The organism is Ruegeria sp. CDSC068, from assembly GCF_059610545.1.
Genome location: NZ_JBXWNV010000010.1, coordinates 1 through 111,379, shown reverse-complemented (window position 1 = coordinate 111,379; position 111,379 = coordinate 1). Strand labels below are relative to the sequence as shown.

At 55.0% G+C, this 111,379-nt stretch carries 118 protein-coding genes and 1 tRNA gene (1 of these 119 cut by a window edge); 57 read left to right on the top strand and 62 right to left on the bottom strand.

Annotation, left to right across the window (positions count from 1 at the left end):
* The 4 genes from flgK to AC2FID_RS18740 form a co-directional block, all read right to left on the bottom strand.
* On the bottom strand, positions 1-332 hold the beginning of the coding sequence (gene flgK, locus AC2FID_RS18755; RefSeq protein ID WP_496838145.1) for a flagellar hook-associated protein FlgK. Its footprint begins 1,120 nt before the window's first position; only the first 332 of its 1,452 coding nucleotides appear in the window; its start codon is at positions 330-332; the stop codon falls past the left edge of the window.
* Between the two features lie 34 nt (positions 333-366).
* Positions 367-1,662 (bottom strand): flagellar hook protein FlgE, encoded by a 1,296-nt coding sequence (locus AC2FID_RS18750; RefSeq protein WP_496838143.1) that lies wholly within the window; start codon positions 1,660-1,662, stop codon positions 367-369.
* Between the two features lie 99 nt (positions 1,663-1,761).
* Complete coding sequence (locus AC2FID_RS18745; RefSeq protein ID WP_496699637.1) at positions 1,762-2,598, bottom strand: flagellar motor protein MotB; 837 nt, start codon at positions 2,596-2,598, stop codon at positions 1,762-1,764.
* An 87-nt stretch (positions 2,599-2,685) separates the two neighbouring features.
* Complete coding sequence (locus AC2FID_RS18740; RefSeq protein ID WP_496838141.1) at positions 2,686-4,020, bottom strand: FliI/YscN family ATPase; 1,335 nt, start codon at positions 4,018-4,020, stop codon at positions 2,686-2,688.
* Positions 4,021-4,106: 86 nt separating this feature from the next.
* On the opposite strand from AC2FID_RS18740, the gene AC2FID_RS18735 reads away from it, so the two are divergent.
* Genes AC2FID_RS18735 through AC2FID_RS18695 form a run of 9 tightly spaced genes read left to right on the top strand, consistent with a single transcriptional unit; the run spans position 4,107 to position 8,673 of the window.
* Positions 4,107-4,493: a FlgB family protein gene (locus AC2FID_RS18735; protein WP_282120922.1), complete on the top strand. Its 387-nt coding sequence runs from the start codon at positions 4,107-4,109 to the stop codon at positions 4,491-4,493.
* Between the two features lie 12 nt (positions 4,494-4,505).
* The gene (flgC, locus tag AC2FID_RS18730; RefSeq protein WP_496838138.1) at positions 4,506-4,892 is read left to right on the top strand and encodes a flagellar basal body rod protein FlgC; all 387 of its coding nucleotides are present in this window, start codon (positions 4,506-4,508) and stop codon (positions 4,890-4,892) included.
* Between the two features lie 11 nt (positions 4,893-4,903).
* Positions 4,904-5,194 (top strand): flagellar hook-basal body complex protein FliE, encoded by a 291-nt coding sequence (fliE, locus tag AC2FID_RS18725; protein ID WP_282120920.1) that lies wholly within the window; start codon positions 4,904-4,906, stop codon positions 5,192-5,194.
* 4 nt (positions 5,195-5,198) lie between these two features.
* A complete protein-coding gene (locus tag AC2FID_RS18720) occupies positions 5,199-5,471 on the top strand; it encodes a flagellar biosynthetic protein FliQ (protein WP_282170851.1) in 273 nt (90 codons plus the stop codon).
* Positions 5,471-6,181: a flagellar hook-basal body complex protein gene (locus AC2FID_RS18715; RefSeq protein ID WP_282170850.1), complete on the top strand. Its 711-nt coding sequence runs from the start codon at positions 5,471-5,473 to the stop codon at positions 6,179-6,181. Before AC2FID_RS18720 ends, AC2FID_RS18715 begins: the two co-directional genes overlap by 1 nt.
* A 21-nt stretch (positions 6,182-6,202) precedes the next feature.
* Complete coding sequence (gene flgG, locus AC2FID_RS18710; RefSeq protein ID WP_496838136.1) at positions 6,203-6,988, top strand: flagellar basal-body rod protein FlgG; 786 nt, start codon at positions 6,203-6,205, stop codon at positions 6,986-6,988.
* Positions 6,988-7,404 (top strand): flagellar basal body P-ring formation chaperone FlgA, encoded by a 417-nt coding sequence (flgA, locus tag AC2FID_RS18705; RefSeq protein ID WP_496838135.1) that lies wholly within the window; start codon positions 6,988-6,990, stop codon positions 7,402-7,404. Before flgG ends, flgA begins: the two co-directional genes overlap by 1 nt.
* Positions 7,404-8,135, top strand: coding sequence for a flagellar basal body L-ring protein FlgH (flgH, locus tag AC2FID_RS18700; protein WP_496838133.1), 732 nt, complete (start codon positions 7,404-7,406; stop codon positions 8,133-8,135). Before flgA ends, flgH begins: the two co-directional genes overlap by 1 nt.
* Positions 8,136-8,145: 10 nt before the next feature.
* Positions 8,146-8,673 carry a flagellar basal body-associated protein FliL gene (locus AC2FID_RS18695; RefSeq protein ID WP_496838132.1) on the top strand — a complete coding sequence of 176 codons (528 nt, stop codon included), beginning with the start codon at positions 8,146-8,148 and terminating at the stop codon, positions 8,671-8,673.
* 37 nt (positions 8,674-8,710) lie between these two features.
* Here the strand turns inward: AC2FID_RS18695 and AC2FID_RS18690 are convergent, their stop codons facing one another.
* The 8 genes from AC2FID_RS18690 to AC2FID_RS18655 form a co-directional block, all read right to left on the bottom strand.
* A complete protein-coding gene (locus tag AC2FID_RS18690) occupies positions 8,711-9,055 on the bottom strand; it encodes a hypothetical protein (protein ID WP_496838130.1) in 345 nt (114 codons plus the stop codon).
* The gene (gene flhB, locus AC2FID_RS18685; protein ID WP_496838128.1) at positions 9,055-10,140 is read right to left on the bottom strand and encodes a flagellar type III secretion system protein FlhB; all 1,086 of its coding nucleotides are present in this window, start codon (positions 10,138-10,140) and stop codon (positions 9,055-9,057) included. Before flhB ends, AC2FID_RS18690 begins: the two co-directional genes overlap by 1 nt.
* A complete protein-coding gene (locus AC2FID_RS18680) occupies positions 10,137-10,910 on the bottom strand; it encodes a flagellar biosynthetic protein FliR (protein ID WP_496758006.1) in 774 nt (257 codons plus the stop codon). The genes flhB and AC2FID_RS18680 overlap by 4 nt, the downstream gene beginning before the upstream one ends.
* Complete coding sequence (gene flhA, locus AC2FID_RS18675; protein WP_496838126.1) at positions 10,907-12,994, bottom strand: flagellar biosynthesis protein FlhA; 2,088 nt, start codon at positions 12,992-12,994, stop codon at positions 10,907-10,909. Before flhA ends, AC2FID_RS18680 begins: the two co-directional genes overlap by 4 nt.
* 9 nt (positions 12,995-13,003) lie before the next feature.
* The gene (locus AC2FID_RS18670; RefSeq protein ID WP_496838124.1) at positions 13,004-13,693 is read right to left on the bottom strand and encodes a lytic transglycosylase domain-containing protein; all 690 of its coding nucleotides are present in this window, start codon (positions 13,691-13,693) and stop codon (positions 13,004-13,006) included.
* A 73-nt stretch (positions 13,694-13,766) separates the two neighbouring features.
* Complete coding sequence (locus AC2FID_RS18665) at positions 13,767-14,195, bottom strand: Lrp/AsnC family transcriptional regulator (RefSeq protein ID WP_496837977.1); 429 nt, start codon at positions 14,193-14,195, stop codon at positions 13,767-13,769.
* Positions 14,196-14,229: 34 nt separating this feature from the next.
* Entirely contained in the window at positions 14,230-15,462 is a 1,233-nt protein-coding gene (locus AC2FID_RS18660) for an MFS transporter (protein ID WP_496838122.1), read from the bottom strand.
* Positions 15,463-15,465: 3 nt separating this feature from the next.
* The gene (locus AC2FID_RS18655) at positions 15,466-15,729 is read right to left on the bottom strand and encodes a metal-sensing transcriptional repressor (protein ID WP_496736890.1); all 264 of its coding nucleotides are present in this window, start codon (positions 15,727-15,729) and stop codon (positions 15,466-15,468) included.
* 134 nt (positions 15,730-15,863) lie between these two features.
* Between AC2FID_RS18655 and AC2FID_RS18650 the strand changes: the two genes are divergently transcribed.
* The 7 genes from AC2FID_RS18650 to AC2FID_RS18620 all read left to right on the top strand — a co-directional run bounded on the left by AC2FID_RS18650 (position 15,864) and on the right by AC2FID_RS18620 (position 20,647).
* On the top strand, positions 15,864-16,478 hold the full coding sequence (locus AC2FID_RS18650; protein WP_472722378.1) for a ribonuclease D: 615 nt from the start codon (positions 15,864-15,866) through the stop codon (positions 16,476-16,478).
* Positions 16,475-17,437: a KpsF/GutQ family sugar-phosphate isomerase gene (locus tag AC2FID_RS18645; protein ID WP_109311279.1), complete on the top strand. Its 963-nt coding sequence runs from the start codon at positions 16,475-16,477 to the stop codon at positions 17,435-17,437. The genes AC2FID_RS18650 and AC2FID_RS18645 overlap by 4 nt, the downstream gene beginning before the upstream one ends.
* A gap of 15 nt (positions 17,438-17,452) precedes the next feature.
* On the top strand, positions 17,453-18,052 hold the full coding sequence (gene lptC / locus AC2FID_RS18640; RefSeq protein WP_058272998.1) for an LPS export ABC transporter periplasmic protein LptC: 600 nt from the start codon (positions 17,453-17,455) through the stop codon (positions 18,050-18,052).
* Positions 18,053-18,055: 3 nt separating this feature from the next.
* Positions 18,056-18,547 carry an LptA/OstA family protein gene (locus AC2FID_RS18635; RefSeq protein WP_058272997.1) on the top strand — a complete coding sequence of 164 codons (492 nt, stop codon included), beginning with the start codon at positions 18,056-18,058 and terminating at the stop codon, positions 18,545-18,547.
* Positions 18,547-19,305 carry an LPS export ABC transporter ATP-binding protein gene (gene lptB, locus AC2FID_RS18630; RefSeq protein WP_058276524.1) on the top strand — a complete coding sequence of 253 codons (759 nt, stop codon included), beginning with the start codon at positions 18,547-18,549 and terminating at the stop codon, positions 19,303-19,305. The genes AC2FID_RS18635 and lptB overlap by 1 nt, the downstream gene beginning before the upstream one ends.
* A gap of 253 nt (positions 19,306-19,558) precedes the next feature.
* On the top strand, positions 19,559-20,122 hold the full coding sequence (gene hpf, locus AC2FID_RS18625) for a ribosome hibernation-promoting factor, HPF/YfiA family (protein ID WP_058273067.1): 564 nt from the start codon (positions 19,559-19,561) through the stop codon (positions 20,120-20,122).
* A gap of 60 nt (positions 20,123-20,182) precedes the next feature.
* Entirely contained in the window at positions 20,183-20,647 is a 465-nt protein-coding gene (locus tag AC2FID_RS18620; RefSeq protein ID WP_058273066.1) for a PTS sugar transporter subunit IIA, read from the top strand.
* 62 nt (positions 20,648-20,709) lie between these two features.
* Here AC2FID_RS18620 and dalA read toward each other — a convergent pair whose 3' ends face one another.
* The gene (gene dalA, locus AC2FID_RS18615; RefSeq protein ID WP_282120905.1) at positions 20,710-21,225 is read right to left on the bottom strand and encodes a divisome-associated lipoprotein DalA; all 516 of its coding nucleotides are present in this window, start codon (positions 21,223-21,225) and stop codon (positions 20,710-20,712) included.
* 169 nt (positions 21,226-21,394) lie between these two features.
* Between dalA and AC2FID_RS18610 the strand changes: the two genes are divergently transcribed.
* Positions 21,395-21,994, top strand: coding sequence for a L,D-transpeptidase (locus tag AC2FID_RS18610; protein WP_109311276.1), 600 nt, complete (start codon positions 21,395-21,397; stop codon positions 21,992-21,994).
* Positions 21,995-22,134: 140 nt separating this feature from the next.
* A complete protein-coding gene (locus AC2FID_RS18605; RefSeq protein ID WP_010442520.1) occupies positions 22,135-22,317 on the top strand; it encodes a hypothetical protein in 183 nt (60 codons plus the stop codon).
* Between the two features lie 76 nt (positions 22,318-22,393).
* Here AC2FID_RS18605 and hemH read toward each other — a convergent pair whose 3' ends face one another.
* Complete coding sequence (gene hemH, locus AC2FID_RS18600; protein ID WP_496705865.1) at positions 22,394-23,443, bottom strand: ferrochelatase; 1,050 nt, start codon at positions 23,441-23,443, stop codon at positions 22,394-22,396.
* Positions 23,444-23,500: 57 nt separating this feature from the next.
* Positions 23,501-24,331: a methyltransferase domain-containing protein gene (locus AC2FID_RS18595; protein ID WP_496758018.1), complete on the bottom strand. Its 831-nt coding sequence runs from the start codon at positions 24,329-24,331 to the stop codon at positions 23,501-23,503.
* Positions 24,332-24,347: 16 nt separating this feature from the next.
* Here AC2FID_RS18595 and AC2FID_RS18590 point away from each other — a divergent pair, with 16 nt between their 5' ends.
* Genes AC2FID_RS18590 through AC2FID_RS18575 form a run of 4 tightly spaced genes read left to right on the top strand, consistent with a single transcriptional unit; the run spans position 24,348 to position 26,656 of the window.
* A complete protein-coding gene (locus AC2FID_RS18590) occupies positions 24,348-25,076 on the top strand; it encodes a double zinc ribbon domain-containing protein (protein ID WP_496758019.1) in 729 nt (242 codons plus the stop codon).
* Positions 25,077-25,113: 37 nt separating this feature from the next.
* Positions 25,114-25,371: a glutaredoxin 3 gene (grxC, locus tag AC2FID_RS18585; RefSeq protein WP_082636999.1), complete on the top strand. Its 258-nt coding sequence runs from the start codon at positions 25,114-25,116 to the stop codon at positions 25,369-25,371.
* On the top strand, positions 25,371-26,201 hold the full coding sequence (locus AC2FID_RS18580; RefSeq protein WP_496838117.1) for a carbon-nitrogen hydrolase family protein: 831 nt from the start codon (positions 25,371-25,373) through the stop codon (positions 26,199-26,201). Before grxC ends, AC2FID_RS18580 begins: the two co-directional genes overlap by 1 nt.
* Before the next feature lie 14 nt (positions 26,202-26,215).
* Entirely contained in the window at positions 26,216-26,656 is a 441-nt protein-coding gene (locus tag AC2FID_RS18575) for a MarR family winged helix-turn-helix transcriptional regulator (protein ID WP_472722373.1), read from the top strand.
* 100 nt (positions 26,657-26,756) lie between these two features.
* On the opposite strand, the gene AC2FID_RS18570 is transcribed toward AC2FID_RS18575, so the two are convergent.
* Positions 26,757-27,338 carry a hypothetical protein gene (locus AC2FID_RS18570; protein WP_496838116.1) on the bottom strand — a complete coding sequence of 194 codons (582 nt, stop codon included), beginning with the start codon at positions 27,336-27,338 and terminating at the stop codon, positions 26,757-26,759.
* 10 nt (positions 27,339-27,348) lie between these two features.
* The gene (gene ubiG, locus AC2FID_RS18565) at positions 27,349-28,095 is read right to left on the bottom strand and encodes a bifunctional 2-polyprenyl-6-hydroxyphenol methylase/3-demethylubiquinol 3-O-methyltransferase UbiG (protein ID WP_496838114.1); all 747 of its coding nucleotides are present in this window, start codon (positions 28,093-28,095) and stop codon (positions 27,349-27,351) included.
* Between the two features lie 48 nt (positions 28,096-28,143).
* On the opposite strand from ubiG, the gene pip reads away from it, so the two are divergent.
* The 8 genes from pip to infB all read left to right on the top strand — a co-directional run bounded on the left by pip (position 28,144) and on the right by infB (position 36,630).
* Positions 28,144-29,121, top strand: coding sequence for a prolyl aminopeptidase (gene pip / locus AC2FID_RS18560; protein WP_282120898.1), 978 nt, complete (start codon positions 28,144-28,146; stop codon positions 29,119-29,121).
* The gene (locus AC2FID_RS18555) at positions 29,118-29,939 is read left to right on the top strand and encodes an ABC transporter substrate-binding protein (protein ID WP_472722370.1); all 822 of its coding nucleotides are present in this window, start codon (positions 29,118-29,120) and stop codon (positions 29,937-29,939) included. The genes pip and AC2FID_RS18555 overlap by 4 nt, the downstream gene beginning before the upstream one ends.
* 93 nt (positions 29,940-30,032) lie before the next feature.
* A complete protein-coding gene (locus tag AC2FID_RS18550; protein WP_472722369.1) occupies positions 30,033-30,950 on the top strand; it encodes a hypothetical protein in 918 nt (305 codons plus the stop codon).
* Between the two features lie 9 nt (positions 30,951-30,959).
* On the top strand, positions 30,960-31,130 hold the full coding sequence (locus tag AC2FID_RS18545; RefSeq protein ID WP_496723471.1) for a hypothetical protein: 171 nt from the start codon (positions 30,960-30,962) through the stop codon (positions 31,128-31,130).
* 164 nt (positions 31,131-31,294) lie between these two features.
* Positions 31,295-31,885, top strand: coding sequence for a ribosome maturation factor RimP (gene rimP, locus AC2FID_RS18540; protein WP_058272983.1), 591 nt, complete (start codon positions 31,295-31,297; stop codon positions 31,883-31,885).
* On the top strand, positions 31,885-33,492 hold the full coding sequence (nusA, locus tag AC2FID_RS18535) for a transcription termination factor NusA (RefSeq protein ID WP_282152819.1): 1,608 nt from the start codon (positions 31,885-31,887) through the stop codon (positions 33,490-33,492). The genes rimP and nusA overlap by 1 nt, the downstream gene beginning before the upstream one ends.
* Before the next feature lie 22 nt (positions 33,493-33,514).
* Complete coding sequence (locus AC2FID_RS18530) at positions 33,515-34,138, top strand: RNA-binding protein (protein ID WP_496838110.1); 624 nt, start codon at positions 33,515-33,517, stop codon at positions 34,136-34,138.
* A gap of 8 nt (positions 34,139-34,146) precedes the next feature.
* A complete protein-coding gene (infB, locus tag AC2FID_RS18525; RefSeq protein WP_058272980.1) occupies positions 34,147-36,630 on the top strand; it encodes a translation initiation factor IF-2 in 2,484 nt (827 codons plus the stop codon).
* Positions 36,631-36,839: 209 nt separating this feature from the next.
* On the opposite strand, the gene AC2FID_RS18520 is transcribed toward infB, so the two are convergent.
* The 6 genes from AC2FID_RS18520 to AC2FID_RS18495 form a co-directional block, all read right to left on the bottom strand.
* Complete coding sequence (locus AC2FID_RS18520; RefSeq protein ID WP_496838108.1) at positions 36,840-37,586, bottom strand: hypothetical protein; 747 nt, start codon at positions 37,584-37,586, stop codon at positions 36,840-36,842.
* 160 nt (positions 37,587-37,746) lie between these two features.
* Entirely contained in the window at positions 37,747-38,574 is an 828-nt protein-coding gene (locus AC2FID_RS18515; protein WP_282170828.1) for an alpha/beta hydrolase, read from the bottom strand.
* Between the two features lie 3 nt (positions 38,575-38,577).
* On the bottom strand, positions 38,578-39,459 hold the full coding sequence (locus AC2FID_RS18510; RefSeq protein ID WP_282120891.1) for a tryptophan 2,3-dioxygenase: 882 nt from the start codon (positions 39,457-39,459) through the stop codon (positions 38,578-38,580).
* A gap of 63 nt (positions 39,460-39,522) precedes the next feature.
* On the bottom strand, positions 39,523-40,551 hold the full coding sequence (tdh, locus tag AC2FID_RS18505; RefSeq protein WP_496758057.1) for an L-threonine 3-dehydrogenase: 1,029 nt from the start codon (positions 40,549-40,551) through the stop codon (positions 39,523-39,525).
* Between the two features lie 14 nt (positions 40,552-40,565).
* On the bottom strand, positions 40,566-41,750 hold the full coding sequence (locus AC2FID_RS18500) for a glycine C-acetyltransferase (protein WP_496758034.1): 1,185 nt from the start codon (positions 41,748-41,750) through the stop codon (positions 40,566-40,568).
* A 109-nt stretch (positions 41,751-41,859) separates the two neighbouring features.
* A complete protein-coding gene (locus AC2FID_RS18495; protein WP_496758036.1) occupies positions 41,860-42,423 on the bottom strand; it encodes a helix-turn-helix domain-containing protein in 564 nt (187 codons plus the stop codon).
* Between the two features lie 118 nt (positions 42,424-42,541).
* On the opposite strand from AC2FID_RS18495, the gene AC2FID_RS18490 reads away from it, so the two are divergent.
* Complete coding sequence (locus tag AC2FID_RS18490; protein WP_496838106.1) at positions 42,542-43,717, top strand: acetyl-CoA C-acyltransferase family protein; 1,176 nt, start codon at positions 42,542-42,544, stop codon at positions 43,715-43,717.
* Between the two features lie 95 nt (positions 43,718-43,812).
* Here the strand turns inward: AC2FID_RS18490 and ubiB are convergent, their stop codons facing one another.
* The gene (gene ubiB, locus AC2FID_RS18485; RefSeq protein ID WP_496838105.1) at positions 43,813-45,342 is read right to left on the bottom strand and encodes a 2-polyprenylphenol 6-hydroxylase; all 1,530 of its coding nucleotides are present in this window, start codon (positions 45,340-45,342) and stop codon (positions 43,813-43,815) included.
* Positions 45,342-46,094 carry a bifunctional demethylmenaquinone methyltransferase/2-methoxy-6-polyprenyl-1,4-benzoquinol methylase UbiE gene (ubiE, locus tag AC2FID_RS18480; RefSeq protein WP_282120888.1) on the bottom strand — a complete coding sequence of 251 codons (753 nt, stop codon included), beginning with the start codon at positions 46,092-46,094 and terminating at the stop codon, positions 45,342-45,344. Before ubiE ends, ubiB begins: the two co-directional genes overlap by 1 nt.
* Before the next feature lie 86 nt (positions 46,095-46,180).
* On the opposite strand from ubiE, the gene mutM reads away from it, so the two are divergent.
* The 6 genes from mutM (at position 46,181) to recF (ending at position 52,804) form a co-directional block, all read left to right on the top strand.
* On the top strand, positions 46,181-47,032 hold the full coding sequence (gene mutM / locus AC2FID_RS18475; RefSeq protein ID WP_282170824.1) for a bifunctional DNA-formamidopyrimidine glycosylase/DNA-(apurinic or apyrimidinic site) lyase: 852 nt from the start codon (positions 46,181-46,183) through the stop codon (positions 47,030-47,032).
* Positions 47,033-47,098: 66 nt separating this feature from the next.
* A complete protein-coding gene (acuK, locus tag AC2FID_RS18470) occupies positions 47,099-47,875 on the top strand; it encodes an acryloyl-CoA hydratase (protein ID WP_058276503.1) in 777 nt (258 codons plus the stop codon).
* Between the two features lie 232 nt (positions 47,876-48,107).
* The gene (gene rpsT, locus AC2FID_RS18465; RefSeq protein WP_058272970.1) at positions 48,108-48,371 is read left to right on the top strand and encodes a 30S ribosomal protein S20; all 264 of its coding nucleotides are present in this window, start codon (positions 48,108-48,110) and stop codon (positions 48,369-48,371) included.
* Between the two features lie 540 nt (positions 48,372-48,911).
* The gene (gene dnaA / locus AC2FID_RS18460; RefSeq protein ID WP_058276502.1) at positions 48,912-50,297 is read left to right on the top strand and encodes a chromosomal replication initiator protein DnaA; all 1,386 of its coding nucleotides are present in this window, start codon (positions 48,912-48,914) and stop codon (positions 50,295-50,297) included.
* Positions 50,298-50,525: 228 nt separating this feature from the next.
* Positions 50,526-51,647, top strand: a complete 1,122-nt coding sequence (dnaN, locus tag AC2FID_RS18455; protein ID WP_058272968.1) for a DNA polymerase III subunit beta — start codon at positions 50,526-50,528, stop codon at positions 51,645-51,647.
* A 59-nt stretch (positions 51,648-51,706) separates the two neighbouring features.
* The gene (recF, locus tag AC2FID_RS18450) at positions 51,707-52,804 is read left to right on the top strand and encodes a DNA replication/repair protein RecF (protein WP_496838101.1); all 1,098 of its coding nucleotides are present in this window, start codon (positions 51,707-51,709) and stop codon (positions 52,802-52,804) included.
* Here recF and AC2FID_RS18445 read toward each other — a convergent pair.
* Positions 52,801-53,367, bottom strand: a complete 567-nt coding sequence (locus AC2FID_RS18445; RefSeq protein ID WP_108861618.1) for a carboxymuconolactone decarboxylase family protein — start codon at positions 53,365-53,367, stop codon at positions 52,801-52,803. The two genes, recF and AC2FID_RS18445, sit on opposite strands and share 4 nt — an antisense overlap.
* Positions 53,368-53,465: 98 nt before the next feature.
* Between AC2FID_RS18445 and AC2FID_RS18440 the strand changes: the two genes are divergently transcribed.
* Positions 53,466-54,038 carry a TetR/AcrR family transcriptional regulator gene (locus AC2FID_RS18440; RefSeq protein ID WP_496737784.1) on the top strand — a complete coding sequence of 191 codons (573 nt, stop codon included), beginning with the start codon at positions 53,466-53,468 and terminating at the stop codon, positions 54,036-54,038.
* 125 nt (positions 54,039-54,163) lie between these two features.
* Complete coding sequence (gyrB, locus tag AC2FID_RS18435) at positions 54,164-56,581, top strand: DNA topoisomerase (ATP-hydrolyzing) subunit B (protein ID WP_058272964.1); 2,418 nt, start codon at positions 54,164-54,166, stop codon at positions 56,579-56,581.
* Positions 56,582-57,088: 507 nt separating this feature from the next.
* On the opposite strand, the gene AC2FID_RS18430 is transcribed toward gyrB, so the two are convergent.
* Positions 57,089-58,771, bottom strand: coding sequence for a sulfatase-like hydrolase/transferase (locus tag AC2FID_RS18430; RefSeq protein ID WP_496705840.1), 1,683 nt, complete (start codon positions 58,769-58,771; stop codon positions 57,089-57,091).
* Positions 58,772-58,974: 203 nt separating this feature from the next.
* Positions 58,975-59,799: a hypothetical protein gene (locus AC2FID_RS18425; RefSeq protein ID WP_170408651.1), complete on the bottom strand. Its 825-nt coding sequence runs from the start codon at positions 59,797-59,799 to the stop codon at positions 58,975-58,977.
* A gap of 121 nt (positions 59,800-59,920) precedes the next feature.
* Between AC2FID_RS18425 and AC2FID_RS18420 the strand changes: the two genes are divergently transcribed.
* Genes AC2FID_RS18420 through AC2FID_RS18405 form a run of 4 tightly spaced genes read left to right on the top strand, consistent with a single transcriptional unit; the run spans position 59,921 to position 65,285 of the window.
* Entirely contained in the window at positions 59,921-60,574 is a 654-nt protein-coding gene (locus AC2FID_RS18420; RefSeq protein WP_496838097.1) for a hypothetical protein, read from the top strand.
* Entirely contained in the window at positions 60,571-62,523 is a 1,953-nt protein-coding gene (locus AC2FID_RS18415) for a transposase family protein (protein ID WP_496705836.1), read from the top strand. Before AC2FID_RS18420 ends, AC2FID_RS18415 begins: the two co-directional genes overlap by 4 nt.
* A complete protein-coding gene (locus AC2FID_RS18410; protein ID WP_496838095.1) occupies positions 62,504-63,484 on the top strand; it encodes a TniB family NTP-binding protein in 981 nt (326 codons plus the stop codon). The genes AC2FID_RS18415 and AC2FID_RS18410 overlap by 20 nt, the downstream gene beginning before the upstream one ends.
* 10 nt (positions 63,485-63,494) lie before the next feature.
* Positions 63,495-65,285 (top strand): TniQ family protein, encoded by a 1,791-nt coding sequence (locus AC2FID_RS18405; protein WP_496838093.1) that lies wholly within the window; start codon positions 63,495-63,497, stop codon positions 65,283-65,285.
* On the opposite strand, the gene AC2FID_RS18400 is transcribed toward AC2FID_RS18405, so the two are convergent.
* The 4 genes from AC2FID_RS18400 to AC2FID_RS18385 form a co-directional block, all read right to left on the bottom strand.
* Complete coding sequence (locus AC2FID_RS18400) at positions 65,282-68,650, bottom strand: DEAD/DEAH box helicase family protein (protein ID WP_496838091.1); 3,369 nt, start codon at positions 68,648-68,650, stop codon at positions 65,282-65,284. The two genes, AC2FID_RS18405 and AC2FID_RS18400, sit on opposite strands and share 4 nt — an antisense overlap.
* Before the next feature lie 408 nt (positions 68,651-69,058).
* Positions 69,059-70,006, bottom strand: a complete 948-nt coding sequence (locus tag AC2FID_RS18395; RefSeq protein ID WP_496714148.1) for a PhzF family phenazine biosynthesis protein — start codon at positions 70,004-70,006, stop codon at positions 69,059-69,061.
* A gap of 18 nt (positions 70,007-70,024) precedes the next feature.
* Positions 70,025-71,005 (bottom strand): alpha/beta fold hydrolase, encoded by a 981-nt coding sequence (locus AC2FID_RS18390; RefSeq protein WP_281995597.1) that lies wholly within the window; start codon positions 71,003-71,005, stop codon positions 70,025-70,027.
* A 60-nt stretch (positions 71,006-71,065) separates the two neighbouring features.
* On the bottom strand, positions 71,066-71,692 hold the full coding sequence (locus tag AC2FID_RS18385; protein ID WP_281995598.1) for a pyridoxamine 5'-phosphate oxidase family protein: 627 nt from the start codon (positions 71,690-71,692) through the stop codon (positions 71,066-71,068).
* Positions 71,693-71,810: 118 nt separating this feature from the next.
* Between AC2FID_RS18385 and AC2FID_RS18380 the strand changes: the two genes are divergently transcribed.
* Positions 71,811-72,740, top strand: a complete 930-nt coding sequence (locus AC2FID_RS18380) for a LysR family transcriptional regulator (protein WP_496838088.1) — start codon at positions 71,811-71,813, stop codon at positions 72,738-72,740.
* Between the two features lie 19 nt (positions 72,741-72,759).
* Here AC2FID_RS18380 and AC2FID_RS18375 read toward each other — a convergent pair whose 3' ends face one another.
* The 4 genes from AC2FID_RS18375 to AC2FID_RS18360 all read right to left on the bottom strand — a co-directional run bounded on the left by AC2FID_RS18375 (position 72,760) and on the right by AC2FID_RS18360 (position 76,039).
* Positions 72,760-73,329, bottom strand: a complete 570-nt coding sequence (locus tag AC2FID_RS18375) for a carboxymuconolactone decarboxylase family protein (RefSeq protein ID WP_142639617.1) — start codon at positions 73,327-73,329, stop codon at positions 72,760-72,762.
* Positions 73,330-73,466: 137 nt separating this feature from the next.
* A complete protein-coding gene (locus AC2FID_RS18370) occupies positions 73,467-73,952 on the bottom strand; it encodes a YHS domain-containing (seleno)protein (protein ID WP_142639615.1) in 486 nt (161 codons plus the stop codon).
* A 48-nt stretch (positions 73,953-74,000) separates the two neighbouring features.
* On the bottom strand, positions 74,001-74,867 hold the full coding sequence (locus AC2FID_RS18365) for a cysteine hydrolase family protein (protein ID WP_058282012.1): 867 nt from the start codon (positions 74,865-74,867) through the stop codon (positions 74,001-74,003).
* A 161-nt stretch (positions 74,868-75,028) separates the two neighbouring features.
* Entirely contained in the window at positions 75,029-76,039 is a 1,011-nt protein-coding gene (locus tag AC2FID_RS18360; RefSeq protein ID WP_142639613.1) for an AraC family transcriptional regulator, read from the bottom strand.
* Positions 76,040-76,233: 194 nt separating this feature from the next.
* On the opposite strand from AC2FID_RS18360, the gene AC2FID_RS18355 reads away from it, so the two are divergent.
* A complete protein-coding gene (locus AC2FID_RS18355; protein WP_142639611.1) occupies positions 76,234-77,106 on the top strand; it encodes a bile acid:sodium symporter family protein in 873 nt (290 codons plus the stop codon).
* Positions 77,107-77,649: 543 nt separating this feature from the next.
* Here the strand turns inward: AC2FID_RS18355 and AC2FID_RS18350 are convergent.
* Positions 77,650-78,645 (bottom strand): DUF1254 domain-containing protein, encoded by a 996-nt coding sequence (locus AC2FID_RS18350; RefSeq protein WP_282121578.1) that lies wholly within the window; start codon positions 78,643-78,645, stop codon positions 77,650-77,652.
* An 18-nt stretch (positions 78,646-78,663) separates the two neighbouring features.
* The gene (locus tag AC2FID_RS18345) at positions 78,664-79,731 is read right to left on the bottom strand and encodes a DUF1214 domain-containing protein (protein ID WP_282121579.1); all 1,068 of its coding nucleotides are present in this window, start codon (positions 79,729-79,731) and stop codon (positions 78,664-78,666) included.
* A 325-nt stretch (positions 79,732-80,056) separates the two neighbouring features.
* Here AC2FID_RS18345 and AC2FID_RS18340 point away from each other — a divergent pair, with 325 nt between their 5' ends.
* Positions 80,057-80,983 (top strand): DMT family transporter, encoded by a 927-nt coding sequence (locus tag AC2FID_RS18340; RefSeq protein WP_282121580.1) that lies wholly within the window; start codon positions 80,057-80,059, stop codon positions 80,981-80,983.
* An 88-nt stretch (positions 80,984-81,071) separates the two neighbouring features.
* On the opposite strand, the gene AC2FID_RS18335 is transcribed toward AC2FID_RS18340, so the two are convergent.
* Entirely contained in the window at positions 81,072-81,713 is a 642-nt protein-coding gene (locus AC2FID_RS18335) for a GNAT family N-acetyltransferase (RefSeq protein WP_282121581.1), read from the bottom strand.
* 168 nt (positions 81,714-81,881) lie between these two features.
* Positions 81,882-82,760: a LysR substrate-binding domain-containing protein gene (locus AC2FID_RS18330; protein ID WP_496838083.1), complete on the bottom strand. Its 879-nt coding sequence runs from the start codon at positions 82,758-82,760 to the stop codon at positions 81,882-81,884.
* Positions 82,761-82,863: 103 nt separating this feature from the next.
* Between AC2FID_RS18330 and AC2FID_RS18325 the strand changes: the two genes are divergently transcribed.
* Together AC2FID_RS18325 and AC2FID_RS18320 are read left to right on the top strand one after the other, a co-directional pair.
* The gene (locus AC2FID_RS18325) at positions 82,864-83,088 is read left to right on the top strand and encodes a hypothetical protein (protein WP_282121583.1); all 225 of its coding nucleotides are present in this window, start codon (positions 82,864-82,866) and stop codon (positions 83,086-83,088) included.
* A gap of 389 nt (positions 83,089-83,477) precedes the next feature.
* Positions 83,478-84,248, top strand: a complete 771-nt coding sequence (locus tag AC2FID_RS18320; RefSeq protein ID WP_282121584.1) for a lysophospholipid acyltransferase family protein — start codon at positions 83,478-83,480, stop codon at positions 84,246-84,248.
* A 329-nt stretch (positions 84,249-84,577) separates the two neighbouring features.
* Here the strand turns inward: AC2FID_RS18320 and AC2FID_RS18315 are convergent, their stop codons facing one another.
* Complete coding sequence (locus AC2FID_RS18315; protein ID WP_282121585.1) at positions 84,578-84,997, bottom strand: hypothetical protein; 420 nt, start codon at positions 84,995-84,997, stop codon at positions 84,578-84,580.
* Between the two features lie 432 nt (positions 84,998-85,429).
* On the opposite strand from AC2FID_RS18315, the gene AC2FID_RS18310 reads away from it, so the two are divergent.
* The 4 genes from AC2FID_RS18310 (at position 85,430) to AC2FID_RS18295 (ending at position 90,871) form a co-directional block, all read left to right on the top strand.
* Positions 85,430-86,164 (top strand): TetR/AcrR family transcriptional regulator, encoded by a 735-nt coding sequence (locus AC2FID_RS18310; protein ID WP_282121586.1) that lies wholly within the window; start codon positions 85,430-85,432, stop codon positions 86,162-86,164.
* A 121-nt stretch (positions 86,165-86,285) separates the two neighbouring features.
* Positions 86,286-87,392, top strand: coding sequence for an alkene reductase (locus AC2FID_RS18305; RefSeq protein ID WP_282121587.1), 1,107 nt, complete (start codon positions 86,286-86,288; stop codon positions 87,390-87,392).
* A gap of 673 nt (positions 87,393-88,065) precedes the next feature.
* Positions 88,066-89,192, top strand: a protein-coding gene (locus AC2FID_RS18300) for an IS3 family transposase (RefSeq protein ID WP_496838080.1) whose coding sequence is annotated in 2 segments (ribosomal slippage) — positions 88,066-88,330 and positions 88,330-89,192 — 1,128 coding nt in all. Because the reading frame shifts where the segments join, the coding sequence is not laid out codon by codon here.
* Positions 89,193-89,506: 314 nt separating this feature from the next.
* The gene (locus AC2FID_RS18295; RefSeq protein ID WP_170806685.1) at positions 89,507-90,871 is read left to right on the top strand and encodes an alpha/beta fold hydrolase; all 1,365 of its coding nucleotides are present in this window, start codon (positions 89,507-89,509) and stop codon (positions 90,869-90,871) included.
* 361 nt (positions 90,872-91,232) lie between these two features.
* On the opposite strand, the gene AC2FID_RS18290 is transcribed toward AC2FID_RS18295, so the two are convergent.
* From AC2FID_RS18290 to AC2FID_RS18255, 8 genes are all read right to left on the bottom strand, one after another.
* The gene (locus AC2FID_RS18290) at positions 91,233-91,826 is read right to left on the bottom strand and encodes a hypothetical protein (RefSeq protein ID WP_496838078.1); all 594 of its coding nucleotides are present in this window, start codon (positions 91,824-91,826) and stop codon (positions 91,233-91,235) included.
* A gap of 7 nt (positions 91,827-91,833) precedes the next feature.
* Complete coding sequence (locus tag AC2FID_RS18285) at positions 91,834-92,022, bottom strand: hypothetical protein (RefSeq protein ID WP_170567573.1); 189 nt, start codon at positions 92,020-92,022, stop codon at positions 91,834-91,836.
* Complete coding sequence (locus tag AC2FID_RS18280) at positions 92,022-92,336, bottom strand: hypothetical protein (protein WP_282121529.1); 315 nt, start codon at positions 92,334-92,336, stop codon at positions 92,022-92,024. Before AC2FID_RS18280 ends, AC2FID_RS18285 begins: the two co-directional genes overlap by 1 nt.
* Entirely contained in the window at positions 92,336-92,488 is a 153-nt protein-coding gene (locus AC2FID_RS18275) for a hypothetical protein (protein WP_282121530.1), read from the bottom strand. The genes AC2FID_RS18280 and AC2FID_RS18275 overlap by 1 nt, the downstream gene beginning before the upstream one ends.
* Positions 92,481-92,645, bottom strand: a complete 165-nt coding sequence (locus tag AC2FID_RS18270) for a hypothetical protein (RefSeq protein WP_282121531.1) — start codon at positions 92,643-92,645, stop codon at positions 92,481-92,483. Before AC2FID_RS18270 ends, AC2FID_RS18275 begins: the two co-directional genes overlap by 8 nt.
* Positions 92,638-93,696 carry a hypothetical protein gene (locus tag AC2FID_RS18265; RefSeq protein WP_282121532.1) on the bottom strand — a complete coding sequence of 353 codons (1,059 nt, stop codon included), beginning with the start codon at positions 93,694-93,696 and terminating at the stop codon, positions 92,638-92,640. Before AC2FID_RS18265 ends, AC2FID_RS18270 begins: the two co-directional genes overlap by 8 nt.
* On the bottom strand, positions 93,689-93,850 hold the full coding sequence (locus tag AC2FID_RS18260) for a hypothetical protein (RefSeq protein ID WP_282121533.1): 162 nt from the start codon (positions 93,848-93,850) through the stop codon (positions 93,689-93,691). The genes AC2FID_RS18265 and AC2FID_RS18260 overlap by 8 nt, the downstream gene beginning before the upstream one ends.
* 19 nt (positions 93,851-93,869) lie before the next feature.
* Positions 93,870-93,963, bottom strand: a tRNA-OTHER gene (locus AC2FID_RS18255).
* A gap of 464 nt (positions 93,964-94,427) precedes the next feature.
* Here AC2FID_RS18255 and AC2FID_RS18250 point away from each other — a divergent pair.
* The gene (locus AC2FID_RS18250; protein ID WP_282121534.1) at positions 94,428-95,402 is read left to right on the top strand and encodes an adenylate/guanylate cyclase domain-containing protein; all 975 of its coding nucleotides are present in this window, start codon (positions 94,428-94,430) and stop codon (positions 95,400-95,402) included.
* A gap of 85 nt (positions 95,403-95,487) precedes the next feature.
* Here the strand turns inward: AC2FID_RS18250 and AC2FID_RS18245 are convergent, their stop codons facing one another.
* The 5 genes from AC2FID_RS18245 to AC2FID_RS18225 all read right to left on the bottom strand — a co-directional run bounded on the left by AC2FID_RS18245 (position 95,488) and on the right by AC2FID_RS18225 (position 101,978).
* On the bottom strand, positions 95,488-96,711 hold the full coding sequence (locus AC2FID_RS18245; protein WP_496838074.1) for a DUF2779 domain-containing protein: 1,224 nt from the start codon (positions 96,709-96,711) through the stop codon (positions 95,488-95,490).
* Positions 96,712-97,068: 357 nt separating this feature from the next.
* Entirely contained in the window at positions 97,069-97,845 is a 777-nt protein-coding gene (locus AC2FID_RS18240; protein WP_271952844.1) for a 2-keto-4-pentenoate hydratase, read from the bottom strand.
* 220 nt (positions 97,846-98,065) lie between these two features.
* On the bottom strand, positions 98,066-98,362 hold the full coding sequence (locus AC2FID_RS18235) for a hypothetical protein (RefSeq protein WP_282121536.1): 297 nt from the start codon (positions 98,360-98,362) through the stop codon (positions 98,066-98,068).
* 922 nt (positions 98,363-99,284) lie between these two features.
* Positions 99,285-100,829, bottom strand: coding sequence for a ShlB/FhaC/HecB family hemolysin secretion/activation protein (locus AC2FID_RS18230; RefSeq protein WP_282121538.1), 1,545 nt, complete (start codon positions 100,827-100,829; stop codon positions 99,285-99,287).
* A 219-nt stretch (positions 100,830-101,048) separates the two neighbouring features.
* Positions 101,049-101,978, bottom strand: coding sequence for an SdiA-regulated domain-containing protein (locus AC2FID_RS18225; protein ID WP_282121539.1), 930 nt, complete (start codon positions 101,976-101,978; stop codon positions 101,049-101,051).
* A gap of 182 nt (positions 101,979-102,160) precedes the next feature.
* On the opposite strand from AC2FID_RS18225, the gene AC2FID_RS18220 reads away from it, so the two are divergent.
* Positions 102,161-102,919, top strand: coding sequence for a DUF4956 domain-containing protein (locus tag AC2FID_RS18220; RefSeq protein ID WP_282121540.1), 759 nt, complete (start codon positions 102,161-102,163; stop codon positions 102,917-102,919).
* Here AC2FID_RS18220 and AC2FID_RS18215 read toward each other — a convergent pair whose 3' ends face one another.
* The 8 genes from AC2FID_RS18215 to AC2FID_RS18180 form a co-directional block, all read right to left on the bottom strand.
* Positions 102,920-103,861: a metallophosphoesterase family protein gene (locus tag AC2FID_RS18215; RefSeq protein WP_480870695.1), complete on the bottom strand. Its 942-nt coding sequence runs from the start codon at positions 103,859-103,861 to the stop codon at positions 102,920-102,922. It lies immediately after the preceding gene.
* Complete coding sequence (locus AC2FID_RS18210) at positions 103,851-105,284, bottom strand: hypothetical protein (protein WP_282121542.1); 1,434 nt, start codon at positions 105,282-105,284, stop codon at positions 103,851-103,853. The genes AC2FID_RS18215 and AC2FID_RS18210 overlap by 11 nt, the downstream gene beginning before the upstream one ends.
* Positions 105,285-105,303: 19 nt before the next feature.
* Positions 105,304-105,948, bottom strand: a complete 645-nt coding sequence (locus tag AC2FID_RS18205; protein ID WP_170710078.1) for a protein-tyrosine phosphatase family protein — start codon at positions 105,946-105,948, stop codon at positions 105,304-105,306.
* A gap of 120 nt (positions 105,949-106,068) precedes the next feature.
* Entirely contained in the window at positions 106,069-106,242 is a 174-nt protein-coding gene (locus AC2FID_RS18200; RefSeq protein WP_170486445.1) for a hypothetical protein, read from the bottom strand.
* Positions 106,243-106,284: 42 nt separating this feature from the next.
* Positions 106,285-106,590, bottom strand: a complete 306-nt coding sequence (locus AC2FID_RS18195) for a hypothetical protein (protein WP_170710079.1) — start codon at positions 106,588-106,590, stop codon at positions 106,285-106,287.
* A 53-nt stretch (positions 106,591-106,643) separates the two neighbouring features.
* Positions 106,644-107,258 (bottom strand): hypothetical protein, encoded by a 615-nt coding sequence (locus AC2FID_RS18190; protein WP_282121543.1) that lies wholly within the window; start codon positions 107,256-107,258, stop codon positions 106,644-106,646.
* Positions 107,259-107,313: 55 nt separating this feature from the next.
* Positions 107,314-107,775: a hypothetical protein gene (locus AC2FID_RS18185; RefSeq protein ID WP_282121544.1), complete on the bottom strand. Its 462-nt coding sequence runs from the start codon at positions 107,773-107,775 to the stop codon at positions 107,314-107,316.
* Positions 107,776-107,977: 202 nt separating this feature from the next.
* Positions 107,978-108,277 (bottom strand): hypothetical protein, encoded by a 300-nt coding sequence (locus tag AC2FID_RS18180; RefSeq protein WP_282121545.1) that lies wholly within the window; start codon positions 108,275-108,277, stop codon positions 107,978-107,980.
* A gap of 571 nt (positions 108,278-108,848) precedes the next feature.
* Between AC2FID_RS18180 and AC2FID_RS18175 the strand changes: the two genes are divergently transcribed.
* From AC2FID_RS18175 to AC2FID_RS18165, 3 genes are all read left to right on the top strand, one after another.
* Positions 108,849-109,364 (top strand): DUF805 domain-containing protein, encoded by a 516-nt coding sequence (locus AC2FID_RS18175; RefSeq protein ID WP_170555158.1) that lies wholly within the window; start codon positions 108,849-108,851, stop codon positions 109,362-109,364.
* A gap of 73 nt (positions 109,365-109,437) precedes the next feature.
* Positions 109,438-110,208 carry a hypothetical protein gene (locus AC2FID_RS18170; RefSeq protein WP_282121546.1) on the top strand — a complete coding sequence of 257 codons (771 nt, stop codon included), beginning with the start codon at positions 109,438-109,440 and terminating at the stop codon, positions 110,206-110,208.
* Positions 110,192-110,728 (top strand): hypothetical protein, encoded by a 537-nt coding sequence (locus AC2FID_RS18165; protein ID WP_496763443.1) that lies wholly within the window; start codon positions 110,192-110,194, stop codon positions 110,726-110,728. The genes AC2FID_RS18170 and AC2FID_RS18165 overlap by 17 nt, the downstream gene beginning before the upstream one ends.
* The last annotated feature ends 651 nt before the right edge of the window (positions 110,729-111,379 follow it).

Below are 111,379 nucleotides of genomic sequence, written 5' to 3'. Positions count from 1 at the left end.
TCAAATTCGGTCAACCGAGAGGCAATGGATTTGGGGTCATCAACCGAACCCACGGCCTTTTCAAAACGGGTGTAGAACTCTGAAATTGCGCTTGTACCAGCAAGCTTTGCGTCGGAATCGCGCCGGTTGGCGATCAGGGCCGGGTCCTGATGGCGCGTCACGCCGACGGTGCGCACGCCGTTGCCTGAGATCGGACTTGTCGCCAATTCCAGCGAGCGACGCGCATAGCCCGGTGTCAGGGCGTTGGCGATATTGCCCGAGACAACTGCGGCCCCGCGGCTTGCGGCGGTCAGACCGCCCAACGCGTTGTTCAATGCTGTCGTCATGTTCATTGGATAGGTCCTTTCCCTAGCTGAATGCCCCAGATCAACGTTTGATATTCGTCGTTTCCTGCAGCATCTCGTCGACTGTCTGGATCACTTTGGCGCTTGAGGAAAATGCCCGCTGCGTCTGGATCATTGATGTCAGTTCAGTTGCAATATCTGTCGTCGATTCTTCGCGCGCAAAGGACACCAGATCGCCCGTTGGCCCATCGCCCGCGTTCCAAAGGAAGAACGTTCCGCTGTCGCGGGATGGGGCATAGGTCTGATTATCCAGCGCCGTTAGCCCATTCGGGTTGGGAACATCGACAAGCGGAATCTGGTACACGCGCCGGCTGACACCGCTGTCGTATTGCGCGTAGACGTAACCGTTTTCGTCCACCTTTACGCCGGTCATCGTCGCAACCGGGGCACCGTCGCGCGTGATTGATACTGGGGCAAATGTATCCGACAGCTGGGTAATCCCATCTTTGTCGCCAATCTGACCGATATTAATCTCCATCGGCCCACCATCTACGTTTACCACAAAACTGCCATTTGCCGGATCGTAAGCACCACCTGAAATGGTAGTCACGCTGGCCAGCGTGCCGCCTGCGGTTCGGCTGTCGGTGAAGGTCAGGCGGTACTCTCCGATCACCGCACCGCCAGATGCGGTATCGCGCAGCGTCATGGTCCATTCATTGCTGGATCCTGTTCCGGGCACAGTCGGGACCAGTTCAATGTTTACGGATTCTGATTTTCCGAGGTTGTCAAAATATTCAACCGACAAAGGCTGTGCGTCACCCGGTGCGCCGGCATCCGTCGCCGTGGCCGGAAGGTTCATGCGCAGGTTCATGCTTGTGGTCGGCGAGCCGGTCAATTGATTGACGCTGAGTTTGACGGGTTCCAGCGCAGCTGGTGTATCCCTTGGCACATTAGGGATCGATCCGTCCGGGCCAGCGGGCCAACCCAACAAAACAAGCCCCGATTGCGTTACCAGATGACCCTGCTCATTGGTGCGAAACGAGCCGGTTGTGGTCAGAAGCATTTCATTCGAGTTTGACGCCACCTGAGAGCTGGGCCGCACGGGTAGCAGGCCACGGCCGCGCACTGCCAGGTCGGTTGAATTGTTCGTTGTGACCAGCGATCCGCGCTGGTCGATCATGCGTTGACTTGTGGTTCTGACACCACCTGCCGAATAGCTTCCGCCCTGACCGGAGGTGACCATCGAGTGAAAGTCGGTCTCAACCCGTTTGTAGCCAAAGGTGGACGAGTTGGCGATATTGTCAGAGATGGTCGCCAGCCGGTTCGCGTTGGCCTTCAAAGCGGCCACACCGGCATTCAGCGAAGAGGAAATTGTCATTGGCACGCCCTTCTGTTGCGTCAAAACGTGATGCAACAGCTAACGTACTGGCCCTTAACAGCACGCTAACAGGTAAAATGCGTTCTATCCTTTTGAATTCTACGGCGTGCGCAGAAAAATGATCTCGATCCTGTTGTTGCGAACCGCCATCGGGTTTTTGGCCGTCAACTCGCGGTCTGCGTGCCCCGTGACCCGATCCAGCCTTTCGGCAGCCAGACCCTTACCTTGCAACATCTGGCGCACGGCCTGAGCGCGGGTCGTCGACAAATCCCAGGCCGGGTTTTGCGCCAGAACGACCGGCGAGGCACGCACATGTCCCTCGACAGCAATGGAGTTCTGCACCAGGTCCGAAGATCGCGCCACCAGCAAGGCGAGCGCGCGCATCATGGCGGTGGGCTTGTCGGTTCCCGATTCGAACAGCGGTTGATCCTCGGTATCGAACAGCTCGACAACCAAGCCTTCGTCAGTGACGCGTGTGACGATATGTTTCCGGACCTTGTCCGAAACCAGACTTTCGCCCGTGCGCCCCAGAAGCTCGGCTTCGAGTGTCGAAAAATCCTCGACGGTCTCTTTACCACCTTCCGCGTTCACGCCGACCGAACCGCGCGCCTGCCGGGCAACCGTCGGGCTTTTCTGGCTGGCGCCCGAACCATCCATCACCATGGTCTTTTCAGAGAACATATTGTTGCCGCCAAAGGCGCCGTCACCGCCGCCTGACACCGGATTCACCGGGATTGTAGGCGAAAAGTAATCCGCCAGTCCTTTGCGTTGTTTTTCCGTCGTTGCATTCAGCAGCCACATCAACATGAAGAACGCCATCATGGCCGTGACAAAGTCGGCATATGCGACTTTCCACGCGCCACCGTGGTGACCTTCGCCACCGGACACACGTTTCTTCTTGATGATGATTGGCGCCGCATTGGATTGCGCACCCATCTCCACCACCTTTTTATCACCCGCTACCGGGGTAGCAGTGCAGGTCTTAAGGCGGGCTTAACGTTTAAAACTGTCGCGATATCGCCGCTACACCAAGGCGGCTCCGGCGCGGCGCAGGATCAGTTGCAGGCGATCAAAGCTGTTTTTGATTCCATCTGTTTCGGGCTTGGCGAAAAAGGCGTCCAGCTCATCATGCACGCGCACGGCCTGATCCAACAGCGGATCGGCGCCCTCGGAATAGAGCCCGGCTTTGATCATGACTTCGGACTGTTCATAGCTGCCAACCAGTCGGCGGGCTTGCGAGATCAACTGGTTTTCTTCCTCTGTGGCCGCACCGGGCAGGCTGCGCGAGACAGAGCGGCTGAGGTCGATCGCGGGAAACCGGCCACGCTCGGCAATCTCGCGGCTCAGGACAATGTGGCCGTCCAGTACACCGCGCAGGATATCGGCTATTGGTTCATCCATGTCCGATCCTGCGACCAAAACACTAAATACGGCGGTGATGTCGCCCTGTTCGCCGGTGCCCGGACCCGCGCGCTCGCAAAGGCCCGCAATCAATGGGGTCACTGAAGGTGGAAACCCGCGAAGCGACGGTTGCTCACCTGTAGCAACAGCAATCTCGCGATGCGCTTCGGCGAAACGGGTGACGGAATCGACCAGGAACAGGACATTCAGCCCCCGGTCTCGCAGATACTCTGCTACCGACATCGCGGACCAGGCACATCGGCGGCGCGCCAGGGCGGACTGATCAGACGTTGCGGCCACGACGACTGACCGCTTCATTCCGTCGGAACCCAGTGCATGTTCGACAAACTCGTTGACCTCGCGCCCACGCTCACCGACCAGCGCGACGACAACTGCATCCGCCTGCATCGACCGCGCCAGAGTCGCCAGCAAAGTGGACTTTCCCACGCCCGAACCGGCGAACAGTCCAATGCGCTGACCCAGAACGATGGGCAGCATAGTGTTCAGCATCGCAAGACCAGTCTCCATTCGTTGACCCAAAGGTTTGCGATCGACCGCAGGTGGAGGGGCTTGCATTATGTCCTGCTCCTGAATTCCCGACAGCAGCGGTTTTCCGTCCAATGGATTGCCAAACGGGTCGACCACCCGTCCCAACCAGTGCATTCCCGGCGCAAAGGCTGGTGTTTGGTTCAGAATCACTCTGTCACCAAGGCAGACCCCGTCCGGTGCCGTGGCGGGCAGCATGTGAATCAGATCCGATTCGACATGCAATATCTCGCCTGCTAGATCCGGCCCATTGCGTCGGCGTAAGGTCACATGATCCCCGATCCGCGCATGCGCTGCGAGGCCATCAACTTCTATAAACCCGCGCGCGACGCTGGCCACATGCCCCATATGGCGTGTGGCAGTCAGGCGGTCGATTTCACATTTCAATAGCATCGGGTCGAGATCGGACATCGTGGGTTCTCCAACGGTTTCTGAAAACGGTTTTTAAAGGAATCGGGGTTAAGCCTTGATTGAAATTGATCGAGGGAGAAGCCCCGATGTTCTATGACCTGAACGTCTTTAAGACCGCGTACGCAATGGCAACACATGCCGGGCAACGGCAATCCGTCATCGCACGAAACATGGCCAACGCGGATACGCCAGGCTACCAGCCCCGCGATATCGAGGCCTTTCAAAAAGCATTCGAAAGCTCGGGTCGTGAGGTCGCAATGACTGCCACGCGGGCGGGACATCTGAATGGTGTTGGTGGCCCAAAGCCCTGGGCTGAGATTGAAGCCACCCCTTCGGGTGACCCAAACGGCAATGGCGTTTCCGTCGAGGAAGAGATGCTAAAAGGCGTTGAAGTCAAGCGTCAGCATGACCGCGCCCTGGCGATCTACAAATCTTCAATGAACATTCTGCGCAGCAGCGTCGGCCGGGCATAAGGGGGCCGTAGGATGAGTGACTTTTCCCATTCTCTGACCACCTCTGCCAGCGCCTTGCGCGCACAGGCCGCGCGTTTGCGCCATGTGTCCGAAAACATCTCGAACGCGGATACACCGGGTTATCGGCGCAAGACGGTCCCGTTTGAAGCCGTGAACAAAGACGGCAAAGAAATGGTGCAGGCAGGGCGGGTCAAGCTGGACCGCCGCGCGCTGTCGCGCGTCTATGACCCAAGTCATCCGATGGCCGATGACACAGGCCATTTTCGCGGCTCGAACGTCGATCTGATGATCGAGATCGCCGACGCCCGCGAGGCGCAGCGCAGTTACGAAGCCAACCTCAAGATGTTCGATCAGACACGTCAGATGTCGTCGAGCCTGATGGACCTCCTCAGAAAGTAAAGGACACCAGAATGGATATCCGAGCAATCAATGCGGCCCAGAGTTATGCAGGCGCGCGCCCGGCAACGCAGGCTGATCCAGACCATGCCGGAATGGCGCAGGGGCTGCGGTCTGGGTTTCAGGATTTTGCGGCGACGTTGAAACAGTCCGAGCAGATGTCGCAGGCCGCAATGACCGGGCATGCGGATCCGCATGCCTTGGTTCAGGCGCTGGCGCAGACCGAACTGGCCGTGGAAACGGCTGTGATCGTGCGCAACAAGGTGGTCGAGGCCTATCAGGAAATCCTGCGGATGCCGGTCTGACGCAATGCTCAGCGAAGGTCTGTTCTATGACATCGTACGTCAGGCGCTTTGGGTCGCGGTCATCACCTCGGTTCCGATCCTGGCGGTGGCGCTGGTTTCGGGCCTGATCGTTGGTCTGTTCCAGGCGCTGACCTCGGTGCAGGAGATGACGCTGACCTTTGTGCCCAAACTGATCGCCATAGTCATCGTGTTCTGGATTTCCATGGGATTCATGACCCAGACGCTGGTCACCTTTTTTTCAGGAACACTCATCCCTTTAATCGCAGGAGGTCGTTGATGGATACCGCCTATGTCACCCTGTCCCGGCAATCGGGTCTGATAAACGAAATGCGGCTGGTCGCGAACAACATCGCCAACGCAAATACCACGGGCTACCGCGCGCAAGGTTTGGTGTTCTCGGAATTCGTGCGCGATATGCCCGGAAATCCATCCCTGTCCATGAGCCGTGCCGAAGTGCGCAATACTTCGCTGCAGCAAGGCGTGCTGACCGAAACCGGAGGGCAGTTCGACTTTGCCATCGAAGGGGATGGGTTCTTTATGGTCGAAACCCCGGCGGGCAATCGGCTGACCCGGGCTGGTGCTTTCTCGTCCAGTGCGGACGGGGATCTGGTGACCATGGATGGGCACCGCGTTCTGGACAGCAATGGCGCGCCCGTTTTTATCCCGCCTGATGCGTCATCCATTGATGTCGGCAGCGACGGCACGCTGAGTGTCGACGGGCAATTGCTGGGCCAGATCGGGGTTTACGGCGTTGCCGATCCTAAAACGCTGATGCGTGAAGGCAGCACGCAGTTCCGAGCCGAGGGTGACATTGAACCAGTCGAAGAGCCGGTGGTCGTTCACCGTTTTCTCGAAGGATCGAATGTGAATGCCATCGCGCAGGTCTCGCGCATGGTCGAAATCCAGCGCGCCTATGAATTGGGTCAGAGCTTTCTGGAAGCCGAAGACGAACGGGTGCGCGGTGCGCTCAAGGCGCTGATGCGATGATTTGAACAAGGAGAATTTGACATGCGAGCTTTGAAAATTGCGGCAACGGGAATGACGGCGCAGCAAATGCGGGTCGAGACGATCTCGAACAACCTCGCGAACATGAACACTACGGGCTACAACGCGCGGCGGGCCGAGTTTGCCGATCTGCACTATCAGCAGATGGCGCGGCCGGGTGCGGTCAATGCCAATGACGGCACGGTTCTGCCAACGGGTATCCAATTGGGCCTTGGGGTGCGCCCGGCTGCCGTGACCGCGCAGCTGTCGCAGGGCGCCCTGTCAGCCACCGGAAGCGATCTGGATGTTGCAATCGAAGGGCGCGGTTATCTGGAGGTGACGCTGCCCAACGGACAGTCCGGCTATACTCGCGATGGCAGCCTGAATCGATCCGCTGAGGGGTTGATCGTAACCTCGGACGGGTTTGCCGTAGCACCCGAAATTACCATTCCTGACGATGCGCGGTCGATCTCGATTAACCCAGCGGGCGAGGTTTATGCCTATTTCGACGACGCGCCAGAGGGGCAACTGCTGGGAGAGTTCACCCTGGCCAGTTTTTCCAACGCCAAGGGGCTCGAGGCGATTGGCAGCAACCTGTTCAAGGAAACCGAAGCTTCGGGCGCGCCTGTGGTTGGCGCACCTGGAGAGGATGGGGTGGGCACGCTGCGGCAGGGCTATCTTGAGGACAGTTCGGTCGATGCGGTGCGCGAGGTCACCGAACTGATCGAGGCACAAAGAGGATATGAAATGAATGCCAAGGTCATATCCGCTGTCGATCAGATGATGAGCGCAACGACGCAGGTGCGGTGATGCGGGTTCTGAGTTTTGTTCTGGCCTTGGCGGCTCCGATCCCGGCAATGGCTGAAATTGTGGTGTCGAAACGCACCATCCGGGTCAAGGAAATCATTTCAGCCACTGACCTGGAAACCAAGGATCAGATGGTTCCAAACGCGGTGAGCGATGCGGACTTTCTGATCGGACAAGAGGCGCGCGTCGCCCTCTACCCCGGGCGTCCTATTCGTGAGGGCGATTTCGGTCCTCCGGCAATTGTGGATCGAAACGATCTTGTCGTTCTTGTTTTTGACCGCCGCCCCCTGTCCATCACCGCCGAAGGTCGCGCATTGGGCCGCGGCGCGGTCGGGGATCGTATCCGGGTCATGAACCTGTCGTCACGCACAACCGTCACCGGAAGTATCCGGCCGAACGGCCAGATTGAGGTAAAATGATGTCTGCACTTTCAAAAACTCTGTTGGTTGCCGTTCTCATCGTGTCGGCCTGTGGCCGCGTGGATCACCTTGGCAAACCGCCAAGCTTTACGCCCAATGATGAATCGCCGGAACATGTGGCGATGCTTTGGCCCGGCTTGCCCTTGCATACGCAGCCGGCGCGTAACGTTTACAAGTCCTCGCTTTGGAGCGGTGGCCAGCAGTCCCTGCTGGGAGATCAGCGCGCGATCAAGAAAGGGGACATCATGACGGTCGTGATCGAGCTGGACGAAAAGGCCGAGATATCGAATGACACCAACCGATCCCGTAGCGGCTCGGAAAGTCTTGAGGTGCCGGGGCTGTTTGGCTTGCCGCAACGCGCGGCCGAGCACCTGCCAAATGGCGCATCCCTGGACGAAGCCGTGTCGATCGATTCCTCGTCGACCAGCAAAGGCAAGGGATCAGTGAAGCGAAAAGAAAAGCTGACATTGCGGGTGGCCGCGACCGTGATTGATGTTTTGCCAAACGGGGTGCTTTCGATCTCGGGCTCGCAGGAATTGCGCGTCAACTTTGAACTGCGTGAGCTTTTGGTCGCGGGCTATGTGCGCCCTCAGGATATCTCGCGCCAGAATGAGATTACCTATGACAAGATCGCGTCGGCGCGCGTGTCCTACGGTGGTCGCGGTCAGATCACTGACGTTCAGCAGCCCCGTTACGGGCAGCAAATCCTGGATTCAATTTTGCCATTCTGAGGAGAGAGTGATGAAAAAACTGTTCCCGGTCGTCCTTCTTTTCGCGGGCTTGGGTGGCGGCATCGCGGCAGGCGTGTTTCTGGCCCCTTCGGACAAAAAGGCAGACGTTGCCAAAGATATGAACGTCGAGTCAAAACAAGACAAGACTAGGAAGAAGGACCCGAATACCACGACAAAAAAGTCCGGCAAAGCGGACAAAAAGGAAGGTTCGGGTTCTTATGAGTATCTGAAGCTGACCAAGCAATTCGTGGTTCCGATCGTGGAATCTGATCGGATTGCAGCACTCGTCACCATGTCGCTAAGCCTTGAGGTCACACCTGGAATGGCCGAGCCGTTCTATGCCTCGGAACCCAAGCTGCGTGACCGCTTTTTACAGGTGCTGTTCGACCACGCCAATACCGGTGGCTTTGACGGGAACTTCACCCGCTCGGATAACTTGGGCGTCTTACGCGGGGCGCTGCTAGATGAGGCGCGCAAGGATTTGGGGGACGATGTTTCAAAGGTTCTGATCATGAGTGTGAACCGTCAGGATACGTGACGGGTCGGCGGGCCTTGGTTGGATCACTGGCAGGTCCTTACTGGTGTTTTTTGCATAAGTTGGAAACCGCCTGCTTGCGCCCGAATGCGACGCGCAGATTCGCAAGGGCTGTCAGCTTTTGTGCTCGTAACCGCGCAAGTTGCATGTTGAGCTGCCTGCGTGACGCCGATTCCCACCCGTTCCAGAGAACATCTGTGCCGGTAACACGGTAACCTTCTGCAGACGCTGTCTCTTGCCGGGTTTGTTGGACTTGGGCGTCAAGTCGGGCCAATTGTTGTTGTACCCGTGCCTCGGCCTCCAGCACCGGGCGCAGGGATTGGTATTCTCGCTGAAACGAGGCTTCGGTCACTTTGGCCAGATCCTGCAGCTGTGTGCGTTTCATCAGATTTGCCCCTTCACCCGTTTGCGCATCGCCTCGGCAAACCGGATTGCAGCGGCGACGGGGCGGTAATGTTCTTCCGAGATCTGCTGCCCGATCTCGACCGTGGCATGCAGAGCACGCGCCGTCGGCGGATCCGGGTGGATTGGGACGTCGGCATGCCCGGCGGCCTCGCGAATGGCGGCTGCGACGGAATCCACGCCCTTTGCCACGCAGACCGGTGCCGATCCGGCGGTCCGGGACCATTTCAGCGCGACGGCAAAATGGGTTGGGTTGACGATCACAACATCGGCTTTTGGCACTTCGGCCATCATCTGATTGGTTGCGATGTCCTGGGCGCGCTGGCGGCGCTGTTGTTTTACATGCGGGTCGCCTTCGACATCTTTGGTCTCATCCTGCATTTCCTTGCGCGACATCCGGTTCTTGCGCATATGTTCGGCGTATTGCCAGATAAAATCGATCACCCCGATGGCCAGAGCCACCGCAATGACGATGAACATGAACCGAAATAGCAGATTCATCATAAACATCACTGAAGACTGGGCTTGGGTCGCGCTTGCGGACAGAATCTCGCTGAGGTTGGCTCGCAGGAAAAGCGCCAAGCATGTGCAGTAAATCACCAATTTTGCAAAGCTCTTGCCAAATTCGAACAAGCCGCTGCGTCCGAACTTGTTCTTCGCATTGGACGGTATCGAAATGCGCGACAGCTTGGGTTTCAGCTTGGTGGGCGCAAAAACAAGCGCACGTTGCGAAATCAGGCTGAGCAGGACGGCGGCAGCAGGCAGGCCAAACAGGATCGAAACAGACCAAGCAGCCGTCTGCAGCATCCCCCCCACGGGGCTGGAAGTCGAACCTGTTGTCAGCAGTTGGCCAAAATCATCTGCCTGATCAATCAACACGACGAACAATGTGCCCATACGGTCCACAGCGAATTGCCCCGCAGCAAGCATGGCAATCAGCAAACCGACATAGGCCGCCGCGACGTTCAGATCGTTGGACTTGGCGATTTCCCCTTTTTCGCGCGCCTTCTGCAGCTTTTGCGGTGTCGCCTCAAAGGACTTGTCACTGTCGTCGTCCTGACCGCTCATCTTGCAACCTCAAGTGGGTTCACAATGAAGGCGAACAGGGCATCGGACCACACCGACAAGATCAAAGGGGTGCCCGCAAACAGCAGAAACAAACCCGCGAAGGTGATCGCGGGGGCGCCGACAAAGGCCACCATCAACTGCGGCATCGCCCGGTTTATGACCCCAAGCGCAAGGTTATAGATCAGCGACGCGATGACAAAGGGCATGGCCAGGCTGAACGCCAGACCAAAACTGCGCGCGATTTGTTGCACGCCCCACTGCGACAGGTCCGGTGCCAGTGGAACAACGCCCATTGGAAACAGCGTGTAACTGTGGATCAAGAACTGCGCAACGCGGATGTGCAGGCCCAGCAGAACCGCCAATGTCAGACCTGCGAGTGTCAACAGATATCCCATTGCAGGAACAGGATCGACAGCGGCCCCGCCCAGAATCTGTGACAGCGATGTCGATTGCGCCGCGATGGACCCCGCAGTTTGCAAGGCCAGCACGAACAAACGCAAACCAATGCCCATTGCCAATCCGACAAGTGTTTCGGTGCCAATCATCCGCACCAAAGGCAACACACCTTGCCCGTGGTCGGGCGCAGGAACAGCGGGCGTAACGATCAGTGTAAATGCCGCGGCGATCCCCAGCTTGACGCGGGTTGGAATGCTGCGTTCCCCGAAGGCGGGTAATAGCGATACCAGCGCCGACACGCGCAGGAAGACAGCAAAGAGGTGCCACAGGCCATCTGCCAGTTCCGGTAGCAATGCGGGCGGCACGGCGATCATGCGGGTATCGTTCCGACCAAAGCGGGTCTGGCCTCGAGCCCGATTTCCTCAAAGGACAGGACCGGATTCGACACCCCCCGCGCCTGCATGATCGTGCGCAGCAGTCGACGCCGGCGGGTCGAGGTCACGACGGCCGGGAACACCCCGTGATCAGCGGATTGCGAGACGGTTTCGACGACACCATCTGCCAGTTTGTTGAACAGGTTCGGCGGCAGGGCGACATCCAATCCGGCGTTGGGCGCGTCGATCTGGTACGAGGCAAACGTGTCTTCCCATTCAGGCGCAAGCTGGATCAGCGGAATGGAACCGTCTCCCCGCTTCATGTCGGCAACCAACTGGAAACCCAATCTCTGCCGGACCAGTTCGCAAATCCCTTCGGGTTGGGTCGTCGTTAGGCGCGCCTCAGCCACAGTTTCAAGGATCAGGGCCATGTTACGGATCGAGACTTTTTCCTCCAGCAGCAGTCGTAATACAGAATGTAACGTGTCGATCGGCACCTTGTCCGGGATCAGCTCGTCCAGCAGCTTGCGGTTCGCTTCAGCCCGAACCGGATCGCTAAGCCGTGTCATCTCGGACAGCAGGCGGCGCAGGGATTTCAAAGTCAGCAGCCGCGCGAAGTTCTGTTTGATGATCTCAAGCAGATGAGTCGCCAAAATCTCGGGGGGAGAAACGATGGTCGCGCCGCTCAGCGCCGCGGCTTCCTGATCCTTTGGTAGAATCCAGCGCGCCGGGGCGCCATAAACAGGTTCGGTCACATCATTGCCTTCGGGCAGCATGTCATGGCCGTCCTGCACCAGCGCCAATACCAGATCTGGGTTGAGAACACCGCGCGCCTGCTCGACCCCCTGTACCTTGATCACATAGGTTCCCAGTGGAAGTTCTGCCCGGTCGGTCAGGCGGATGTCAGGCAGGATCAGTCCAAAGCCCGAGGCGACATATGTGCGCATATTGGCAATTCGTGCGTCCAACCCGGTGCCGGGGTTGAGAACCATGCTGACAAGATCAGGGGCGAATTCCAGATGAACATCATCCAGATCCAGAATGTCCCCGATGGCTTGGGAAACCGGGGTGTCATCCTCGGATGAAGGTGCCTGTTCCGCGTCTGTTTCGGCCTTTTGTTTGCGGTGAACCGAGTATGCCGCATACCCCAGAACGCCCGCGCCGAGGATGAAGGGCAGAAAGGGCAGACCCGGCACCAGCGCAAACAAGACCATCAGCATGGCCACTGTGCCCAATGCGGCCGGATGCCGACCCAGTTGCGAAAAAATCGCGCTGTCGGTTGCACCCTGAGTACCACCCCGCGCCAGCAATAGCGCCGAGGCGATCGAGATGATCACAGCGGGAATTTGCGAAACCAGCCCGTCGCCGACTGTCAGGATGGCATAGGTCTCAAACGCGGCAGAGATGGGCATTCCCTGCACGATCACGCCCATAATCAGGCCCATCACAAGGTTCAGAAGCGTGATCAACAGCCCCGCAACCGCGTCCCCCTTGACGAATTTCGAGGCCCCGTCGAGCGAACCGAAGAACGTGGTTTCCTGTTGTTCACGCTCGCGGCGCTCTTTGGCTTGCTGATGGTCAATAGCCCCGGCGGACATGTCGCTGTCTATGGCCAGCTGTTTGCCGGGCATTCCGTCCAGAGCAAATCGCGCGCCGACCTCGGCCATGCGGGCCGCACCCTTGGTGATGACCATGAAGTTCACGATCAGCAGAACACCAAAAACAACCAGGCCCAGAAAGATGCTGCCGCCCATAACAAAGTTCGCAAACCCTTCAATCACGTCTCCGGCAGCACTGGGGCCGGTATGGCCCTGACCGATGATCAGCTTGGTCGAGGACACGTTCAGCGACAGCCGCAGCATCAGCGAGGTAAGCAGGATCGTTGGAAAGGACGAGAAATCCAGCGGGCGTTCGATGAACAACGTCAGTGTGAAGATCAGAATCGCCAATGCAAATGAAGCGGACAAGCCAACATCCAGTACCCATGCGGGCATCGGCAGGATCATCATTACGATGACAGTCATCAACGCCAGCGCCAGCAGCACGGTCGGAGAGAAAAGCGAACGGGCGTCGATCTTGGGCACACAGAGCTCCTAGTTGAATTGGATGAAAGCGGTCGCGGCGCCGGCCACAGGCGCCAGCGATCCCATAGCGCCAGTGTTGGTAGGTTCTGCTCGAAGTGGAATTAATGGATCGGCAGCTCCGGTAAACGGATCGCGCGTCGCAAATGCGTTTGGAGCTTGCTGATCCAGCTGAGCCAAAACGGTTTGAAAACGCGCCACATAGGCGTTTGCCAAAGCGGGTGTGCGCGAGTGATAGGCCCCGGCGGCAGCGTTCCACGAGCCCAGCTCGGTATACAGATCTTTCAGAAATCGCGCGGCATATGTGGCGTTTTCATCTGGATCGAACATGGCGTCGATCGAGCGGAACGCTTTGCCGTGCCAGCGGTAGTTGATCTGGAAACACCCGATGTCAAAGCTGCGTTTGCCTGCTTTGAAGATTTCGAACACATATGATTTTGCCTCGAACTCTGAGGTGAACCAAATGCCCTTTCCTTCAACATTGATTGTCCAGGGCCAGGGTTGCAGCGCGCCGTCAGCTGTGCGGCCTGTCTCAACCCGGGCGATTGCACGCATGACATCCATTGGCACACCTTCGGACTGGGCGGCGCGCTGGGCGGCGCGGTCGCAGGTGCGGGCCGTTTGGGTGTTGGGCATGGCAAAACCCTGCGGCGCAGCCAACAGCGTCACCAAGGTCAGTCCTAAGATCGTTCGATATGGCATTCTGCCGGTCCGGGATTCTGATCAGTCCGGGCCAAGCTAGCTGTGTCAGGGTTTACAGAGGGTTATCGACTACTCAGTTTCGGTCGATCCTGCGGCCGAACACGACGCTGGTGTTGGTTCGCAAAACCCCGGGGATCTTTGCCAATTCGTCGACCAGTATGTCCAGATCCTCGATCCTGGGGGCTTCGGCGGACAGCAGCAGGTCGAATTCCCCATTGATCGACAGGCAAAGTTTGACTTCGGGATAAGTTTCCAGTCGCTTGATAATACGTTTGGTCTCTTTTTGCTGAACCTCAAGCAAGACAACGACCTGAACGCGCGGGGCGTCTTCCGGGGCGCTCAGAACCACCGAATACCCGGCAATCACGCCGCGTTCTTCCATCCGTTGGATGCGTTCGTGCACGGTGGTCCGAGCCACACCCAGTTTCGCCGCGATCTTAGTCGTAGATTCGCGGGCGTTGTGTTGCAGAGCCGAGATGATGCGACGGTCAAGCTGATCCATAGGGCCAAGGTGTAGTGCAAATACCTTGGGATGCTCAAGGTTTGTCAGCGTGTTCGTCCGACGTGATTTTCTGCTTGGCGCGCGGCCAGATCAGAAGCGCAACACCAAGCCCCAAAAGGGCCGTCATAGTCATCCAGATCAATGTCTGTTCGGTCCCTTTGGTGGTCATCAGCCACCCGGCCAACGGGTACAACACCAGCCAGCAGGCATGGGACAGCGTGAACTGCGCGGCGAAAACTGCTGGTCGGTCTTCCGGGCAGGCCGTGCGTGTCAGCAGGCGGCCGGACGGTGTCAGAGTGGCTGAATAGCCAAAGCCAGCACCCGCCCATAACACCGCGAGCCCCCACAAAGTCATCTGGGTCGAGGCGAACAACCCCGCTGCAATGGCCATCGTTAGCGTCCCGAATGCTGCACCAGACAGCATAACGCTGCGATCCTCGTAGTTGTTCAGAAGAGACGGCAGGACAAAGGCGGCCAGCATCGACCCACCTCCGTATCCGGCCAATGCAACGGCCACAGCACTTTCCGACAGTTCAAGATCGGCGCGCACGATTACGACAGTGTTGACGATGACCATCGCGCTGATTGACGCGGCCGTCCACGTCAGCGCCAGCAAACCGCGCAACCGTGTCGTACCAAGGTATAGGCGGATGCCACGGGTCGTCCGGTCGTAAATCCCCCTCCGTTTCGTCGGTTTGGGCGAAGGCAGGGCGACCGACACGACAAGGATTGCCGAGGCAATGAACCCAAAGCTTGTGCCCCAGAACAGGTTGTCGAAGCTCATGATCAACAACAGCGCTGCAGCCAGAGCGGGACTGAGTAGGCTTTCGAGGTCATAGGCCAGCCGGGACAGCGACAGGGCTTTGGTATAGTCCTGCTCATCTGTCAGAACATCCGGGATCGTTGCCTGAAAGGCCGGGGTGAAACCGGCAGAGGCCGATTGCAGCAGGAAGATCAACACATAGATCTGCCAGATCTCGGTTACGAACGGCAGACAAAGCGCGACGGCGGCACGCACCAGATCTAGCACCACCAACATTTTGCGTCGGTCCAGCCGTTCCGCAAACGCAGCGGCGAGCGGGGCGACAACCACGTAGGCCACCATCTTGATGGTCAGGGCGGTTCCCAGAACCATACCCGCCGCGTCACCGGCCAGATCAAAGGCGAGCAACCCCAAGGCAACCGTCGCCAGCCCGGTTCCCATCAACGCAACCACCTGAGCCGCCAGTAAATGCCGATAGACGCGGTTCTTCAGGACGCTCAGCATCGGTCAGAGGTACTTTGTGATGGTTTTGAAATCTTCCACGTCCGGGTTTTTGGTTGCGGTCGTTGGTGACAGGCAGTGATCAATATGATCGTGGATCAAGGCCCGTTTGGCGTTGGTAATCGCCTTTTCAACCGCAAAAAGTTGCTGTGCGATGTCGGTGCAGGGCTCTTGATCTTCAAGCATGGATATTACCCGGGCCAGATGCCCGTGTGCGCGTTTCAGACGCGCATGGATCTGCGGGTGCGATTCGTGTTTGTGCTGTGCCATGCAATAACCCTAACCCCCCCATAGGGATATGGTCAACGTAACCTGCGGGTCCCTGCCGCACTGTCATGGATAGCGTTGAGTTTAGAGACCAAACCTCCTATCTCGGGGGCGATACCGGACAAAGGACAAGCCCCGTGGCAAACCATCTTTACAAAAACGACCTGCCGGACGGGTTGGATATGGGCCCTGTTGTGGCCATTGACTGCGAGACTATGGGGCTAAACCCGCATCGGGACCGGCTGTGCGTGATCCAGATGTCGGGCGGCGACGGAGACAGCCATATTGTTCAGGTCGAAATAGGCCAGACCGAGGCCCCGAACCTGTGTGCGATGCTGGAAAACCCTGACGTGCTAAAGCTTTTCCACTTTGGCCGTTTCGACATTGCTGCGATGTACCACGCATTTGGCGCATTGGCCGCTCCGGTCTATTGTACCAAAATCGCCAGTCGGCTGGTGCGCACCTATACGGATCGACACGGGCTGAAGAACCTGTGTCAGGAGTTGATCGGTGTCGATATCTCGAAACAGCAGCAGATGAGCGACTGGGGGGCTGAGACCCTGACAAATGCGCAGCTGGATTATGCGGCTTCGGACGTACTGTACCTGCATCAACTGCGCGAGGCGTTGGACGGGCGCTTGGCCCGCGAAGGCCGCACCGAAATGGCGCAGGCCTGTTTTGACTTCCTGCCGATGCGTGCGAAACTGGACCTCGCCGGTTGGCCCGAAACGGATATTTTTGCGCACTCATGACCGATACCGAAGCATTCCTGAGAACCGCACGTCAGGTCATCACCGACGAGGCCCGCGCGCTGGACGTGCTTGGCGAAAGCCTGAATGAAGATTTTGCCGAAGCCGTGCAGATGATCCTGCAGGCTCCGGGCCGCATCATCATCAGCGGTATCGGCAAATCGGGTCATATTGGCCACAAGATTGCCGCCACGCTGGCCAGCACCGGCACGCCCGCCTATTTCGTGCACCCGGCCGAGGCCAGCCATGGCGATCTGGGCATGGTGTCAAAAGGCGATGTGGTTCTGGCGATTTCCAATTCGGGCGAAGCGCCGGAGCTGGTCAATCTGCTGGCCTTTACCCGCCGCTTTGGCATTCCCTTGATTGGTTTGTCCAGCAAACCGGAAAGCACGCTGATGAAGCAGGCGGATGTGCATTTGTTGATCCCGTCGCTGGGCGAGGCTTGCGGTTTTGGCATGGTGCCCTCGATCTCTACCACTTTGACGTTGGCGATGGGCGACGCCTTGGCCATTGCGTTGATGAAGTACCGTGATTTCAAGCCCGAGGACTTCCGCGCCTTCCACCCTGGCGGCAAGCTGGGGGCGCAGCTTTCAACCGTGCGGGATTTGATGCACGCCGATCTGCCAGTTGTTTCTGAGGGCACCCCCATGAGCGAGGCGCTGCTGGTCATGAGCCAGAAAAGCTTTGGTGTTGTCGGCGTGACGGATGAGACGGGCCGCCTGATTGGCATCGTGACTGACGGCGACTTGCGCCGGAACATGGACGGCCTTCTGGACAAGACCACCAAAGAGGTCATGACCACCAATCCGCTGACCATTTCCCCGAACGCAATGGCAGAAGAGGCAGTGGCGATCATGAACGACCGCAAGATCACTTCGCTGTTCGTGGTCGACCCCGAGACACAAGGCCCAGCCGAGGGGCTGTTGCATATCCACGACTGCCTGCGCGTCGGATTGGGCTAAGCGGAGGGTAGTGCGGTGGACGGACACTCACGCAGGGTACAGTTCTTCAAGGTGGTGCTGCCGTTGGTGGCTATCGCTATGCTGTCGACTGTGTTCCTGCTGTCGCGCAGCATCGAAACCAATGTGTCCGTGCCCTTCAACCAGCAGGATATCGATGAACGTTTGGCGGATCAGGTGGTGACGCAGCCCAACTACCAAGGAACTACCCGCAAAGGCGAAGACGTTCAGATCGAGGCAAGCCGGGCAACGCAGGGTACTGAGGGCGAAGCGCCAACAGCGGCCGAATTTCGGGGCCGCTTTGGCCTGCTGAATGGCGGCGTAATCACTTTGGATTCAAACTCTGGCATGATCCGTCCGGACAAGAATACGGCTACCTTTGTCGGGGATGTGGTTATAACAACAACGGACGGCATCGTCGTCACAACGGATCTGTTGAACACCGCGCTCGACGAAATTCAGGGCGACACGCCCGGCCAGGTCGACGGAACCGGTATTATTGGTGATTTTACTGCGGGCAGAATGACATTTGGGACTGAAAAAAAAGATGGACCGGTCCATATTATTTTTACAGATGGCGTGAAGTTGGTGTATGAGCCTCAAAAAGCAGAAAGATAACCTGTGTTCTATTTTCGATTAGCCCTTGTAAGCGCTGCTCTGGTAACTGGTGCGATCTCTGCGACAGCGCAGGAAACTCAGGTTGCTTTCGGTTCGGCCAATGCCGACCCAAGCCTGCCGGTCGAGGTGACCTCGGAAAAGCTGAACGTAAATCAGGAAGACGGCTCGGCCGAGTTTCTGGGCAACGTGATCGTCATTCAGGGCGAAATGCGTCTGACGGCAGAACGCGTGCTTGTCATCTATAACGAAGACCGTTCAGGCATCGAACGGATGGAAGCGACCGAGGATGTGATTCTGGTCAGCCCTCCGGATGCGGCCGAAGGCGACTGGGCGGAATACACCATCGATTCAGGTGAGATCGTCATGAAGGGCAACGTTCTGCTGTTGCAGGGGCCAAGCACGATCAGCGGCGACCAGATGAACGCCAACCTGACCACCGGCAAAGCGACGATGACCGGCAACGTGAAGACCATCCTGCAGCAGGGGGCCAACTGATGGCTCAGCCAAACCTGACGGTAGCCGAAGGCACCTCTGGCCTGAAAATCGAAAAGCTTCGCAAGTCTTACCGAAAAAAGACAGTGATCCGCGACGTTTCCATGACCTTGGGCCGATCCGAGGTGGTTGCACTTTTGGGCCCGAACGGGTCAGGCAAGACCACCACATTCTATTCGGTCGCAGGCCTTGTGTTTCCTGAGGCGGGCACTGTTACGATTGACGGTCAGGTTGTCACAACGCTGCCTATGTATCGCCGCGCACGTCTTGGGATCGGATATCTGCCGCAAGAGATGTCGATTTTCCGTGGCATGAGTGTCGAGGACAACATCGCCGCCGTTCTGGATATCACCGTCAACCACGCCCACCGCCGAAAAGAGCGGCTGGAAGAGCTGTTGTCCGACTTCTCGATCGAACACCTGCGCCGCGCACCCGCGCTGGCCCTGTCGGGCGGTGAACGCCGCCGGGTCGAGATCGCGCGTTGTTTGGCAGCAGATCCGAAATATCTGTTGTTGGATGAACCCTTTGCGGGGGTCGACCCGATCAGCGTCGGGGATATCCGCCATCTGGTTGCGGACCTGAAAAAGCGTGGAATCGGCGTGTTGATCACCGATCACAACGTGCGCGAAACACTAGAGATCGTGGATCGTGCCTACATCCTGCATGACGGTCAGGTCCTGATGTCCGGCACACCCGATGAAGTGGTCGAAAATGAAAACGTGCGCCGGGTTTACCTAGGCGAAAACTTCCGTATTTCATGAGCTTGCGCAGATTTTCGCCGGGCGCATAGCGGAAATCACGTATATACACGCCTGTTTTGATTGACTCTCCCGCCGTCTCTTGCCTCAATTGGACTATGGCATTTCTTCGGTTCCCGACTGGATCACGACGCCCCTTCCTGGAAGGGGGGCCGGTGCGGTTACCGCAGGATTTGCCGATGTCCCCCACCCGATAAAAACAAGCGCGTCGCATTACGTGACGTCAGAAATGGGTGTGAATTGTGAAGGAGATCACATGCGTTACCAAATCAGCGGAAAACAGATCGACATCGGTGCGGCCCTGCAGACTCATGTGCAGACCGAACTGGGCGAGGTCGTGGGCAAATATGCCCAACGTCCGACAGATGCCAACGTCGTCTTTTCCCGTTCAGCGCATGAATATGTATGCGAAACCACAGTGCATCTTTCCACTGGTCTGACCGCTCAGGCCAAGGCACACGCAACCGAGATTTACGCGGCGTTTGAGGGATGCTGCGACAAGATGGAAACGCAACTGCGCCGTTATAAGCGCCGACTGAAAGACCACCACAAGGATCGGTCAGAGCCTGTTGAACTCTTCGGAGCGTCGTCTTATATCCTCGCCTCTGACGAATCGGAGACGGCTGACGAGCCCGATACTCTGCAGCCCATGATCGTGGCTGAGATGGAAACCAAGATCCCATCGCTGAGTGTTGGAGAGGCGGTCATGCAGATGGAACTTGCCGGTGCGCCGGTGCTTGTGTTCCGAAACGAAAACAAGGACGGATTGAATGTCGTGTACCGTCGCGAGGACGGTAACATCGGCTGGATTGATCCGTAACAGGCAAGACTAGCAAGGCACGCCCCTGCAATTGCAGGGGCCCCGCCGTGGAGCGTGATGATGGAGCTTTCGAGCATATTAAAGCCCGAAGCAGTACGTGTGTTGTCCGCCGCTTCTAGTAAGAAGCGGTTGTTTCAGGAAATTGGCGATGTTGCCGCCGGGACTTTGCACCTGGATGCGCAGACTGTCGTCGATTGCCTGCTGGAGCGCGAAAGTCTGGGGCCGACCGGGGTTGGGCACGGTGTCGCCTTGCCGCACGCTCGGCTGACAGATCTGGACTCTGTCTCGGGTGTGTTTGTAATGCTCGAAAAACCGATTGATTTTGGATCGGTCGACCGGCAGCCGGTGGACATCGCGTTTGCACTGTTTGCGCCGGAAGAGGCGGGTGTCGATCACCTTAAGGCGCTTGCGCTGGTGTCCCGTACTCTGCGCGACACGTCAGTTTGTACAAAACTGCGGGCCAACCCTGATCCGGTCAAGCTTTACGCGATTCTGACCGAAGCGCAGTCCATGCAGGCCGCCTAACTTTGCAGAAATAAAAAAGCCCCCGAAAACTGGGGGCTTTTTTTCTTCGAGGCGGTTTTTGGTTACCCGCCTGCTCCCATTTCCAGCGTCCACCAGATTTTCCCGCCACCTTCCTGATGCCAGGAAAAGCCCATTTGTGAGGCTTTGGGGTCCATGATCACGGCTCGGGGGCCAGGTTCCTGCATCCAGGCGGCCAAGGTTTCGGTTTCGGTCTCATAGGTTTCCGAGATCGCCTCACCCAGGAAAGTCCCGTAATAACCAACGCGTTGCGCGCGATCTATGGGCGACGAGCCGTCCGAACCGAAGTGCCATGGGCGGTTCTGGCGCGCCATGTCCTTAGAGTGGGTCGCGGCCGCAGCATTCAGCTGCGAGTTCAGCTGCACTGCCTGCAAACCCTGAGCCTGGCGCAAGGCATTTACCGAATCCAGCATGCGGAACTGGAGCTTTTCGGGGTTGCCGCGAATCTTATAAACCGACGGCAGTGGACGGCCATCTGATCCGTAAGTTGGGGTGCTGCTTGGGGTACATGCAGCCAGCGCAACAAAGCAAAGAAACAGTAATGTGATAATACGCGTCATGATCGACCTGATTATTGTGTCGATATACGGCATAGCGCGCCATGCAGCCTTGGGCAAACCTGCAATGGCTGATTCTTGCATGTTTCTGCCGGTTTGATTTGCGATTGACGCATTCTGGCAATAAAATACGTAAAAATTTCAGGACATCTTTCGCAAAGGACCGGTCACTATGGTCAAGAAACCCATTCATTCATCTAGCCGACGAGGATTTCTGGCCGGTGCTTCGGCCCTGCTGGCCTCGCCGGCGATTGCCCAGTACATTCCAGGTGACCCACTGCGCCCAGCACCCGAGGCCGAGCCAGACGTGCGTCGCAATGTCTCGGGGTTCCGCGCCCTGGATTGGCAGCCTTATTTCTCGAATACGAGAAATGGGGCCATTCTGGTCGATACGGTGTCCCGAGCGCTGCATTATTGGTCAGATGATCAATCTGTTTACAAACTCTACCCCTCATCCGTTCCGCTGACCGAAGAATTGACCCGCCGGGGCCGCACCAGCGTCATCCGCAAAGTTGAGGGTCCCAGTTGGTCACCGACACCTTCTATGAAGAAACGAAATCCCGAATGGCCGGATCATATTCCGCCGGGCCCTGATAACCCATTGGGAACACATGCTTTATACCTGAGTTGGAAATACTACCGGATTCACGGAACGCATGACACGCGCAAAATTGGTCGCCGGTCGTCGAACGGATGCATCGGCCTGTTCAACGAAGATATCGCTGAGCTGTTCTCGATGGCGAAGGTCGGCACGCAAGTGTTGCTTATTTGACGACATTTTCGCGCACGAACCCGCTTGTGGCTCAAGTTGCAATTGCATTCCAGTCATATAGCTGATTAGAAAAAAACCACGAGGTAAGTCTTAGGTGTGCGGATCCGATTGATGGAGCCGTGCAAACTCTGGAGGTTAATATGAAAAAACTCGTTCTCGCCGCTGCATTGACTGCTGCTGCTTCGACCGCTTATGCCGGTAACCTGGAAGAGCCGGTTGTTGAAGCACCGGTTGTTGTAGAGGAAACTCAGGGTTCGTCGCAGGGTATCATCCTGCCGCTGATCCTGCTGGTCGTAGTTGCCGCAGCTGTTGCAGCAAGCTAATTTGACGAGCTAAATCTAGAGAAAAGGCGGTGGAGCGATCCACCGCCTTTTTTCATTTCTTGATGATGGGAAACGGTCAGTCGAGCCAGCCCTTCAGATTGTCTTCGATTACCTTGCCCAGTGCGCCAATGTGCGAATCATCGTCATTGAGGCAGGGGATATAGGTAAAGGTCTGACCGCCGGCCTCTTCAAAGCTTTCCTTGATCTCTTCGTTGATCTCTTCCAGCGTCTCGATGCAATCGGCGGAAAACGCGGGCGCTATAACGGCGATGTTCTTCTTTCCCTGCCGCGCCAAATCAGCCACGTGATCCACGGTATAGGGTTTCAGCCATTCCTCGGGACCGAATCGCGATTGGAAGGTTGAGACCAGCTGATCGTCCGACCAGCCCAGCCGTTCCTTCAGCAATCGGCTCGTTTTCGCGCATTGGCAATGATACGGGTCGCCCTGCTGCAAATAGCGCTCTGGCATGCCGTGATAGGAACAGACCAGGACATCCGGTTTGGTCTCCAGCGCCGCATAGGCTTTTTCCACTGACCCGGCCAAAGCGTCGATATAGACAGGCTCGTCGAAATAGGCTGGAACGGTGCGAGACGCAGGTTGCCAGGCTTCGTCCATAAGCGCGCGGAAAAACTGATCATTGGCTGTTGCCGTGGTCGCGCCCGCATATTGCGGGTAGAGCGGGAAGAACAGAATTCGATCACAGCCCGCGGCCACCATTTCACGTACTTTGGATTTGGTTGAGGGATTGCCGTAGCGCATGCAGAAATCGACCATCACCTGATCGCCGTACCGTTCTTGCATCGCATCGCGCAACTTGGCTGTCTGGTCCTTGGTGATCGTCATCAGCGGGCTTTCGCCCTTGTCATGGTTCCAGATCGACTTGTAGGCCTCACCCGAGCTGAACGGGCGCTTGGACAGGATGATGCCTTGCAGAATCGGCTGCCACTTCCACTTGGGATAGTCGATCACGCGTTGGTCCGACAAAAACTCGTTCAGATACCGGCGCATCGGCCAATAGCTGTAGTCATCCGGTGTACCGAGATTGGCCAGCAGAATGCCGACGCGGCCCATTTTGACCTTTGGGTGGTCTGCGGCGGCATGATCGGGGCGAGTGGCGTCAAACATCTGATGCTTCCTGAGATTTCTCTGTACTGGCCTGAGATAACCGGAAAAGCCCGGTCGTCAATTGGACAGTTTACCTTCTTTTGTGCCCAGCGCATCCGCAAGCCGCGCTTTGGCCGATCCGGGGCGCAATGGTTTCTGTTGGCTGTCATCCGGAGACCAGCCGGTCAAGCAGATCAATTCATAGGTGGCGGCCAACCGCCCCGCGGGTGTTGAGAAGTTGTCGGCATAGACCTGCTGCGCGCGCGTAAAAACCTGTCGCTTGGTGGGTTGTTTCATGCGCCCGGACAGGCTGTTGGTCTCACCCATGGCGCGTAGGTCATGCATCAGGTGCAGTATGTCGCGGTATTCCGCCGTCAGTCGCGCGGTGTCGGCGACCGGCAGCGCAAACCCCGCCCGTTGCAGCAACCCGCCAAGATCGCGCAGCTCGGCCATCGGGACGATGCGCGGACTGAGGCCTCCGGTCACTTCGATTTCGGCCTGTCCCAATGCGGCGCGCAGCTCGTGCAGGGTTTCTCCGCCCAGACACACAACCAACAGCAACCCGTCGGGGCGCAGAGCACGGCGACATTGGATCAGTTGCCCAACAGGATCATTGGCCCAATGCAGCGCCATGGCGTGGATGACCAAATCATGCGCACCGGGGGTCAGATCCAGAACCTCATCATCCGCAACGATCCGCGTCCCGGGCAGCACGTCCTGCCAGATATGCGCAAATGGCGTCACGATCGCCGGGGCCGTAAAGGTTTTGTTAACCATGGAGAGCCGATCCTGCACTTCGTCCACAGCGGCACGATGCAGGAACAGGGCCTCATCCTTCGCGCGGGCGCGGTGCCGGGTAAGGACCTGGCGATCAAACAAAGAGGGTGTATTGGACACAGGCAGTTTCATAGGGCGCAATTATCGCATGTGGCACCGGATTCAAACCGCTGTCGCGCTGATCTATCCGCCGCGCTGTCTGGGCTGCGGGGACCTGACCGAATCGGATTTCGGGCTGTGTGGGCCCTGCTGGCGCGAGACGTCCTTTATCGGAGGAGTTGTTTGCGAAAGCTGCGGGGTGCCGTTACCGGGGGTTTCAGACGGTCACCGGATTGAGTGCGACGATTGCTTGGCTGCGCCGCGCCCCTGGCAAGATGGGCGTTCGGCCCTTTTGTACGATGGCAAAGCGCGGTCGCTGGTGCTGGCCTTGAAACATGGTGACAGGCCCGAACTGGCGCGCCCTGCCGCACGCTGGCTGGCGCGGGCCGGGCAAGAGATATTCCGTGAGGGGATGCTGCTTGCGCCGGTGCCTTTACACTGGTCCCGGTTGTTGAAACGCCGGTACAACCAGTCCGCCCTACTGGCACAGCACCTTGGGAAAGAGGCAGGGCTTGAGGTGTGCCCGGACCTTTTGCTTCGTCACCGAAAGACGTCGGTTCTGGACGGCAAAACAGCCACCGAGAGGGCGGAAGTCCTTGAACACGCGATCATCGCCCATCCAAAGCGACAAGACCAAATGCAAGGGCGCAATATCCTGCTGGTGGATGATGTGATGACCTCCGGCGCGACACTGGCGGCTTGCGCGCGTGTCTGCCTTGCATCCGGAGCAAATCATATTTCCGTGTTGACCCTAGCGCGCGTTGCCAAGGATGCCTAATTCGCCCAAGATTATGCGAAACGCGAAGGTACGGAATATGAAACCGGTAGAAATTTACACCTCGCCGCTGTGCGGTTTTTGTCACGCGGCCAAGCGGCTGCTGAAGCAGAAGGGCGTCGAGTTCCAGGAAGTGGACGTTCTGATGCACCCCAAGCGCAAGCCCGAGATGATCCAGCGCGCCGGTGGCAAACGAACCGTGCCACAGATCTTTATCGGTGCGCAGCACGTGGGCGGCTGTGACGAACTGTATGAGTTGGAGCGTCAGGGCAAGCTGGATCGCCTGCTCGCAGCCTGATGAAGACCGCGCTGCTGCAAATCACCTCGTCGGATGATCCGGCCGAAAATCTGGACAGGGTGCGCGCTATGATGGCCGAGGCTGCGGCGCAAGGCGCGCGGTTCATCCTGACGCCCGAGGTGACGAACTGCGTGTCCACCAGCACCACGCGGCAGCGCGAAGTCTTGCAGCACGAAGAAGATGACCAATCGCTGGCCGGCCTGCGGGATAAGGCCGCTGCGCTGGGTGTCTGGCTGCTGATCGGGTCTTTGGCGATCAAAACCCATGATGCAGACGGTCGGTTTGCCAACCGGTCCTTCATGATCGACCCGCAGGGGCAGATCGTGGCGCGGTATGACAAGATCCATATGTTCGATGTGCAGGTCACCGAAACCGAGACCTTCCGCGAATCCAAAAATTACCGCCCCGGCGACAAGGCGGTGATTGCCGACACCGATTTTGGCAAGGTCGGCATGACCGTCTGCTATGACGTCCGGTTTCCGGCGCTCTATGCGGCGTTGGCGCACGCAGGGGCGCGAATCCTGACGGTTCCGGCCGCGTTTTCGCCGGTCACGGGTGCGGCCCATTGGGAATCGTTGCTGAGCGCCCGGGCGATTGAAACCGGCTGTTGGGTTCTGGCTCCCGCACAAACTGGCGAACACCCTAAAACTCGCGGCAAGACGCGCTATACCTATGGCCACAGCATGGTTGTCGCCCCGTGGGGCGAGGTCGTCATCGACGCAGGGACCGATCCGGGCATTCACATTTTCGATATGCATGATAGTTCTGTGTCTGAGGCGCGCCGTCGCGTGCCCTCGTTGACTCACGTCCGTCGCTTTGACGGACCCTGATCCAGAACCGGACCATGACTGACGAACACAATGCCCTTGCGGTCACGCTGTTCAGCGAAATCCTGACCGCCGACCAGCTGTTGCGTAATCGGCTTAGCCGGGTGCTGCCCAAGGGTATGGAGATTTCGCATTTCTCGGTGCTCAACCACCTGGTTTTTGTCGGGAACGAGCGTAGCCCGGCACAATTGGCCGATACGTTCCACGTCACGCGTGGTGCGATGACCAACACCTTGGCCAAGCTGGAATGGGCCGGGTACATCCATATCCGCCCCGACTGGGACGACGCCCGCCGCAAGATGGTCGCGATCAGCCCCGCCGGTCGCAGGGCGCGCGATCAGGCGATTGCGTCAATCGCCCCCCTGATCAACCGCGTGGTCGGAGAGTTGGGGCTGGAGCGCGTCCGCAGCACGCTGCCCGTGTTGCGGGATTTGCGGTTGCAGTTGGAGGGGGAGTAGGGATCAGCGAACCGTTGTCCCAAGGTGGATCCAGGACTGGTGTGGTCGGGCGCTGGCAGGCTTGATGCTCATGCAATGTGCCGCGGACTAAACGGCCACTTCATTCTAAGAGCATTCTATCCAGAAGCTGCCGCAAATCACTGGCCTCCATTTTTGGGTTGCCTTGCAAGCCAACTCCAGCCGCCGCCGCTGCTGCGAATAGAAGGCAGGCTTCTATTCCATCCACGCCCTCGAATTCACCGCCATGGATAAGCCATATCAAATACTCACCTTTTACATCTTCATTAGTAGAACTTATTTTTCCTACGTTGCATCCTTCGTCAGAGAGTTCGTGTTTGGAAAATGGTTCTGTCGTCTCCTCCGTCAGTTCTAATTCGACTGGTTTCACAAACTTGCCATCCGAAACTATCTCGGGGTCAATAAAGACGAAAAAAGACAACGCCCTTACCAGATCATAGTTGTTCGAGTTCGAACCCAAGTACCGATCTGCTATTTCCTGAGTCGCCTCAGAAACTTTAGGATCGCTAATGTAGCCAAGAAGCGGAACGCCTTCATGTTCGTACACGAACACGCCCGCATTCTCTTCTGCTGTGGCTAGCGTGTTATTGAACAAGGTAGCAGCGGAAATTGCCGCACCAAAAAATACCGCGCGCCACGGCGCGTAACTTAAAGATCGAGTCAAAAAATCTTCCTTAATTCGGCTTCACACTCGCCGTCACATAATTCACGCTCAGGTCGCGGTCCGAGATCGACCAACTCCACAGGATCGGGTTGAACACGAAACCCTTGCGGTCCACCGGGTCCAGCCCGGCTTGGCGCAGCAGGTCGAACAGCTCATCGGGGGTGATGAACTTGTTCCACTCATGCGTGCCGCGGGGCAACCAGCGCATGACGACCTCGGCCCCGAAAATGGCCATAGCATAAGATTTCGGATTGCGGTTGATGGTCGAACAGATCAACAACCCGCCCGGTTTCAGCAATTGCTGCGAGGCTGTCAGAAATCCCAACGGGTCGGCAACATGCTCGACCACTTCCATGTTCAGCACCACGTCGAACTGTTCGCCTGCAGCGGCCATGTCCTCGGCTGTGGTGTGGCGGTAGTCGATCTCCAGCCCGGATTGTTCCGCGTGGATTCGCGCGACGGGCAGGTTGCCTTCGGCGGCATCCGCTCCGACCACTTCGGCCCCAAGGCGGGCCATCGGTTCGCTCAGCAGCCCGCCGCCGCAGCCGATATCCAGCAAACGCAAGCCCTCGAACGGCTTTGGCGACTTTAAATCGCGATCGAATTCGCCCGCGATCTGCTGTGTGATATAATCCAGCCGACAGGGGTTGAGCATGTGCAGTGGTTTGAATTTTCCATGCGGATCCCACCATTCTGCGGCCATCGCTTCGAATTTTGCGATCTCAGAAGGGTCAACCGTGTTCGGATGCGCTTGCATTCCTGTCTCCGTATGCTCTTTTACGCTTAAGGACTATATAGGGCCATAATGGACAAGTACCCGGACCAAAAGCGCGCAGTTCAATATCTGTACCCGCCGATCGATCCTTTCGATCAGCGTATGGTCGATGTGGGCGATGGACACCGTATCTATATGGAACAATGCGGCAATCCCAACGGCATTCCGGTGGTGATTCTGCACGGAGGCCCGGGCGGTGGCTGCAGCCCCGCGATGCGGCGCTATTTTGATCCGGACGTTTACCGGGTGATTCTGTTTGATCAGCGCGGATGCGGGCGGTCACGCCCGCATGCCTCGGTCACGGACAACACCACTTGGCATCTGGTGGACGATATCGAACGTCTGAGAACCCTACTGGATATCGACGACTGGATTGTCTTTGGCGGCAGCTGGGGGGCAACGCTTGCGCTGGTCTATGCGCAGTCCCACCCGGATCGGGTTAATCGCCTGGTGCTGCGCGGTGTGTTCCTAGCGACGCAGGCCGAGTTGGATTGGTTTTATGGCGGTGGCGCGGGCAAGTTTTGGCCCGAGCAATGGGCGAAGTTCACCGCTCTGCTGTCGGAAAGTGAACTAAGCGACACGATCGGCGCATATAACAAACGCCTGTTTTCGGGTGATCGCGCGACCGAGATTCTGTATGCGCGCGCCTGGTCCAGTTGGGAAAACGCGCTGGCTTCGATCCATTCGCATGGCGCAACTGGGGAAAGCCCGGGGGAATACGCGCGCGCCTTTGCGCGGCTTGAGAATCACTATTTCATCAACCGCGCGTTCCTTGAACAGGACGGGCAGATTCTGGACCAGATGGACAGAATCGCACATATCCCCGGCCATATCGTGCAGGGTCGGTATGACATGATCTGTCCGCCTCAGGCCGCGTGGAACCTTGCCCAGCTGTGGCCCAATGCCGAGCTGAAGATGGTGCGTCAGGCCGGGCATGCGCTGTCCGAACCCGGAATTAGCGCGGAATTGGTTCGCATCATGGACCGAGTGGCGGAGGGCGCATTATGACCCGCATCGACCGTCGTGCTTTGTTTGCTTCCGGTGCTGCTGCCGCTCTGCTTGCGGCGACCGGTGCGTCTTTAGCCGATACGCCCAAAGTGGGTGGTACGCTGCGCCTTGCCGTGCCCCGCGATGACAGTTTGGAGCAGGTTGCCCGTGGGGCCGTGTTCGACACCCTGACCGAGATTGCACCCGACGGCACCCTGCGCGGAGAGCTTGCGACCGGTTGGCAAACTGATTCCCAAGCCCGCATCTGGAGCTTTGATCTGCGCGAGAACGCTCGTTTTCACGATGGCGCGGTCCTTGATGTAAGGGATGTGATGGCGGTTCTGGGCGACGTCGGGCAGGTCGACGCCTTGTCAGATAATCGCGTGCGTCTGGAGTTGGCTCAGGCCAACCCGGGTCTACCCTTCCTTTTGGCCGACAGCAGGTTCGTTATTACGCGCAACGGTCAAGGTGTCACGCCTTTGCAGGCCGCGAATGGCACCGGATGCTACCGTGTTGAGCGGGCGGAGGATGATCGTCATTTCCTTGGGCGCCGTGTGGCGGGCCACTACAAGGATGGATTGGCTGGCTGGGCCGAAACCCTGGAAGTTATCGTGATTCCCGACGCTCGCGTGCGTACCGAGGCGCTGCGAGACGGCTTTGTCGATATCGCGGCACTGCCGCAGGGCGAAGGGTTCAGCCCGCACCGCGGATTGCGCTTTTTTCCAAGCGAATCCGATATGGCGCTGGCTGTAGCAGGGCATGTCGGCATGCCCCGTCAGATCGGAACGGATCGCCCCCTGGATGATGGCCGCGTTGCCGAGCGTTGGTGGTTGATTTAAACGCCGAAAATTCGCCTGCCTTCTACTTTGTGCAAAATTTTGCTATTGTACGCGCTGTATTTGCTTAATTGTTTCGAAAATGGGAGAATTCCCATGAGGGTTGAAAGTTTAAAGAATATATCAATTTCCATTTTGTCCGTAGCATTGGCGGTTGTTGCGGTGTTTGCCCTGAAATCAGGTAAAGACGTTACCGTAAAAGTCAGCAAAAACGGGACGATAGAGCTGGATGCCCGCGAAGGGCAGTCGCTGACCCAGTTGCTGGACAAGGGTTTTGAGGCCGTAGAGGCGAACCCCGAAGATAGTGCAGAGACGACAGCGCGGAAACTGTCCGATATGCGGGCTCTGACCCGCACGCTGAAGTCGCATGGTTACTATGCGTTGAACGATTCGGATCTGGTTCACGAAATTAGAGGGCTGGAAAAGGAGGATCCCCTGTCGGCCGGGCTGCGCGACGTGCTGTATGATCTGGAAGGTCCGTTTTCGCTGCCCGGAACACTGCGTGGGGCGGATTCACGGATGTGGCAGGCCATCGCTGATCTGTACGAGGGCATAAAGTCCGAACCGCATGATGACAGTCAGCTATTTGCCACGCTCTACACCAACTTCATTCAGCAAGAGACTGTGTTCAGCCCCTTCAAGCACGAGGTAACGGCCGAGGGCGTGTTGTTGCATGACGCAAATGGGAACGAAAAACCGATGGTGTACACCTGCCCCGACAGTTTTTTGAAACCGGGGATTACCGTCCTGATCAAACCGACCGGGGGGTCATCCAATATCATGCGTCAGTTCACGGTGCGGCAAGATCCTGTTTTTCATGCCTGCGCCGCGCGGACACCGTTCGAGTTTTTGTCGGGTTCGGAAATGAAGCTGGGGCTGAACCGGGTGGCCTTTGATCAACTCTTCCCACCGCGGACGGCGAATGCCGAGCAGTTTCAGGGCAGGGGCACTCTTTCGGTGATTATCTACCCGCGCAACACGCAGCCTGCGCTTTTTGCATCTTCGGCGGAATAGGAGCTTTCCATGAATAAACTTGCTGTTCTCGCTGCCATTATTGCACTTGTGACCGTCGCTCTGTCAGGCGTGGCACATGCCCAGGGACGTCAATGCCTGTTTGACGGCGAGGTCTACGAAGACGGGGACCGCGTTGGTCCTTACCTATGTGAAAATGGCGAGTGGATTTTGTCAGACTGATATTGTGATTGCCCATCCTGGCGCTTGGGCTTGCAATCTTGCAGTCGCTTGGCTATATGGCCGTTAACAGCGGCGTGTCGGGCTTCGGTCCGGGGCTCCACCGGAAAAGATCGACGGGCCGCGCGCCCGTTTTTTTGTGCCCGACTGACAGGGTAGAGTACCAGATGACAAATGACCTGATAGCCAAAGCAGCCATCGACCGGCGACTGGCCGAGATCATCACTCCCGTGATCGAGGATCTGGGGTATGAACTTGTGCGTATTCGCCTGATGAGCGGCAAACAAACCACGCTGCAGATCATGGCTGACAAGCCTGACGGCGGTATCGAAGTGGATGATTGCGCCGAGATTTCGAACGCGGTAAGCGCCACGTTGGATGTTGAGGATCCGATCCTTGACGCCTATGCGCTGGAAGTGTCCAGCCCCGGCATCGACCGCCCCCTGACCCGTCTCAAGGACTTTGAGGCGTTCGAAGGATATGAGGCCAAGATCGAAACCGCCGAACTGATCGACGGACGCCGCCGTTTTAAAGGTGAGCTGGCCGGGATCGAGGGAGATGAGGTCCTGATCAATCTCACCGAGGGGGACGAGACGATCACCATCGGACTGCAATTCGACTGGCTGAGCGACGCCAAGCTGGTCCTGACCGACGACCTGATCAAGGAAATGCTGCGCCAGCGCAAAGACGCCGGTGCCCTGAACGAAAACGCTTTCGACGAGATTGAGACCGAAGGGTCCGAAGAGGAGACGAACTGATGGCAATCACCTCAGCCAACCAGCTGGAGCTGCTGCAGACCGCCGAGGCCGTGGCCCGCGAAAAGATGATCGACCCCGGTCTGGTTGTCGAAGCGATGGAAGAATCGCTCGCCCGTGCCGCCAAAAGCCGTTACGGCGCCGAGATGGACATCCGCGTCAGCATCGATCGCAAGACCGGCAAAGCGACATTCACCCGCGTTCGCACCGTGGTCGAGGATGAAGAGCTGGAAAACTATCAGGCCGAGATGACCGTCGAGCAAGCCAAGCAGTATATGGAAACGCCTTCGGTTGGTGACGTCTTCGTTGAAGAAGTGCCGCCAGTTGAAATGGGCCGTATCGCGGCGCAATCCGCAAAGCAGGTGATCCTGCAGAAGGTTCGCGAAGCCGAGCGCGACCGTCAGTACGAAGATTTCAAGGATCGTGCGGGCACCATCATCAACGGTGCGGTCAAGCGCGAAGAGTTTGGCAATGTCATTGTCGATCTGGGCGGTGCTGAGGCCGTTCTGCGCCGCAATGACAAGATCGGTCGCGAAAGCTATCGTCCGAATGACCGTGTGCGTGCCTATATCAAGGAAGTGCGTCGCGAAGTTCGTGGCCACCAGATCTTCCTGTCGCGCACCGCGCCGGAATTCATGGCCGAACTGTTCAAGATGGAAGTACCGGAAATCTATGACGGCATTATCGAGGTCAAGGCCGTGGCCCGCGACCCCGGTTCGCGTGCCAAGATCGCTGTGATTTCCTACGACGGTTCGATTGATCCGGTTGGTGCTTGCGTTGGTATGCGCGGCAGCCGCGTGCAGGCCGTTGTGAACGAGCTGCAGGGCGAAAAAATCGACATCATTCCGTGGAACGAAGATCAACCGACCTTCCTGGTGAATGCGCTGCAGCCTGCTGAGGTTTCCAAGGTGGTTCTGGACGAAGAAGCCGGCAAAATCGAGGTTGTGGTTCCCGAGGAACAGCTTTCGCTGGCCATCGGTCGCCGCGGTCAGAACGTGCGTCTGGCCAGCCAGCTTACCAATCTGGATATCGACATCATGACCGAGGCCGAAGAATCGGCGCGTCGTCAGAAAGAATTCGAAGCCCGCACCCAACTGTTCATGGACAGCCTGGATCTGGATGAATTCTTTGCCCAGTTGCTGGTGTCCGAAGGCTTCACCAATCTCGAAGAGGTAGCCTATGTGGAAATCGAAGAACTGCTGGTGATCGACGGCGTTGACGAAGGCACCGCGCAAGAGCTGCAAACACGGGCGCGCGAATATCTGGAAGCAAAGGCCAAGGCAGCTTTGGAAAGCGCCCGCGCGTTGGGTGCCGAAGACAGTCTTATTGAATTCGAAGGCCTGACACCCCAGATGGTTGAAGCGCTGGCCAAGGACGATGTGAAGAACCTGGAAGACTTCGCCACCTGCGCTGACTGGGAACTGGCCGGTGGTTGGACCACGGTCGACGGCCAGCGAATCAAAGATGACGGTGTTCTGGAACCTTTCGGTGTAACGCTGGAAGAGGCGCAGGATCTGGTCATGACAGCTCGGATCATGCTGGGCTGGGTCGATCCTGCTGAGTTGGAGCAGGCCGAAGAAGAAGTTACCGAAGAGGAGGCCGAGGCCTGATCTCAGGCTTCGGGTGGCGCAAATGGGTCGCGGTGGCGTCCATAAGGATCGGTCCGAAGGACCTGATCGCAAGTGCATCGCCACGGGCGAGGTTCAACCTAAATATGGGTTGATCCGCTTTGTGACGGGGCCGGATGGTCAGGTCTTTCCGGATGTCGCGGCAAAACTGCCGGGACGTGGCGTCTATGTCGCGGCGGATCGCAGCGCGCTGGACAAGGCCGTGGGCAAAAAGCTGTTTGCACGTGGTTTCAAGGCGCAAGTCAGTGTGCCTAACGATCTCGCGGATGAAGTTGAGCGTCAGATTGCGCGCCGTGTGATCGAGTTGGTGAGCCTTGCGCGCAAATCCGGTGATGCGATCGCCGGTTACGAAAAGGTCAAGACGTGGCTGGACCGGGAAGAGGCCCAGGTACTGATACAAGCCTCTGATGGATCAGGGCGCGGCAAGTCGAAACTGAGCACGCCGCACTTCGGAACATACATCGGCTGGCTGACGGCGGACGAGCTGGGACGGGCATTTGGGCGCCAAACCGTGATTCATGCGGCGCTCGCCTCTGGCGGACTCGCCAAACGTGTTGTAGAGGAAGCGCAGCGCCTGCGTGGCTTGCGCGAAACGGATGACGGCGGCAGGGGCCGCGCGGAAGGGTAAGAAGCTTTATGAGCGATAATGACGGCAAAAAGACATTGGGTCTTCGTGGCGGGGCACGCCCCGGAAATGTGAAACAAAGTTTCAGCCACGGACGTACCAAGAATGTCGTGGTGGAGACCAAACGCAAGCGCGTGGTGGTTCCCAAGCCGGGTGCCGGCAAGCCAGGTGGCGGAGCAACGCCCTCGGGTGATCCGTCGCGCCGCCCTGCCGGGATTTCCGATGCGGAGATGGCCCGCCGGATGAAGGCGCTGCAGGCCGCGAAGGCCCGCGAGGTCGAAGAAGCCGCCGCCCGCGAGGCAGCTGAAAAAGCGCGTGAAGAAGAGCGCGCCCGTCGTCGTGCGGAGCAAGAGGCTAAGGAACGCGAACAGCGCGAGGCCGAAGAACGTGCACGTGCCAAGGCCGAAGAAGAAGATCGCAAGCGCAAAGAGGCTGAAATTGCGGCCCAACGCGCTGCTGCTCCGGCTGCTCCGGCAGAGCCCAAGGCGGCCGCTCCGCGCAGCCCGGCCAACAAGCCTGCACCGGCTGCAACTCCGCGGAAAAACGATCGCGAGCGTGAACAGCGCGGAAATCGTGGCAAAGGCCGTGATGACAACCGCCGGTCCGGCAAGCTGACATTGGGTCAGGCAACGGGCGGCGAAGGTAATCGTCACCGCTCTATGGCGGCGATGAAGCGCAAGCAGGAGCGGGCGCGTCAGAAAGCCATGGGTGGTACGGTCGAGCGCGAAAAGGTAATCCGCGACGTACAGCTGCCCGAGGCGATCACGGTATCAGAGCTGGCCAACCGTATGGCCGAGCGTGTGGCAGACGTTGTCAAATCGCTGATGAACATGGGCATGATGGTCACGCAGAACCAGACCATTGATGCCGATACCGCCGAGCTGATCATCGAAGAATTCGGTCACAAAGTGACCCGTGTCTCTGATTCGGATGTCGAGGACGTCATCAAAGAGGTCGAAGACGACGACAAAGATCTGAAATCGCGTCCGCCGGTCATCACCATCATGGGTCACGTTGACCACGGCAAAACCTCGCTGCTGGATGCGATCCGCGATGCGCGGGTTGTGGCAGGCGAAGCGGGTGGCATCACCCAGCACATCGGTGCCTATCAGGTGACAACCGATAGCGGCACCACACTGTCTTTCCTGGATACGCCGGGTCACGCGGCCTTTACTTCGATGCGCTCGCGCGGTGCTCAGGTCACGGATATCGTGGTTCTGGTTGTTGCCGCCGATGACGCGGTGATGCCGCAGACGGTCGAAGCGATCAACCACGCGAAAGCGGCCGGAGTGCCGATGATCGTGGCGATCAACAAGGTCGACAAGCCGGGCGCGAACCCGGACAAGGTGCGCACCGACCTGCTGCAGCACGAAGTCATCGTCGAGAAAATGTCGGGTGAGGTTCAGGACGTCGAAGTCTCTGCTATCACCGGTCAGGGCTTGGACGAGTTGCTGGAAGCCATCGCGCTGCAATCCGAGATTCTGGAGCTGAAAGCCAACCCGAATCGCGCTGCCCAAGGTGCCGTGATCGAGGCGCAGCTGGACGTGGGTCGCGGCCCCGTCGCCACTGTTCTGGTTCAGAACGGTACGCTACGTCAGGGCGATATCTTCGTCGTGGGTGAGCAATACGGTAAAGTCCGTGCGCTGATCAACGACAAGGGTGAACGCGTCAAGGAAGCTGGCCCCTCGGTTCCTGTCGAGGTTCTGGGTCTGAACGGAACGCCTGAAGCGGGCGACGTTCTGAACGTGACCGAGACCGAAGCGCAGGCCCGCGAGATCGCAGAATACCGCGAACAGGCCGCCAAGGACAAACGCGCTGCCGCTGGCGCCGCAACGACCCTTGAGCAGCTGATGCAGAAGGCCAAGGAAGACGAGAACGTCAACGAACTGCCAATTCTGATGAAAGCAGACGTTCAGGGCTCGGCTGAAGCCATCGTTCAGGCGATGGAGAAAATCGGCAACGACGAGGTACGCGTGCGCGTGCTGCACTCGGGCGTAGGTGCGATTACCGAAACCGATGTCGGCCTTGCCGAAGCATCCGGTGCGCCGATCCTGGGCTTCAACGTGCGTGCCAATGCGTCGGCGCGGAACACCGCGAACCAGAAGGGCGTGGAAATCCGTTATTACTCGGTGATCTACGACCTGGTCGATGACGTGAAAGCCGCCGCTTCTGGCCTTCTGAGCGCCGAGATCCGCGAAAAGTTCATCGGTTACGCCGAGATCCGCGAAGTCTTCAAGGTTACAGGCGTCGGCAAAGTTGCTGGCTGTCTGGTCACCGAAGGCGTGGCGCGTCGTTCCGCAGGTGTCCGCCTGCTGCGCGACAACGTGGTGATCCACGAAGGCACGCTGAAGACGCTGAAACGCTTCAAGGACGAAGTGGCCGAGGTCCAGTCGGGTCAGGAATGCGGTATGGCGTTCGAGAACTACGACGATATCCGTGCAGGCGACGTGATCGAAATCTTCGAGCGCGAAGAGGTCACCCGCACGCTGGATTGATCCGGTTCGGAATGAGAGTTTGGAAACAGCGGCTCAATTGGGCCGCTGTTTTTTTTGCGAATGATTGAGAGCCTATGATTGTACGTATGAGATTTTCTGAATCCAGTCAGTACGGTGCGTTTTATAATCCTGTCCTAATTATGAGATGAGTCTGCCTTCAAGGTCGGCTGTGCGGACAATGCTGTCGCAGAAGGTTTGCCAAATGACCTTCAGCGAAGCTGTATGTGAATATGATCGTCATGGCGAGCGGCACGACACCCCTGAAATCCAATGCGGTCACTTCCAGCGCCTAGGCTCTCTACAAGATGTGGTTCAACGAATATCCTGCCTACTCGTGCGTCGTTAGATAGCACTTCGAGAACAGCACGATTGCGTTCCGGCTCGAGACTGTAATCTCGCCAAAGCGATTGAAGTGCAGCAAAATCCCACCGAAGCGTTGGCCAAGCTGGCTGGCAGTGCGTTGGACCTTCTTCGAATGCAAAATACCCGATTGGAGACCGAACTGCTCCCGGCAAGTACCCTGAGGCATCAACATAAAAAAAGGCCAAATCTGCTTTTTCTCCGTCATCATGCGAGAGGTGAGGAAGCAACGGGAAACCATCGAAAAATGGAAAGTTTGCGTCCAGAACGAGGGTTGTTGTGCCTGGATAGCGACGGTCCATCTCTTCGGCTGTATCCATGAGGACGTCGGCGAGATCGGGCGTCACATAGTTGCGGTTCAACACGCAGTACATCCAACTCTGCATTGTCAGAGACCCGCTTTCAAAACAGCTCAGCGCGACCCTTCCGAAACTTGGCGCAACCCAGACCGTTGCCACCGAAAGGGCAAAATATATCACGGCGAACGCCAAAAGTGTCCTTCGGAACGCTTGGGCTAAGAGCCAAGCAACGCCGCCCACCTGGGTAAGAAAAGTGAGAATGACGATTACGGCAAAGTGCAAAAGGTAACGAAACATGGGTGATTGGTGGTCGAATCTAAGACAGAAATCAACGTTGTTCAGTTAACTATTCGGGCTCGAACCGGGCGTTCGAAGCTTGGCTACAAAGGTAAGGTTTGTAGGGGTTGTATTAATTTCCGGGGAAAATATCAAATCAGTTGATTTTCGATGCCTTTGACTACCGATTTGCCGGCAAAAACGTCCCTCGATGCATGATGATATCGAAGTGCTGCATGCCCTTTTGTAAATCGAAACTGACCGAATGCCCGCCTTTGCGCAGAGCTTCCGCATAATCACGGCTTTGGCGGATGAATTCCGGCGTGTCCCGTTCTGCCACCGTCACGTGATAGCGTGGACCGGGGGGTGGCAGGTGCAGGATCGGGGACAGATCGTGCACCTCGACCGGGGTCAACTGCAGCGGGTCGTTCACCGAGGTCAGGCTGATCGGTTCCAGATCATAGACGCCGCTGATCAGAATAACATCGCGCACGCGCAATCCCGCGCGGGCCAACGCATCCGCCGAGGTCGCCATGACCATGGCCACCAGATGCGCGCCAGCACTGTGTCCCGATAGCGTGATCCGCGACGGATCAAAGCCCAGATTGAACGCGTTCTCTGCCAGCCAAAGCAGGGCATCGCGGCATTCGTCGACCATCTGATCCAGCCGCGCATCCGGGGCCAACGTGTAATTCAACGTGGCAAAGGATTGCTCGGCCTCAATCAGCGCAGGAGCCATCATCGCCGATTCGCGCTGGCTGAGCGCTTGCCAATATCCGCCGTGAACAAAGACGTGCAGAGGCGCGCCTGCTCCTTTCGCGGGAAAGAAATCCAGCACTTGCGCCGACGAATCGCCATAGGCGACGTTTTCCTTCACGTCCATCCTCGCCCGGTGCTGCGCGCTGAGTGCGGTATAGCTGTCTAGATAGGGTGTCAGATCGCCACCGATCATCGAACTAGGGGCGTATTCACGCTCCAGCTCATCCTGAGAGAACCCTCGATACAGCATCGCCTACTCCTGCCCCGCATACATCAATTCGGTGCGCACATCGTAGAGGTCGTGGAAGAAGCGTAAATCCAGGGCCTTGCGCAGAAAGGACACGCCGCTGGATCCACCCGTGCCGGGTTGGTTGCCGATGACACGTTCCACAGCCGTGACATGATCAAAACGCCAGCGTTGGAACAGGGATTCGACGTCCATCAGCTTTTCGGCTAGCGCATAAAGATCCCAATAACGGTCCGTGTTGCGGAACACCTGCCCCCATATCTTCACCACGCGGTTGTCGCCGGAATAAGGCTGCGCATAGTCCCGGTTCAGTAAATCATCGGGCACATCGAAACCTTGACGGGACAACATATGCAGCACCTCGTCATACAAGGACGGTTTTGTCAGCGCGGCATTCAGTAAGCTCATGACCTCGGCGTCATGTTCGTGCACTTTCAGGGTCGAGGCATCTTTGTTGCCCAGAATAAATTCGATCTGACGATAGCCGTAGCTTTGGAAGCCCGACGAACTGCCCAATGCCTCGCGGAAGGTCATGTAGTCGGCCGGCGTCATGGTCAGCAACGTCTCCCAAGCCGAGATCAGCTGGCGCTGAATCGCCTTGACCCGGTCGAGGTTCTTCATCGCGGGGCCGAATTCATCCTGTTGCAGGAACCGGCGCACCTCGACCAGTTGGTGATGCATCAGTTTCAGCCACAGCTCGCTGACCTGATGGATGACGATGAACAGCATTTCATCCGGCTGCGCAGGGTCCTGAAAGGTCTTTTGCAAGTTCAGCAGGGTTTTGAGCTGCAGAAAATCGCCATAGCTCTTACGATGGGTTTCCGCGAAATCGGTGACCAGAGTGTCCTCGATTCCACGCTCAAGATACCGATGATCCTTATCGCCCATTTGCTCCTCCAAACGCATGAGTTCGCCCCTGTTTAGGGTCTAAATCAGCGCACTTCCAGAGCGTTAAGTCCAGTCCAGAACCACTTTGCCGGATTGGCCGGATTTCATCGCGGCAAAGCCTTCGGCGAAATCGTCGACTTTCATGTGGTGCGTGATGACCCGGCTGACATCCAGACCGTTCTGCAGCATCGCAATCATTTTGTACCAGGTCTCGAACATTTCGCGCCCATAAACGCCTTTGATGGTAATCGCTTTGAACACGATGCGGGACCAGTCCACCGGAGACTTTCCGGGCGGAATACCCAGCAAAGCGATCTTGCCGCCCATCACCAGAGCCTCGACCATCTGGTCCAGCGCAGCTTGTGAGCCGGACATTTCCAAGCCCACATCGAACCCCTGCTGCATGCCGAGTTCGGCAATGACGTCCTGCAGGTCTTCCTTGCTGATATCCACCGTCCGCAGGGTCGGCACGACGTGTTCGGCCAGTCTCAGACGATCCGGGTTGATATCTGTGATCACCACATGCCGCGCCCCGGCATGGCGCGCGACTGCGGCAGCCATAATGCCGATGGGGCCCGCGCCGGTGATCAGAACATCCTCACCCAGAAGATCAAAGCTGAGCGCGGTGTGCACTGCGTTGCCGAGGGGGTCGAGGATGGCTCCGATCTCGTCTGGCACGTCCTCGGGCAAGGGTACCACATTAAAAGCGGGTAGTTTCAGGTATTGGGCAAAGGCACCTTGTTCGTTGACCCCGATCCCACGGGTGCCCGGATCCAGATGAAACTTCCCGGCTCGGCTTTGGCGGCTGTCGTTGGTGATCAGGTGGCCCTCGCCAGAACAACGCTGGCCGATCTCCAGACCGGACACATTGCGGCCGATCTCGACGATCTCACCCGCAAACTCGTGGCCGGTAATCATCGGAATTGGCACTGTGGCCGCGGCCCAGTCATCCCAATTCCAGATGTGGATATCTGTCCCGCAGATGCCGGTTTTTTTGATGCGGATCAGAACTTCGTCCGCATTAATTTCAGGCACAGGGGCCTGCACCATCCAAAGACCTTCTTCAGGTTTGGACTTTTCCAGAGCTTTCATTGTGTTGGGTCGCATCAGATCACTCCCAATTCCTTGCCGACCTTACCAAAGGCTGCCAGTGCACGGTCCAATTCATCCTTTGTTAGAGCCGCATTCATTTGGGTTCTGATCCTTGCTTGCCCACGCGGGACGACGGGAAAAAAGAAGCCCGAGACATAGACGCCTTCGTCGAACAGGCGCGACGCCATATCTTGCGCCAGTTGCGCCTCGCCCAGCATGACAGGGATAATTGGATGCTCACCGGGCAGGAGGTCAAAGCCCAGATTTTCCAATCCTGCACGCCAGTATTTCGCGTTGCCAAAAAGTTGCGCGCGCAGCATGTCGCCCTCTTCGACCAGGCGGATTGCTTCCAATCCGGCGGCGACGATGGAAGGTGGCAGCGAGTTTGAGAACAGGTAAGGCCGCGCCCGCTGCCGCAGCAGGTCGATCACTGGCTGCGGCCCGGCGATGTAACCGCCGATAGCCCCCCCAAGTGCCTTGCCCAAGGTTCCCGTCAGAACGTCCACGTCGACACCGAAGTGATCCGGCGTGCCCGCCCCACTTGGCCCCATGAAGCCGGTGGCGTGGCAGTCATCCACCATGACGATCGCATCGTATTTGTCCGCCAGCTCGCGAATTTTTGGCAGGTTGGCCAGATAGCCATCCATTGAGAACACGCCATCGGTCGCGATCATGATGTGCCGCGCACCATCCTCACGCGCTTGTTTCAACCAAGCCTCAAGATCGTTCATGTCATTGTTCATGTACCGATAGCGCTTGGCTTTGCACAACCGCACACCGTCGATGATCGAGGCGTGGTTCAGACTGTCCGAGATGATGGCGTCTTCAGGCCCTAACAAGGGCTCAAAGAGGCCGCCATTGGCATCGAAACAAGCTGCGAACAGGATCGAATCGTCCTTGTTCAGGAATTTGGCCAGCCTCTGTTCCAACTCACGGTGAATGTCCTGCGTACCGCAGATGAAACGGACCGACGCCATGCCGAACCCCTTGGGTTCCATCGCGCCTTTGGCTGCCTCGATCAAAGCAGGATGATCGGCCAGGCCAAGATAGTTGTTGGCGCACAGGTTGATGACCTTCCGGTCGCCCACCGTAATCTCACCGCCCTGAGGCGAGGTGATCATTCGTTCGCGCTTATACAGACCTTCTGCTTCGATCTGCGCGAGGGTGTCCGTAATGTGGGACAAGAATGCATCTGCCATGGCGGTCTCCGTTTGTCTGAGTCGCATATCTAACATAGCGGACATAATTCCCAAATAGGGGAATTACAATATACGGGAAAAATTTCCGCGAATACGGATTTTGCGAGTGTCAGGCGTTTTTAACGATCAGGAAGACCCGCGCTGCCCCGTTGGCAACAATCGAATGCGCGACATCCGCCGCATAGCGTGCGGTATCACCCATCTGCAGATCACTGACAGCCGTACCGGAGGTCACACAAACGGCACCTTCCAGCACGGTCAACTGTTCTCTGGCTCCACGGGCGTGGGGCTGGCTGTTTAGAGCGCCGTCTTTGTCGAACTCAATATCGTAGACCTCGTGACCACCTGCTTCCTCGGGCGGTGAAAGAATGCGAATCCGGCAGTTTTGGCCCATGTTGTCGATACTGGGCACCTCGGATTTCCTAAGGACTTCGATCTGGTTCGTGCTGTTCGCTTCCTCCAGAAGACCCGCGAAATCCACCTGTAGCGCACGGGTTAGGTTCCACAGGGTCGAGATCGTTGGGCTGCTTTCGCCCCGCTCGATCTGACTGACCATCGATCTGGATACGCCGCTAAGATTTGCCACGGCTTCAAGCGACAGGCCCTTGGCTCTGCGCGCCTCTTTCAGGCGTGCGGGCAGGCGTGTCAGGATATCATCTGGGTTTTCCGTCATGACGGAATCTCATGCGCGTTTGTCCGTCATATGTCAATTCTGCTTGTGACGGTACGTTCCATGGGACAGCCTGATGCCGCAGATGCATAGTGCCGTCAAAGTCCGGAGGAGTAGAGACATGAAAGACATCGTGATTCTTGATGGTGCCCGCACCGCGATTGGTACGTTTGGCGGGGCGCTGGCATCAACCGCGCCGATTGATCTTGCGACCGTGGTGACGGAAGCGGCGATGGAACGTTCAGGGGTCGAACCGACCCAGATCGGCAGCGTTGTTTTTGGCCACGTGATCAACACCGAGCCACGCGATATGTACCTGTCGCGCGCCGCTGCAAAACAAGCGGGCATTCCGAACGAAACACCTGCGATGAATGTGAACCGCCTGTGCGGGTCGGGAGCGCAGGCGATTGTGTCCGCTGTGCAGTCTCTGATGTTGGGTGATGCAGAATTTACCGTGGCCGGAGGTGCCGAAAGCATGTCGCGCAGCCCCTACATCGTTCCTCAGGCGCGCTGGGGTGCGAAGATGGGGGATGTTAAATCGCTCGATATGATGCTGGGTGCCCTGAATTGTCCCTTTGGCACCGGTCATATGGGTGTGACAGCCGAGAACGTGGCGGATGAACATCAGATCACGCGTGAGCAAATGGATGAGTTTGCCCTAGCCAGCCAGGCGCGGGCTGCTGCCGCGATTGGGGCTGGCTATTTCGATAGCCAGATCGCGCCGGTGCAGGTCAAAGTCAAACGCGACATGGTCGATTTCACGGTCGACGAACACCCCAAGCAGACCTCGGCCGAGGCGCTGGCAGGACTGCGCCCGGCGTTCAAGAAGGACGGTCGGGTGACTGCTGGTAACGCATCAGGGATCAACGACGGTGCCGCCGCGATGGTTCTGGCTACGGCTGAAGCAGCTGAGAAAGCGGGTCTGAAACCCAAGGCGCGCATTCTTGGATATGGTCACGCTGGTGTCCGTCCCGAGGTTATGGGGATCGGACCGGTTCCGGCTGTTCAGAACCTGATGGCGCGTACGGGCCTGTCGATTGAGGATTTCGATGTGATCGAAAGCAACGAGGCCTTCGCGTCGCAAGCCTTGGCCGTAAACAAAGAACTGGGGCTGGATGCCGCCAAGGTGAATCCGAACGGAGGGGCAATTGCTTTGGGGCACCCGGTGGGCGCTACAGGCGCGATCATCACCCTTAAGGCGTTGTATGAGTTGGAACGCATCGGCGGATCGAAGGGCTTGGTCACGATGTGCATTGGTGGCGGACAGGGTATCGCCATTGCCTTCGAGCGAATCTAATCCGGATCGGGTAGGGGGGCTGTCTGCCCCCCCCATCACGCTTGCGGGATTTCCCCCGAGGATATTTTTGGCCAGGTGAAGCTGGCGGATTTGCCTTAGGTGAAGGCTGTCAGGAGCAGGACAATTGCGGCGCCAGCAGCGGCGCCGATGGCTGCCGGAAGAATGGCCGCCGATAGGCCTCTGTTTTGAGTGTCGTCCTTATGCGTCTGCGCGATCAGCGCATTTTCCACCAAAGCGGGCAGGCGCGGGCCAAAGCGGGCCAGTACCATGGCGGTTTTGCCAAAATCCCGTAGTGCTGCGCGGGGGCCGATGGATTGCTTGATGTAATCTTCGACAACCGGGCGGGCGACTTCCCAGATGTTGATGCGCGAGTCCAGCGACCGCGCCACGCCTTCGACGACCACCATTGTCCGTTGCAGCAGGATCAGTTCCGTGCGGGTTTCCATGCCGAACCGTTCTGTCACCTCGAACAGGTAATTCAGTAGGCGTCCCATCGAAATATGAGTGGCATCCATGCCAAAGATAGGCTCTCCGACCGCGCGCAAGGCGCGGGCAAACTCGTCGACGTCCCTGTCGGCAGGAACATAGCCAGCTTCGAAATGTACTTCGGCCACGCGTTTGTAGTCGCGGCGAATAAAGCCAAAGAGGATCTCGGCATAAACCCGGCGGGTATATTCGTCGATATGACCCATGATGCCATAGTCGTAGGCAATGATGTCCCCGTTGGCCGCGACCTTCAGGTTGCCCTGATGCATGTCAGCGTGGAAAAAACCGTCACGCAGTGCGTGCAGCAGGAACAAGCGCAGCACGCGTTCCGCCAGGTCGCCGCGGTCGTGCCCGGCGGCGTCCAGTGCGGCATTGTCGCCCAGCGGAACGCCGTCGGCCCAGCTGAGCGTCATCACGCGGCGGGCGGACAGGGACCAGACGACCGGGGGCAGCCAGAAGCCTGCGTCGTTCTTGGTGTTGGCCGCATATTCTGATGCGGCAGCGCTTTCCAGCCGCAGATCGAGCTCGCCGCGTACGACGCCGTCGAAATGTTCGATAACCTCCATCGGGCGCAGGCGGCGCGCACCGGGGGCGAATAGCTGCACGATGCGTGCGGCGAAATAAAATGCGTCTACATCCTTGCGGAAGGCGCGTTCAATGTTCGGGCGTAGAACTTTGACGGCGACGTCTTCGCCGGTGCTAACCAGCTTGGCCTTGTGGACCTGAGCAATCGAGGCCGCGGCGATGGGTTCACTGAATTCGCTGAACACTTCGGATACCGGCTGGCCCAGTTCCTTTTCAACCTCGGCCATGGCTTCGGCTTTAGAGAACGGGGGAAGCTTGTCCTGCAGCACGCGCAATTGTTCGGCCAACTCATCCCCGACCACATCGGGACGGGTCGATAGTACCTGACCAAACTTGATGTATGCCGGCCCAAGCGCCGTCAGCGCCCTTGTGGCGGGGGGCATGTCAGGATCGCCTTTGTACCCCAGCCATTGGAACGGTTTTCCCAAAGCATGCGCCAGAAACCGCAGTGCGCGCGGAGCCTCGAACGCATCCAGCACAACGTTCATGGCGCCTGTGCGCTCAAGAGTGGCGCCCGTGCGGATCAGGCGAATGATGTTGTGTGGTCCGCGCATCAGATTTTCCAGCCGGAATGCAGCGCGGCGATGCCCATGCTCAGGTTGCGGTACTTGGCATTTTCAAATCCGGCCGCGCGGACCATGCTCAGAAACGTTTCCTGATCCGGGAAATTGCGGATCGATTCGACCAAGTATTGATAGCTGTCGTAGTCATTGGCGATGAGTTTCCCCATGCGCGGTATGACGTTAAAGCTGTAGAGGTCATAGAGCTTTTGCAGCCCGTCATTAGGCAATTGGCTGAATTCCAGCACCATCAGGCGGCCACCGGGTTTCAACACACGGAATGCTTCGTTCAGGGCCTCCTGCGGGCGGGTCACGTTCCGGATGCCAAACGAGATGGTGTAGACGTCGAATGTGTTGTCGTCGAAGGGCAGAGCCATCGCGTCGCCGACCACCCAGTTCAGGCTGTCGGCCATCTGGTCGGCCTCGGCGCGCTGTCGGCCTTCGACCAGCATCGGTTCGGTCAGGTCCAGCACGGTAGCATGGCCATAGCCCGCGCGTTTCAAAAAGCGGAACGAGATATCTCCGGTGCCACCTGCGACATCCAGCAGGCGCTGGCCTGGGCGCGGCGCAAGCCAGTCCATCATCGCGTCTTTCCAGACCCGGTGAATGCCCATCGACATGACATCGTTCATCACGTCATATTTCGAGGCGACCGAGTTAAACACGCCCTGTACACGCCCGGCCTTTTCAGCCTCACGTACGGTTTCGAACCCAAAATGAGTGGTCTTGTCGCTGTTGTCGGACATTAGCCTTGCCGTTTTTCGAATTTCGCCTCTGTTATAGGGCTCTGGAACCGGGGCACAATGCGGCCCTTTGGAATAGGAGCCGTGTAATGCCGGAATTGCCCGAGGTCGAGACAGTAAGACGCGGCCTGAGCCCAGCGATGGAAGGCGTGGTGATCGATCAGGCAGATGTGAATCGCCCCGATCTGCGCTGGCCTTTCCCTGAACGGATGGCCGAGCGGTTGACCGGGCAGACGGTTCAACAATTGCGTCGCCGGTCAAAATACATTCTTGCCGATCTCAGCAGTGGTGAAACCTTGTTGATCCATTTGGGCATGTCAGGCCGGATGACCGTATCCGGCGATCCGCTTGGGCAATTCGTGCATGAGCATCCGATAACCCAAAAACATGACCATGTGGTCTTTCACATGGCCAATGGCGCACGTGTCACGTTCAACGATCCGCGCCGGTTTGGTGCGATGGACCTATTGCAGACAGCAACTGCGGACGATCACAAGCTGCTGTCTGTCCTCGGGCCTGAACCTTTGGGTAATGATTTTCACGAACAACATCTGATCGATGCGTTTCGGGGAAAGAACACTCCGATCAAATCGGCGCTGCTGGATCAGGGAATCGTTGCCGGCCTGGGCAATATCTACGTGTGCGAGGCGCTATTTCGAGCCGGAGTGTCGCCACGTCGCAAAGCCGGCCAAATTTCTGCGACCCGAGTCGCAGCACTTGTTCCGATCATCAGGAAGGTATTGCAGGACGCCATCGAAGCAGGTGGATCTTCCCTACGCGATTTCCGCCAAGCCGATGGAGAACTTGGATATTTTCAGCACAGCTTTGACGTCTATGGCCGTGAGGGAGAACCCTGCAGGACTGACGGTTGTGGGGCTCCAATCAAAAGAATCACCCAGTCCGGTCGCTCATCCTTCTACTGTGCGCAATGCCAAAGATAGCTTGATCCAGCGAATGCGCGTGGTAAGGAATCGTACCTGAACGGAACAACCGGAAGCTTTCACCTCATGGCTTTTGAGACGATCATCGTCGAAATCGAAGACCACGTCGCCCTTATCAAGCTCGACAGGCCCGATGCGCTGAACGCGCTGAACTCACAACTGGCGCAGGAATTGTGCTCGGCATTGGAAGATGCGGATAGCAACGACAAAGTGCGCTGCATCGTCATCACCGGGTCGGACAAGGCGTTCGCTGCGGGCGCGGACATCAAGGAAATGTCCGAGATGAGCTTTGTGGACGTCTACAGCTCGAACCTGTTTGGTGCTCTGAACGACCGCGTGTGCGCGATCCGCAAGCCCATCATCGCTGCCGTAGCCGGATATGCGTTGGGCGGCGGGTGCGAACTTGCGATGTTGTGCGATTTCATCATCGCAGCGGACACTGCCAAATTTGGCCAACCTGAGATCAATCTTGGCGTCATTGCCGGGCTTGGGGGCAGCCAGCGTCTGACGCGGTTTGTCGGCAAGTCCAAATCCATGGACATGAACCTGACCGGCCGTTTCATGGACGCAGAAGAAGCTGAACGCGCTGGCCTTGTCAGCCGCGTCGTTCCCGCCAAGAAGCTGATGGATGAGGCGATGGGCGCAGCCCAGAAGATTGCCGAAAAATCCCAACTGTCCGCTATGGCAGCCAAGGAGTCGGTAAACCGCAGCTATGAGCTGCCGCTGAGCGAAGGCATGCTGTTCGAACGCCGCGTGTTCCATTCAATGTTCGCGACCGAGGATCAAAAAGAAGGTATGGCCGCGTTCCTGGAAAAACGCGCCGCGCAATTCCGCGACAAATAAGCGGTTCCCTGATCAAATCGAAACCGGCGGGCCTTTGCCCGCCTTTTTCATACCAGCTATGCGCATCAAAAGAATCGCCTTGGCAAACCCGGCCAACTTGGGTAGTAACCGCCACCATACATGCGCGTGCGGCCCGCTTGGCCCGACTCACACTCGTGATTTCTGATCTGGTGCGGATATTCCGTGGCGCGCAACCCTAGACAACGTACCGAACCAAAGGTCAGAGACACACATGGCTAATTCGCCCCAAGCAAAAAAACGCGCTCGTCAGAACGAGAGCCGTTTCGCAATCAACAAAGCACGTCGTTCGCGCATCCGTACCTACCTGCGTAAGGTAGAAGAAGCGATCGCATCCGGCGACAAGGACGCTGCAACCGCAGCACTGCGCGCAGCTCAGCCTGAACTGATGCGCGGCGTCACAAAAGGCGTTTTCCACAAGAACACAGCGTCGCGTAAAATGTCGCGCCTGTCGGCTCGTGTAAAAGCGCTGGGCTAAGGCCCGGGTTGACCCAGGGTCAACCAAACAAGGTGAAATGATAGAAAATGCGCCGCGCCCAGCGGCGCTTTTTTTTTGCTGTTGCCGGAAAGCCGCGCCTTCACAAAGCCGAGAGATTCTTTCGGCGAAAGATACGAGTCAATATCAGAGTTTCGTTGCCGGATGCCTTGGCCTCTTGCTACCACTGTTACAGCGATTCACTCGCTTGGGGGGACAGGCTGTTCCAACGACTAAACTGACGGGCATCAGGACGGTCAGGAACGAATGTTGGCAACTGGTTTGCTAATCTGCTGCGGTCCTTGGGTCACCAGGGAACCAAGCCCTGTCGAATTTGAGATTGCGTTGCGCAACCCTGTTTTCAGGGCGTTCCGGGTATGGAGCGCCGGCAAGTAGGGATGTGCGGACTTTCTAAAACACACCCGCCAAACTTCTGCGGTTTGGCGTCGTGTATCCCTTTGCGTGTGAAAGCATAATCCGGGCAACCGGAAAATAGCAATAAGGCCGACAGGCCAATAAAGAATGGGATGCGTGAGGCGCTTAATGACACAAGAGAAATGGGGACTACTACGTAACAAGTTGCTCAAGGCTATCGGAAAAAACAACTACACGACCTGGATTGAACCTCTTGAATTCCAAGAGTTGCAGGACGGCGTAGCGGTGTTTTCCGTGCCGACTAATTTCATGGGCAACTATGTCAGTCAGAACTTTGCGGATCTCATACTGTATGAGATGAACACCGCAGGGGAAACGGTTCAACGACTGGCCTTTCGCGTCGCTGCTAACTCACCGGCGCGCCCTAAAGTAGACACCGAATCCGAGCCGACTGTTGTGCGGGATGCACCTGTTGCGCCGCAGATGGAAGCCGCGAATGGCGCGTTTGAATCCTTGCAGGCCGCGCCATTGGATTCCCGCTTTACCTTCGACAGTTTTGTTGTTGGTAAACCCAACGAATTGGCCCATGCCGCGGCGCGTCGTGTGTCTGAAGGTGGTCCTGTGACCTTCAACCCGTTGGTTCTTTACGGTGGCGTTGGTCTGGGTAAGACGCACCTGATGCATGCCATCGCATGGGAGCTGAAAACAAAACACCCCGAGTTGAACGTGCTATATTTGTCGGCGGAACAGTTCATGTACCGTTTCGTGCAGGCCCTTCGCGAGCGCCGGATGATGGACTTCAAACATTTGTTCCGGTCGGTTGACGTGTTGATGGTGGACGATGTGCAGTTCATCGCGGGCAAAGATTCGACGCAGGAAGAGTTCTTCCACACATTCAATGCACTGGTGGACCAGAACAAGCAGATCATCATCTCGGCCGACCGCGCCCCGGGTGAGATCAAGGACCTAGAGGATCGGGTGAAATCGCGTCTGCAATGTGGTCTGGTGGTCGATTTGCACCCAACCGACTATGAACTGCGCCTGGGCATCCTGCAAAACAAGGTGCAGCAGTACAGCAGCACATATCCCGACCTGACAATTGCCGATGGTGTCCTGGAATTCTTGGCGCACCGGATCTCGACCAATGTTCGCGTGCTGGAAGGTGCTCTGACCCGTCTGTTCGCTTTTGCCTCGTTGGTGGGGCGCGAGATCGACATGGAGCTGACGCAGGACTGTCTGGCCGATGTGCTGCGCGCATCCGAGCGCAAGATCACTGTCGAAGAGATTCAGCGCAAGGTTTCGGACTATTACAACATCCGCCTGTCCGACATCATTGGACCTAAACGCCTGCGGTCTTATGCCCGCCCGCGTCAGGTTGCGATGTATCTGTGCAAGCGACTAACCAGCCGGTCCCTGCCGGAAATCGGGCGCCGGTTCGGAGGACGTGACCACACGACTGTCATGCACGGCGTAAAACGCATCGAAGAGCTGAAAACCACGGACGGCCAGATTGCCGAAGATGTGGAAATGCTGCGGCGCGCGCTGGAAGCCTGAGCTCCTACTCATATCACTTGAGAAACGCCCCGGACCCTCACGCCCGGGGCGTTTTCTTGTGCGCTATTTTCCACGGTTGGAAATGAACTGTGCTTGCAGGGCCACGCGGCCCTTGACGCTTTGGGCAATCCGACCGAGAAATCCATAAAAAATCCTTGTGCCTCAGGGCGGAACCGCTAACGTGCCAGTCCCGCCCATTTCGGCACGCAAGTCAGAGGAATTAAGGGTATGAAGATCAGCATCGAACGCGGCACCCTTCTCAAGGCCGTTTCCCAGGCCCAATCTGTTGTCGAACGTCGCAACACCATTCCCATACTTGCCAACGTTTTGATCGAAGCCGAGGGCGATCAGGCCATGTTCCGGGCGACCGACTTGGATATCGAAGTTGTCGACAAAGCGCCCGCACAGGTCGAAAAGGCCGGGGCCACAACGGTGGCCGCAACGACGTTGCATGAGATCGTGCGCAAACTGCCCGATGGAGCGTTGGTGACACTGACCGCCGACAGCGCCGCAGGGCGTCTGACGGTTGAAGCAGGCCGGTCGAATTTCTCATTGGCGACGCTGCCAAAGGAAGACTTCCCTGTGATGGCGTCTTCGGAATACCAATCGAACTTTACCGCCTCGGCAGCCTTGCTGCGCCGGTTGTTCGATAAGTCGAAATTCGCCATCTCGACCGAAGAGACCCGGTACTATCTGAACGGCGTCTATATGCATGTGGCCGACGGGTCCGAAGGCGGCAAGGTGCTGCGCTGTGTGGCCACCGATGGCCACCGCCTGGCACGCATCGACGCGGATCTGCCGGATGGCGCTGCAGACATGCCCGGCGTGATCGTACCGCGCAAAACCGTAGGCGAACTGCGCAAGCTGCTGGACGACGATGAGATGGATATCGCAGTGTCGGTCAGTGAAACGAAAGTGCGCTTTGCAACCCCGGACATCACGCTGACCTCAAAAGTGATCGACGGGACCTTCCCGGATTACACACGTGTGATTCCTCAGGGCAATACGCGCCAGCTGGAAGTCGATGCGGCCGAATTCGCAAAGGCGGTAGATCGGGTTGCAACAGTGTCCTCTGAGCGGTCTCGAGCGGTAAAGCTGCAGCTGGATACAGATAAACTGGTGCTTTCCGTCAACGCCCCGGATAGCGGCGCGGCCGAGGAAGAACTGGCCGTGGCCTATGGCGACGAGCGGCTGGAGATCGGATTCAACGCCAAGTACCTGCTGGAAATCGCCTCTCAGGTGGATCGTGAGAACGCTGTGTTCCTGTTCAATTCAGCGGCTGATCCGACCCTGATGCGCGAAGGCAATGATCTGAGCGCGGTATACGTCGTCATGCCGATGCGCGTCTGACCGCACGGACGTGCGATGCCTCCGGCGGGAGTATTTTTGAAAAGATGAAGGGAGGGGTCATGGGTTTGGCCCTGACCGAGCTTACCGTCTCGCATTTTCGGTCCCACAAGCTGGCGCGACTGTCTTTGGATGGTCGGCCTGTTGCGATTCACGGGCCGAACGGGGCGGGCAAGACCAACATCCTGGAAGCGGTGTCCCTGTTTTCTCCCGGTCGCGGAATGCGGCGGGCCAGCGCGGCCGAGATGACCCGACGCCCCGAGGCGCTAGGTTGGAAACTGTCCGGGGTGCTGCAGGCGCAGGGGCGACAATACGAGATAGAAACCTGGTCCGAGGGCGGTGTCGCGCGGCAGATTCGCATTGATGGCAAGGCGTCCAGCCAGATTGATCTGGGCAAGCTGGCGCGAATTGTCTGGTTGATCCCGTCGATGGACCGGATTTGGATCGAGGGGGCCGAAGGGCGCCGGCGTTTTCTGGACCGGATCGCGCTGAGTTTCGATCCGGCCCATGCTGAAGCATCTTTGACCTATGAAAAATCCATGCGCGAACGGAACCGTCTGCTGAAAGAGCAGGTACGCGATGCGCATTGGTATGCAGCGCTTGAAGCGCAGATGGCGGAGACGGGGTATCGTATTCACGCGGCGCGGCTTTCGGCGCTGGATCATCTGCGCGCGGCGCAGGATCAGGCGGAAACTGCGTTTCCATCTGCGGAATTGGAGCTGGTACAGACCGAAGGTGCGATGCCGGAAACAGAAGCGGATCTGCGCGAAGCACTAAGTGAAAGCCGGTTCCGGGATTTGGCGGCTGGGCGTACGTTGGTGGGGCCGCATCGGTCGGACGTGTACGGGGTGTTCGCTGCCAAGGGCGTTCCGGCCAAGGATTGTTCGACCGGTGAGCAGAAGGCTTTGTTGGTCTCATTGATCCTGTCGAACGCACGAGCCTTGGCGAGTATGATCGGCGCGCCCCCGATCGTGTTGTTGGACGAGGTGGCGGCGCATCTGGACGCGGATCGGCGCGCGGCGCTGTATGATGAGATTTCTGCGCTGGGTGCTCAGGCCTGGATGACGGGCACCGGGCCTGAGCTGTTTGCGGAACTGGGCGACCGGGCCCAATCCTTGATCGTGAGTGATGGCTTTGAGGGCTCGGTCGTGTCCGCTTAGGCCGGCTCGCCGACCTTTCGTTCCCACAGGAAGCCGCGCATGACTTCGTCGACCGGGGTTTTTGCCATGTGGTTCACGTAGTTCGACATGGTTTTTTGCGCGAGGCCCAGCACCACATCCAACACAGCGCGGTGAGAGTAGCCCGCATCAAAGAATGCCTGCAGCTGTGCTTCGGTCGGGTTGCCGCGGGTTTCCATCATTTGCAGGGTGAAGGTGCGCAGTGCTTCAAGCTTGGCCGAAGGTAGCGGGGTTTCATTGCGCAGGGCTTCGGTGATTTCGTCGGAAACCTTCATCATCTTGGCGATGCCGGTATGAGCGGGCACGCAATAGTGGCATTCGTTTTCCACATTGATGGTCTGCCAGACGACGGTTTTCTCATCATTGTCGAAGTCGGTCTGCATGAACAGGCCATGCAGCACCTGATAGCCTTCCAGATGCTGGGGGCTTTCGGCCATGACCTTGTGCAGGCCGGGCAGGCGGCCAAAAGCGGCTTGCGATTTTTCCAGTAGCGGTTTGGACCCTTCGGGGGCGGATTCGAGATCATGTGACGGGAAATTGGCCATGTTGGAACTCCTTTTCTGGCGGGTAAGGCAGAAATAGTCTTTCTTGAGTGATCACTCAAGTATATATTTGAGCAATCGTTCAAGAATTGGTGAAGGTTATGCCACGCAAACCCGAATATGACCGAGATGACCTGATTGCCCGGGCCAGGGATATCTTCTGGCGTCAGGGTTGGGCTGGCACATCCCTGAAAGACCTTGAGCGCGAGTTGAAGTTGAAACCCGGCAGTTTTTACGCGGCTTTTGGGTCAAAGGACGCGCTGTACGGGCTGGCGTTGGACCGCTACGCGCAAGAGGGTGTTGCGCGGCTGCGGGCATTGGCTGACCGGGTAGGTTCGCTCGAGGCTTTGAAAGCGCAGCCGCGTTTGGTTATCGAGGCAAGCGGAGCGCCCGCGAAGGCTTGTATGTTGGCCAAGACCTACGCTGAATTGCAGGCCAAGGATCACGAGCTCGCCGGTCGGGCGGGTGTTCTCATGTCCGAGATGAAGGCCTGCTTTGCAGAGCTGTTCCGTCAGGCGCAAGAGGCCGGGGATATCGCCCTAAGCCACGATCCGAACCGGCTGGCGACGCGTTATCAATCTGACCTTTTGGGGCTGCGTTTGTCGGCCGAGCGCAGTGATGTCGACGCCCATGAAATCGCAGCGGATATAGCGGCCGATATCGACCGTTTGTAGGGATTCGGCAGTCAGCTGCCGAAAGAAACTAAATCACGCAAGACCGACACAAAATGTTGGGGTAGCGCGTGACAATCCCCCCCAGAAAACGTATAAGTTACCAAAATAATATAGGTACTGACGGCATGTCCGAAGACGCACAGGCACCCCAGGAATACGGTGCAGATTCCATCAAAGTTCTCAAAGGGTTAGAGGCAGTTCGAAAGCGCCCCGGCATGTATATCGGGGATACGGACGATGGCTCGGGTCTGCACCATATGGTGTATGAGGTCGTTGACAATGGGATTGACGAAGCGCTGGCCGGTCACGCGGACCATGTAACCGTCAAAATCCACGCGGATTCCAGCGTCTCGGTCAGCGATAATGGTCGCGGAATTCCCGTCGATATTCACCCCGAAGAAGGTGTGTCCGCAGCCGAAGTGATCATGACCCAGCTGCATGCCGGCGGCAAGTTCGACAGCAATTCCTACAAGGTGTCCGGCGGTCTGCACGGCGTGGGCGTTTCGGTGGTGAACGCACTGTCCAACTGGCTGGAATTGCGTGTCTGGCGCAATGGTAAGGAGCACGTTGCGCGGTTCGAAGGTGGTGAGACGGTCGAGCATCTGAAAGTTGTCGCTGAGTGCGGTGATCGGACCGGAACCGAAGTGCGGTTTCTGGCGTCGTTGGATACATTCTCAAACCTGGAATATTCTTTCGAGACGCTGGAAAAGCGTCTGCGCGAACTGGCCTTCCTGAACTCGGGTGTACGGATCATTCTGATTGATGAACGCCCGGCAGAACGGTTAGAGACCGAATTGTTTTACGAAGGCGGCGTCAAGGAATTCGTCAAATACCTGGATCGCTCCAAGACCTCCGCAATGCCCGAACCGATCTATATCAAGGGTGAGCGCGACGATATCGGTGTCGAAATCGCCATGTGGTGGAATGACAGCTATCACGAGACAGTCCTGCCCTTCACCAACAACATCCCACAGCGCGATGGCGGAACCCATATTGCCGGTTTCCGCGGTGCGCTGACCCGGACCATCAACAACTACGCCCAGACCAGCGGGATCGCGAAAAAGGAAAAGGTCAGCTTTACTGGCGACGATGCGCGCGAGGGTCTGACCTGTGTGCTGTCGGTCAAAGTCCCAGACCCTAAATTCTCGTCCCAGACCAAGGACAAGCTGGTGTCATCCGAGGTACGTCCTGCAGTCGAAGGTCTGATGAACGAAAAGCTGGCTGAATGGTTCGAAGAAAATCCGAACGTGGCCAAGATTATCGTTGGCAAAATTATCGAGGCTGCTCTGGCCCGTGAAGCCGCTCGCAAGGCGCGCGAGCTGACCCGCCGCAAAACGGCGATGGATGTGAATTTTTTGGCTGGCAAGCTCAAGGATTGTTCGGAAAAGGACCCGACCAAAACCGAAGTCTTCCTGGTTGAGGGTGATTCCGCGGGTGGATCAGCGCAAACGGGCCGCGATCGGCAAACTCAGGCAATTTTGCCTCTCAAGGGTAAAATCCTGAACGTTGAACGTGCACGGTTTGACCGGATGTTGTCATCTCAGGAAATCGGCAACCTCGTCATGGCGTTGGGAACCGGGATCGGGCGAGACGAGTTCAATATCGAAAAACTGCGCTATCATAAAATCGTCATCATGACCGATGCGGACGTCGACGGTGCGCATATCCGGACATTGCTGTTGACGTTTTTCTACCGGCAGATGCCGGAGCTGATTGAGGGCGGTTATCTCTACATCGCCCAACCGCCGCTTTACAAAGTGGCGCGCGGAAAATCCGAAGTGTACCTGAAAGATCAGGCCGCGATGGATGAATACCTGGTCAACCAAGGTGTCGAAGGGGCAGTTCTGAAGCTCGGTTCTGGCGAAGAGATCCTGGGTCAGGATCTGACGCGCATTGTCGACGAAGCGCGTCAGTTGAAGCGCGTCTTGGACGCCTTCCCAACCCATTACCCACGCCACATCCTGGAACAGGCCGCCGTTGCAGGTGCCTTTGTGCCGGGCGCGGTTGATGCGGATTTGCAAGGCGTTGCAGACAAAGTCGCCGCGCGTCTCGACCTGATTGCGCTGGAATACGAACGCGGTTGGCAGGGCCGGATCACACAGGATCACGGAATTCGTCTTGCCCGTATTTTGCGCGGCGTGGAAGAGGTGCGTACCTTGGACGGTCCGATGCTGCGCTCGGGCGAGGCGCGCAAGACCGGCAGCTTTACCCAAAGTCTGCAAGAGATCTACAACACCCCGGCAACGCTGGTCCGTCGCGACCGGTCGCAGGCAATTCACGGCCCGCTGGATCTGTTGCGCGCCATTCTGGAAGAAGGTGAAAAGGGCTTGTCACTGCAACGCTACAAAGGTTTGGGTGAGATGAACCCGGATCAGCTCTGGGAAACAACGCTGGACCCGGACGCACGTACGCTTTTGCAGGTGCGGGTGGACGACATGGTTGAAGCGGATGACCTATTCACCAAACTGATGGGCGACGTGGTGGAGCCTCGCCGCGAGTTTATCCAACAAAATGCTCTGAGCGTGGAGAACCTGGATTTCTAGGATTTTTGTAGGTGCGCCCATAGCTTTGCATTTCGCCCAAAGATTTGCATTTTTGGCCCAAAACTCTGGGCGTATTAACATTCAACTTTCTTAGTTCGAGGTTCCATATCTTCGGGTCTCATTCTTTGCTTGTTTAGCGCAATCGACGTATTGCCGGGGAAGGTTTTCGGATAGCCGCTTCCAGCCCAATGCGGACTTGGTCGATCCGCAAGCAGGGAGGCGAGCAGGCATAGGCACTGGCAACTACCTTGGTCTGATTTACAGGAATTTTTTCAGCAACCGGTACATGAAGGTCGAGTTGTTCTACTTGTTATTTTCGGAACAAAAAGCATGCGGTGACATCCCGGCCCAGGCATGCACAGTTTAGGTAAAATTGGGATCCCAATCATCCACAACCCCTAGTTCTGCTCAAAAAGATAAGGTGAAAATCCACTCTTAAGGGTAAACGCCAATCAGAGAGGCCGCTTCAGGGACTACACAAATCTTGTCCGTGAAGCGGCGTTTTGGTTATTGCCAACTTGCAAAAGTCTTGCGGGCCAGTTCGCTTTCTGGTCGCAGATTTTCAATGCCTCCATAGGGTTCATCAGTCCCAATCTCGCGATGTGGGTATTTTGCAATCATTTTTTGATGCCGTTTGGCCATATCCTGGAAGGACGCTCCGGACCAAAGCGATTGGCCGATGTCAGAATACATCTCGCGCGGATCGCGAAGGATATTGAACACCGGCGCAGCGGCCCCTGGGACACCAGGTGCGGGCATGTGCATCTTGAATTCCTGTTTCACAATCGAACGCAAAACCGGTCCTTCGTAGATATAGACATAATCTCTCCGCGAGTTGCCATCCCCCTCAAGAAACAATGCTGTCTGGTCCACGCCGTCGATGATCCGGTCACGCGGGATGAATTCAGTTCCGCCAGCGATACGGGCGAAGGTTGTGAATAGATCGGAAACGTGAACGATGTCCCCTGCGTACTTGCCTCCTTCGATTGCAGCTGGCCAGCGTACGAAAGCATCAACACGCACGCCACCTTCGAGGTGTTCCGCTTTGCCGCCCCGGTAAATCAATTCGATCATGCCTGAAGTGGGCGAATATTGCTTAAAGATGCCGTTGTCCGCCATGATCACAACAAGCGTGTTATCCGCAATTCCAAGTTCATCAACTTTGGCCATCAAATCACCGATCCAATCGTCAAGTTGCTCCATTTTATCAGCCATAAAGCCACCGTTGCGGGACCGCTGCTGTTCGCCGTAAGTGAAATTGATTGGGTAAAGCGGCCAGTATTGGAGAAAGAATGGATCATCTTCTCCCGCCAAACGGTCAAGTTGCTCCAAGACCTGAGCCTGATAGGTCTCGTTCATGCGTTCATAGTGCGCCTGTGTCCATTCCTCGCCAGCTTCTATGCCGACCTCCCGTGCGGTCTCTCCGGCCCTGGCTTCGAGGCCAGTTACAAGACCATAAGGTTTGAACCGTTCATCCATTCCGTATTTCCCGGATTGAGTGGATGGATGCCAGCCATTGAGGTTACCTGCATTCGCAGCCTCTGGTGTCATCAGGCTCAGTTGCACTTGCTGATGGACTGGAAAATACGCGACATCAAACCCCTGATTATGAGCGAATGACTCCTCAATATCGCCCTGGTGCCATTTCCCAACATGTGCTGTGTTATAGCCGGATTGATTGAGTATTTCGGCGATGGTAACTTCGTTCTTGGACAACCCTTCACCAACAAGAGCAACTTTCACTTCCTTGACACCCGCGCGAATTGGGTGCCCTCCGGTCAGGAATGCAGTGCGGGTAGGTGTGCAGGAAGGCTCAGTATACATCCGCATCAAAGAAAGGCCTTCTGCGGCGAAATCGTTGATGTTTGGTGTGTCAAATCCGGTGACAAAGTTCATCGCAGGATTGCCCATGAGGCCAAAACTCACGTCATCGATGAGAACGTAGAGAATATTAGGGGGCTTACCATCGTTTCTTTCTCGAACTTCCGCCAGTTTCTTATCGATCTCAATGTCTTGGGCATCCCATTGCTCGCCGTACTGAGCGCGAAGAAAATTGAATTCTCCGTCATGGACGATGGGAGTTTCCTGGGCCGCAACTGATGTGGCAGCAACAATGGACGCAAATAAGGCGGTTCGAAAAATCAAGTTAGAGCTTCCTTTATTGTGTTGGCGGGAAACAATGAGTTTCAATCAAAGTTGGCCGCGTTTTGGGCCTTCTCGAAAACCAGTCAATACCAGAGGGTCACGCTACGGTCTACTTGCGCCATGTTATCGCCATTTGCTGTGCCGCCTACCAAGGTGAGCTAACGGCCGATTATCATATTTTGCAAAGTCCGTTTCCTGCGCATTGCAGACCTTCGCGCACGGCATAACACCCAACATTAGAGAGTGCATCATCCCAGAACTTTTAGATCTTTTGGTGCGAGCCGACTTTTCTCCGGCAATGTCCCAAATTTAATTCCTTCGATTTCGAGTTTGTCTCGTATCGCTACAAGTTCACCCAGTTTGTACTCAGATTGCTCAGGAACAACGTATAGTACTTGAGGAACCTTTCTCAAAAGAAGTGCTGCTCTTGCCAGTTGGTCAATCAAGTAGCCAGGATCAATTCTATTCCTCGGGCCTTTGATCTCAATCGCCGCAAAAGGCTCCGAGCCTTTGTATACGATTAAGTCTGTGGCAAGAGGCTCGAACGTTCTGCCTTCTCGAACAGTCAAATTTTCCACATTGAAGATGTCACTAGTGTTCTGTTTGAAAAGCATTTTTGCGTTTACTTCGAAGTCTCGGGCTCTTCGCTGGCCGCCAAAACCACCTCTAGCAATCACGACCGCAGGCTTCTCCGCCAATCGAACTTCATCAAGAATAGACTTAGTTTCCGCCTGAGATAACTCCCCTGAAAGAACGGCATCAGCTATCTCTTTGGATTTCCTAGGGTCATACCGATCTATCCTTGAAAGCAAAATAACTTGCATCATGGCCAGCCAGTCGGGCTTTGATTCAAAAAGATCGGGTCGGTTCTGTTCTAACCATTTCGCCGCGGACATCGGATTGCGAAGGCTTGCAGGCTTTGTGCCTCTAATAGCGGCAACGCTTTGGAGTGCATCGTCCGGAAACGCGTACCCGCAGGCTTGGCTGTCTTGGACAACGCGATTCAGCCACGCTCCGAGGGCAATCCAGTTTTCAGTTTTGGCCAAATCTTGAAATTCGTCTTCAGTCATCATCGGTCGCAATCATTTTATTCGCATCGAGCCCATTGCCAATGCGAATGGATGCATGTATAGAGCCCGTATGAGGATAGATCGACACGCACCCCCGACGGCCCGACGCGTTCACAAGCGCGGAATGAAAAAACGCGCTGGCAAAATGTCTGGCGTCAAGTTCCCAGGCGTCATTCAGCGCGAAAGCCAAATGGAAGCAGCACTGGTTCGTTGCATGCAGGTCGACCCTCGTGTGGTCTCGCTTAAGCCACAGCCTTGCACAATCGACATGGGAACCGGAAGAGCATTTGCAAACAAAGAAGCGGCGCTAGAGGCTTATGAAGGGCGTCGGTACAGGCCTAAGCTTTATACACCAGACCTAGAAGTCACACTTGTCGACGGCCGTTTGTTCTACTTGGACGCCAAGCACAGCGCTCACATAGATAAGAAACCTGAGTACCTGGACTATCCTTCACTTCTTGCCGAAGTCGGAATCTCGCTTGTCATTGTAACTGAGTCCTTATTGCAGGGGCCGATTGATCGAAATGCTTGGCTGCTATTGCAAGGACAAGCCGAAGAGACCGCCCCTAAACTTGCAAGCAAAATAGCGTGTCTCAAACAGCAACGTGTGACGTTCAAAGAACTAAGAGAGAACATTGGCATCCCCCAAGCGAAGATTCTTCGCCTTATTCTTGATGGCTATCTGGTGTTCGATTTTTCATGTGAAGCTCTTGGGCCATCCACGAACCTGAATACTGCGAACCGCGACCGAAGACATCTGGAGGTAATCGAATTTTGAAGCAGATTGTCAAAAGGCGGCACCAGAGAACCATCAAATATAGGGGAGAAACCTATGCTGTCGATGGAGCGATAGCTGGGCGGGATGCATATCAGATATCGAACTCCCAAGTTGATCCTTTTGAGATATCTGGACAAGAATATCGAGACCATGTGCACGATGGGCTAGTGAAGGAAGAAGGCTTCGACAAACGTCCTCGTAATGTAACCGCTAAAGATGCACGTGAAGCTCAGCTCAGACTACGCATTGTGGAAAATGCACTAAAGCTTGGGGAGGAAGGCGTTCATTGGGCAAAACGCATACCGATACTTCAACGCGAGTTCGCCGAAGAACCCACCTGCAAAATCAAGGGTAACCGTTTTCCGAGGCAATCGACTGTTCAGAATTGGGTCAAATTGTATCGGCGCGGCGGGCCGGAAGCGCTTTTGCCCAAGCACAGCAATTCAGGAAATCGTATGCCAAGGTTTGACAGCGTTTTCCACGAGATAGTGCTCGATCTATTGGAAATGCAATATACGTCGTCGGACAGACAAAATCTAACAAGTCTGTCTAGCGACGCTTATAATCAATACCAGTTGGTTTGCCATGAGAATGGCATAAAACCTGGGTGCTGCGGACGCAAGGCAGTCGAAGCGATTGTGCACACAATCCCTCATTTTGACGTTCTAAAGTGGCAACTGGGCAGTAACGAGGCGCGCCAACACATGCGAATTGCCCAAAAATACTATGATATAACAGCACCTTACGATCAAATAGAATTGGACTGCACAAAAGCTGACATAATGCTGGTTGATGATAGCGGGGAGGTAATAGGTCGGCCGTGGATTTGTGCAGCGATTGACTGTGCTACTAGTTGGATTGTCGCATTTCAGGTCTTCCTACCAGATCCATCATCAGAACATGTGGCCAAAGCTCTAAAGGAGATGATTAGCTACCCAGAGGAAGACTTTTTCGAACAGCACGAAATTGTAAACAGGAAAAAAATCGCCGCACTGCCGAAAGTGGTTGTAATGGATCAGGGTTCAGAGAACGTGGGCGAACCCATCGATGCTTTTATCGAAGTTGCTGGTGTCCATGGCCATTGGGCGCAACCTCGAAAACCCCAGGAAAAGCCGTTTATCGAAAACTTGTTCGGGGCAGTTCGAAGCAAAGTCAGCCAGCTTCCGGGTGCGACTAAGTCAAAGGCATATCCCGACCGGGATCGAACCAAAAAAGCAATGGATGAAGCCCGTCTGACGCTAAGAGTGTTCAATTCAATAATGCAACGCTGGCGCTACGACGAATATGGAAGAACTCCGAGGAGAAAAGTCCAAGACATCTTTAAACGGGGTGAAACACCTAGCGCCGCTTGGGACAGATTGGCAGATGAACACATAGTGCCAGAACCCCCGTCTTTGGACGAGCATCACGCAGCGCTGATGATCCAATCCGAATCTCGAACTCTGTGGCACTACGGTATCGAATTCGAGAGTATGCAATACAACTCTGAAGACTTGGCAAGGCTGTACCGACGACTAGGCCCGCGCCAGCGTGTTGAAATACGCTATGCTCCACTTGATGCTAGGGAAATTTTGGTCGTGGATCCGCATACAGGCGAGTTGGTGCGCGCGTCCAACAAAGCAAAAGACTTGGCAGCACTTTCTTATCGTGAGCTAAGAGAATGCCGGTCACCCAAGGCGAAACACAACGGACCAATCAAAACGGCTTTGGAGATCCACAAAGATATCCAAGCGCGCAGGACGTATAAGCAGGGCAAAAAAACTAAACTGCAAAGGAACCGCTCTGCGGAAATCGACAAGTTGCGGGCCGCTGATATGCAGAACAGAAGTTTGAAAGAACCACAACTAATTGACCAAATACGGTCAGAGGTTGGTCACAACAAGCTCGCAGTTACGAGATCAAAGAACTTGCCAAGGGTCGAAAGAAAAGATGCTGGACCAAACAACTAGTAGAGCTCTGCAAGGTGCATTCATCCGACATAGCCGCCACGAATGGGCTGTCTCGGAGATAAAACGTCTTTTGAATATTGCAGCAACCGAGGGTGGACGGATCATACCAATCTTGGGGCCGACGAGATGTGGAAAGACAGAACTGACAAAGGACTTGAAGGCACAAGTTGAAAATGACCGCCACGGCCCAAGTGCTATTCTGGTATCTTCAGATGTCATTCTGGGCCGACTTGCGCCACGGCCTTCCGAGCGGGATTATTACGGTTCCTGCTTGCGAAGCATGGGCTTTGACTTCGTAGAACGAGAGCGACCTGCCCAAATTCGAGAACGTCTCTTTCGGCTCGTAGCTGAGCACGGCATTCAAACAATCATTATCGACGAAGTGAACCATTGCGCCGAAACTCTGACTAGGCACTCGCGTCGACAAGCCGCTGATCACTTCAAGACTATTGTTGATGAAACCTCAGTCACTCTGATTTTAGCTGGGTTGCCAATGTTCGAAGCGGATATGGACAGCAACGAGCAGTTTGCGGGACGCTGTTTGAACACCATTCGAATGAACCCCTATTGGTGGAGCGTTGAGGCTGATCGTATCGCGTTCTGCGATGCAATCTTTGCTGCCTTCTATTGTCTTGAGGAGTCCGGCATCCTTTTGGAGTTTGACCAAGACGATATGGTACGGCGATTGTACGGTGTTTCCGGCGGACGTGTGCCAGTGGCGTTGGAAGTGCTGCGCGCGCCCCTGGCATTGGGTGCCCAAAATTCACAATACAGCACCAAAACGATTGCCAGGGCAGCGACGGATTCAGGCCTGGAGCGAGATCCGTATCAGTCGTTTTTTCAAGAAGAACCACCATCGGATACTGAGCTGATCAGGTCATACATCAGAGTCATGGCAGATGCTGGTCTCGAAGTAGAGCCTATGACGTCGCATGAGCTTGCGATTATGCGAGGTGTATGAGGTGCCGGGTTTGTTTGCAGTACCACCATTGAAAGGCGAGAGCCTTATCGGATACTTGCGTCGTCTAGCCCATGTAAATGGATACAGAGATGTCTCTGAATTTTTGACACGGTTCCGGCGGAAGTATGGGCGAATTCTAGTCGAGAACATCGAGCACTTTGAGCAAGAGATGGGCTTAGAGAAAGGTTTGTTGGTTACTATCTCCCCTTCTGCCAAACCTGAGTCACCCAGCTTAAACTGGCGTTTCGAGCGGCATCATAGCGATCCGATTTGCCCTTCATGTCTTGCCGATGGCTTACCCTTTCAACAAACTTGGCGTCATTACTTGGTGACAGCCTGTCACCATCACAAAACGCGTCTTCAAGATGTTTGCCCTGTCTGCAAAACCACATTGCGTCCGACGTCCGGCGGCTTTGATAAATGCAGATGTGGCTTTAGCTACTCCAATTTCCCACGGGTGGCAGCAAAGGACCACGAAGTGATCATCTCCGCCTTGATTGCGGGAGATTCAACGGTTGGCAAGCGGTTTCTTGACCTTGCAGGAGGGCGTCAGGTCCCAAAAGACATTGGCGCTTTTATTAATTTCCTAGCGAGTGGTTTCGCTCAGAACCGCACGGGCAAGTCTGGGAAAACACAAACACCCAAAAGCGTTGCAGATTCGTTGGAACTGATTGAGCCGTTGGCAACTGTATTTGACCATTGGCCAAATGGGTTCGAAGAACACGTTCGAGGGTTGATACTGGCAGGAAATTCAGAATCCAACTCTGTGCCGTCCATGCTCGGAAGCTGGTATCAAAGACTTATGAAGTTCGAAGATGATGCGTACCAGCCTTTCAGAGATGCAGTGTCGCGTGCTGCTTCAACCGAGTTCAAGGGAACCTACCTGGGAAAGCTAACGCCGTTGCAAGCTCGGGAATGGGTCTCGGCTAAACAAGCGGCCAAGGAACTGGGAATTTCTGCACAGCGCTTGGTGGCTGAGGTTCAGTCAGGTCAAATTGCCGGAAAGCAAGCCCGTAGCGGGTATGGGCACCGGCATACGATGATTCCACGCTTCGAAATTTCGAACATCTATCTGGATAGGAAGCGGTACTGGGATGGGTTGCAGGCCAGAGACTACCTTGGTGTTACAAGAAAGCAATTTGATCTGCTTCGCGCGTCAGAATTGATCCACGAGGTTGCTGCTGAATACCGTCCTCCACTTGTTGATGGCTGCATTGACGGTGAAAGCCTAAAAGAGCTCACAACAAACATTCGAAACTGCACTAAAGTTCAAGCGGGAGAAACTATTCCGTTCAATCAGCTCAACCTGAGGCGCACAACTGATCGAGCTGCTTTGATGCATGTTCTTCAGAAAATCTCCACAGGCGTTATCAAACCTGTTGTTGCGGAAGAAAACATGCGACTTGGTGAGTTTCATTTTTCAGTTTCCGACATCGACCGCGAACTTGGGACGCAGCGGTTGTCAAAAGACTGGACCGCAAATGATGTCGCAAAGTTGACGGGTTGGAAGGCTCAGGCGGTGACACATTGGTGCAAGCTGGGCCTGCTCGGATCACGCAAAGTTCCGCATGGCCCAAGCGAGTCTTTCTTGGTCAGACCGCAGCAGCTTGCGATCTTTCAAAGCGAGTACTTGCCGGTAGGTACACTGGCTAGGTCAAGAGGAACTACGTCCCGAAAACTCCTGTCTGATTTTGAGAGCAAAGGGATTGAGACCCATGGTGCGCAAATGGAAGGTAAGACGACGCGAGGACACTTGGTAAAACTGAGTGATCTGGCTTCGCTGCTGTCTGAGGCCGCCTAGTGCTCACCTGCACCATCCGAAAAGAACACCACTGAAATGCGCTGTCCAATTGCCGGTTCGTGGTCGCGTGAAACCTGCTCAGCTTCCTCGATGACCCGGACCATCTTTTCATGGATCTCAGCGGACGCCTGATGATCGCTTTCGAGCTTTTCCAGGATAACCTGAAGCGCGATGTACCCCTTGGGAAGATCCTCATAGGCGAAGCTGTCACGCACTTCGTGTTTCGCTTGTTCCCAGAAGGGATCAAGCTCACGGCTCCACGCCTCGCACACCATTTCAACGGCCGGCAGTGACAGATGGCCAAACCTCTCTTGATCACTGAGTTCGACGCCACCTTTGCGTCCCATGAACTCGGCGCAAGCTTTCATGAGGCTCTCAACGCGCGCCGGGCGCAAGTCCCACTCGGTCAGCTTGCCGATCTGCTCTGAAATCGTCTCTAGCGCTTCAGAGAGATCTTCCAGTGCCATGTGGGCGTGTTCCATGCCAAGGCTTCTGGTCCGTTCGTATGCAGTCTCCAGAGATTGCACGCAGGCTAGCTGGTCGCGTTCCAATATCAGGCCTGGCGCAGTATCCTTTAGAAGCAGCAGGCGAGGCGGAAAGAAGCTATTGCTCTTGCTAAGTCCTTTGAGATGTAGGGCCGTGAATTTCTCACGGGCCGATAGGAGCGCCAACTCGGCGCCCCAGGTTCCCTGGATTTTGGCTTTGTCGATGAGTTTGTAGCGGTCTTCGGGGATTGTTTGCTTGGTGCGTTCCAGGACGTCGTGAAAGTTGTTGTCGCGAAGCCGCCGCGGGGATCGCAGATATTCAACAACACTATCGAGGATCAGTTCTGCGTCTTCGGTGCTTTCTTCTAGGACGGCGTCGATTAACGCCTCCCCAGCCAAAGTTTTATAGTTCTCTATGCGCTGGGCGATTTTTTCGTCAGATGCAAACTGACCTACTGGCACATCAACAAGATGGTAATTGACGACCCCAAACTCACTATCGATCCGGTCGATCCTACCCAGACCTTGGATGAGCTCTTTCAGATTCGAGGTCAGGCCAAGCAACACCAGCGTGTCTGACGACTGAAGGTTGATACCTTCAGCCATCTTGTAAGTCAGAAAAACCGATGCAGATCCTTTTGGTTCGTTCTTTCCTCCAGGCCGGAAGTAAGACTCAACGGACTTTCCCTGTTTGATGCGCTTGAAGCTGTCGGAGCCATCTCCAAAGATCGCCTTCACGGCGCGATCTTCGCCCTTGGTTTGGTTTCCCACGACATAGTTGGTGTGGTGGCCTCTGCGCGACAGCGCTTCTGCAAAAATCTCGAGTGTGTCCGTCCGTTCTGCGAGAAAGACGACCCTGCTTTTTTCATTTTGTATTCTCAGGCACGCCTCATACCGCTTCTCATCAAGCTCCTTGAGAACACTGAGACCCAGTTTTTGGTTAAGAGTGTCGCATTCCTTTGTGGGTTCAGGCGCTTCTATTCCCAGTGCGGCGAACATGTCGGACTGGTCGCGGTGGGATATCTTTTTCTTCGATTTTCCACCACGCTCAAAGTCGCGAAGCGATTTTCCAATAGCTCCATGTGACATCTCCCAATGGGCCTGGGCGGCGCTCACGCGCAGAATGTTCAAAAGGTTGCGGATGTAGAGTTGGTCCTGCGTGCTTTGTTGCGTGCTGACGTGTCCGAAGCGGCTTTTCTCTACAGCGGTCACCCGACCGCCTGGCGCAAGTTCTTTGCAGAGGGCCACAATCTCATCCAGGCGCGTTTGCTGAGGCTTTGTCACCTTCAATTTCTTCGGGCGCCCGTGGTTTTCTAGTCTTGGGTAGCTGTGTTTCTTGGGATCTTCGTCCTCGCCAATGCATCGCCTTTGTCTGCGTGTCAAAAACGGCGAAACCAACTTAGCGAGTTCGGTGCGAGCCTCTCGCGTGAGCGTCGTGTCAGGCTCTGATAGGACGGCCAGTTGCGCATCCTGGTTGAAGATATCCTTAGGAACTTGGGTTTCGCGCTCGAACAATTCACCCATGGCCTGAATGAAGTGCGGCGTCATGAAAATGGACGCCCGCTTCTCCTGCATATGGGTCAACCAGTCGACATCGCGGTTCCCGAGCAGCGTCGCCGATAGACAGACGTTCCAGCTTGGCGGGGCAAGCTCAATAGCTGAGGCCATTTGAGATGCTTGTTCAAAGCCCGGAGTAACTGTGTGGCTCTCATCGATTATCAGAATGCCAAACTGATCGAGCCTGAGCCCAGATTTTTCTTCATCGCCAGCGCCACGGAGGTGTTGTTTGGCAAGTTTGCTATTTGCGACAGGTTGGAGCGAGTTTGTCGAGTACTTGCGCCAACTGGGAATAACTTTGGGCGGGGCAATTACAGCTGCATTTTTTCGCGCAACGCCATGGACGGGAGAGCGGGGAACGACTTCTGAGAATGTTTCTGACAACGCTTCGGCCAGGTGACAGCCGATCTCTGTCTTTCCTGAACCGGTTGGCGCTTCTACAAAGGCGATCCCATGGTCATAGACGATGGAACACGCCTCATAGGTCAGGTCCTGTTGATACCCAAACAGCGTATGGCTCGTGATATCTTTTCGGTCTCCGGTGAGCCAAGGTTCGAACCCTTTTTGCTCGGAGATCGTACGCGCCATCGCATCTTCAGCGGTCACCGGTTTGATGAGCTTTTCGAGTATCTCCAGCGCTTCGGTATTCCAATCGACAGATACATCCCAAGCCTGCTCAGCGGCTTCTGTGCGTTCGACCTGAAGTTCATGAGTGCCCGCATCCAGGTCATCGGCATACTCGATGTTTCTGTAGAGCCCTGAGTAGGAAAAGTTTGCGGATCCGGCGACGGCACCTTTTGGCGAGCTGACGATTTTTGAGTGTAGCCGCCGGTCCCCGGTTATCCCTAACTTGCGTTTGGCAAGCTCCGGATCGAAGACACGCAAGTCAATTTTGCCGGTTTTGATGGCGTGTTTTGCCAGCACCGCGATAAGATCGTGATCCTCTTCCACTTGAAGCCCGGAGCGCTCCAGCCAGTAGAGTTTCATTTCTTCGGTGACTGGTTTGGGGTTGGTCAGCCTTTTGGTATTAGCCGTGTCGATCCCGAACGATATCCGGATCCGGATATCGCTGTCGTTTTCCAGATCCCTCAGTTCAGGCAACTCCTTCATCAAAATCGACAGTGAAGACAAGAAGTCCTGATACCCGGTTACAATCAGACAATCCCCAGAGGTGATATGGGGCCGATAAAGATTGATGACCGGCCGGTCGATATTGGTGCCGACCTTCGCAACCGGTTCGGCACCAAGCTCGTCTTCGGGCTTTTGATTTGCTTCGGTGAGCTGCTTTGGCTTGGAACGCAGCCAATCAGGGAGTGAAAACAATGAACTAGACTTGGATTTAGGACGCTTAGTCTAATATTGATACTGCGGGCATCGTCCTTCAAGACATCACCGAAAGAAACATTCGTTTTCCTGAAACTGTCGAAAACGCGCACCGGTTTTGTGGCAGAAAGCCGGGATATCGAGATTTAACATAAGTCGCGATTATGCAGCGTTTTCGCTCTCGTCAGCCAACCACCTGCTGCACCCGAACAACGGTCAGTCGTGAAATCTAGATCAGTTGTAGCGTTGAGCCGAGAACACAAAGTGCTTGTCCGTGCCGTAAGGTCAGCGATGCGCAGGAATCCGGACTTTGCAAAATTCAGCGGACGGCCCAATTCGGACGTGGCCCGATGGGCGTCGTTGCTGCGGTGCGGCCCGCCAAGCCAGCCATTCGCCGCGAGCGCAACGCTAGAAACTAATTCGACGCGAGCACATGACCTTGCCGAAACCACCTGCCAAGAGGCCAGAGATTGTTCCATTGTCGATTTCCAGATCGACTTTTATCAGGCTCGGACTCGCCGGGTTCATAAACACCCCTTGTTCGATTTGAAATGATCGTTGAGATGATACGACAAAGTCGTGCAATACACATGCTAAGGGCCCCGCAGCCATCCCCGTCGCGGCTTCTTCCTCAATCGCGTATCGGGGCGCAAACATGCGGGTTGTAGCGTCTCGGTCGGTCGCCGATGGGTCTCTTGTGAAGACGTAGTAGCCGATCAAATCCAGTCGTTCGCTGATTTGCGTGATTTTGGCAAAATCTGGTTTCACATTGGCAAGACCATCGGCATCAGCGAGGCCGATGACAATGAAACTGTTACCGGTATTGACTAAAACCGGTGGTATTTCCTGATCAAGATGATGTCTGTTGATCCCAAGGGAGTTCAGTACATCGTCGATGCTTACACCTTTTTCCACCCAGTCCTCTGGTATCGCGTATTTTGGGGCCAGCTGTTCCATATAGGCGGCACCCTCTTTCATTAGTATGCGCCTTGGCCCATCAACTGTCTCCTTCGAGGTGTTGGGATTGGGAATCCGGCCCAGCGCGTCAAGGTGAGAGAAGGCGGCAATTGTTGCATGACCGCAATGAGCGATGCGCCTGTTCGGTGTGAAGAAATCCAGTTTGAAGCCCTCTGTCTTGGACTGCGACACAAAGGCCGTTTCGGACAATCCAACCCTTGCCGCGACGGTTTGCATATCCTGTTCGCCCAATTCATCAGCATCCAGGACGACGCCTGCGGGATTTCCACCGGCGCCACCGTCGACAAAGCCGTGTACGATTTCAACCGTTACCTGTCTGACAGTATTTGCTTGCGTATTCATTGGTTTTCTCCATACGTCGGCCGCACCTTTGAGCATGGTGCGGCCAGTTTTACGTCAGTTGCTGGCGGCGGTGATGCGGTTCAGAAAGGCGGTCATTTGCGCCGCAATCTCGGGCCCATATTCTTCCAGCGCGAAGTGACCCGTATCGAGCAGATGAAACTCGAGATCATTCAGATCGCGTTCATAGGGATAGGCGCCTTCGACCGGAAAGATGTGATCATTCTTACCCCACATCAGTAGCGCCGGGGGTTGATGCTTCCGAAACAGCGCTTGCCATTTTGGGTACTCGGCAACATTGGTGCCGTAGTCTAGGAAGAGTTCAAGTTGCACCTCTTGATTACCTTCGCGGTCGAGCAGGTATTGGACATGCCAATAATTGTCGGGACTGATCAGTTCCGGTTTTTTAACGCCGTGGGTGAACTGCCATTTGGTTGCATCCAGAGTGAGGAATCCACGAAGCTGGTCGCCGTTCTCTTGCGATGGCTCGGCCCAATAGGCTTTGATTGGATCCCAGAACTCGCGCAGCCCTTCCTCGTAAGCATTCCCGTTTTGAATGATGAAGCCGGTTACCCGCTCGGGCTGTTCCGCAAACATTCGGAAACCAACCGGGGCACCATAGTCCATCAAATAGACCGAGTACTGTTCGACTCCCTTCCGGTCGAGCAGCGATGTCATCATTTCGGAGATATTCGCGAAGGAATACTCGAAGCCTTCGGCCTTTGGCATCTCCGACGCTCCAAATCCGGGAAAATCGGGTGCGATCACGTGGTAGTGCTTGGCCAGTTCAGGGATAAGGTTGCGGAACATATGTGATGAGGTCGGAAAGCCGTGAAGCAGCAGGACAGTAGGTCTGTTTGGATCTCCTGCTTCACGATAGGCGATAGCGATGTCGCCGATTTCTTCCGTGCGGAAGCTGACAGCCTGCGTAGCTTCAATTCCAGTCTCTGCGGCGATTGCTGGCGCCGGTGTAAATGGCGCAGCAATGGAAAGTGCGAGAATGCTGGCGCTCAGGACGGATTTCAGATTGCGCGACATGGATGTTTCCTTTCTTCAGGTTACGGCGTGCGTGCTTGAACGCGCGGGGCTTGATATCGGTCAGTTTTGCTGACCCAGTGCCTCTTCGAGCCTTGCGTTTCGAGCTTTCAGTGCTTCCAGCTCAGTGCGAAGCGGGACGAGGTAATCTTCAAATTCTTCAAGGGTCAGGCGTTGGGGGATGTGCTGCGGGCAGTTCCAGTCCATCGCCTCAAGCTTGATCACAATCGCCCGCTCAGGATGAGCGCGATAGCCCGGCTCACTCAGGCGTTGCATCAGCGCCGGATCGGCATTGGCATCAATGAGTTTCGCCCGACCCCAGATCTTGAGGCGTCGCTGATTGGGATAATCCATCAGGATCAGCGAGATTCGGTCATTGCCCAGCAGATTCCCAGTGCTGAGATATTGCCGGTTGCCGAGGAAATCGGCGTAGGCAAGTGTCCGTTCATCCAACACTTTCAGAAAACCCGCTGGTCCACCGCGAAATTGTACATAGGGCCAGCCGGTTTCCGAGACTGTTGCCTGATAGAAGCCGTCTCTTTGCCCGATGAACCTGGCCTCGACCGGGCTGATTGAGTCCTCCTGACGCGTGCCGTCCAGAAACTTCGCGTAGCCGTTAGCTGACCCGTTTTTGGCCTGCGTTTCGCGAACGGAGGGCGTGAAGCTGATCTCTGCAAAGGGTCGTGCCATTGAATTCTCCATCTCGGCCTGGGCGATGCCCTGGGACTGAGGTGAAGTTAATTGGAGCTTTCAAGTTGCGGAATTTGGATACTTGGCAATATATTATTCAAAAATATGGAATAATATCTTGGACAGATTTCACGCGTTAAAAGTCTTTGTGAAGGTCGCCGAACTAAAAGGTTTCGCTGCTGCGGCCCGCGACCTCAACATGTCACCACCGACAGTGACCCGAATGGTTTCTATGCTTGAGGACAGCCTCGGGCTACGTCTTTTTGTACGCACAACGCGCTCAGTGATGCTGACTGATAGCGGGCAAAGGTTTTTTGAGGATGCCAGACGTATTCTGGCTGACCTTGAAGAGGCCGAGCGCGCCGCTGTCGGTTCCTATGCCGAACCGACCGGGGAAATTAGTGTTACTGCATCAGTCCTGTTTGGCCGTATGTTCGTCACTCCAATTTTGGGCGAATTTCTGGATCTGTATCCAAAGCTCTCAGCGCGCACGCTCTATGTGGACCGAGTGGTCAATCTGATTGATGAGGGTCTCGACGTCGGGATCAGAATTGGCAACCTCGCTGATTCCAGTTTGATGGCTGTCAGGTGTGGTACGGTGAGGCAGGTCGCGTTTGCTTCCCGTAAATATCTTGACCAATATGGCGAACCAGATACGCCCGATGATTTATCCTGCCATGCAATCATTAATTCAACTGCCTTGAATGCATCGGCCCAATGGCATTTTCAACGGGGCAGAAAGACTGTCACCAAACGCATGAGCCCACGCATCAGCATGAACACAAATGACGCTGTGATCGAGTTGGCCTTGCAAGGTCATGGTGTCGGGCGGCTTCTGTCCTATCAAGTCGCACCCTACATTGCAGATGGGCGGCTCAAGACTGTTCTAAAGTCGTATGAACCACCCGAAGTCCCCATCCATCTTGTGCATCAAGAGGGACGAACCGTGTCTGCGAAGGTGCGCACCTTTGTTGACTTTGCTGTCGGACGTCTAAAATCAGATCCCCTTCTTGCCGGGAATCAAACACAGGTCCAAAAGCAAGATTAACAAATGGGCGGGCGTCGCGCTATTCAGCCACTGCCGCGACCGAGGCGATCCATGCATTTGGCACAAAGGCATCATCCAACGCGGTTTCCGCCACATGGTTCGTATAGTTCGACAGGGTTTTCAACGCTGTGCCGAGGATGACTTCCAGCATAGATCGGCGTGTGTAACCAGCCGTCAGAAACGCTTCGACCTGTGCGTCGCTGGGCCAGCCTCGGCTTTCGTTGATCACGATGGCGAATTTGCGCAGTGCTTCCAATTTGGGGTCGGCGATAGGGCTGCCATCGCGTAACGCTGCGATCACGTCTTCGGGGACACCGGCCATCTGTGAAAGAGTGGTATGGGCGGCCATGCAGTACTTGCACCCGTTCAACCGGTTGTTAGTCATAAGGATGATCTGGCGCTCAGTCTCTGACAGGCTGGTCTTTCCAAAGATGCTGGAAAGTGTCGTATAGCCTTCCAAAATTGCGGGCGCTTCGGCCATGGCCGCATAAAGGTTGGGTACAAAACCATATCCTTTCAGCGATGCTTCCAGAATTGGTTTCGCGGCATCAGGGGCTGAGGCGATTGTATATGTCTCAAAATCAGTCATGTCTGGTTTCCTTTGGGAAGAGTTTTCGACACACGCGAATTGTCATTGCGGACAGGGTGTCTTGGAGAAATGCCGGCCTTTTGGGGAGGGGAGAGGCAGCGGTGGCTCCGACCGGCAAAAGCCACCAAATTCCTCGATCAAAGGCTGCCGACAGGCGTGTGGTGGATGTCTGCCCACTTGGCATGGGCGCCTTGGATCACGGTCTCTTTGTCCTCAAGGTACTTCTTGAAGATTTCTTCATTCACAAAGAGATAGAGCTTGTCGTCCACGATATCGGCATACCGAACATCGCCATCAAGCTTCTTGCCTACATAGACGCCAAAGGCGCAGAACCCGCCGAATTGAGGCAGATGTGCCGTCGGATCCGCCTCGAATGTGGCTTTCGCTGCCTGCGACGCAAAATAGTAGTCCACTCCATCATGGGCCGATGTAAAAGTGGCGTTGCCCATTTCGGGTATTTCGGCTTCAAACATCGATACAGGATCGACGCCATGCATGCCGAGGGGCTGCCCAGTCAAGGTAAGACTGTTCGAAACGTTGTATTCATCGTCAGCCAATGCCGCCGCCGCCAGGGCGAGAGTCAACGCTGTTGTAAGCGTGGGAAATGTAAAGATGCGTGTCATGATATGTCCTTTCAGGATGCTAGGATCAAATTTGAAGATCGATTTGGGTCAGGCCGATTGGCCAATGCGCTCAACCGCGTCGTCGGTCCACCAGACGCCGTTGGCGACCATGCGGAAGTTGATGATGGCGGCGAGATACCCGTCACCTTCAGGCACCTTGGCCCCGGCTGTGGCATCGCGAACGACAGCGACTTCGTAGCCCAGCTCCAGCAGCTCGTAGAGATGCGCCTGCGTACACAGGTTCGCCGACATCCCCGCGAGGATCACCTTGTCGATCTTGCGTTTACGCAATTGCAGGTTCAGGTCATTCTGAGCAGGGCTGTAAACCTTGTGTGGCGAGCAAATGATGGTTTCGCCATCCTCGATGTACTTCTTGTATTGCGGCATCCAGTCGGCACCTGAGCCCTCGAAGTTGTCCAAATTGAGCGGTCCCAGGCGGTCAAACATGCCGATGCTGTGCATCGTCGCTTCCAGAGTGCCCTCGAACTCCCATTTGTGGTCATGTGGGTAGTAATAGTGGGGCGAGATGAAGACCGGCATCCCCGCAGCCTTGGCGGCAATGAAAAGCCGTTCGATATTGTCGACCGTGCCCTGTTCGGTCACGCTTTCGCCAACGACGCCCCACGTCACACCGTCCTCTGACAAAAAATCAATCTGGGGGTCGGTCACCACAAGCGCAGTACGCCCCGGCTCGATGGTCATGTCGATTTGGGGAAGGCCTGGATTTTCCGGGTCAGCATAGTAGGCGCGTGCTTCGTCGGTCGCGGCAAGGGCCTGCCCGCCAGCCACTATTGTTGTACCTGCCGCGGCCGCACCGGCGGCTTGTTGCAAGAGTCGCCGGCGCGCCATATCAACGCGTTCGGGCGTGACGTCGCAAGCGCAGCTTGCTCCATGTTTGTGGTCATGATTGCTCATTGCAAATTTCCTTTGTCTGAGAGGGGCAAATGGGTTTGCTTTACTCGGCAGCGCCCCAGGTGGATCTGACAAAGAAGAAGTTATGCACCACATCGATTGAGGTATCGGCCCGCCCTGCCAAGGTTTTGGCCGAACCTGCCATGTGGTATTGAGGTGTGTGCCTAGTCGGAGGTCGCCTGCTGCCTGAATCGTGCCGGAGCCTGGCCAACCCAGCGCTTGAAGGCGCGGCTGAACGTGCTCTGTTCCGAAAACCCGGTCATAAAGGCGATCTCGGCTATGGAAGCCTTACCGTCACGGAGCAGGTCACGAGCAAGTGCAACTTGTGCCTGACCAAGAACGTCGCGATAGGTCAGCCCTTCCTCGGCCAACCTGCGGTAAAGCGTGCGCTCGCTCATTCCCATCTCTTGTGCGACATGCGCTGCTTGCGGCGCGCCGTTACTCAGGGCCGGTGTAAGCCGGTGGACAATTGCTTGGCTCAGTGAGGTGTCGTCATCGCGAGAGTTGAACTCCTCATCCAGGTGCTTCGTCATGAAATCTGACAAGCCCGGATCGCCAAGACGATTTTCGCTTTCCAGCATAGCAGGGCGCATAGCAATGGCGTTGTGGGCGCTCCCAAATCGAACCGGGCACCCGAAATATTCGGCGTAACGCTCTGGTTCTTGTCTGCATGGATGCTGAAACGTGACATATGCGAGCGACAACCCATCACCCACAAACCGATGCATGTTCCTCGCAAAGGCCGCAAGCGCGCATTCGTTGCGCAGCTCCAAGGCAGCGCGATGTGATGTTTGTCCCTCAAAAATCCAAAGGACCGGATCGCCGGTTTCATCAAGTCTGTAAACTGCGGTGTCCGTTACGAGACGAAAATAACGCTCGATCCGTTGCAAAGATTGCCGCAAGGTCGGAGCTGTCTTTACGGCTAGGCCAAGGACGCCGAGATCATCGGTCGCAATCGCGTTCGCATAGGCCTCAACCAACGCGGCCTCGTCCGCTTGTTGCGTACGAATCCAATCGATCAGATCGAAATACGCATCATCCGCCAATTGGCCGTCTTGAGCTTCTGGTAGACGCAGCACGACAGCGCCATTCGAAATCAGGGCGCCATCGTCGTTTAGCGTCATCCCGGCGGCGTTGGCCATCGCGCGGGCGAATGCGTAAGTTACACTTGCCATACAGTGAGATTAGCACTGGAAAGCTCTTTCACGCCAGATCGTCCAACCCTGTGATAGGTATAATAAATAGAGACAGCCTCGATCTTCGGGCGCTTGAGGATAAATGCGCCAAACTGATAACACTCGTCATCAGGTTTTCTGAACGGTATCGTCCGAAAGCGTGCGGAAGCATGCAGCCATAGAGGTCATGGTAGATGGGCGAAATTTTCATATCTGTGCTGCTGCCGCTCGCAGTTGTTGTCATCATGTTCTGCCTTGGCCTCGGACTCACAGCGGCTGACTTTCAACGCATCGGACGACGTCCACGGGCCTTTTGCGTCGGCGCTCTCAACCAGATCATTTTGCTGCCTTGCATCGCTTTGATGGTGACTTTTATCTTTGGGATTTCCGCTGAGGCAGCCGTTGGCATCATGATTTTAGCGGCCTGTCCGGGCGGGGTGATCAGTAACATCGTGACCAAGCTTTCGAATTGGGATGTCGCTTTGTCCGTTACTCTTACAGCAGTCTTCAGTCTGACTTGTGTCGTTACCGTACCGCTCATCCTGGGGTTTTCGATGCAGATGTTCATGGGGGCAACTGCGCCCGCTATCGACATTTCTTCGACGGCTTTAGCAATGTTTTTTTTAACAGCTTCACCGATCCTAGCCGGGGTGATCGCGCGATCCTTGGCGCCGCGAATTGTAGCTGCGGTCGAACCAATCTTTAGCAAGGTCTCTATGCTACTTTTTGCGATGGTCATCGGAGGCGCTATCATTTCAAACTGGGTGGTGGTCGCGGATAACTACCTTAGGCTTGGACCCGCACTTTTTGTTGTAGGTGCGTCACTCACGTTTATTGGCATCATGAGTTCAGGGATGCTCGGATGCACAGACATCGAGGCGAAGACGATTTCAATTGAGACCGGCGTTCAAAACGGAGCTTTGGGAATCGCAATTGCTACTTTGCTGTTGCCTAACACCAATGGGTTAAGCGAATATGCCATACCATCCGCAATTTATAGCGTGGTCTGGATCGTAACAATGTTGCCTGTCTTCGCCCTCCTTGCGCGAAGAAGCCCAATTTCATGATCCTGACGCCTATTCGCTAGCTTTGGTTATGCGCTGAGCCAAGCCCCTTTGTTTCCATGCCAGAGCGCCGTCTGGTCAAAGAGCGACCAAGGAGCTCCAAAGCCCGTTGTGGAACGGCCGCTTTGGCGATTTTCCCTGTTGAAGGGAAGAGCTGTTGTTGCCAGTGCGGTGGATCCTGCGTCAGCGAAGGTGTAGACGCCAAGGTCAGTTTTGTCCGCAAGTCGGAATTGCAAAGTCTTGGATTAAGTGTCCGGATTGGGCTGGACCTGCCAAACATGCAAGCCGCGGATAATGGCCGCATCGAGCCCACTTTGACCGATGCTGATCGATGCCCCAATGACAGAAATGCGCAGATAGCGACCTTTGCAAAGTTTCGCGGACGGCCCAAACCGGACCTTCTAAAATAGGCTTTTCAGCTCCGGGTTGCGGACCTTTCCGACCTTGATGGCCGTTCGGTAAATAGCCGCTTCCGTCCCACAGCTGAACATGGCGATGAATTCCGCGCATGTCAGCTTTGAGCCACGATTTTGGGCCGAGCCCAAGTCAGTCCACAGGCTCGAAAGCCGGGAAGGTCCAACTGCCGTCCAGAATTTCGGAGCGTGGTTCGTAAAGGCGGACGGTGTAGTTCCAGCCGGGTGAAATCGGGATACAGTTGGCCCGGCCATCGTCACAGCCACCAAAATGGATCAGGTAGGCCCCATTATCGTCTGGTGTTGCTGTGAAGTTGTTGTAACTGTTCACCCCCATACCGTTAGGTTCCAGGTAGCCGTCGGCATTGTAGATGGTGATGGACCAGAACGCGTCCACCGGGACGTCCTTGACGGTCACGGCGTGTGGGGTTTCGCCATCATTTTCGGAAACGCTGTCGATGACATAAGACGCAGCAGTGAACGGCAGGCCACCCCAACCAGCGGCAGCGCCGACAAGGTGGTCAATGGGCCGTGTCTCGTCTTTGGTGCCAAACGCATATTTTGAATTAAAGCCAAGCACCGCGACATCACTCAGCGCCTTGCGCGCCACCCCAAGGTTATCCAGGTTCCAATCCGGCGCCTCGTATGGTCCTTTGCCGCCGCCGCTTGTTTTGATCGCGTCCTGCGCGGCATGGGCCTTTGCGATGTCGTCAGGGTTGGTGACATCAACGAATGTACGGAAGGCCACGAAGGCAAAGCGGGTGCCGACCTCTTCTTCGGTCAGCCTGTAGGTCCCGGGTCTTGCCTCAGCGAACATATAGTGATCCTGATTGACCAAATGCATCGACTGATACCGCCCGCCCAGGTCAGGCAGCGTGATCTCCACAGGCTTTGACAGGTCCACCACAAGTCCGGAATACAGAGTATCCTGATTCATCCGGATCGTTGGCTGATCCTCGGTGGTCGTTGGTTCGCGCAGGTGATGCAACTCGCCCACGCCAAAGCCGAAGGTCTTCATGTTGCCCCGGATATTAAAATCCGACTCGGCGCGTACAAAGTTTTCAACAGTGACGTTTTCGGCCAAAACAAACGTCGGAGCGCACAGGACGAAGGCAAGTAGAGCTTTCATGGTCTGTTCCTTTTTCACTCAATTCACAGGTTGGGCGGCGGGAAATGTCCAGCTGCCATCCAGAACTTCGGGCCCCGGACGATAGAGCCGAACCGTATAGTTCCACCCATCCATGATGGGCAAGCAGTTGACCGCATCCGTGTCGCAGCCCCCCAGATGTACCGTCATGCTGCCGTCATCGTTGGGCGTTCCGGTGATTGAGTTGACGTTGTAAGCATCGCGTGCGTTTTCCTCAAAGAAACCGGCCGCATTATAGAGGCTGACAGACCAAAATGCCCCAACAGGCACGTCTGCCGGGACGTCGATCTTGTAGGTTCCGACGGGCAGGTTTGGTTCGACACTCAAATAGAACGCTTCGGTTTCCGGCAAACCGCCCCAGCCGACCGCCGTGCCAATGAAGTGGCGTAAGGGATCAACCTCGGACTTGGGCCCAAAGGTGCGTGTTGCATCGGGCGCAAATCGGCCCAACTTTAGGGTTTCTGAAATCAAGTCCTCCAGATCCTTTTGATTGTAATCCGGAGAGATGAAGGGTTTGGATGACGCCGCCTCGATCATCATCGCGTCCTGGATCGCGTTCACGGCGGCCACGTCGTCTGGATCAGACGCGTCCACCAGTACGCGCATGAACACAATGACATAGGGGGTATCGAATGTCTTTGTGTCCAGAGTGTAGGTGCCGCCGCCAAAGTAGACTTCGTTGATATAGTGGTGCTGATTCACAATCATCGCGGTCATATATCGCCCACCCACCTCGGGCAGCGTCAGGGTCGCGCCCTCGCTAATATCGACAACAGCTGTGCTGTAGAGCGTGTCACGGTTCATGCGGATCGTCGGCTGATTTTCCACCGGAGTCGGTGTGCGGAAATGGAAAAATTCATTCACGCCACCGGCCAGTGAGACGTATTTGTCCAGCTCTGCATCCGTCGCTGCACGGGTAAAGTTATCAACCGTAACCGGAATTTCCCGACTGTCGACAAGCGCGTCAAGCGTGGCGCTTGTGGATTCCGCCGCGGCACCACCAGAGACCAAGGCAGCGACGCAAAGGGCTGTAACAGACGGCGCAGATTGGGAAAGTCGTTTAGGCATAGGCTTGTTCCTTTGTGCTTTCGCAGAAAAATATGTGCACAGATCTCTAGAAGTCCAAATAGGACGGTGACGTTGCTGTGACGTCATAGCTGCATTTTATCACCGTGCACATTTCATGGCGTTGTCATGGATCATTATTCTCGCTTGCCACCCCCTCAAAGTCGGGTTTCAGCCCATACTCCTAGTTCGTGCTGATTGCAGCATTTGTTAGACAGGGCTCGATGCGGACATCCAACGAAACGTGGCAATCGACCGCTATGCGGACAAAGCAGTCGTTCGTAGAATCTCTAAAGACGACGATGCAAATGCGTGATAACTCCAGATTATGGCCACGACATCTGCGCGAAATCGAACGCCCATCCCTTACGCATTTGCGGTTATTGGTGTTCTTTTTGCTTCAATCTGTTTCGGGCTGGTTCCCTTTTTCAGCCGCAGCCTGACCGAACAGGGTGTTGCACCCTATGCGGTCGCATTCTACCGCTACATTATTGCGGCTCTTCTTCTGCTTCCTGTTCTCATCGTGCACCGAAAAGAATGGCGAGAGATCACTTGGGGTCTTTCCGCCGGAGCCGTAATGGGGCTTGGTTGGATCGGATATGTAACGGCGCTGGAGAAGCTGCCCGCATCGACAGTGGGTGTGCTTTACATGACCTATCCGGTGTTCACCTTAGTTATTGCCTGGGCTGTGTTTGGCGATGCACCCACGCGACGCGCCATGTTGGCCGCTGGTCTGATTATGGTGGCAGCTGTCATTGCTGGCTCGCCTGCGTCAGTGGCTGCGGAACACCTACCAACGCTGCTGCTATCGCTTGCCGCCCCATTTGGGTTTGGCTTCGGAATTTGCGTCCTGGTACACAGGTTGTCACGGATTGCGCCGTTGGCACGTATCGCGTCAGTTTCTCTGGGGTCTGTACTGGGCCTCGCGCCGCTCATCCTTGGAGCTGAGGTTGGAGAGCTTCTCCCAAGGGAACAATCCGATTGGCTTTTCATTGTTGGTATTGGTCTGGTTACCGCTTTCGTGCCCCAGCTTATCTACACGATATGCTCACCTGTTATTGGGGCTTCCCAAACTGCGGTCGTCGGAAGCATCGAATTACCCACGATGTTTGCCGTGGGATATCTTGCCTTTGGCGAAGCCATCTCTTTTCCTCAAGCTTTGGCATGTGCCTTAGTGCTGGGCGCAATCGCGATCACAAGAAGTAGAAAGACGCGCACCGTATCTACCGTGCTCGCAAAATCACCAAGGCGGTAGTACTGGGCTCGGTGCTGCCGTGCTCTGACGTGGGCAAGCTCTGCACGGGTGTTTATCGAGATGACGACGGAGCGGTGCGGGTAGTTTTTTACGTCGAAAGATCGAGTTCCATTAGCACACAAGCCCCTTCGTCCTTGATGTCCAGAAAAGGTCGCTGCCCGTTGAGTTCGAAGTCTTCGTAGCCAATCGAATGAGTGCTGGTGAAGCCCGCTTTCAAAAACATGCTTTGTGAAAACCGGTTTGTCGCTTCGGCGAAAGCAATCCGGTAGCCGGATCTTTCAGCTTGGCTTAGACAAGAGTCCAGCAAGCTTTGCGCAATTCCTCTTCTTGAGAAATCATCACGCACGGCGATCATGAATATATGAAGAAACCTCTCTTCCTGAATGTCGTGCGTCTTTGAAAAAAAGCCTTCCAGCTCATCAATTAGCTTGATGACTGGCTCAGAGTCCAATTCCACTGCATCAATCCCATCAGGGGGCGGTTGACCGAAGTCATGTGCCAGAACTGCGCCTACTATTTCACCAGAAGCTTCATCGAGAGCAACAGACGACAAACCCTCCTTTGCTGATTTTGATCCAAATAGTTCGGCGATCTTTTCGAGCTTTTCAAGCGAGAACTTAGTTGAAACGGCGGGAGGATCACGCCTGCTAAAAACATCACCAAGCAGTTTAGACATTGCATCATTGTCTGTTTCTGACATTCGTCGAACTACGATCTCTGAACTAGTCATTCGGTATTTCTCCCAAAACAAATGGCGTAAATACTTGGCACAATGTTAGCTTTTGGCGCTTGGCGATTGTGTTTGAACAGGGACAAAGCAGTAACAGTCGACGGGATCGTCTCAATCTTTTGCGAATTGCGATAAATCAATAGCACGGGCTTTCAGCCTTTCGTTTCCTCAATTGCTTGCGCATTCATCGATCAGCCATTGGCAGACGGCGCGAACGGCTTTGCGGCGCCCGGCGCGATTGTTGACTGCCAGGTAATACCCGCCGAATGGGATTTCGATGTCCGCGAGTTCAACCAAAACGCCCGATTGAAGTTCAGGTCCACATAAATTCTTGTCCATCAGCACTGCTCCTAGACCGGCGACTGCCGATTGGATTGCCAATAATGCGCCAAGTGGATGGGGCAATTTGAGGTCAGGGACCTCATTAAGTCCGGCCCGCTTGAACCAATCAGTCCACAGGCTGAACGTAGCTTCTTCAATCAAAGGGCCGCGAGCAAGCGCCTCAATATCCAATTTGCCATCTGAAATCGGCGCAAAACCGGGTGCCGCATAAGCCCGAACTTCAGATTGAAACAGCAGATGGTATCCATCAACCGATCCGGTTCTCAAATATCTCACCCCAATGTCGAAATCATGGGCTTCAATATCCATGACCTTAGTAGTTACGGACAGTTTCAGATCAATTTCGGGGTGACGGGTCTTAAGACTTGTAAGCCGAGGGATTAGCCATTTCTGGGCAACTGTGGTTTCTGTCGTCAGCGTAACGGTGCCTTTGGGGGGAACCGAAAGTACCTCCGTAGCCAGAGCGATCCGGTCAAAGGCCGGAGTAATCTCCGTCAGGTATGTTCGACCTTGATCGGTCAGTGCAACACCGCTGTTCTGGGTGCGGAAGAGATGAACGTTCAGACGCGCCTCCAGCCCTCTTACATGTCGGGAAATGGCGGAATGGGAGACGCCCAACTCTGCGGCGGCCTTGGTGAAACTGCCCAATCGACCCGCCGCTTCAAAGGCGCGCAATGCGTTTAGGGGGGGTAAAAGTCTCGGCACGACCCTTTGTGACTTTTTGGAACAATAGGTGTCAAGTATCAACGTTTGAGGGCGAAGGTCGCAGCGTTGCATGGTCGAGGAATGACAATTTCTGGAGGCGACTATGAAACCCATTGATAAAAACGAGTTTGAGATTCACGAAACTAAGGCAGCTCCAAAGCACTTTGGCCGATTTGATTTGAGGGGATGGCTTCTGGGCTTTCTCAAGCCGTCGATACAAACAGGTTGCGACCCGGTCCACCTGACGCATCGACTGCTTAGAGATGCAGGAATCGACGAGTTGGACATCGAGAGAAAGAAGCTAATGAGTGCGCCTCTGATCCGCTGAACCCTCACGGACTATGAACGCCTGCTCCATGTTCGCAGTACAAAAACTTCGCGGAACTGAATTGTGATTACGTGGAGTGCGACTGGATTGGCGGTATCTTAGCATGGCTTGCAAATGAAGCCCCCTGCGGGGCTCAATCCGGTCATCTGACGGTTTACCGATTTACTAAGCCAAGGCCGGTCAGTTGGTACTCAAGTCACACTGAAGCATCAAAATACATTCCCCTACGTCGTCTTTTCTCATTGATCTGGTACTGACTTCGACAGATAGAGAGGTGTGCGGTGGCTGTCTTCCTTCGCAAGTGGCGCATGTCAAAGCGCTGCCGGAGGACCTCCGGTGGCCTTTATTCGTGGCTTACGCAGCAGCCACAGGCCCTATCAGAGGACGTCATGCCCTTTTCAACTGACGGTCAAGACCGCGCTACTCGCGCCATTGACCCATTGCCAATACGCCTTATCAAGCGCGCCATACTGGTTCTTGTCGGCCTGTTTTATTTCCTCTTCGTGGCCTTTGCCCCTCTTCTTTGCATTCGGCGCAGAGGGTTTCGGGGTTGGTATTGGCGCCTGGTGAAACGGTCATGTTCCCGCCTGCTGTGGCTCCTCAGCATTCGCGTCGAGATGCGTCCTGAGGAAAAGAATGCCCTCGCCGCCGACACCAACAGCATCATCGTGGTTAACCACCGTAGCCATCTCGATGGCTTCAGTCTCATGCATGTGGTGCCCGACACCAAATGGTTCACTTTCGCGGCGAAATCAGAGTTCTGGAACAGCAAACTCCTGCGTACTGGTTTTGATGGAGCGGGTCTCGTCCCTATCAACCGGGACTCCGGTTCAACGGCCATGGATACGCTGATAAAGGCCGTCCGGGAAATGCCTGCCCGCTGTTCCATTGTGCTATTCCCAGAAGGCACCCGGGCCAAAACAGACTCGCTAGGGGACTTTAAAGCGGGTGCTGTCTTAGTCGCCCGAGAAACCGGCCGCACGATCACCCCTATTGTCATCCACGACAGCGATAGTCTACTTCCACGCGGCAAACATTTACCGCGCAGCGGGACGATCCGTGTGGAGGCATTGCCAACATTCGCGTGCGATCCTACCGCTAGTGTGGATGAGGATCTGGCGCGATTGCGCAGGCAGATGATGGCTGTGTTTGAACGGTGAAGTCTGTTTGACAGAAATATGCAGAAACCGAGTTTGTTGAGTTTCGGCTACGCGTAGCGGCAGATAACAGATTTGCGGAACAACTGTACTTGTCGGTGGGGTTTTCTCCAACGGGTATCGATATGCGAAGACCTAGTTAGTACCCGTATTTCAGTATGCTCTTAGCCAGTCTTATCTATGGTTGGACTGCTTGGTATTATCACTGAACCCTCAGAAGAGAATGGACATTTGAGTGCCCTGAACTCGCTATTCATGCCGGAGGCAGAAAAAGCAGGGGAGACACGAATTTGCCAGATGCTGTACGACGTATGAGTGACCAAAAGCTAACACTAAGCCGCCATTAGACCACCAGCTTCGCCTGCGATATCGACTATGCAGTCATCGCCGGTCTGAATGCGATTTGCCGGGCTTGCCCCTCCGAGTTCCAATTTGGGTGAGGTTAACCAGAACGCGGATTGCCACGGGGTCATTTCACGTGGCAGGGCTTTCAACACTTTTTCCATCAAAGGAAGCGGGGTTCCATCCTCAGCAAACTGGAAAGATGGATAGGCGTTGGCCCCATTGTAAGGCAAAGAAAGAACCTTCCCGGTTCGTGTCCAGATGTCGGCTATCCGCGTGATCTGCCAGGAGCCCTTCTGCCATTGTGCGTGCACGCCGGCATCGTCCAGCAACGAATACTCACGCGCAAAATCATCCATCCGGATGTCATTGACCGCGCAACAATGCCCCTCGAATTTATGCAAATACATCTACTTACTCACTGAACTCACTAACAACTCATGAAACGATACTGCCAAAAAATTAATCTAGCCAAAGTTAAGAAGTTCACATTGGGCAAATTAAACTTCAGCTAACATCGTTTTTTATATCTAGCGCGCTGAAATTATTGTTGGTTTGCTTACGATGGCCCGCCGTTTTTATGCTCGTAAAACCAGTTCAGAACTCGTGGCTTTGTTACCCATTGGGGTAGTAATCCTCACAAGCTGAAGGCATTGGCCATGGATCTACCGAACCGATTTTTGGTTTGCGAGTGGTCAACATCCAAGCATTGGACAAAGCCGCCAGTCACTCTGTCCAGTGTTGGAAACTAGTACCGAGGTGGACTCTCTTTTCTACGATCACGATCCTCTTCTTCTGACACTCCCGCAAAAAGACAAAAAAGTCCCGATCCAAAGGTTGGCGTGACACCAATCGCGATGGGGAGGTTTTGCATTTCTACAGACCTAAATTCCTTTCTTTGGTCACAATACGGACTGACCATTCCAAAAATTTCATACCGCCACCTTGAATTTCTGGACCAATCATTCCAAATCATGCGCATGAGCAAAAAAACTCTCCCAAATGGCGACATCAAATCACCCGCTGGCCCGGGTAGACCTCGTGCCTTTGACGAAGCTGAGGCTTTGGAAAAAGCCTTGTGCGTATTCTGGCACAAGGGCTACGAGACCGCGTCCGTGGATGATCTGACCAAGGCCATGGATTTGAGCCGGTCCAGTTTCTATGGAACGTTCGGCAACAAGCAGGCTTTGTTTCACAAAGCTCTCAGGCACTATTCAAGGCGTGGTTTAAAAAATCTGCGTGACGTTGCAGATGCGGGCGGAAATGACCCCGTTGGTGCGATAATGGAAGCTTTGGCGAACCCGCAAGGTGGTCGTGACGGCTGCATGCTGATCAATTGCCTTACGGAGCTTGCTCCTCATGATGATGAAGTGGCGGCTCTCGGGCGACGGCATTTGGAGAGTATTGACGAGATTATTGCAAGAGCGCTTGAGCCTTCGGATCCGGGACAGGTACTCGACAAGGCACGCGCCTTTGCGTCCCTTGCAATCGGCACACTAGCCTTGCGTAAGGCGGGCGTTCCCGATGAGCAGATATCGCAAACCCTGAAACAAGCCCGGTTGGTGATTTCGCCATAAGGCCCCCGCCACCAAAAGGAAATGAAACCTAACACAAACTCAAACAAGAGACAGTGACCATAATATTGGACTGATTGGTCCAATAATATCTGATCAAAGTTTACCAAAGAAGGAAGCAGCAATGGTTGATGAAAAACTGTTCTCCGGCATCAAAGCTGGTGCAATCGAGCTGAAAAACCGCATTGTCATGGCGCCACTGACCCGCAACCGGGCCAGAGCCGAGGATGACAGCGTCCATGAATTGCAGGCCAAGTACTACGCCCAGCGGGCGGGTGCTGGATTGATCATCACGGAAGCATCGCAAATTTCGCCCCAAGGCAAGGGCTATGCCTGGACGCCCGGCATTTATTCCGAAGCGCAGATCAACGGCTGGAAAAAAGTGACTGAGGCCGTCCATGCCAAGGACGGGAAGATCGTAATCCAGCTTTGGCATGTGGGCCGGATTTCGCATTACAGCTTGCAGCAGGATGGTGGCGCCCCTGTTGCACCATCCGCAATTGGAGCTAAGGCCAAGACGTTTGATGGTGAGCAGTTTGTTGAAACATCTGAGCCGCGGGCTCTGGGTATCGAAGAAATTGCTGGCATTGTCGCCGACTACCGGTGGGCCGCGGAAAACGCCCGGAAAGCCGGTTTCGACGGTGTCGAGGTTCATGCAGCCAATGGATATCTTATCGATCAGTTCCTGCGGGACGAGTCCAACAAGCGTGAAGACGCATACGGCGGCCCCGTAGAGAACAGAGCGCGGTTCCTGAAAGAGGTCATGGACGCAGTTGTCGATGTCTGGGGCGCCGACCGTGTTGGTGTCCGCCTCAGCCCGTTTTCAGACGCCAACAACATCTCCGACAGTGACCCGCAGGCGACATTCACCCATGCGGTCAAATTGCTGAATGGTTATGGGCTAGCCTATCTCCATCTCGTGGAGGGACAGACCGGCGGCCCGCGCGATATTCCGGAAGGTGGCGATCTGAAGGCGCTCTATGAATTGTTTGACGGTGCGAAAATGGGCAACAACGCTTATGACCGGGAAATGGCGGTTGAAGCGGTTGAAACCGGAGCCGTCGATCTGGTGGCCTTTGGCCGGCCGTTTATTTCCAACCCTGACCTGGTCAACCGGCTGGAGAAAGGCGCCGCTCTGAATGAGCTCGATCCGACTACCCTCTACGGCGGCAATGAAAAAGGGTACACCGATTACCCCGCGCTGGAAGAGGAAGCGGTTGCCGCAGAGTGATAAATCGCTCTTAACTCCGTGGCGATAGGCAATACCAAAAATAGTGAGCGCGCCGGTTTGGACGCGCTCACTTCGCGGGTACGGCAATATCCTTTCTTGAAGCGCGGTTCTGTCACAAGTCTGCGAATGGACTGCTTTCATCCGATTAGGGTTGAGTTTTTCCAATCAGAATGCACTCTTGATTAAGAGGCACCCGGGTTTTTTGTTGAAGAAGATGTTTGGTGACTACCGTCAATTGAGCGCGTCTCTCGAACCACGCAAAGTTATGGGCAGATCGTGCAAATTTATGCGCAAATGGCGCGCGACATTATGAGCGAAAGTCTCGAATTTTTGCGAGTAAAATCAATGGTGGAGATGCAGCGTTATGAGCACACCTACAGATTTTGTAGGGACGCGCACAAACGTGCACGAACCCCATAAGTCTGCATGATTTGCGCATTAGTTTGCGCGATTTCAACTCAGAAGTGCAGAATGCCGACGTCATTTCTGCTATTGGGTGAGTCTTGAGTTCTAGACTTAAGGCAAGGATAGGGTTGCAGGTGTGTGCTCCCGGTGGGTTTTGCGCATTGATGAGCTCAACAAACCACTAAGTTTATCCTACGGGTCTGTGGTCTCCTTGAGCCTCCCCAACTGAACTGGTCCACCGTTATGTTTAGGAAACGGAGGACCACGAATGGCAAACAAGAGACCAAAGCCCGAAGAGATTGTCTCGAAGTTACGGCAGGTTGAAGTTCTGATGGGGCAAGGCATGTCCCGTCTTGATGCGATCAGGCAGATCGGCGTTGTTGAACAAACCTACTACCGCTGGCGAAAGAAGTACGGCGGAATGGGTGTGGATCAGTTGAAAGAACTGAAGCGACTTCAGAAGGAGAACGAGCGGCTGAGACGTGCGGTTTCTGATCTGACACTGGACAAGTTGATCCTGACGGAAGCCGCTAAGGGAAACTACTGAGCCCCGCTCGTCGTCGTGCCTGCATCAGCCATGTACGCAACCAGCTGAACGTTTCTGAGAGACGCGCCTGCCACGTGCTTGGGCAACACCGGTCCACGCAACGGCGTGTCCCACAAGGTCGCACAGACGAAGCCCGATTGGTGGCCGACATGATCGAGTTGACCCGTCAATACGGGCGATATGGCTATCGCAGGATCGCAGCGCTGCTGAGAGAGGCTGGGTGGTCTGTTAGCGACGGGCGGATTGAACGGCTTTGGCGACGAGAGGGGCTGAAAGTGCCAGTGAAACAACCGAAGAAAGGACGGCTCTGGCTGAATGACGGATCATGTGTCCGGCTGAGGCCGGAGTATCGCAATCATGTATGGAGCTATGACTTTGTTCATTGCCGAACCGACGATGGCAAAGCTTTTCGGACGCTGAACATCCTTGATGAGCACAGCCGGGAGTGCCTGGCGATTAGAGTGAAGCGCAAGCTGAACTCGGTCGACGTGATCGATGCCCTGACGGATCTGTTCATACTTCGGGGTGCACCCCGTTTCATACGTTCAGACAATGGGCCGGAATTTGTTGCCCAAGCTGTGCGAGACTGGATCGCCGCCGTTGGCGCTCAGACGGCTTACATTGAACCTGGGAGCCCGTGGGAGAACGGATACTGTGAAAGTTTCAATGGCAGGTTCAGGGATGAGCTACTCAACGGTGAAGTCTTCTACAGCCTGCGCGAAGCTCAAATTCTGATCGAACAATGGAGAAAACACTACAACACAAAGCGGCCCCACAGTGCACTGGGCTATCGCCCACCAGCACCTGAAACCATCATACCAATGGATTACAGGCCAACGATGCACTAACAATCAATTTGGACCAGTCAGATGAGGCCGCTCACTGCCATCGGTCACAGATGAGAAGAACTACGGACTGATACCATTAGATTGGATATTTCGAAGTGAACCTTCGTTAGCGACGTGAAATGCGTTAGTCATTCACCTTAATTCTAGGTTTCGCCAGCCAATAGGACGTTTTGCTCGGTTGTGTGTTTCAGCGCAAGTTTGGGAACTTGCAGGCTTAGCAAAATGCCCAGGCACAAGTTTTGGTCACAAAAATCTATTCGTCTGTTAATTTTGGTTCAGAGGAATTGGTTTAGCTAAAAGGATCACATCGACTGATGAAGCGGAAAATTGCTGCGATCCTAAGCCTCGATGTCGTCGATTACACCAAGCGCATGTCAGAGGATGCTGAGACCACGCTGAACACTCTACAACGCATTTTGGACGATGTGATCAGACCGTTGGTCCATGAAAACAAAGGACGAATATTCAAGCTGATGGGAGATGGTGCTTTGGTTGAGTTTGTTGCAGCCACAGACGCAATTAATGCTGCCAGCCAGATTTTCAATCAGATGAGAGATGAAGACGTAACACTTCGAGGAGGTCTCCACGTTGGCGACGTAATGCCAAATGGCACAGACTTGTTCGGAGAGGCCGTGAATGTTGCGTCGCGCCTTCAGTCCAGCGCGCATATTGGAAGTTGTCTCGTCAGCAAGACAGCTGCTGAAGTTGCGGGAACTTCGCTGGCGGTTGCTTTGCGACCAGAAAGCTCGATACGGTTGAAGGGAATTCCAAATCCAGTGGAAGCCTACTCTATTGATTTAGATGGTGACAAAAGACGCGCAAAGAACAAGCTGCTGGCTAGCTCTCAAGACGTCCGCTTTGCAAAATCAAAAGACGGTACAACGCTTGCCTGGACATCCACTGGAAGTGGTAGAAAGTTACTGGTCACACCAAACTGGCTTAGGCATCTGGAATACGATTGGACGATGAACACCATCGCCGGGTGGTTGCCGCTGCTTTCTGAAAATCACTGCCTTTATCGGTTTGATGGTAGAAACAATGGCTTGTCCCAGAGGGGCGTGCAGGATGTGTCTTTGAATCGGATCGTCGAAGATGTAGAGGCCGTACTGGACGCAGCCGGGATCGAAAAAGTTCCGCTGTTTGGTATATCTTTTGGGGCAACCATTGCCGCGGCTTTTGCCGCAAATAATCCTGACCGTGTTTCGGGGTTGGTTCTACTCGGTGGATTTGCACAAGGACTCGCGGTGCGTTCACAGCCCGGAATTGCCGCGCTTGGGCAAGCAATGATGGATATGAGCCTTGAAGGCTGGAACGATGAATACCCTTCTGCAAGAGACTTGATGGCGCAATCATTTGCTCCAACCGCAAGTCCGCATGACCAGCGCACTTATGCAGAATTTATGAAAGTGGCAATGGACCATCAGGATTGGCTCAAGATTGGACCACTGGTCGCAGGGGTCGACGTAACCGATCTACTTCTGCGGATCACCTGTCCGGCTCTGGTTATGCACGCTAATCGAGACAGGATGCACAGTGTTGAACAAGGTAGGATTTTCGCCTCCGGCATCCAGAAGGCGCGCTTTATTGGCCTTGAGACAGCAAACAATACGATGCCAGAGTATGATCCTGCCTGGCCTAAAGCCCTAGTGGAAATAGAGCGTTTTTTGAATTCAATTTGAGCAGTGTACGTTGTTCATCGCCAAAACTATATTGTTCGAAGGTAAGAGGATGCCGTGCGCCCTTCGATTTTCGATACTGGAATTTAAAAACTCTAGGCTTCTCGTCATCGACCGCTTTGTCCTGATCTCGGAAATTGCAAAGTCTTGTTGCGAATGTCCGGTTTGGGCTGGTTGCGATCAACCATGCTTATCGTAAAGACTGGTAGTACATGGTTCCGCAGAGCAGTGTTGGGGAAATACTTATCCGGGACGCTTTGGTTCCTAGCAGGAGAGGCGCTTAGAAGAAGCGCGCACTACTACAACGACAGTCGCCATAGACTTCTTATGTTAAACTTTGGGTAATGGCGGCAGGTAAGCTGTACTAGCGGTCTGGGTCTGTATCGAGTTTGCCCCAGAGATCATCAACCAGATCTGAGAAGCCATCATTCGAGGCCTCCTTGTGCAGTAGACCAGCTCTTCGCCGGCATTCGACCTCGGCCATTAGTTCCTCCTCTGTTGCTGTCTCAACCACATCACATCGAAGAGCTTCAATCTCGTCCGCTGTCCACGACTCAAATTTGTCAGCGTAGAAGCCCAGGGAATACGGTTCGTCATCAGAAATCTGCTTGATCACAGCATTCCAATCTTCGCTCTGGTTCGATTCCTTTTCGACCCTCTCATCTAGTTCGCGGACAGACTTGCGGATCATCGGCGGCAGCTCTGCCTCAACGCTTTCTTCGCCCGCGCCAGTCCCCGCAAGCCAAAGGTCTGCGATCTTGCGGACGAGCGCCCAGGCCGTCTGATTTCGAGGGTGGCCTTTAATCCGGCCGCCAAGGCCTTTTTCCTGAATGCCCAGCTGTTCAGCGGCCCGTTCGTTCATTCGAATATTGTAATCAGACACGTCCGCGAGCTCTGAATCGTTCTCAGCTACAGCTCGAGCGACTTCTTGATCACCGACGTAAACAACCACCTTCAACATCCCGCTAGCCCTTCCTTCGCAGGTTCATCACCCGGTCCAGGTGGCTGTAGTCCAGATCTCGCATGATCTTCTTCACTCGCTCTGGATCGACTTCGCGATCTTTTCCGGCAGTGTGGACGATGTGTCTGACGTAGATCGTCAAAGCGACAATGATCACGGCGGATAAGATCAAGCTGAAATGCTCGGCCCCCATCACCAAGTCTTCTTCCTTGGGTCTTCGATCCCGAGGTCGTCGAACACGTTGCCGCTACCATCAGTGATCTCGACATCATCGTCGTCAGTCACTAGATCCCAGGTGTTCTCTTTGACCCATTCATCCCGCCATTTGGGCGCATCGGCCGGACGCTGTGCAAAATCGGCGATTTGCTCGAAAATCATTTTGCGCAATGCAAGCCAGACCTCCGGACCCTCTCTGCGACGAGCTTGCAACTCTGCGATCAAGGCATCCAGAGGAACATCCTGTAACGGGCGCCCGAAGATCTCTTCTTCTGAAAAATCATCTGTCATCACTCAACATCCTCGACACTGATCGCCAAGACTAAGATCTTGTTTGGTTTTACAGTGATTTCTTTTCCTTCAATCGCTCGAAGTTGGCCGTTCACCAAAGTCTCGCAGATTACGAAAATTGGGATTTCCTCTTCTGTAGTCTCGTCACTCATCTGGCTTACCCTTCGGATCAGGCACCTTTCGCGCCCGGATCTCATCCGCTGAGATCGGCTTGGTTAGTTTTGCTCGACCGGCCGCAATTTCAGCCTCCCTAAGCCTAAGCAAACGCAAGGTTTGTTCATCCAGCTCAACGTCGTCGCCATCACCCATCAGACTTCTCTCGAGTACAGTAACAGTGAGAACAGAGCACTTGTGATTTGTCAGTTGTCCGAACGATATCGCCTACGTGGCCGCACTCTTCACACGTCACACCGCATCGAAATTCCATCCAATCAGCGTACTCCTGAATGAGATCGTGGTATCGACTGAAACCGATACAAATCTTGCCATCCTGGCCTTTCTTAATGTCCGAGATCTGAATAGTTCCAGGGTCCAGTGCCCTGAAATCCTGACTGAAGGAAAGCTTGTGGAGTGCTTGCGAAATCATGACGAGCCAGCCCTTTCCGACAGCAGGAACAAGAGATGCGCAATCCGGAGAAACGAGGTCTGGATAGTTTTCCACAATGTCCAGCCTCAGGCTGTCGGGCCAGGATTCTTCGGCGCCCTCAAATCGCCGCCGCAGAGCATCATTGTAGCACCAGCTGCAAAGCGTCGTCACAAACCCAAGGATGCTCTGGCGTTGGGCAGAATTAGAACAACCTTCACAGGTTTGCTCAATCTGATCGACATCCCATTGAATCTCTTCACTCGTAGCCTGGTTGCAGCCCGGGCCCTCATAGACGCGCAAGCCTCCCCATTTCTGCTTGATCTGAACGATAGACGGGCGTTCATCACCAAACAGGTCGGGCTGCTCGTCGATCAACCTCTTCACTTTCTTAAGTGCAAGCGTAAGCTGCTTCGCCCACCCGGCACGATGCTCACCAAGCTGCTTGAAGACGCTTCCATGAATATCGTTCCAGTCGACAACACTGCTCATCACTGACCTCCGGGCGTGCGCCTCTTTGAGATCGTGTGAAACCTCCGCCATAGCAGTCATCATACGGTCGACCACTTCGCGGTCATCACACTCGACATGCAGACCCTCGGTCGACCATGTGACGTCAGAGACGCGCGGAGCTGGGTAGTTGTGCGCCATCACCAAACGCATCTCTTCGGCGTACCAGGCGTCAAATGAGCGGAGGTCATCTGGAGCTCCATGGTCCTCGATCACACCTCGAACCTTTTCTCGGAATTCCTTCCAGCTCTTTTCGACATCATCCATCAATCACATTCTCCAGAACTTGGTCTTGTTGAGATGGAAGACCCCTCTCGAGATCTGGCAAGCCGGACCAGCCTTCGGGTGTGCGTCCGAGGCTCTCCTCGACCGATTGCTTGATGTCTTTGAAATCAATTGCGTTCGTAACTTCGTCCGCCATGTCGGACACCTCCTGAGGATGGTAGGAGGCGTCGGAATCGAACCGACTCGTGCACTCTAATCTGGAGCAATTACAAGGATATAAGCCTCGCCCGCATACCAATGCTGCCTCCCACGGATTTTGCGTGGGTTATCGACCTCAGGCCGATATTCGATGGCAGTGGATGCGTGTTAACGTCATGACCGAAAGCTGAACCAGTTCGCATAACCATGTCAAGACAGAGCGTGCTGCACTTAGAAATTCACCCCGTAGTTCTGGGAACCTTCTAGCTTAGCGTGTGCCCGATACACTGATGCATCTTATTTTGCGGGTCAGTACAGCGTCGAGTAGCTCTCAGACAGCGAAGCGATTCGATACCCTGTGATCCGGAATCGAACTCAGAAACTCTGTCGATAGTTCGCTCTGAACCGACGCGCGTCTTTTGATATGCGTCTGATGCGCTCCGTTCTGGAGAAATACAAAAGTCTTGATCTGAACAAACCTCAGCGGCAGCATTGACCTGCATCTTTCGAAAATGGAGATCCCGGTTGCAAGACTTTGTAAGTCTCATTCCATTTAGCGTCTCGAGTAATTTGTGATGATACGTTCCTCACCTGAACTGCTGGCAGTTTCGAGGCGTTGGTATGAAATACTCAGAACCAAGAAGAATACTGACGAGTTGCAGGATTTTCTGTCGAAAGCAGATGAACTAAGGTTCGTTGGGACAGGCGAAGGTGAGTTTTGGAGCGGGCAAGCAGTTCGCGATGGGGTTAGCGGCTTTTTTGCGGAGATCCCGGCACCCGTCGTTTTCGAAGAAGTTGAAGCTGAGGCCTTCGAAAACGGAGAAACGGGATGGTCATCCTTCGTCCACAAGATTCAGTTTGTCGGCTTTGATGAACCCGTCTTCTACCGCACCGTCCTGATTTTTGTCCTGGAGGGAGCGGCATGGAAGATCATCAATCGCCACGCCTCAGTGCCAACTCCAAATATTGAACTCGTGGGTAAAGAGCAGCTGGCCATCCAAAAGCTGGTTGATGCTGCGCGCGAAGATGGACCCGAGCTGATCCAAACCGAAGGTTTGGCTTCGGTACTTTTCACTGATGTTGAGGGCAGTACAACGTTGGCGGAGGCTTTGGGCGATCAGCATTGGTCGATGCTGATCGAAAACCACTTCCAAGTCTTGGCGGCGATCATTGAAAAGTATCATGGCCAGTTCGTGAAGTCTCTTGGAGACGGAACGTTGTCCGTCTTTCCGTCCGCGAAAGAAGCACTAACAGCAGCTATCAAGATTCAGGGGGCTATTGCATCGGCATCCGTGGAGCCATCTTTCGGTGTTCGGATTGGGATTCACACTGGTGATGTCGTTCAATCTCGTGGAGATTTCTTCGGTACTGTGGTCAACAAAGCGTCACGGATAACGACCGTTGGTGCGGCAGGCGAGATACTCGTGTCAGATGCGACTCGCGCCATGGTCGGAGGACGAACCGATTTCTCATTTTCTGAAATAGAGCCGAGACTCCTGAAAGGTCTACGCGGTCACCACGTCTTATATCGGCTGGAGTGGCAAGATTGAGTATTGCGGCTGCTCTAACGCCGACAAACCACACAGATACCCAGCAGAGCAAAGTCGCAAAACGTCTTTTGCTACGCAGCACGCCTCACATCGCCAGCAATTCCCGATGAATTGCGACCATCGCCCAGGTGTCGCGCGTGCAATACGCCACAAGATCAGCATATACCTTCTCGCGCGCTGGATCATCCGGTTCCGTCAGTGTTACGTCCTTCCAAAGGCGAGACGCGCTCGCCCCCTCTTTGATGTCCAGATCATCGTATGAAAGTTCTGGCAAAAACGCTGGAAGAACGGCCTTGATGGAGGCGCTTCCCTTGAACGCGGGATCGTTGATCACTTCATCCGCAAACGGCTTCATAAGATCTACAACGCGGGCGTTTAGGCCTTTCAGGAACTCTGCATGCTCTGGATAAGTTTCCGCCATTTCCGTATTGCGCGATTTCTCGAACGGAGCATACCAAACCACTACAGAGCCAACGTTTCCTATGTCCTCACGAAGCCTTTTCAGCAAGGCTGGCATTGGGTTACTGGCGTCTCGGTGGAGATACTCCCTGTGCTCAATTTCTCCGCCAGGCTCATGCTGGATATGCAAGGAATACTGGAAAGCCACTTGCTGATAGGGACGCGTTCCGTCCCAGGGTGGCAGCAAACTCTGAGATGTCTCGTAGTCAAAATAGTGAACCGGATAGACAATCTCGCTCAGAAACCTGCTTAACTCCTGATGATCGATTGTGCGTTCACCGTTCGCCACTGTTCTCAAGTAGCGCTGTGTCGACTTGCCCAACACAGATGGATCACTGATCTCGTCAATCTTTGTGATCCCATTTGCGATGAGTTCCGAGGCTTTTTCCGCATTCATGAACGGAAGGCGGTGGATACTGTCATGCGCGAGAGGTGGGTCGAATTTTTCGCGGATCTCCAGCCATTCACCATAGGATTTAAGGCGCGCACGTTCGGGGGACGGATCAGGCATCGTACCGCTGGCAACGACGCTCAATGCCTGATCGATAAGCGTGCGTGTTTTTTCGAGCTGCTCAGTCACCGCATCCGTGATGTCAGTGATGCCGACAAGCTCTTGCGGATTGATTTCGCCGTTTCTGACGTAATCACGGTTCACATGTGCAACTTCGCAGCGCGTAATGGGGAACCCGGCCGCCTCAAGCACGACACGCTGGAATGCGAGATCAAAAGTGTGCTCGGGTTTTGCAGAAGTCCCGCTCTTGATCTCTGTCAGAACGTACCCATCATCACTGCGGCTCACGATGTCGGAGATGCAAGTTATGGTTCCATCTTCATAGCGTCCCTGCGCCACTGCGTTTGCACCGTTTCTCCAAGCCTCCAAAGTACGCGCGGGCAGAGCCTGGTATTCTGAAAAATCTGAAAAACCGAGGCGAACGAGATCACCAAAAAGCTCCTCTGCATATGGTTCAAAGGCGTGCCCCTCGTCAAAGCGTGCTTGCAACGAAGGGTCAATTGGCGGCAACAGATGCCTGGCATGCTTCTTGATCCAGAGCCAGGCAGGGTGCCTGAGAAACAACATGTAGTCTGATTTGGATAGCATCGTGTAATTTGCATTCCAGAATTGGTGAAACCAGTGGAAGACCATCATGGTCAGCTATTGAGAGTAACTTTTCTTTGGTGCAGTCGGCGTTACCACTCTACCAAAGCCTCATGTAAATCGTACCGATAGCTCGGCGTCCATCACGCCACCAAAACCAGCTGACCATTCTTCACCTGGAGACACTGGCCATGCGTCTGTCAATGTGCCAGTTGTGACTAGCTCGCCTCCCTGAAGCTGGTCGTCTTTGAAAAGCAGAGACACAAGATGAGCCAGGACTTTAATTGGGCCGCCGAGCGCGTTTTCACCCTTGCCGGCCTCGATAGCCTCGGTGCCCTTGAACAACGCTAGTGGCACTTCGGCCAAGCCGGTCAAGATATCATGCGTCGCCTCGATTTTGTCGCCAAGAACAAGGCAGCCGTGCAATCCTTGTGCTGCGATTGAGTCTTCGACCGAGAATTTCCAGTTGGGATAAATCGATTGGACGATTTCAAATCCTGGAGCGACCCACTCCACGCAACCTGCCAACTGCTCATCGTTCATTTCAGCCGTCGGTGTATGTCTAAGGCCGAGTACGATTTCTGGTTCAATCCTCGGTTCTGAATACCTTGCCAAGTTTACCGGCTGATCAGTCGAAAACAGCCCATCTGCGTGGACCTCTCCCCAAATGGGTTGATCCACACCGTAAACAGGCCAAATCGTGCGGTTCGTGAAGCCGACTTTTCTGCCAACTCTTTCTTTGTCCAGAATCTCGCGGACACGACTAGCAATCGAATAAGCGTCATCCAGCGATAGCTGTCCTGCCTCTGAAGACAGTTTAGGTATCTGCTGGGCAGAGGTCAGGGCATCAGCAATTGTCTGAGCGTTAGATTCAATATCTCTTGTCATATTCGCATTATACGCTCCGACGGCTGGATTGCGATGCAAGCGAGGTTTTGAAGGGCCATCGTCGGAAACTCAAAGGCTTGCAATGAAAGTGTGGATATGCCTCATTAACCTTCTGAGAGATGACAACCTTCGGTTGATGTCTATTCTTCAACTTAACCTTGGTTGGAAACCAGCTTCCCACTCGGAAGAATTCCTCTAAGGCTTCAAGATGTGCCTGGCGCTACTGCCGCTTTCGTTTGACCGAGATAATGCATCCGGAATGCTTCGGGTGCCGTGCTGGTACATCACGAGCCATCGCATCCACATTTCCAAGGTGTCGTAGTGCCCCGCTGTTCAGCAACACGCCGCGCCCGGCATCATACCGACGTTGCCCAAATCCGCTGGCAACGCATTCCCAGTCTTCCTTGGCCGCCGCGTTGCGGAATCTCGGTAGGTCGTGCGGATCATGCCGCCCAGGTGTTGCTGCGACGTGATCGTGTTTCTTCGCATTGCTTTGGTGGGTTATATGGTGGGTCACTTGAGTTGTTCCAGGTCGCTGGACAGTACCGGTCGTCGGCCTCGGCTTAGGGCGCATGATTGTCACGACGCCTTGTGGTTTCGGATGTCCTGGGACTGCCACGTGAGTTGCCGTCGGTTTTGGTGTCAACTGTGGAACCTGGCCAGGAACCGCCGTGGGAACCTGATTGGGGGTTGCGGTTGGTACAAGCGGTGGCGTCGCCGTAGTACCGCTGGGTTGCGGAACACGGCCGGGCACTGCAACCGGAATCTGGTTTGGTGTTGCAGTCGGGACGAGCGGTGGCACAGCAGTTTGACCGGTGGGCTGAGGTGGGACCTGACCAGGAACTGCGACTGGTATTTGGTTTGGTGTTGCGGTGGGCACAAGTGGCGGCACCGCTGTTGGGCCGGTGGGTTGAGGCGGAACCTGGCCAGGGGTAGCGACCGGAACTTGATTGGGAGTTGCAGTCGGAACTTGCGGCGGCACCGCGGTAGGACCGGTAGCCAATGGTGGAACCTGATTGGGAACGGCTGTCGGAACCCGGTTTGGTGTCGCGTTTGGTGCCAAAGGCGGAGCTAGAGTTGGCGCTACTACCGGCGTGGGAACCTGACCAGGAACCGCTATTGGTGTCGCAATAGGAACCTGACCGGGAATTGCGTTCGGGACCGCGCCCGGCGTAAGGACTGGAACAGTAACGGACGTGGGCGTTTGCTGCGTTCCCTTAGGCGGTAACTGATTTGCCACCGGCTGAGTTGGGCCAGTAACTTGATTACCTGCCCCTTGCCCACCAGCCTGCCCGCACCCTTGGCTCGACTGGTGTGGGTTCCCTACGCCTCGGCACCACCCGTAGTGATTTCCGCGGGCAAAGACCTGAGTAGCGGCCAGTTCTGCAATTAGACAAGTTGCGGTAAGTACAGCAATTCGGTTCAGTTTCATAACATCCTCACCAACTTGTTGTCAGAGCAAGATACGCGCCAGGATCGCCTGAGTCGGTCAACGGACCGTCTCTCAAAGGGACACCGACATATCCGGACAGGAATAGATTTTGCTTAAACTCAATGTCCAACCCAAGACCTGTCGATGCCAGTGTAGCATTGTCAACTTCAAAACTCGCAGGGTCATTGTTCGAGATGTAACCCACGTCGAAAAAGGCAAAGGGCGTTAAGCGATGTATGCTCTGGGAACTGGGGAAGTAGGAATGAGACACTTCGAAAATCGCGGAAATCCCGGAATCACCATCCACTTCGTCAAAACGATATCCGCGCAAAGCATAGCGATCACCAAGGAAGTACTCTTCGACAGAGGGCAGCCGGTCTGTTGTGTACTGCCCCCAAATCTCGGTGCGCCAAGCTGTGTTGGGCGACAAGCCCGTTAGTGGGCTTTCGTATCCGATGCCGCCTCGTAGATGCCAGAACGAAGAGTCCCCGTCGTCAAAATTCGCGTCTGTCGTGTCGTTGTCATTGTCACCAAAAGATAAGGTTAGCCCCGCTTCCAGAGCTTGTCCCTTTGGATAGTTTTGCCCGTAAAGATATGTAAGGCCAACGACACTCGCGTCACTGGATAGTGGAACGCCACCACTGACTGAATCCGCTTTTGAAAGGCGATAGTCCAGCAGAAGATATCCATAACGGGCCACATCGCGGATCACGGGGTAACCCATCGCGACTGTGAAGTTCTCGCCGTCAATATCTGTTCTCGCAAAGTCCCCTGAGAGGTCACGTTTTGCGTTTATGTTCCCGTAGAAGATCTCACCGTACAGACCATTGCTGTTCAGCGGCGTGCGATAGGTAAGAGCGCCCCATAAAGAGTGCTCATCGTCTTTGTCCCAATTGTAATTGCCTGATCCCTCAAATCGCAGCAAATCCCCGACGGTCAGCGTTGAATAAAACTCTTGCACGACATAGAAGCTGAGCGCTTCTCCAAGCTCACGCGGAGGGTTGTCGAGTGTCGCACTACCGGCTTGTTTTCGCAGTGGCTCTCCCAATACTCTCAGCCGAGCACCAGCCTGATCCGGGTAATCAAGTTCGGTCGACAACTCCAAGTCAGGTATGTCCTCGGCTAGCATAACCGCCCGCTCAAATCGTTTCAGCGTTATGGGATAGGAGGTGGTGAGGGGCTGAAAAATCTTCTCTAGGGTTTGGAACGTGCGCGTATCTACACCTTCAATTTCGATGGTTTGAATGCGCCCTTCATCAACAATTATGCTCTGCCCATCGGGACCGGGCCAGGCCTCAGCCAAGAAGTAACCGTCTTCTCGGTAGATCTGAGTGATCGTTGATGCGACCTCCACCGCTGTGATGCGCCCTGACCGATTGAAGGCCAATTGACCGGCAAAAGTTAACAGCTCATCCGCATCATACACCGTTACGCCGCTGACCGAGTGCTGGGACGCGATGTCCCAGGTTTGGGCAATGCTACTTCTTGGAACTGATGCAGTGGCCACAAGAGTGCAAATGATCGCAAAAACAACTGAGCTGAATACGCGCATTTTTGACAACCTTAAAGTGACTGAGCATGTTGAAGTCCAATGTTATTATGTGGTTCGCATGTGTGAACCTGACGCTACTCGAATGTATTGATGGGTGATGTTTTTAAGAAACACAGTGAACAGAACGCAGATTTACTTAATATGCCGCACATACGACGGCGCTCACTTACACAACCCGGCTTTTCAACAAGTTAGAGTAGAGAACTAGTAGGACAGTCCTCACAATTCTGGTTGCTCAAAAACATAAAGCCGCGATTTCTTGGCATCGTCTGTCAGAATATAAAGAAGCCCTTTGGTCTCATCGAGCGCGATCCCTTCGGGATGTTTAACTTCTTTTTGTTTTCCATCTTCCGTGAACGTCAAACTGATAGCTCTTACGGACTTGGATTCTGGATTGAAAACGAAGATTTCACGGCCTTTGTCACTCACAATCCAAAGAGAACGTGAGGACGGGGACCATGCCAGGCCGCTCAAATCCAGTCCATCATCATCTACACGCTCGGAGATAAAACCTGCATCGCGGGCTAAAGGAATCATCTCAACAATTTCGTCTAGCGCTGGTGATACGACCATTAACAGCCTTGGTTGTCCTTCAATGCCAATGAAGACCCGCCCGGATTCCGGGTCAACGGCGATCCCTTCGGGCCCCTTGTTCAATGGGTTGCCGACAAGTAATTCAGCGGCGGCCGAGTAACCTTTGAGAGATGTGAGAGGGATTGTGGTCAGTCGAACGGGGTTGGTTGGGTGAACAACTAGAATTGATCGGTCAGTTTCCTGAACCACCAAAACAGATCCATCTTTTCTTGATGCAACGCCCTCCAGATCTGATCCCTCCAATGATGGCAACTTAAAGGAGTTTCCCAATGTCCCGTCGATTCCAAGGAGGTGCAGTTTAGGTTCAGCGTCGCTTACTGACCACAAGAAGCCTTCAGCGTTGGACAGAGACAATCCGGAAGGTTCCGAGAAGCCTTCCGATTTACCCGCCACCTTGAAGGAGTCGACGAGTGTCAAGCCAGGACTCTCGGCATGGGCGCGCTCAATCCAAGCCAGCAATGCAAAAGCAGTGCTTGTAAAAGAAGCCAGTGTCCCAAGCTTGGGGAAGCACCGTGAAAACCCAAGTTTCGACCGAAGCAGCTTGTGTTCTGACATTGGATTTTCTCGCGCTTGGACCATATCCCTGTATCAGCGTTCGTATCACAGTCCGGATGCGATGTCCGAAGAATGCACGGAAATCTCTTTACCTGATCCCGCCTGTTGCGATTGAATTGAATGGGGCACGAAGTGCCTTTGGTGAAGCGTAAGCCTTTGGCGTGAGCAGGAAGGAAGACAAGTTGAACAAGACTTTCCCACTCATGGCCGTGCTATTGATGGTGCTGTTGCCAGGTGCTGCGGTAGCACAAGTCGACCCCGCGACGATGCTGGCCGGTACTTCAGAGTCGGAAATACTTATCGAACGACGTTGGATACAGTTTCGGGGCAAACAGGAACTGTATTTTTTCACTCTCGATGTGATCGTCACAATCATTCTGGCTGGCTTGATCGTCTATCATCCGGTGAGACGCAAAGCCCGTAGAAGTGTCAGCGATATCGTCATGCCAAGGCTTTTCTTTCTCTATGCGCTTATCGGCATGGCGGTTGGCTTTCTGGTAGTTCAGCATGGGTCAATGATTGGTTTCGTTATCTTTGGCATTGGCGCGTTGCTCAGGTTTCGCTCCAATCTGGATGATCCGGTCGATACAGTCGAAATGATAATCGTAACGGTTCTTGGTCTTGCGGTTGGTTTGGGCTTGCCGCTGATGGCCACACTGGTGGCGATTGTGTGTTGGTGTTTTATTTGGCTCGGAGGGCGAAACAAGGGCGTGGAAATTTCGCTCAAGGCCACAGACGAAGAGCACTCGTTGAAAGTCAGCGGAGACATTGAAGCCATGGCCGCAGACGCTGGCTGGAAGCTTGTCAGAAAACACCACGTTCCCGGCAAATCTCGCGTTTCATTGCTTTTCATCACCTCGGGTGGACTTTCGGAAGCCCGGATAGAAGAGATGATAAACGACATGGTTCCTGAAAAAGTTGAACTGAAGCTCAACCTCTAGTCATTTGACAAGGTCCAAACGTTTCAACACCGCGTTCGGGGATCTGATCTCTTTCGGAAGCGACTTGAAGTTTACCGACCTTTCGAAATCAGGTCCTCGATATACTGCTATCCCAAATTCTCCGTTTGGCTGGAATGTAACATGAGTGAAGCTATGAGGTGATCTGGCGTTATCGCCAATAAGCCGCCGCGGGCCACCGCCCAAGCAAGCCTGGGAGACATAAGCCACGCCGTCTTTCCAACCTGGATAGAAGGCATGATGGTGGCCTGAAAGGTGCAGAACGACACCGCTTTCCAGGTAGATCTTTTCAAGTGTTGGGTCACCGATGATTTCGCGTTCGCGCTGAATCGCGAAGGGCCAGAGTGGGAGGTGACTGAAAGTGACAATCGGGTCTCCATTTGCGCCCAGTTCCTCAAGCCTGTCCTGCTGGTCGCCGGATAGAGGTCCCAAGGTCGTAGCGTCCAAAGACGCAAACGTTACGCCCTGCATCTCAAAAGCGTAGAAGAACGGGTAGTCATCCGAAACCAGAAAATCGACGTCTGGTTTTCTCGGTGTCCATTCCTCTGCGTATATTTTTCTTTCACGCTCGAACCCACGGTAGGCGGAGGCATCATGGTTTCCTGGCGTGACCGCAAATGGAATGCCGGCAGCCTCTAAAGGATCTGATACGGCCTCGTGAAACGCCTTCCACATCTCCCTGACCTGTTTGTCGGATAAGTTGGGGATGCGCTGTCCCGCAACCATATCTCCGGTCGAAATAACCAGATCTGGATCAATCTCGACTATCCGCTCAATCGCTTTGTCGACGCGGGCATCGTATCTTACCGAACCATAGCTTCCGTTCAGATCCGATATGACGATAACATCCAATGCCACCGCTTTGCAGGCGATCAGAGCGGTCCAAATGAACGCCGCAAAAAGGGTGGAAAGCTTACGGGGCATTACAGTCCACAGCCTCTACCTCGGTGTCGTTTCTCAAAAAGAATGCGACAGGATCCAAGTCGAACATCAAATCGCCATTTGAACAATTGCTCTGGAGGATGCCCGTTGCCAGCGCAGTATTTTTGACAACTTGTGCAATCTGACTGTCTGACAACCCAAAGCTTTGCGATAGCCAGTCATAGACTGGGCCTTGGGTTTGGAGTTCACTATTCAATGCAACCAAGCGCCGATATGTGCTTGGAGAGAAGTGGCGAATTTTCTCCAGCATTTGAGTAGATTTCGCGAAGTTGGCATACTCGACACGCCCGCCAGCATCGTTGTCGTTTAGATTGCTGCGACGGATCAATAACGCGTCGGCGGGAACGTCTCCATCGTTTGGCTCATGGTGCTTGGCTTTCTTATGCTTCAGTTCTCCGTCTTCGACCCAATACCAATAGGGTGTGAAGTCTATGTTTCCTACGCGGTCCTGCTGGCTAAAGATGAAATCGAGGAGTACAATCTCGGTAAGTTCTTGCATCCAAAATGCCATCTGTTGGTCGCTGACATCGGGACCGAGATCCTTGTTGATCATCCGGTCTCTTCGACCTTCTCCGACGCCCTCTACAATGGCCTCTGGCAAGGGTTTTGAAGAACGCAAAGCCAAGAAAGCAGGAGTTTCCTGAAAATCGCGGTTCTGACCTTTCCCCCAACCAGATTTACGGGTGCCGTTGATTTCCGAGCCGTATCGATGCCCAGGGCTATCAAGCAGCACACCGTATATTTGCGTTCGATCTGCGGTGAACAGATCGTCGGTTGGTTGGTATGAGTTCGGGTCAGCGTCCGCAGCTGCAAAGACCCGCCAGCCTTCATGGTTCATGCGCCCGCCGCGAGAGCCACCAGAAATCGCAAGGCCAGGCTCTGCGACCTCTGAAAAATGCGCCTGGGCGTCCATGCTGCGCCAAACGGCGACAGGAACTTTGACAGTCGTGTCGAAATATCGGGAGAAATGATAGTAAAGCAGCGACGAGGTGGAAAAGGTTCCACTGGTGCCCTTTTGGTTCATGGTGGATTTGAATTTGGCCACCCTGTCCTTGGCCAGATCTTTTGCTGCCTTCCCCTCTTTGCAAGCGTTTCTCTCGAATTCAGAACGGTTCCCCACGTAGGGTCCTTCCGAAATATCGTAGACGGCCATTCCTGGACTGGTGCTCCAGGTTTTAGGACAAATAGCAATTTCGGAGGCATAGAAATCGATCTCGCAATAGGTAGTTTCTTCCTCAAGATCGCTTTTCTTATACTCGCCCGTTGGAACTTTTTCGATCCGAATACAGCGTTCAGTAACGCCGTTGGGACTATCAAATGTCGTGGCTTCACCGATAACATCGTCGTTCGCCCACAAGACAGTGGGCGCAATGAGAGCAAGTGACCACAGAAGATTGAACTTCATTTGGATAGTCCTCCCAAAATCATTTAGGGCAAATCGCTGCCTGTTGTTCGGTGGAGATCTTCAATTTGGGGTCGACGCTGAAGTTGGAGAACTTTGAATCAATCCACTGGTCGCATCCGCCTGAACATGGGGCCCCGTTTCGGGCATCATTCCAATATTCCTTGGCCCTTTTCTCCGTCCAACCGCAAAACTGAACGAGCGCCATTGCCGACAATGCACCCGAGGAATGAACGCCCCACATGCAGTGCACCAGGACAGGACCCTTTCCAGGGTTTTTAATCACCTCGTGTATGGACGCCATGACAGCATCGGGTCGGGAGGATCTGGCGCCTTGATAGTCAAAGGATCCGTTTCCGCAACTGGTGCGACCGTATTCAGTGTTTTTGCCGAAGTCCGCATAAAACCCGGTTGAAAACCCCTCATCACACAAAGCTTCGCGTTGTCCTTCACTCAGGCCCGTTCGCCCCTTGTCGCCGCCTTTGAAACCGGAGCGATACAACACTCCGCTCAATACGGGTCGAAAGAAAGCGACGCCATCAACACCTCCATCGCCGCCCTTTGATAGCATTTGACTGTTGCTTGGACCGCCGTTTCGGCTTGTTACGTCGGAATTCGCAGCGGTTGCGAGAACACCAATGAATATGAGGGACGTCAAAAACCGCATGTCAGTTCCTTTCTTTTCTCACGCGCCATATTCTCACACGCTTCACACTTGGTGGTCTGTTGGAGAGGCTCATTCTCGGCAGCTATATCGAGTGGACGATAATCTTTCTGCCGTGAAGCTTTAAATCGGCCACACCAGATTGATGATAAAGACGACCACGAAGTAGGCCAGAAAAACTTTCCAGTTCAATTGGTGTTTGTTTTCTTCGTTGATCACGCCGGCCGATTTCATTGCCAGGTTTGTGATAACTAGAGCGGCAATGATGACCGCCGCATGTGCCAGGTCGAAATGCAAACTAGAGCTCCCTTATGCAGATGTTAGCTAGATGAAAATGTGTCAGCAGTCACCTGATGGCAGCATAGCTACATCTGAGTACCTTCCGTCAGATGTCGTGATCCGAGCACATGCACCAGTATCCTTGTTAAACCAGTACGAGGTCAGCCCTTCGCTTCGGATGAGTTCAAACCCGAGACTTTGAATACCCATTTCAGCTTGGCCCGCTCTTGCCCCTTCAAATGACGAAAGATCGCTAGAACTGCCAACAGTTGATGCACTTGCATCCACCGAACCGCTACTCTCATCACATGCTGCAAGCGCCGAAATGCACATTGTGCCGATCACCAATAGGACCTTGGGTTTCATCTGTTTTTCCCTCGCTTTTTTGGACTTGCGTTCCAGGGTTTCTGATTGATCACCTATTCAATTCCGAAAATGACGTTGTAGTCGACAGAAGAGTTGCTGCGATTGATAACCTCCACAACATGATCACCGGATTGCCAAAGCTGTCCTCGATACTCCTTGTCCGCCGACATCAATCCCAACAGTTCAGATCCATCGGGGTTGCGAATAACGTAGTCCAAGGAGCCATTTCGCGGAGCAACGCGAACGTAAAGGAACTGTTCATTTTTAGCACCTAGAGCATACTGCTGAGACGCTCCGGGCGCGAGTTCACCAACGAGTTCTGCGCCAGTGGAACCAGAATCAAATTTGACGCGTTGGCTACCAGTAGACCCGGCGGCGCCTGCCATGGCTCCACCGCCATCATCCATCGCTTCGACAACCGACATCTCGCCGATGCTTCCATCCTTGTACGCGATGCAACGCCAAAGTGTTCCGCCTGCGTCACGTAACATGACGAGCGTGCCCGCTTCTGAGAACTCTGAGCTTTCAATCGTACCTGATTGACCGTCTGGTCCTCCAACCTGTCGCAAATGATCGATACACGCATCGTCTGCTTCAGACATTGCAAACGAAGCCGTGCCTGCGATTGCGAACATGGGTGTGAGGAGTTTGAGTAAATCGAGTTTCATCAGATGGTCCCTTGCTGGCTAATCCTTGGAGTTTTGTTCCGTGCAAATCGGAACCTCACTTGGCTTCTCGTAAACTTGACAGAAATTCATCGCATGCCTGCGCGCTGCCGACGATCTCGTCCGTCGTTTCAATTCCTTGCAGTGACGCCATTTCAGAATTTACGCGGTTGAGGATCTGATCCGCTTGCTCGGCGGTGATCAGGTTCTCGGCTTGTGCTCCTTTCAATGTGGTGCAGACACCGGCGGACAAGCCTGTCGCAACGCCGACACCCACCGCGGCCCCGCCACCCAAGGTCATCGCCCCAACCACGCCGAGGACGAGCCCGATCACAATTCCCAAGATTACTTTTCCCATGTTTTCCTCCCTTTTGGTGAGAAAGAGTTCAGCCACCACTACTGGCGCAATCTGCGTGCCCATCTGCAAATCATGACCAGCGCCAACAGGTTGAGCATCGGTGCAATCGCCGCAAACCAAGGCTTGGCTGACTCCGAGACCAAGTCCGCTAGAAATATCCAAGGCAGTCCCAACGGCAAAAGGAACACCCCGGACAAAGGGTCTTGTTCCTGTCCCAGCCAGCCAAATGTGCCTGTCAAGAATGCAATCAACGCCAACAGGTAAAGGATCGCAAATACGATGGTGGTTATTCTACAAACCAAGTCGAACTATCCTAAGACCGAGACAGTGCTGCGCAGCCGTTTTCGGTTACGCAACAGACTGCTCACAATGCGCCTTCGTCGCCCAGGAACTCGATACCAGCTGTCGCGCCATCACTGTAAGCAATGCAATTCCAAGGGGCACGATCCTCGCCAACGCCTACAGTGACTTGTGTTCCCGCCTCGCTAAACGCGGATGAGAGCACCACGACTTGCGAATTGTTCGTCGTGTTGGCTACATCTCGCAAACACGCCTGCTGAGCCGGCGTGAGCTCGGCGGACGCGCTTGATGTACTCGTATCGTCGCAGGCCACAAGCAGTGCGAAACATGTCGCTCCTACAATCATCACCATCTTGTTAGACATTTTCTTCTCCCTCTGGTTCCCTTGAAATTAGTGAAATTGGATGGGCTTGTTTGAAGTTCTCACGTCAGAGCAGGCTATGGAACATACTTCGACCCAGTGATTTCCCTTTCCAACAACTTGTCGCGGGGGGCTTGGCGGGCAGAGCGATTTTACTTTGACTACCGAGACCGCCAACAACGTGTGAAAGCTGAATGACGACACTGGCAAAAGCTCGAGCGAATTCTGGAAATAGGGCGAGTACGTTTAGTCTGAGCATCGCGTCCTCCCAGCGCTCAATCATTGTAAAGTGCCTTCCGACCGCCAGCACTCACTCCAGCAGTCGGAAGGGCTCGGCACAGCGAGCAGCAACGACAACAACCGAGGTAAAATAAAGTTGTGTCGAATTCGCATGTTTGAATCTAATTTTTAATAAATCAATATTTTTTCCGCGCGCAAAATTCACTACGCTCCCGTACGATAGGCTTCTGCTTTCAAACAAAAAGGTAAGTGGGAGCGTCCATAAGGGCGAATGTGATCTTTTGGCTCGGCGAGGCGTTCTGAGGCCGCACAGAAACTGAAAAAGGATTGAAAGATGGGATTTGGTGAAGCCGTTAAAACGTGTTTCTCGAAGTACTTCCAGTTCTCCGGCCGGGCTTTACGCTCAGAATATTGGTGGTTCTTCTTGTTTGTGGTTGTCGTGAGTGCTGGTTTAGCTGTGCTGGATACGATCATATTCGGGACCAACCCTGAAACAGGGCAGGGATCTCGGGTTCTGTCCTCTGTTTTCCAACTGGCCGTTCTCATACCTATGCTGGCCGCCGGTTGGCGGAGGCTGCATGATACAGGACGACCTGGCTGGTACTTGCTGCTGCCGATGGCGCTCAGTATTACAACGCTTTTTGTTATGCTGGGTGGGGTAGCGTTCTTTTCAGTATTGGAGCAAGGGACCGAAAATCCCGATGCATTGCGAGGACCTGCGGCCGTCCTGGGTGTGACCGGTATCGTTGTTGTCTCAATCCTTCAATTGGTTCTGTCCATTCTGATGATCTGGTGGCTGACACGACCTTCCCAAGAAGGCGCAAACGAATACGGCGAACCTGTTTCCTGATCTGGCTGTCCGGGCAATTGGCTGGAACTTCTGCTGAACGACAGTGCGAACCGCAACACCATGGAGAGAGAAAATGAGTTTCAAGACGATTTCCATTGGAACGCTTATGATGGCAATGGCGACCACAGCATCGGCGGAGTGGTCCTTCAGTTCCGGACCTAGTCCCAATGCATTCATTCAATCCGGAAATATGACGCTGGAGCTTCAGTGTAACCGTATCCGGTTTGCTCCAGCTGGATATGAGGACAGCCAGGACATTGTGGAGAAGCAAGGGCTTTCCATTCGTTTTTTGAAGAACGGCACCACCGAAGTTGGGGCATTTCAGGTTGGCGCAGAAAACGCTGCCTTACAGATCGTCGACAATTATCCCGTCGAGATCAGTTTTGATGGTCAGCAGGACTATGGTTTTGTACTGGACCAGCTTGCGGCCAATGCATCAGTCAATTTGTCCATGATTGATCAAGATGTCAGCTATGGAATCTTTGACTTAAAAGGTTCCAGCGCGGCAATTCGGTCCCTTCGTTCCGCATGCGATTCAGATACTGGCCAGGGGGCCTCCTATGAAGCACCCGAAGGCATCGTCTATTGTGGTGGCGGAGCGATAAAACGCGTGATCGAACCCATAGTTTTGGACAATCCGGAGGGAGAGTGGGACGCGCGAGTAACGGTCAACGGCGAGTTAATCAGAGCCATGACGGCCTACAGCTACTTCGGAAACTTTGAGCCACCGGCCGGATTTGTTGTCGCCCTGCTAGGGGAAGATAGGTCCGAGTTTCTGATTTTTAGCGAAGGCTCGGCAAACTGGCTGGAATACGGGGATTACAGGTATGATCAGTGCAATTGATACCTTCTTCCAAACGGCTTCCCGAATAGCGCGTCAATTGATAGGTTTAGTTTCCAAGATTGTGCTGGCCTCTGGTCTAGTATGGACCTCACCAGCTGTCGCGGCTGATGTTTCGCAACTTCCCATCGGTTTGCGGGAAAAGGTTGATCTGGCGGCACAAGCCTGCGCTGAGTTCAACGACGGTCAGTTTGACTTAGATTGGGGTGCGGTTGAGAGGGTCGATCTCGACGGAGATCTACAACGCGACTGGGTTCTGAATGCGTCTGGTTTCGCGTGTTCAAGCGCCGCATCTCTATATTGCGGAACTGGCGGATGCATGTCGCACTTTTGGGTTAGCGAAAAGGTGCACTCCTTGCTCAATCAAGGCTGGACGGTCGTTGATTTTGGGCGCCAACGTGTTGTGGTGGCAGATATTCATGGATCCAATTGCGACGGAATAAACCCAACGCCTTGCGTCACCGCCAGTGTTTGGGATGCGGACGCTAAGACGTGGCGCTCGTCTGCTGGCGATTGGGAATAAGTTACATTTGAGCATTGCAGATAAGCCATAGGAGCTGGTTTGTTCGATGGGTTCTCTGTGGCACGCACACTTATGGGCAAATCGTGCAAAGTTATGCGCAAATACCGCGCAGAGTTATGGGCAATCTTCCAAGATTTTCTTCAATGAAATCAATGTTGGGAATGCAGCGTTATGAGCGCACCTACAATTTTGTAGGTTTGCGCATAGCACTTCGCACACCCCATAAGTTTGCGTAGTTCGCCCATAGTTTTGCGCTGCGCGTTTCTCTGCATTAGGACGAATTCAATCAGTGTATGGCTTAGTCGTTGCGGTTATGGCCCTTTGCATTGCTCAATCCCGCAAAGGGCCTCCCTAAGGAACCTGGGATTCTCGCGAAGGTCTGCGATGCGCAGAAAGCGGACTTTGCAAAGTCGAGAATAAAGGTCCGTTATGGACGTTCCATCGCTGTCCTGGGATTTCCTGGTATCGGTCGGTTGGCCGTTGCTACAGTATGTTTAGAAGCTTTGAATACCCAGCGTTCAAAACAAGAGCCGCAAGTGTCCCTGTTATCGTCGCCGGTATACCCTGCTTCCAGGTATCGAACACTAGATGGCAGAATATCGCTCCGACAGATGTGCAGAGCAACGCAAGTGCTCCTAGCGGCCCGATCCA

Excerpts from the sequence above, each read along its gene's own strand:
- AC2FID_RS18750 (WP_496838143.1), bottom strand. The coding sequence starts at position 1,662 with ATGACAATTTCCTCTTCGCTGAATGCCGGTGTGGCCGCTTTGAAGGCC.
- AC2FID_RS18745 (WP_496699637.1), bottom strand. The coding sequence starts at position 2,598 with ATGGGTGCGCAATCCAATGCGGCGCCAATCATCATCAAGAAGAAACGT.
- AC2FID_RS18740 (WP_496838141.1), bottom strand. The coding sequence starts at position 4,020 with ATGTCCGATCTCGACCCGATGCTATTGAAATGTGAAATCGACCGCCTG.
- AC2FID_RS18735 (WP_282120922.1), top strand. The coding sequence starts at position 4,107 with ATGTTCTATGACCTGAACGTCTTTAAGACCGCGTACGCAATGGCAACA.
- flgC (WP_496838138.1), top strand. The coding sequence starts at position 4,506 with ATGAGTGACTTTTCCCATTCTCTGACCACCTCTGCCAGCGCCTTGCGC.
- fliE (WP_282120920.1), top strand. The coding sequence starts at position 4,904 with ATGGATATCCGAGCAATCAATGCGGCCCAGAGTTATGCAGGCGCGCGC.
- AC2FID_RS18720 (WP_282170851.1), top strand. The coding sequence starts at position 5,199 with ATGCTCAGCGAAGGTCTGTTCTATGACATCGTACGTCAGGCGCTTTGG.
- AC2FID_RS18715 (WP_282170850.1), top strand. The coding sequence starts at position 5,471 with ATGGATACCGCCTATGTCACCCTGTCCCGGCAATCGGGTCTGATAAAC.
- flgG (WP_496838136.1), top strand. The coding sequence starts at position 6,203 with ATGCGAGCTTTGAAAATTGCGGCAACGGGAATGACGGCGCAGCAAATG.
- flgA (WP_496838135.1), top strand. The coding sequence starts at position 6,988 with ATGCGGGTTCTGAGTTTTGTTCTGGCCTTGGCGGCTCCGATCCCGGCA.
- flgH (WP_496838133.1), top strand. The coding sequence starts at position 7,404 with ATGTCTGCACTTTCAAAAACTCTGTTGGTTGCCGTTCTCATCGTGTCG.
- AC2FID_RS18695 (WP_496838132.1), top strand. The coding sequence starts at position 8,146 with ATGAAAAAACTGTTCCCGGTCGTCCTTCTTTTCGCGGGCTTGGGTGGC.
- AC2FID_RS18690 (WP_496838130.1), bottom strand. The coding sequence starts at position 9,055 with ATGAAACGCACACAGCTGCAGGATCTGGCCAAAGTGACCGAAGCCTCG.
- flhB (WP_496838128.1), bottom strand. The coding sequence starts at position 10,140 with ATGAGCGGTCAGGACGACGACAGTGACAAGTCCTTTGAGGCGACACCG.
- AC2FID_RS18680 (WP_496758006.1), bottom strand. The coding sequence starts at position 10,910 with ATGATCGCCGTGCCGCCCGCATTGCTACCGGAACTGGCAGATGGCCTG.
- AC2FID_RS18670 (WP_496838124.1), bottom strand. The coding sequence starts at position 13,693 with ATGCCATATCGAACGATCTTAGGACTGACCTTGGTGACGCTGTTGGCT.
- AC2FID_RS18665 (WP_496837977.1), bottom strand. The coding sequence starts at position 14,195 with ATGGATCAGCTTGACCGTCGCATCATCTCGGCTCTGCAACACAACGCC.
- AC2FID_RS18660 (WP_496838122.1), bottom strand. The coding sequence starts at position 15,462 with ATGCTGAGCGTCCTGAAGAACCGCGTCTATCGGCATTTACTGGCGGCT.
- AC2FID_RS18655 (WP_496736890.1), bottom strand. The coding sequence starts at position 15,729 with ATGGCACAGCACAAACACGAATCGCACCCGCAGATCCATGCGCGTCTG.
- AC2FID_RS18645 (WP_109311279.1), top strand. The coding sequence starts at position 16,475 with ATGACCGATACCGAAGCATTCCTGAGAACCGCACGTCAGGTCATCACC.
- lptB (WP_058276524.1), top strand. The coding sequence starts at position 18,547 with ATGGCTCAGCCAAACCTGACGGTAGCCGAAGGCACCTCTGGCCTGAAA.
- hpf (WP_058273067.1), top strand. The coding sequence starts at position 19,559 with ATGCGTTACCAAATCAGCGGAAAACAGATCGACATCGGTGCGGCCCTG.
- AC2FID_RS18620 (WP_058273066.1), top strand. The coding sequence starts at position 20,183 with ATGGAGCTTTCGAGCATATTAAAGCCCGAAGCAGTACGTGTGTTGTCC.
- dalA (WP_282120905.1), bottom strand. The coding sequence starts at position 21,225 with ATGACGCGTATTATCACATTACTGTTTCTTTGCTTTGTTGCGCTGGCT.
- AC2FID_RS18610 (WP_109311276.1), top strand. The coding sequence starts at position 21,395 with ATGGTCAAGAAACCCATTCATTCATCTAGCCGACGAGGATTTCTGGCC.
- AC2FID_RS18605 (WP_010442520.1), top strand. The coding sequence starts at position 22,135 with ATGAAAAAACTCGTTCTCGCCGCTGCATTGACTGCTGCTGCTTCGACC.
- hemH (WP_496705865.1), bottom strand. The coding sequence starts at position 23,443 with ATGTTTGACGCCACTCGCCCCGATCATGCCGCCGCAGACCACCCAAAG.
- AC2FID_RS18595 (WP_496758018.1), bottom strand. The coding sequence starts at position 24,331 with ATGAAACTGCCTGTGTCCAATACACCCTCTTTGTTTGATCGCCAGGTC.
- AC2FID_RS18590 (WP_496758019.1), top strand. The coding sequence starts at position 24,348 with ATGTGGCACCGGATTCAAACCGCTGTCGCGCTGATCTATCCGCCGCGC.
- grxC (WP_082636999.1), top strand. The coding sequence starts at position 25,114 with ATGAAACCGGTAGAAATTTACACCTCGCCGCTGTGCGGTTTTTGTCAC.
- AC2FID_RS18580 (WP_496838117.1), top strand. The coding sequence starts at position 25,371 with ATGAAGACCGCGCTGCTGCAAATCACCTCGTCGGATGATCCGGCCGAA.
- AC2FID_RS18575 (WP_472722373.1), top strand. The coding sequence starts at position 26,216 with ATGACTGACGAACACAATGCCCTTGCGGTCACGCTGTTCAGCGAAATC.
- ubiG (WP_496838114.1), bottom strand. The coding sequence starts at position 28,095 with ATGCAAGCGCATCCGAACACGGTTGACCCTTCTGAGATCGCAAAATTC.
- pip (WP_282120898.1), top strand. The coding sequence starts at position 28,144 with ATGGACAAGTACCCGGACCAAAAGCGCGCAGTTCAATATCTGTACCCG.
- AC2FID_RS18555 (WP_472722370.1), top strand. The coding sequence starts at position 29,118 with ATGACCCGCATCGACCGTCGTGCTTTGTTTGCTTCCGGTGCTGCTGCC.
- AC2FID_RS18550 (WP_472722369.1), top strand. The coding sequence starts at position 30,033 with ATGAGGGTTGAAAGTTTAAAGAATATATCAATTTCCATTTTGTCCGTA.
- AC2FID_RS18545 (WP_496723471.1), top strand. The coding sequence starts at position 30,960 with ATGAATAAACTTGCTGTTCTCGCTGCCATTATTGCACTTGTGACCGTC.
- rimP (WP_058272983.1), top strand. The coding sequence starts at position 31,295 with ATGACAAATGACCTGATAGCCAAAGCAGCCATCGACCGGCGACTGGCC.
- nusA (WP_282152819.1), top strand. The coding sequence starts at position 31,885 with ATGGCAATCACCTCAGCCAACCAGCTGGAGCTGCTGCAGACCGCCGAG.
- AC2FID_RS18530 (WP_496838110.1), top strand. The coding sequence starts at position 33,515 with ATGGGTCGCGGTGGCGTCCATAAGGATCGGTCCGAAGGACCTGATCGC.
- infB (WP_058272980.1), top strand. The coding sequence starts at position 34,147 with ATGAGCGATAATGACGGCAAAAAGACATTGGGTCTTCGTGGCGGGGCA.
- AC2FID_RS18520 (WP_496838108.1), bottom strand. The coding sequence starts at position 37,586 with ATGTTTCGTTACCTTTTGCACTTTGCCGTAATCGTCATTCTCACTTTT.
- AC2FID_RS18515 (WP_282170828.1), bottom strand. The coding sequence starts at position 38,574 with ATGCTGTATCGAGGGTTCTCTCAGGATGAGCTGGAGCGTGAATACGCC.
- AC2FID_RS18510 (WP_282120891.1), bottom strand. The coding sequence starts at position 39,459 with ATGGGCGATAAGGATCATCGGTATCTTGAGCGTGGAATCGAGGACACT.
- tdh (WP_496758057.1), bottom strand. The coding sequence starts at position 40,551 with ATGAAAGCTCTGGAAAAGTCCAAACCTGAAGAAGGTCTTTGGATGGTG.
- AC2FID_RS18500 (WP_496758034.1), bottom strand. The coding sequence starts at position 41,750 with ATGGCAGATGCATTCTTGTCCCACATTACGGACACCCTCGCGCAGATC.
- AC2FID_RS18495 (WP_496758036.1), bottom strand. The coding sequence starts at position 42,423 with ATGACGGAAAACCCAGATGATATCCTGACACGCCTGCCCGCACGCCTG.
- AC2FID_RS18490 (WP_496838106.1), top strand. The coding sequence starts at position 42,542 with ATGAAAGACATCGTGATTCTTGATGGTGCCCGCACCGCGATTGGTACG.
- ubiB (WP_496838105.1), bottom strand. The coding sequence starts at position 45,342 with ATGCGCGGACCACACAACATCATTCGCCTGATCCGCACGGGCGCCACT.
- ubiE (WP_282120888.1), bottom strand. The coding sequence starts at position 46,094 with ATGTCCGACAACAGCGACAAGACCACTCATTTTGGGTTCGAAACCGTA.
- mutM (WP_282170824.1), top strand. The coding sequence starts at position 46,181 with ATGCCGGAATTGCCCGAGGTCGAGACAGTAAGACGCGGCCTGAGCCCA.
- acuK (WP_058276503.1), top strand. The coding sequence starts at position 47,099 with ATGGCTTTTGAGACGATCATCGTCGAAATCGAAGACCACGTCGCCCTT.
- rpsT (WP_058272970.1), top strand. The coding sequence starts at position 48,108 with ATGGCTAATTCGCCCCAAGCAAAAAAACGCGCTCGTCAGAACGAGAGC.
- dnaA (WP_058276502.1), top strand. The coding sequence starts at position 48,912 with ATGACACAAGAGAAATGGGGACTACTACGTAACAAGTTGCTCAAGGCT.
- dnaN (WP_058272968.1), top strand. The coding sequence starts at position 50,526 with ATGAAGATCAGCATCGAACGCGGCACCCTTCTCAAGGCCGTTTCCCAG.
- recF (WP_496838101.1), top strand. The coding sequence starts at position 51,707 with ATGGGTTTGGCCCTGACCGAGCTTACCGTCTCGCATTTTCGGTCCCAC.
- AC2FID_RS18445 (WP_108861618.1), bottom strand. The coding sequence starts at position 53,367 with ATGGCCAATTTCCCGTCACATGATCTCGAATCCGCCCCCGAAGGGTCC.
- AC2FID_RS18440 (WP_496737784.1), top strand. The coding sequence starts at position 53,466 with ATGCCACGCAAACCCGAATATGACCGAGATGACCTGATTGCCCGGGCC.
- gyrB (WP_058272964.1), top strand. The coding sequence starts at position 54,164 with ATGTCCGAAGACGCACAGGCACCCCAGGAATACGGTGCAGATTCCATC.
- AC2FID_RS18425 (WP_170408651.1), bottom strand. The coding sequence starts at position 59,799 with ATGATGACTGAAGACGAATTTCAAGATTTGGCCAAAACTGAAAACTGG.
- AC2FID_RS18420 (WP_496838097.1), top strand. The coding sequence starts at position 59,921 with ATGAAAAAACGCGCTGGCAAAATGTCTGGCGTCAAGTTCCCAGGCGTC.
- AC2FID_RS18410 (WP_496838095.1), top strand. The coding sequence starts at position 62,504 with ATGCTGGACCAAACAACTAGTAGAGCTCTGCAAGGTGCATTCATCCGA.
- AC2FID_RS18395 (WP_496714148.1), bottom strand. The coding sequence starts at position 70,006 with ATGCTCAAAGGTGCGGCCGACGTATGGAGAAAACCAATGAATACGCAA.
- AC2FID_RS18390 (WP_281995597.1), bottom strand. The coding sequence starts at position 71,005 with ATGTCGCGCAATCTGAAATCCGTCCTGAGCGCCAGCATTCTCGCACTT.
- AC2FID_RS18385 (WP_281995598.1), bottom strand. The coding sequence starts at position 71,692 with ATGGCACGACCCTTTGCAGAGATCAGCTTCACGCCCTCCGTTCGCGAA.
- AC2FID_RS18375 (WP_142639617.1), bottom strand. The coding sequence starts at position 73,329 with ATGACTGATTTTGAGACATATACAATCGCCTCAGCCCCTGATGCCGCG.
- AC2FID_RS18370 (WP_142639615.1), bottom strand. The coding sequence starts at position 73,952 with ATGACACGCATCTTTACATTTCCCACGCTTACAACAGCGTTGACTCTC.
- AC2FID_RS18365 (WP_058282012.1), bottom strand. The coding sequence starts at position 74,867 with ATGAGCAATCATGACCACAAACATGGAGCAAGCTGCGCTTGCGACGTC.
- AC2FID_RS18360 (WP_142639613.1), bottom strand. The coding sequence starts at position 76,039 with ATGGCAAGTGTAACTTACGCATTCGCCCGCGCGATGGCCAACGCCGCC.
- AC2FID_RS18355 (WP_142639611.1), top strand. The coding sequence starts at position 76,234 with ATGGGCGAAATTTTCATATCTGTGCTGCTGCCGCTCGCAGTTGTTGTC.
- AC2FID_RS18350 (WP_282121578.1), bottom strand. The coding sequence starts at position 78,645 with ATGAAAGCTCTACTTGCCTTCGTCCTGTGCGCTCCGACGTTTGTTTTG.
- AC2FID_RS18345 (WP_282121579.1), bottom strand. The coding sequence starts at position 79,731 with ATGCCTAAACGACTTTCCCAATCTGCGCCGTCTGTTACAGCCCTTTGC.
- AC2FID_RS18340 (WP_282121580.1), top strand. The coding sequence starts at position 80,057 with ATGGCCACGACATCTGCGCGAAATCGAACGCCCATCCCTTACGCATTT.
- AC2FID_RS18335 (WP_282121581.1), bottom strand. The coding sequence starts at position 81,713 with ATGACTAGTTCAGAGATCGTAGTTCGACGAATGTCAGAAACAGACAAT.
- AC2FID_RS18325 (WP_282121583.1), top strand. The coding sequence starts at position 82,864 with ATGAAACCCATTGATAAAAACGAGTTTGAGATTCACGAAACTAAGGCA.
- AC2FID_RS18320 (WP_282121584.1), top strand. The coding sequence starts at position 83,478 with ATGCCCTTTTCAACTGACGGTCAAGACCGCGCTACTCGCGCCATTGAC.
- AC2FID_RS18315 (WP_282121585.1), bottom strand. The coding sequence starts at position 84,997 with ATGTATTTGCATAAATTCGAGGGGCATTGTTGCGCGGTCAATGACATC.
- AC2FID_RS18305 (WP_282121587.1), top strand. The coding sequence starts at position 86,286 with ATGGTTGATGAAAAACTGTTCTCCGGCATCAAAGCTGGTGCAATCGAG.
- AC2FID_RS18295 (WP_170806685.1), top strand. The coding sequence starts at position 89,507 with ATGAAGCGGAAAATTGCTGCGATCCTAAGCCTCGATGTCGTCGATTAC.
- AC2FID_RS18285 (WP_170567573.1), bottom strand. The coding sequence starts at position 92,022 with ATGGGGGCCGAGCATTTCAGCTTGATCTTATCCGCCGTGATCATTGTC.
- AC2FID_RS18280 (WP_282121529.1), bottom strand. The coding sequence starts at position 92,336 with ATGACAGATGATTTTTCAGAAGAAGAGATCTTCGGGCGCCCGTTACAG.
- AC2FID_RS18275 (WP_282121530.1), bottom strand. The coding sequence starts at position 92,488 with ATGAGTGACGAGACTACAGAAGAGGAAATCCCAATTTTCGTAATCTGC.
- AC2FID_RS18270 (WP_282121531.1), bottom strand. The coding sequence starts at position 92,645 with ATGGGTGATGGCGACGACGTTGAGCTGGATGAACAAACCTTGCGTTTG.
- AC2FID_RS18265 (WP_282121532.1), bottom strand. The coding sequence starts at position 93,696 with ATGGATGATGTCGAAAAGAGCTGGAAGGAATTCCGAGAAAAGGTTCGA.
- AC2FID_RS18260 (WP_282121533.1), bottom strand. The coding sequence starts at position 93,850 with ATGGCGGACGAAGTTACGAACGCAATTGATTTCAAAGACATCAAGCAA.
- AC2FID_RS18250 (WP_282121534.1), top strand. The coding sequence starts at position 94,428 with ATGATACGTTCCTCACCTGAACTGCTGGCAGTTTCGAGGCGTTGGTAT.
- AC2FID_RS18240 (WP_271952844.1), bottom strand. The coding sequence starts at position 97,845 with ATGACAAGAGATATTGAATCTAACGCTCAGACAATTGCTGATGCCCTG.
- AC2FID_RS18230 (WP_282121538.1), bottom strand. The coding sequence starts at position 100,829 with ATGCGCGTATTCAGCTCAGTTGTTTTTGCGATCATTTGCACTCTTGTG.
- AC2FID_RS18225 (WP_282121539.1), bottom strand. The coding sequence starts at position 101,978 with ATGTCAGAACACAAGCTGCTTCGGTCGAAACTTGGGTTTTCACGGTGC.
- AC2FID_RS18215 (WP_480870695.1), bottom strand. The coding sequence starts at position 103,861 with ATGCCCCGTAAGCTTTCCACCCTTTTTGCGGCGTTCATTTGGACCGCT.
- AC2FID_RS18210 (WP_282121542.1), bottom strand. The coding sequence starts at position 105,284 with ATGAAGTTCAATCTTCTGTGGTCACTTGCTCTCATTGCGCCCACTGTC.
- AC2FID_RS18205 (WP_170710078.1), bottom strand. The coding sequence starts at position 105,948 with ATGCGGTTTTTGACGTCCCTCATATTCATTGGTGTTCTCGCAACCGCT.
- AC2FID_RS18195 (WP_170710079.1), bottom strand. The coding sequence starts at position 106,590 with ATGAAACCCAAGGTCCTATTGGTGATCGGCACAATGTGCATTTCGGCG.
- AC2FID_RS18190 (WP_282121543.1), bottom strand. The coding sequence starts at position 107,258 with ATGAAACTCGATTTACTCAAACTCCTCACACCCATGTTCGCAATCGCA.
- AC2FID_RS18180 (WP_282121545.1), bottom strand. The coding sequence starts at position 108,277 with ATGTCTAACAAGATGGTGATGATTGTAGGAGCGACATGTTTCGCACTG.
- AC2FID_RS18175 (WP_170555158.1), top strand. The coding sequence starts at position 108,849 with ATGGGATTTGGTGAAGCCGTTAAAACGTGTTTCTCGAAGTACTTCCAG.
- AC2FID_RS18170 (WP_282121546.1), top strand. The coding sequence starts at position 109,438 with ATGAGTTTCAAGACGATTTCCATTGGAACGCTTATGATGGCAATGGCG.
- AC2FID_RS18165 (WP_496763443.1), top strand. The coding sequence starts at position 110,192 with ATGATCAGTGCAATTGATACCTTCTTCCAAACGGCTTCCCGAATAGCG.